Source organism: Pedobacter sp. GQ55 (genome assembly GCF_059758925.1).
Genome location: NZ_JCAXEI010000002.1, coordinates 863,003 through 978,345, shown reverse-complemented (window position 1 = coordinate 978,345; position 115,343 = coordinate 863,003). Strand labels below are relative to the sequence as shown.

At 38.3% G+C, this 115,343-nt stretch carries 95 protein-coding genes and 1 pseudogene (2 of these 96 running past the window's edge); 43 read left to right on the top strand and 53 right to left on the bottom strand.

Features of this window, described 5'->3' with window-relative positions; translation table 11 throughout:
* The 12 genes and pseudogenes from AC6CH7_RS08895 to rpsA all read right to left on the bottom strand — a co-directional run.
* Positions 1–922 carry the 5' portion of a bifunctional folylpolyglutamate synthase/dihydrofolate synthase gene (locus AC6CH7_RS08895; protein WP_498262339.1) on the bottom strand. It extends 365 nt beyond the left edge of the window, so 922 of the gene's 1,287 nt are visible here — the first part of the coding sequence; its start codon is at positions 920–922; its stop codon lies off the left edge, out of view.
* A 43-nt stretch (positions 923–965) separates the two neighbouring features.
* Positions 966–1,781 (bottom strand): energy transducer TonB, encoded by an 816-nt coding sequence (locus AC6CH7_RS08890; protein ID WP_498262338.1) that lies wholly within the window; start codon positions 1,779–1,781, stop codon positions 966–968.
* Positions 1,781–2,182 (bottom strand): ExbD/TolR family protein, encoded by a 402-nt coding sequence (locus tag AC6CH7_RS08885; RefSeq protein WP_498262337.1) that lies wholly within the window; start codon positions 2,180–2,182, stop codon positions 1,781–1,783. The genes AC6CH7_RS08890 and AC6CH7_RS08885 overlap by 1 nt, the downstream gene beginning before the upstream one ends.
* Complete coding sequence (locus AC6CH7_RS08880; RefSeq protein ID WP_152542437.1) at positions 2,182–2,892, bottom strand: MotA/TolQ/ExbB proton channel family protein; 711 nt, start codon at positions 2,890–2,892, stop codon at positions 2,182–2,184. The genes AC6CH7_RS08885 and AC6CH7_RS08880 overlap by 1 nt, the downstream gene beginning before the upstream one ends.
* Before the next feature lie 2 nt (positions 2,893–2,894).
* A complete protein-coding gene (locus AC6CH7_RS08875; protein WP_498262354.1) occupies positions 2,895–4,145 on the bottom strand; it encodes an SPOR domain-containing protein in 1,251 nt (416 codons plus the stop codon).
* 3 nt (positions 4,146–4,148) lie between these two features.
* Positions 4,149–4,286 (bottom strand): annotated as a pseudogene (locus AC6CH7_RS08870) (HU domain-containing protein); the annotation flags it as partial.
* A gap of 54 nt (positions 4,287–4,340) precedes the next feature.
* Positions 4,341–6,044 (bottom strand): hypothetical protein, encoded by a 1,704-nt coding sequence (locus tag AC6CH7_RS08865; protein ID WP_498262336.1) that lies wholly within the window; start codon positions 6,042–6,044, stop codon positions 4,341–4,343.
* 11 nt (positions 6,045–6,055) lie between these two features.
* Positions 6,056–9,073, bottom strand: coding sequence for a tetratricopeptide repeat protein (locus AC6CH7_RS08860; protein ID WP_498262335.1), 3,018 nt, complete (start codon positions 9,071–9,073; stop codon positions 6,056–6,058).
* A gap of 133 nt (positions 9,074–9,206) precedes the next feature.
* Positions 9,207–10,139 carry an aspartate carbamoyltransferase catalytic subunit gene (locus AC6CH7_RS08855; protein ID WP_068891581.1) on the bottom strand — a complete coding sequence of 311 codons (933 nt, stop codon included), beginning with the start codon at positions 10,137–10,139 and terminating at the stop codon, positions 9,207–9,209.
* Position 10,140: 1 nt separating this feature from the next.
* Positions 10,141–10,689 (bottom strand): bifunctional pyr operon transcriptional regulator/uracil phosphoribosyltransferase PyrR, encoded by a 549-nt coding sequence (gene pyrR, locus AC6CH7_RS08850; RefSeq protein ID WP_048907137.1) that lies wholly within the window; start codon positions 10,687–10,689, stop codon positions 10,141–10,143.
* An 85-nt stretch (positions 10,690–10,774) separates the two neighbouring features.
* Entirely contained in the window at positions 10,775–12,388 is a 1,614-nt protein-coding gene (locus tag AC6CH7_RS08845) for a beta-N-acetylhexosaminidase (protein ID WP_498262334.1), read from the bottom strand.
* 114 nt (positions 12,389–12,502) lie between these two features.
* Positions 12,503–14,437: a 30S ribosomal protein S1 gene (gene rpsA / locus AC6CH7_RS08840; RefSeq protein ID WP_048907135.1), complete on the bottom strand. Its 1,935-nt coding sequence runs from the start codon at positions 14,435–14,437 to the stop codon at positions 12,503–12,505.
* 254 nt (positions 14,438–14,691) lie between these two features.
* Between rpsA and AC6CH7_RS08835 the strand changes: the two genes are divergently transcribed.
* Positions 14,692–15,984: a PepSY-associated TM helix domain-containing protein gene (locus AC6CH7_RS08835; RefSeq protein WP_498262333.1), complete on the top strand. Its 1,293-nt coding sequence runs from the start codon at positions 14,692–14,694 to the stop codon at positions 15,982–15,984.
* 1 nt (position 15,985) lies between these two features.
* On the opposite strand, the gene AC6CH7_RS08830 is transcribed toward AC6CH7_RS08835, so the two are convergent.
* Positions 15,986–17,146, bottom strand: a complete 1,161-nt coding sequence (locus AC6CH7_RS08830; RefSeq protein ID WP_498262332.1) for a PepSY-associated TM helix domain-containing protein — start codon at positions 17,144–17,146, stop codon at positions 15,986–15,988.
* Positions 17,147–19,564 (bottom strand): TonB-dependent siderophore receptor, encoded by a 2,418-nt coding sequence (locus AC6CH7_RS08825; protein ID WP_498262331.1) that lies wholly within the window; start codon positions 19,562–19,564, stop codon positions 17,147–17,149.
* Between the two features lie 276 nt (positions 19,565–19,840).
* Here AC6CH7_RS08825 and AC6CH7_RS08820 point away from each other — a divergent pair, with 276 nt between their 5' ends.
* From AC6CH7_RS08820 to AC6CH7_RS08805, 4 genes are read left to right on the top strand one after another with little or no spacing between them, the layout of a single operon-like run.
* Positions 19,841–20,857, top strand: a complete 1,017-nt coding sequence (locus AC6CH7_RS08820) for a LacI family DNA-binding transcriptional regulator (RefSeq protein ID WP_498262330.1) — start codon at positions 19,841–19,843, stop codon at positions 20,855–20,857.
* Between the two features lie 36 nt (positions 20,858–20,893).
* A complete protein-coding gene (locus tag AC6CH7_RS08815; protein WP_498262329.1) occupies positions 20,894–21,139 on the top strand; it encodes a hypothetical protein in 246 nt (81 codons plus the stop codon).
* Complete coding sequence (locus AC6CH7_RS08810) at positions 21,136–21,666, top strand: zinc ribbon domain-containing protein (RefSeq protein ID WP_498262328.1); 531 nt, start codon at positions 21,136–21,138, stop codon at positions 21,664–21,666. Before AC6CH7_RS08815 ends, AC6CH7_RS08810 begins: the two co-directional genes overlap by 4 nt.
* On the top strand, positions 21,666–21,887 hold the full coding sequence (locus AC6CH7_RS08805) for a hypothetical protein (RefSeq protein ID WP_498262327.1): 222 nt from the start codon (positions 21,666–21,668) through the stop codon (positions 21,885–21,887). Before AC6CH7_RS08810 ends, AC6CH7_RS08805 begins: the two co-directional genes overlap by 1 nt.
* A 258-nt stretch (positions 21,888–22,145) precedes the next feature.
* On the opposite strand, the gene AC6CH7_RS08800 is transcribed toward AC6CH7_RS08805, so the two are convergent.
* From AC6CH7_RS08800 to cmk, 7 genes are all read right to left on the bottom strand, one after another.
* Positions 22,146–22,349 (bottom strand): hypothetical protein, encoded by a 204-nt coding sequence (locus tag AC6CH7_RS08800; RefSeq protein WP_498262326.1) that lies wholly within the window; start codon positions 22,347–22,349, stop codon positions 22,146–22,148.
* A gap of 77 nt (positions 22,350–22,426) precedes the next feature.
* Positions 22,427–23,740 (bottom strand): sensor histidine kinase, encoded by a 1,314-nt coding sequence (locus tag AC6CH7_RS08795; protein WP_498262325.1) that lies wholly within the window; start codon positions 23,738–23,740, stop codon positions 22,427–22,429.
* A gap of 28 nt (positions 23,741–23,768) precedes the next feature.
* Positions 23,769–24,446, bottom strand: coding sequence for a response regulator transcription factor (locus AC6CH7_RS08790; protein ID WP_498262324.1), 678 nt, complete (start codon positions 24,444–24,446; stop codon positions 23,769–23,771).
* A 108-nt stretch (positions 24,447–24,554) separates the two neighbouring features.
* Positions 24,555–25,955: an efflux transporter outer membrane subunit gene (locus tag AC6CH7_RS08785; protein ID WP_498262323.1), complete on the bottom strand. Its 1,401-nt coding sequence runs from the start codon at positions 25,953–25,955 to the stop codon at positions 24,555–24,557.
* Positions 25,956–25,965: 10 nt separating this feature from the next.
* Positions 25,966–29,142 (bottom strand): efflux RND transporter permease subunit, encoded by a 3,177-nt coding sequence (locus AC6CH7_RS08780; RefSeq protein ID WP_498262322.1) that lies wholly within the window; start codon positions 29,140–29,142, stop codon positions 25,966–25,968.
* Positions 29,143–29,187: 45 nt separating this feature from the next.
* Complete coding sequence (locus AC6CH7_RS08775; RefSeq protein WP_498262321.1) at positions 29,188–30,354, bottom strand: efflux RND transporter periplasmic adaptor subunit; 1,167 nt, start codon at positions 30,352–30,354, stop codon at positions 29,188–29,190.
* A 161-nt stretch (positions 30,355–30,515) separates the two neighbouring features.
* Complete coding sequence (gene cmk, locus AC6CH7_RS08770; RefSeq protein WP_498262320.1) at positions 30,516–31,196, bottom strand: (d)CMP kinase; 681 nt, start codon at positions 31,194–31,196, stop codon at positions 30,516–30,518.
* Between the two features lie 91 nt (positions 31,197–31,287).
* On the opposite strand from cmk, the gene arfB reads away from it, so the two are divergent.
* The gene (gene arfB / locus AC6CH7_RS08765; protein ID WP_498262319.1) at positions 31,288–31,698 is read left to right on the top strand and encodes an alternative ribosome rescue aminoacyl-tRNA hydrolase ArfB; all 411 of its coding nucleotides are present in this window, start codon (positions 31,288–31,290) and stop codon (positions 31,696–31,698) included.
* Here arfB and AC6CH7_RS08760 read toward each other — a convergent pair whose 3' ends face one another.
* On the bottom strand, positions 31,699–32,652 hold the full coding sequence (locus tag AC6CH7_RS08760) for a lipid A deacylase LpxR family protein (RefSeq protein ID WP_498262318.1): 954 nt from the start codon (positions 32,650–32,652) through the stop codon (positions 31,699–31,701). It abuts the gene before it with no gap.
* A 104-nt stretch (positions 32,653–32,756) separates the two neighbouring features.
* A complete protein-coding gene (gene lon, locus AC6CH7_RS08755; protein WP_498262317.1) occupies positions 32,757–35,228 on the bottom strand; it encodes an endopeptidase La in 2,472 nt (823 codons plus the stop codon).
* 318 nt (positions 35,229–35,546) lie between these two features.
* Between lon and AC6CH7_RS08750 the strand changes: the two genes are divergently transcribed.
* The gene (locus tag AC6CH7_RS08750) at positions 35,547–36,173 is read left to right on the top strand and encodes a tetratricopeptide repeat protein (protein WP_498262316.1); all 627 of its coding nucleotides are present in this window, start codon (positions 35,547–35,549) and stop codon (positions 36,171–36,173) included.
* Between the two features lie 51 nt (positions 36,174–36,224).
* On the opposite strand, the gene AC6CH7_RS08745 is transcribed toward AC6CH7_RS08750, so the two are convergent.
* Both AC6CH7_RS08745 and gpmI read right to left on the bottom strand, forming a co-directional pair.
* A complete protein-coding gene (locus AC6CH7_RS08745; protein ID WP_498262315.1) occupies positions 36,225–36,755 on the bottom strand; it encodes a hypothetical protein in 531 nt (176 codons plus the stop codon).
* On the bottom strand, positions 36,756–38,276 hold the full coding sequence (gene gpmI, locus AC6CH7_RS08740; protein ID WP_498262314.1) for a 2,3-bisphosphoglycerate-independent phosphoglycerate mutase: 1,521 nt from the start codon (positions 38,274–38,276) through the stop codon (positions 36,756–36,758).
* 213 nt (positions 38,277–38,489) lie between these two features.
* On the opposite strand from gpmI, the gene AC6CH7_RS08735 reads away from it, so the two are divergent.
* The 4 genes from AC6CH7_RS08735 to AC6CH7_RS08720 are packed head-to-tail and all read left to right on the top strand — an operon-like array spanning position 38,490 to position 41,252.
* Entirely contained in the window at positions 38,490–38,882 is a 393-nt protein-coding gene (locus AC6CH7_RS08735) for a DUF4783 domain-containing protein (protein ID WP_294871173.1), read from the top strand.
* Between the two features lie 35 nt (positions 38,883–38,917).
* On the top strand, positions 38,918–39,760 hold the full coding sequence (gene nadC, locus AC6CH7_RS08730; RefSeq protein ID WP_498262313.1) for a carboxylating nicotinate-nucleotide diphosphorylase: 843 nt from the start codon (positions 38,918–38,920) through the stop codon (positions 39,758–39,760).
* Positions 39,761–39,763: 3 nt separating this feature from the next.
* Entirely contained in the window at positions 39,764–40,414 is a 651-nt protein-coding gene (gene plsY, locus AC6CH7_RS08725) for a glycerol-3-phosphate 1-O-acyltransferase PlsY (protein ID WP_498262312.1), read from the top strand.
* A 10-nt stretch (positions 40,415–40,424) separates the two neighbouring features.
* Positions 40,425–41,252, top strand: a complete 828-nt coding sequence (locus AC6CH7_RS08720) for a M48 family metallopeptidase (RefSeq protein ID WP_048907116.1) — start codon at positions 40,425–40,427, stop codon at positions 41,250–41,252.
* Between the two features lie 154 nt (positions 41,253–41,406).
* On the opposite strand, the gene AC6CH7_RS08715 is transcribed toward AC6CH7_RS08720, so the two are convergent.
* The 4 genes from AC6CH7_RS08715 to AC6CH7_RS08700 all read right to left on the bottom strand — a co-directional run bounded on the left by AC6CH7_RS08715 (position 41,407) and on the right by AC6CH7_RS08700 (position 46,836).
* Positions 41,407–42,669, bottom strand: a complete 1,263-nt coding sequence (locus AC6CH7_RS08715; protein ID WP_498262311.1) for an anthranilate synthase component I family protein — start codon at positions 42,667–42,669, stop codon at positions 41,407–41,409.
* An 89-nt stretch (positions 42,670–42,758) separates the two neighbouring features.
* Positions 42,759–44,036: an adenylosuccinate synthase gene (locus tag AC6CH7_RS08710; protein WP_172659417.1), complete on the bottom strand. Its 1,278-nt coding sequence runs from the start codon at positions 44,034–44,036 to the stop codon at positions 42,759–42,761.
* 37 nt (positions 44,037–44,073) lie between these two features.
* The gene (locus AC6CH7_RS08705) at positions 44,074–44,565 is read right to left on the bottom strand and encodes a Fur family transcriptional regulator (RefSeq protein WP_048907113.1); all 492 of its coding nucleotides are present in this window, start codon (positions 44,563–44,565) and stop codon (positions 44,074–44,076) included.
* A gap of 63 nt (positions 44,566–44,628) precedes the next feature.
* Positions 44,629–46,836, bottom strand: coding sequence for a RelA/SpoT family protein (locus tag AC6CH7_RS08700; RefSeq protein WP_498262310.1), 2,208 nt, complete (start codon positions 46,834–46,836; stop codon positions 44,629–44,631).
* Between the two features lie 315 nt (positions 46,837–47,151).
* Between AC6CH7_RS08700 and AC6CH7_RS08695 the strand changes: the two genes are divergently transcribed.
* From AC6CH7_RS08695 to AC6CH7_RS08680, 4 genes are all read left to right on the top strand, one after another.
* A complete protein-coding gene (locus tag AC6CH7_RS08695; RefSeq protein WP_498262309.1) occupies positions 47,152–47,769 on the top strand; it encodes a DUF4294 domain-containing protein in 618 nt (205 codons plus the stop codon).
* A gap of 5 nt (positions 47,770–47,774) precedes the next feature.
* A complete protein-coding gene (locus tag AC6CH7_RS08690) occupies positions 47,775–48,251 on the top strand; it encodes a glutathione peroxidase (RefSeq protein WP_048907111.1) in 477 nt (158 codons plus the stop codon).
* A 27-nt stretch (positions 48,252–48,278) separates the two neighbouring features.
* A complete protein-coding gene (gene bshB1, locus AC6CH7_RS08685; protein WP_498262308.1) occupies positions 48,279–48,995 on the top strand; it encodes a bacillithiol biosynthesis deacetylase BshB1 in 717 nt (238 codons plus the stop codon).
* Between the two features lie 68 nt (positions 48,996–49,063).
* Positions 49,064–50,425: an acyl-CoA dehydrogenase family protein gene (locus AC6CH7_RS08680; RefSeq protein ID WP_498262307.1), complete on the top strand. Its 1,362-nt coding sequence runs from the start codon at positions 49,064–49,066 to the stop codon at positions 50,423–50,425.
* On the opposite strand, the gene AC6CH7_RS08675 is transcribed toward AC6CH7_RS08680, so the two are convergent.
* From AC6CH7_RS08675 to AC6CH7_RS08665, 3 genes are all read right to left on the bottom strand, one after another.
* Positions 50,426–50,830, bottom strand: a complete 405-nt coding sequence (locus AC6CH7_RS08675; protein ID WP_498262306.1) for a hypothetical protein — start codon at positions 50,828–50,830, stop codon at positions 50,426–50,428. It abuts the gene before it with no gap.
* Positions 50,830–52,161, bottom strand: a complete 1,332-nt coding sequence (gene lat, locus AC6CH7_RS08670; RefSeq protein ID WP_498262305.1) for an L-lysine 6-transaminase — start codon at positions 52,159–52,161, stop codon at positions 50,830–50,832. The genes AC6CH7_RS08675 and lat overlap by 1 nt, the downstream gene beginning before the upstream one ends.
* A 147-nt stretch (positions 52,162–52,308) precedes the next feature.
* Entirely contained in the window at positions 52,309–53,184 is an 876-nt protein-coding gene (locus AC6CH7_RS08665) for a 1-aminocyclopropane-1-carboxylate deaminase/D-cysteine desulfhydrase (protein WP_498262304.1), read from the bottom strand.
* Between the two features lie 299 nt (positions 53,185–53,483).
* On the opposite strand from AC6CH7_RS08665, the gene AC6CH7_RS08660 reads away from it, so the two are divergent.
* Together AC6CH7_RS08660 and AC6CH7_RS08655 are read left to right on the top strand one after the other, a co-directional pair.
* Positions 53,484–54,515, top strand: a complete 1,032-nt coding sequence (locus tag AC6CH7_RS08660) for an RluA family pseudouridine synthase (RefSeq protein WP_498262303.1) — start codon at positions 53,484–53,486, stop codon at positions 54,513–54,515.
* The gene (locus AC6CH7_RS08655) at positions 54,516–55,355 is read left to right on the top strand and encodes an aminotransferase class IV (RefSeq protein WP_294871140.1); all 840 of its coding nucleotides are present in this window, start codon (positions 54,516–54,518) and stop codon (positions 55,353–55,355) included.
* Positions 55,356–55,461: 106 nt separating this feature from the next.
* Here the strand turns inward: AC6CH7_RS08655 and AC6CH7_RS08650 are convergent, their stop codons facing one another.
* The 5 genes from AC6CH7_RS08650 to AC6CH7_RS08630 all read right to left on the bottom strand — a co-directional run bounded on the left by AC6CH7_RS08650 (position 55,462) and on the right by AC6CH7_RS08630 (position 63,277).
* Entirely contained in the window at positions 55,462–56,784 is a 1,323-nt protein-coding gene (locus tag AC6CH7_RS08650; RefSeq protein WP_498262302.1) for a sulfatase-like hydrolase/transferase, read from the bottom strand.
* A gap of 136 nt (positions 56,785–56,920) precedes the next feature.
* Positions 56,921–60,094 (bottom strand): efflux RND transporter permease subunit, encoded by a 3,174-nt coding sequence (locus AC6CH7_RS08645; protein ID WP_498262301.1) that lies wholly within the window; start codon positions 60,092–60,094, stop codon positions 56,921–56,923.
* A 19-nt stretch (positions 60,095–60,113) separates the two neighbouring features.
* Complete coding sequence (locus AC6CH7_RS08640) at positions 60,114–61,280, bottom strand: efflux RND transporter periplasmic adaptor subunit (RefSeq protein WP_498262300.1); 1,167 nt, start codon at positions 61,278–61,280, stop codon at positions 60,114–60,116.
* 23 nt (positions 61,281–61,303) lie between these two features.
* The gene (locus AC6CH7_RS08635; protein ID WP_498262299.1) at positions 61,304–62,650 is read right to left on the bottom strand and encodes a TolC family protein; all 1,347 of its coding nucleotides are present in this window, start codon (positions 62,648–62,650) and stop codon (positions 61,304–61,306) included.
* Between the two features lie 42 nt (positions 62,651–62,692).
* Positions 62,693–63,277, bottom strand: a complete 585-nt coding sequence (locus AC6CH7_RS08630; protein WP_498262298.1) for a TetR/AcrR family transcriptional regulator — start codon at positions 63,275–63,277, stop codon at positions 62,693–62,695.
* A 156-nt stretch (positions 63,278–63,433) separates the two neighbouring features.
* Here AC6CH7_RS08630 and AC6CH7_RS08625 point away from each other — a divergent pair, with 156 nt between their 5' ends.
* The 5 genes from AC6CH7_RS08625 to AC6CH7_RS08605 all read left to right on the top strand — a co-directional run bounded on the left by AC6CH7_RS08625 (position 63,434) and on the right by AC6CH7_RS08605 (position 70,287).
* The gene (locus tag AC6CH7_RS08625; RefSeq protein WP_498262297.1) at positions 63,434–64,354 is read left to right on the top strand and encodes a DUF6263 family protein; all 921 of its coding nucleotides are present in this window, start codon (positions 63,434–63,436) and stop codon (positions 64,352–64,354) included.
* Between the two features lie 73 nt (positions 64,355–64,427).
* Entirely contained in the window at positions 64,428–65,459 is a 1,032-nt protein-coding gene (locus AC6CH7_RS08620; protein ID WP_498262296.1) for a fasciclin domain-containing protein, read from the top strand.
* 59 nt (positions 65,460–65,518) lie between these two features.
* The gene (locus AC6CH7_RS08615) at positions 65,519–66,475 is read left to right on the top strand and encodes a sugar phosphate isomerase/epimerase family protein (RefSeq protein WP_498262295.1); all 957 of its coding nucleotides are present in this window, start codon (positions 65,519–65,521) and stop codon (positions 66,473–66,475) included.
* 32 nt (positions 66,476–66,507) lie between these two features.
* On the top strand, positions 66,508–69,960 hold the full coding sequence (locus AC6CH7_RS08610) for a T9SS type B sorting domain-containing protein (RefSeq protein ID WP_498262294.1): 3,453 nt from the start codon (positions 66,508–66,510) through the stop codon (positions 69,958–69,960).
* 63 nt (positions 69,961–70,023) lie between these two features.
* The gene (locus AC6CH7_RS08605; RefSeq protein WP_498262293.1) at positions 70,024–70,287 is read left to right on the top strand and encodes a CBU_0592 family membrane protein; all 264 of its coding nucleotides are present in this window, start codon (positions 70,024–70,026) and stop codon (positions 70,285–70,287) included.
* On the opposite strand, the gene AC6CH7_RS08600 is transcribed toward AC6CH7_RS08605, so the two are convergent.
* Positions 70,255–70,881: a TetR family transcriptional regulator gene (locus tag AC6CH7_RS08600; protein ID WP_498262292.1), complete on the bottom strand. Its 627-nt coding sequence runs from the start codon at positions 70,879–70,881 to the stop codon at positions 70,255–70,257. The two genes, AC6CH7_RS08605 and AC6CH7_RS08600, sit on opposite strands and share 33 nt — an antisense overlap.
* A gap of 190 nt (positions 70,882–71,071) precedes the next feature.
* Between AC6CH7_RS08600 and AC6CH7_RS08595 the strand changes: the two genes are divergently transcribed.
* The 6 genes from AC6CH7_RS08595 to AC6CH7_RS08570 are packed head-to-tail and all read left to right on the top strand — an operon-like array spanning position 71,072 to position 79,795.
* On the top strand, positions 71,072–74,299 hold the full coding sequence (locus AC6CH7_RS08595) for a SusC/RagA family TonB-linked outer membrane protein (protein ID WP_498262291.1): 3,228 nt from the start codon (positions 71,072–71,074) through the stop codon (positions 74,297–74,299).
* A 35-nt stretch (positions 74,300–74,334) separates the two neighbouring features.
* Positions 74,335–76,128, top strand: a complete 1,794-nt coding sequence (locus AC6CH7_RS08590) for a RagB/SusD family nutrient uptake outer membrane protein (protein ID WP_498262290.1) — start codon at positions 74,335–74,337, stop codon at positions 76,126–76,128.
* Positions 76,129–76,161: 33 nt separating this feature from the next.
* Positions 76,162–77,085: a metallophosphoesterase family protein gene (locus tag AC6CH7_RS08585; RefSeq protein WP_498262289.1), complete on the top strand. Its 924-nt coding sequence runs from the start codon at positions 76,162–76,164 to the stop codon at positions 77,083–77,085.
* A 6-nt stretch (positions 77,086–77,091) separates the two neighbouring features.
* Positions 77,092–78,333, top strand: coding sequence for an alkaline phosphatase family protein (locus AC6CH7_RS08580; RefSeq protein ID WP_498262288.1), 1,242 nt, complete (start codon positions 77,092–77,094; stop codon positions 78,331–78,333).
* A 50-nt stretch (positions 78,334–78,383) separates the two neighbouring features.
* A complete protein-coding gene (locus AC6CH7_RS08575; protein ID WP_498262287.1) occupies positions 78,384–78,752 on the top strand; it encodes a YybH family protein in 369 nt (122 codons plus the stop codon).
* A gap of 59 nt (positions 78,753–78,811) precedes the next feature.
* Complete coding sequence (locus tag AC6CH7_RS08570; RefSeq protein WP_498262286.1) at positions 78,812–79,795, top strand: 2-hydroxyacid dehydrogenase; 984 nt, start codon at positions 78,812–78,814, stop codon at positions 79,793–79,795.
* 5 nt (positions 79,796–79,800) lie between these two features.
* Here AC6CH7_RS08570 and fmt read toward each other — a convergent pair whose 3' ends face one another.
* Genes fmt through AC6CH7_RS08555 form a run of 3 tightly spaced genes read right to left on the bottom strand, consistent with a single transcriptional unit; the run spans position 79,801 to position 82,292 of the window.
* Positions 79,801–80,709 (bottom strand): methionyl-tRNA formyltransferase, encoded by a 909-nt coding sequence (gene fmt / locus AC6CH7_RS08565; protein ID WP_498262285.1) that lies wholly within the window; start codon positions 80,707–80,709, stop codon positions 79,801–79,803.
* A 60-nt stretch (positions 80,710–80,769) separates the two neighbouring features.
* Positions 80,770–80,982 carry a hypothetical protein gene (locus AC6CH7_RS08560; RefSeq protein WP_498262284.1) on the bottom strand — a complete coding sequence of 71 codons (213 nt, stop codon included), beginning with the start codon at positions 80,980–80,982 and terminating at the stop codon, positions 80,770–80,772.
* Positions 80,983–81,017: 35 nt separating this feature from the next.
* A complete protein-coding gene (locus tag AC6CH7_RS08555; protein WP_498262283.1) occupies positions 81,018–82,292 on the bottom strand; it encodes an exo-beta-N-acetylmuramidase NamZ family protein in 1,275 nt (424 codons plus the stop codon).
* A gap of 157 nt (positions 82,293–82,449) precedes the next feature.
* Between AC6CH7_RS08555 and AC6CH7_RS08550 the strand changes: the two genes are divergently transcribed.
* Positions 82,450–83,238 (top strand): hypothetical protein, encoded by a 789-nt coding sequence (locus tag AC6CH7_RS08550; protein ID WP_498262282.1) that lies wholly within the window; start codon positions 82,450–82,452, stop codon positions 83,236–83,238.
* A 123-nt stretch (positions 83,239–83,361) separates the two neighbouring features.
* Here the strand turns inward: AC6CH7_RS08550 and AC6CH7_RS08545 are convergent, their stop codons facing one another.
* The 4 genes from AC6CH7_RS08545 to AC6CH7_RS08530 form a co-directional block, all read right to left on the bottom strand.
* A complete protein-coding gene (locus AC6CH7_RS08545) occupies positions 83,362–84,702 on the bottom strand; it encodes a right-handed parallel beta-helix repeat-containing protein (RefSeq protein WP_498262281.1) in 1,341 nt (446 codons plus the stop codon).
* 48 nt (positions 84,703–84,750) lie between these two features.
* Entirely contained in the window at positions 84,751–85,149 is a 399-nt protein-coding gene (locus tag AC6CH7_RS08540) for a putative phage tail protein (RefSeq protein ID WP_498262280.1), read from the bottom strand.
* Between the two features lie 293 nt (positions 85,150–85,442).
* Positions 85,443–87,173 (bottom strand): putative phage tail protein, encoded by a 1,731-nt coding sequence (locus tag AC6CH7_RS08535; RefSeq protein WP_498262279.1) that lies wholly within the window; start codon positions 87,171–87,173, stop codon positions 85,443–85,445.
* A gap of 133 nt (positions 87,174–87,306) precedes the next feature.
* Positions 87,307–89,730 (bottom strand): putative phage tail protein, encoded by a 2,424-nt coding sequence (locus AC6CH7_RS08530; protein ID WP_498262278.1) that lies wholly within the window; start codon positions 89,728–89,730, stop codon positions 87,307–87,309.
* A gap of 633 nt (positions 89,731–90,363) precedes the next feature.
* Here AC6CH7_RS08530 and AC6CH7_RS08525 point away from each other — a divergent pair.
* The 3 genes from AC6CH7_RS08525 to AC6CH7_RS08515 all read left to right on the top strand — a co-directional run bounded on the left by AC6CH7_RS08525 (position 90,364) and on the right by AC6CH7_RS08515 (position 94,641).
* On the top strand, positions 90,364–91,131 hold the full coding sequence (locus AC6CH7_RS08525) for an SDR family NAD(P)-dependent oxidoreductase (protein WP_498262277.1): 768 nt from the start codon (positions 90,364–90,366) through the stop codon (positions 91,129–91,131).
* A 242-nt stretch (positions 91,132–91,373) separates the two neighbouring features.
* The gene (locus tag AC6CH7_RS08520) at positions 91,374–92,267 is read left to right on the top strand and encodes a helix-turn-helix domain-containing protein (protein ID WP_498262276.1); all 894 of its coding nucleotides are present in this window, start codon (positions 91,374–91,376) and stop codon (positions 92,265–92,267) included.
* A 994-nt stretch (positions 92,268–93,261) separates the two neighbouring features.
* Positions 93,262–94,641 carry a putative phage abortive infection protein gene (locus AC6CH7_RS08515; RefSeq protein ID WP_498262275.1) on the top strand — a complete coding sequence of 460 codons (1,380 nt, stop codon included), beginning with the start codon at positions 93,262–93,264 and terminating at the stop codon, positions 94,639–94,641.
* 199 nt (positions 94,642–94,840) lie between these two features.
* Here AC6CH7_RS08515 and AC6CH7_RS08510 read toward each other — a convergent pair whose 3' ends face one another.
* The 7 genes from AC6CH7_RS08510 to AC6CH7_RS08480 all read right to left on the bottom strand — a co-directional run bounded on the left by AC6CH7_RS08510 (position 94,841) and on the right by AC6CH7_RS08480 (position 105,789).
* Positions 94,841–97,603 carry a P-loop NTPase fold protein gene (locus tag AC6CH7_RS08510; protein ID WP_498262274.1) on the bottom strand — a complete coding sequence of 921 codons (2,763 nt, stop codon included), beginning with the start codon at positions 97,601–97,603 and terminating at the stop codon, positions 94,841–94,843.
* 154 nt (positions 97,604–97,757) lie between these two features.
* A complete protein-coding gene (locus AC6CH7_RS08505) occupies positions 97,758–98,216 on the bottom strand; it encodes a hypothetical protein (RefSeq protein WP_498262273.1) in 459 nt (152 codons plus the stop codon).
* A 140-nt stretch (positions 98,217–98,356) separates the two neighbouring features.
* The gene (locus AC6CH7_RS08500) at positions 98,357–99,787 is read right to left on the bottom strand and encodes a hypothetical protein (RefSeq protein ID WP_498262272.1); all 1,431 of its coding nucleotides are present in this window, start codon (positions 99,785–99,787) and stop codon (positions 98,357–98,359) included.
* An 11-nt stretch (positions 99,788–99,798) separates the two neighbouring features.
* Complete coding sequence (locus tag AC6CH7_RS08495; RefSeq protein ID WP_498262271.1) at positions 99,799–100,218, bottom strand: hypothetical protein; 420 nt, start codon at positions 100,216–100,218, stop codon at positions 99,799–99,801.
* A 17-nt stretch (positions 100,219–100,235) separates the two neighbouring features.
* Positions 100,236–102,734 carry a hypothetical protein gene (locus AC6CH7_RS08490; RefSeq protein ID WP_498262270.1) on the bottom strand — a complete coding sequence of 833 codons (2,499 nt, stop codon included), beginning with the start codon at positions 102,732–102,734 and terminating at the stop codon, positions 100,236–100,238.
* 25 nt (positions 102,735–102,759) lie between these two features.
* Entirely contained in the window at positions 102,760–104,784 is a 2,025-nt protein-coding gene (locus tag AC6CH7_RS08485; RefSeq protein ID WP_498262269.1) for a hypothetical protein, read from the bottom strand.
* Between the two features lie 612 nt (positions 104,785–105,396).
* Entirely contained in the window at positions 105,397–105,789 is a 393-nt protein-coding gene (locus tag AC6CH7_RS08480; RefSeq protein WP_498262268.1) for a hypothetical protein, read from the bottom strand.
* 176 nt (positions 105,790–105,965) lie between these two features.
* Between AC6CH7_RS08480 and AC6CH7_RS08475 the strand changes: the two genes are divergently transcribed.
* The 7 genes from AC6CH7_RS08475 to AC6CH7_RS08445 all read left to right on the top strand — a co-directional run bounded on the left by AC6CH7_RS08475 (position 105,966) and on the right by AC6CH7_RS08445 (position 109,686).
* Entirely contained in the window at positions 105,966–106,601 is a 636-nt protein-coding gene (locus tag AC6CH7_RS08475) for a UPF0758 domain-containing protein (RefSeq protein ID WP_498262267.1), read from the top strand.
* A gap of 399 nt (positions 106,602–107,000) precedes the next feature.
* Positions 107,001–107,789: a DUF3560 domain-containing protein gene (locus AC6CH7_RS08470; protein ID WP_498262266.1), complete on the top strand. Its 789-nt coding sequence runs from the start codon at positions 107,001–107,003 to the stop codon at positions 107,787–107,789.
* Positions 107,790–107,799: 10 nt separating this feature from the next.
* Positions 107,800–108,018, top strand: a complete 219-nt coding sequence (locus tag AC6CH7_RS08465) for a hypothetical protein (protein ID WP_498262265.1) — start codon at positions 107,800–107,802, stop codon at positions 108,016–108,018.
* A gap of 13 nt (positions 108,019–108,031) precedes the next feature.
* Positions 108,032–108,295: a hypothetical protein gene (locus AC6CH7_RS08460; RefSeq protein ID WP_498262264.1), complete on the top strand. Its 264-nt coding sequence runs from the start codon at positions 108,032–108,034 to the stop codon at positions 108,293–108,295.
* Positions 108,292–108,663: a hypothetical protein gene (locus AC6CH7_RS08455; protein WP_498262263.1), complete on the top strand. Its 372-nt coding sequence runs from the start codon at positions 108,292–108,294 to the stop codon at positions 108,661–108,663. Before AC6CH7_RS08460 ends, AC6CH7_RS08455 begins: the two co-directional genes overlap by 4 nt.
* Positions 108,664–108,929: 266 nt before the next feature.
* On the top strand, positions 108,930–109,397 hold the full coding sequence (locus AC6CH7_RS08450) for a JAB domain-containing protein (protein WP_498262262.1): 468 nt from the start codon (positions 108,930–108,932) through the stop codon (positions 109,395–109,397).
* Between the two features lie 70 nt (positions 109,398–109,467).
* Positions 109,468–109,686, top strand: a complete 219-nt coding sequence (locus AC6CH7_RS08445) for a hypothetical protein (RefSeq protein ID WP_498262261.1) — start codon at positions 109,468–109,470, stop codon at positions 109,684–109,686.
* Positions 109,687–109,858: 172 nt separating this feature from the next.
* On the opposite strand, the gene AC6CH7_RS08440 is transcribed toward AC6CH7_RS08445, so the two are convergent.
* Positions 109,859–110,293: a hypothetical protein gene (locus tag AC6CH7_RS08440; protein WP_498262260.1), complete on the bottom strand. Its 435-nt coding sequence runs from the start codon at positions 110,291–110,293 to the stop codon at positions 109,859–109,861.
* A gap of 1,570 nt (positions 110,294–111,863) precedes the next feature.
* On the opposite strand from AC6CH7_RS08440, the gene AC6CH7_RS08435 reads away from it, so the two are divergent.
* The 4 genes in view from AC6CH7_RS08435 to AC6CH7_RS08420 are tightly spaced (at most 4 nt apart) and all read left to right on the top strand, a layout consistent with a single transcriptional unit that may run on beyond the window.
* Positions 111,864–112,295: a type IV pilin protein gene (locus AC6CH7_RS08435; protein WP_498262259.1), complete on the top strand. Its 432-nt coding sequence runs from the start codon at positions 111,864–111,866 to the stop codon at positions 112,293–112,295.
* A gap of 4 nt (positions 112,296–112,299) precedes the next feature.
* Positions 112,300–112,809 (top strand): hypothetical protein, encoded by a 510-nt coding sequence (locus AC6CH7_RS08430; RefSeq protein ID WP_498262258.1) that lies wholly within the window; start codon positions 112,300–112,302, stop codon positions 112,807–112,809.
* Positions 112,806–114,227 carry a GspE/PulE family protein gene (locus tag AC6CH7_RS08425; RefSeq protein WP_498262257.1) on the top strand — a complete coding sequence of 474 codons (1,422 nt, stop codon included), beginning with the start codon at positions 112,806–112,808 and terminating at the stop codon, positions 114,225–114,227. The genes AC6CH7_RS08430 and AC6CH7_RS08425 overlap by 4 nt, the downstream gene beginning before the upstream one ends.
* Positions 114,227–115,343, top strand: the 5' portion of a protein-coding gene (locus AC6CH7_RS08420; protein ID WP_498262256.1) for a type II secretion system protein GspD. It continues 887 nt past the right edge of the window; the window shows 1,117 of its 2,004 coding nt (coding positions 1–1,117); its start codon is at positions 114,227–114,229; the stop codon falls past the right edge of the window. The genes AC6CH7_RS08425 and AC6CH7_RS08420 overlap by 1 nt, the downstream gene beginning before the upstream one ends.

The following is a 115,343-nucleotide window of genomic DNA, read 5'->3' as shown; positions in this document are numbered from 1 at the left end:
ATATTTGCCAACGCCCCATTAAACCGGTTAAGCCTTTTACATCTTTTAGTGCAGCATAAAGCGCATCATTATCAATCTTAAAATCTAATGTTCTTAAAGTTTCGACTGCCTGAATAACAGTTAAAATGTTCTTTAATTGGTACGTTCCAGTAAGATCAAGCAAGAGATTTTCAATCAATATATTTCCGTTCTGTGAGATGGAAACATTTAAATACTCATCTTCTTTAACTGACTTGCTAATCTGCATTTGCTGGTCGGCAAAAAGAATCGGGCTTTGTGTGTCCTTTGCTTTTTGAATAAAAATCTGATCGGTTTCTGGATGGCTTTCCCCAATTACGACAGAAATACCTGGTTTTATAATTCCAGCTTTTTCTCCGGCAATTTCCTTTAATGTATTACCGAGGATGTTGGTATGATCAAGACTAATATTGGTGATAACAGACAATTCTGGAGTTATAATGTTTGTTGAGTCTAGTCGGCCACCCAAACCCACTTCAATTATAGCAATATCCACATTCTGTTCGGAAAAATATGAAAATGCCATGGCTACGGTAACTTCAAAAAAAGAAGGACTAAGTTCTTCAATGATTTCTTGTTGTTGATCGACAAAATCTATTACGAAATCTTTAGAAACCATTTCGCCGTTAATTCTGATTCGTTCCCTGAAATCCTTTAAATGAGGGGAGGTGTACAATCCGGTTTTATAACCTGCTTGTTGAAAAATGGCGGCTAACATGTGGGAGGTTGAACCTTTCCCATTTGTGCCGCCAATATGTATCGTCTTAAAATTATTTTGCGGATTATCCAGCCTTTCGCACATTGCAATGGTATTGTGCAAATCCTTTTTAAAGGCAACAGCACCAACCCTGGTAAACATTGGTAGTTTGCGGTATAAATAATCTATGGTTTGTTCGTAATTCATTTCTGATGCTTAATAACATCACAAAAGTATCAAAGCTACCTGATTATTTAACTTTAAAGTTGAAAACAACTACACCAATTTGAATATCTGGGGCGGTTTCTGATGGCGCTAAACGAGCACCCATTAAAGCTTCCTTGCATTTTTGCCATAACTCCCTGTCATTTAGCGTAGTTCCTTTAACTCCAGGGGTAGCATCTATAACAAGACCGGCTTTGTTAATTTTTATACGTACAGCGATTTTACCGGTTTTCTGACCATCATCCTGTGGTGTAACGAGGTTTGTAAACTTTCTTAATGCAATAGGAGTTTCACCAAATCCAGAGCCACCTTCGCCATAATTATTGGCTAGCGGGTCCCCATTTTTGCTTCCCTGATTTCCTGGTGTATCACCTGTTCCATCACCTGCACCAGTTCCTTTACTGGATTTTCCTTTGTATAAGGCATTTTGATTAACAACTGGTTTTGAAGGTTTTGTCTCGGTATTAGTTGCAGTAGGAGTAGCTTCTTTTTTAGTTGCTTTACTTTTTACAACTACGGCCTCTTCAGAGTTTTGGGTAACGATCTCTTTTTCGCTTACTTGTGGAGTGGGAGTTTCTTTGGTTACTTCCGTTGGTGTTACTTTATCTGGTGGACGGTTATTCGCATTCGGATCTGCAGAAGGCTCCTCTATGCTGGTATAATCTGAACCCATACCTGTTACAGAAGTCCCGTAGTTAACAACCATACCCCCCATACCTGCATCTTCCGGCTCAAAGCTTCCAATAACAATAAAGAAGCTTAAAGCAAGCAATGCAGCCATGATACCGGTAGATATTGCCAGTGCCTTAGGATAATTGTTTTCTTCTTTAGGATAAGTCATTATTTCTTAGGTTCTACAGCGAGTACAACTTTTAGTTTTAATTTGTTAGCCACATCAAAAACAAGCATTGTATTTTCAATTGATACTCCTCTTGCAACGTAAAGAACAATAGTTAAGTCTGGGGATTGCTTTTGATAAGTTTCAATTGCAGCCTGAAGATTTTCAAGCGTACTAGGTTGCTTGTCTACAAAATAATTTAATTTCTCATCTATAGATACAGTAACGGTTTTTTGGGCATTAGATTGTTGCCCGGATTCTGAACGGGGCAATAATAACTTCACTACCTGTGGATTAACTACAGCTGATGCCAATAGAAAAAACAAAAGCAGGAAGAACATGATGTCGTTCAAAGCAGAGGTATGTACCTCTACAGTTCCTTTATTTCTTTTGCGTAAATTCATTATTTTCCTGGCTCCTCTAATAGATCAATAAATTCGATAGCATCAGTTTCCATTCTTAAAATTATGCGCTCAACCATCATATTTAAAATATGATATAGTACATAAGCAATAATACCTATAATCAGTCCGGTTGCTGAGGTAATCATTTTTGTATAAAGACCACCAGATATTGTGCCAATTTCGATGGCTCCCTTAATGGAAACATCATGAAAAATAGTAATTACCCCGATAATTGTTCCTACGAAACCAAGCATGGGAGCAATACCCGCAATAATTCCTAGTATGCCTATGTTTTTCTCTAATTTCGATACTTCTAACTTTCCATTGTTTTCAATGGCAGCTTCAATATCTTTAATAGGTCGACCAATACGTTTTAATCCTTTCTCAAGCATTCTTGCTAATGGAGAGTTATTGTTGCGACATAAAGTTATTGCATTTTCTAATCTTCCATCATGGATGTATTGCTTGATCTGAAGCATCAGATTGGATTCAGTTTTAGAAGCTTTTCTTATTGTCAGGTATCTTTCAACAAAGATCACTAATCCCAAAAATGCCAAAAAAGCTAAAGGGAGCATTACCCACCCACCTTTAAATAAAAGGTCTATGAAATGAAGCTCTGGTGGGGCAGTTGTAATTGCTTGGTTTAAGTTATTAGCGGTATCAATAAGCTTGTTAGCGGTATCAGTTGCACCTTGTAATAAAACGATCATATTTATTGTGGTTTGTGTGTGTGTTTATTTTGATGTATATAAATTCCTGGATCTTTTAATTTTGTGACTAGTAGTTTGCGTCCTTCTCTTGCACTTTCTTCATCTTTAAATGTTGCAATGCTAATTTTCAATCTCCTTTTACCAGGAAGGGTTGGGATAACTTTTGCAGTTATACCTATTGCTTTCATTTGGGCGATAAATTTATCTGCTTCCTTTTGATTAATTACTGAAGCACCAATAACCTCCCATGTAACCGGACCTTCAGGGCCACTGACAATAGCTCCGGAAACAGCGGAAGTTGGCGCTGGTTTAACGGGACTAACAGCCAAACTATCCTTTTTTATTGAATCTGCAGTTTGTATTGCTTTTTCATTGATTATTCTTATGCTATCTGTCTCGGCAATTGAATCAGCTCTGATTTTATCATTATTTTTAATCAGTTCAGAATTGTCATGAAGGTTATTATCAGATTTATTTAGAGCACCATTAAAAAGATCAGGCTTAATAAAATATGCTGCCAGTCCTATCGCTACTACTATTGCAAAGGCAATTATAATTTTTAGGTAGAACGGAAGCCCCTGGCTTTCTTCTTCGGTCTCTATTGGTTCCGCAATTTGCGGCTGTAGTGGACTTGGTGTATTAAAGAATGGAGCATTGACAACTTTTGGAGCAGTAGGCCCTTCAACAACATTTGAATCACCGTCTAACCCCTCCGGAGTTTCAATTGAAATTGAAGAGGTAGGTTTTTGAGCTATTTTAATTTCTGATATTTCGTCATAAACAGGTTGGTCATCACGTGCAGGTTTTTCTTCATGATGATGAACAATAACTTCTATCTCATCTGACCCATCACTCAAATCGGCATTATTATCTTCAAGATCCAATTGCTCTTCTGTAATTATAGGCTCTTGTTCAAAAGAAAGTGGTTGTTCAATAGCTGGTTCATTAACTATTTCAGCTTGCGAAATGTTTTTATTAATAATGGCAGCTGCTTCTTCTTTTAAAGGAGGTAAACCATAAAAGTCAAAGCCAAAGTTTAGTTGATCTTTGGGGTTAAAAATTAAGTTTCCAGGTGTGCCAGATAGTATACCTATTTCTCCAAAATTAGCATATTGCTTCTCAGAAAGTTGTTTTATAGTCTCATCAGCAAACTGGTCAATATAATAAGTAGCCGCTTCGGTTGATATGTTTCTTTTTTTACCTATATAGGTGATAAGGGATTGAGATTCTCTACTCTCTTCTACAAATGCCAAAGTATAACTTGGGGGCAGAAAAGAGTGCGTTTCAACATCGTACCTTCCTGGCGATTTCTTTTTATAAAAAGTACCCAGTCCAGAAATTCCAACTTCTTTACGAGTTTTTATAAGTTCAGTAAGGTATGATAAGATATCCATTCTGGTAAAAATAAATTTTAATTCCGTATCAACCAATTATTAATTAAAAACCTATTAGAATGAGTAGCTTATGCCTCCAAAAACATTAAGCCCAATTACCTCATAATGCAAGTATCTGCTGTACGATGAGTTTAATAAATTGTTGGCTCTTGCGAAGGCAGAAAACTTATTATTTATTTTATATGATACTCCGGCTCCTAAATCAACAAATCCTTTAACGGTAACTACAGTTTCGTTGGCAGGATCAGGTGTATAATAAGGATTAGCAGGAGCTGCAGTATAAATTTTTGCTTTGCTATCATCCTGAAGTGCTACAGAAGCATTAAGGGTTACTTTTTTGTTGATCACATAAGATAGATCAGAACTTAAACGCATTTGAGGCTTAAACCAACTTTGTGTTTCTGCCGCAGGTTTATAATCTTCAAAATTTAATTTACCGGTCCATTTTAACGCATCACTTACCTGTACAGAAAGTTCTCCTTCTATTCCGAGAAGTTTCATGGTTCCGAAATCATAGATCACATCAAATTTATTGAAACTTGAAAAGTTGTTTACGAACAAGGGCATATCTTCAATGCTCTTGTGGTATACTCTTGCTTTATATCCAAATCCAGGACCGCCTGTACCTTTGATACCACCACTGATACTTAGTTTTTCGATAGAATTTCTGATGGTAATATTGTTGTTCAGGAATGGGTTTTCATCACTAAACTGTTTTAAAGAATTACGGTTTACATCTCCTTTTACTTCTCCAAATATTTGCAGGTAATCAGGTATTAATGTAAAATCTGCTGTTACAGCTGGGAAAATTCTACTTGATGAGAATGCACCAAATTCCTGTACAAAATTAATTCCTGCAGTTATCTTTACACCACTAGCCTGTAATCTGATATAAGGATTTAACTTTAAAAGATTGTTGCCTACACTTACTAGCTCATCTTTAGTGCTTCCAAATTCAGTTGATGCAGCAAGACCTAAGTTAAACTTACTGATTCTCTTATTTACATATCCATTTAAAACAACTGAGTTTTCTTTGGCATTAAATTTATCACTCCAGATATATCCGTTAAGTTTCAATGCATAACTAAGGGCATCGGGATCTTCTGTGTATTTATTTACAAGTTCTCCTTCTGCTTCGAAGAAATTAAGAGTTTGTTTTTCGGGATCGGGATTTAATGTTGGATTGGCCTTATCAATTCCATAGAAATATAATCCGTTTCTTTGAAAATTAACGCGACCACTTAGGGTAACAACATCACCAATGCTACGGCCAAAAACGCTAAGTTTTTGCTGACTGGACTGTTGTTTATTTAGCTTGCCTGATTGACTAAAATGTTGAAAATACCCACCGGCTCGCATAGCCTCATCACGACCCAGGTTTATATAAGCTTCGCCAAAAATAGTCTTCGCAGATCCAAAACCACCTTTAATATAGTTGTTTATTAGCTCTTCTTGTTTTTCGGCAACTACTTCCTGGGCTTGTAATTTATTGATGTCGGAATTTAGTTCTAATTTTCTATCGGTAAGGCTATAGTTAAATTTAGCCTTATATGTTTTTATATCGTTCAGATCAGGGCTTCTTCTCAGTTTTACTGCTTCTGCCAAAATAGGTTTGTAAGGCCTTACAACTTCAATTTCTTCGGTAACAGCCTTATCATCCGTCTTCTTTTCTGTAGTCTTTGTATCTTGAGCTTTCAACCCCAGGGATGTAGCTGTGATAAAGAAAAGGGTACTATATATTAATTTAGTTAATCTCATGTCGCTTAATCTTATTTAATTTTTTCTAATTTCTCTTTAGCAGTTGGAACGATATCATCCTTGCCTTCATAATTGTCGATAATACTTAAGAGTGTACTTTTAGCTTGTAACTTGTCTTTTAGAGCTACATAATTATCTGCTAATAAAAGGAACGATTTGGCAACCCAATAGTCATAAGAGGCCATATTGTTAATCAGATCAAAACATGTTTTAGTTGAGGTTTTATAATCACCTTTGGCATATTGTACCGCGGCAATGTTGTATTTAGCTTCGGCAGCTGCCAGGGTTTTAGTTTTACTAACTACATTATTGAAAGCTTTTACTGCACTTGTTGTATCGGCCTTTAATAAATAAGCCTTACCTGCATATAGATCAGCACTGTTCTTTTCTTCCTCAGAGCCTTTTTCAGACTCTTTAATCAACTGAACATATTTGATCATATCATCAGGCATCTTTAATGCGTCGTAAGCTTTCAGGAGGTTATTTATAGCGTAACTATGGTGAACTTTGTAATCGGCCGTAGTTTCCAATCTTTTTAAGTAAACAATTGCTTCGTTATATTTCTTCTGATCTAAAAACAATTGAGAAATACTTACCAGTGAACGTTCAGTATAATCACTTGTCCAGTCATTAAGAATGTACTCATAATCTGCAACAGCTTCCAGAGGGCGACCAAGTTTAACCAATGACTCAGCTCTAACAAACTTAGCTTCTTTGTCATGTATTGCTTTTGGATATTTATCAAAATAAGCATTTATAGCTTCAAAAGCACCTTTAAAGTCGCCCTTTAAATAAAGATTATTTGCTCCCTGGAAAACTATATTATCTTGTTCTGCTTCAGAGAAATTACCTAGAGGAGTTGAATTAGCGTAGGTGATGAAACCTTGTGAATCACCACGGTCAACATAGATATTCTTGATAGATTCTAATGCCTGTTTTGCTTCTTCGCTACTGGCGTAGTCTCTGATTACTTTTTTGAATGACTCTAATGCCTGATCATCTTTATCCTGATTATATTGTACAAGACCAATGGTAACCAAGGCTCTTGGAACATAACTGCTATTAGGATACAAACTAACTAAACTAATAAGATCTGTACTGGATTTATCGAAATTTCCAATATTGAAATAAGTATAAGCAGTTTCGAAACCAGCATCATCAGCATAATTAGAATTAGGGAACTGTTTAAGAAGATCCTGCATGGTTCCAATTTTGGCCTCATTTTGATTTTCCAATCCCTGGATCATACCACGTTGAAAAAGTGCATAATCTTCTCCTGTAGCTCTGGCATTGATGATTTTGTTATAATTTACAAGCGCATTGCCATAGCTTCTATTTACAAAGTAAGAGTCGGCTAGCCTTATGATGGCATCGTTAACTGTTTTCTGATCCTTATCGTTACCCGCTAAGAAGCGTTCAAAGTATGTAGCTGCTTTTCCGTAGGTTTCGTTTTCAAATGCAGCGTAGGCAAGAGCATAATTTGCAAAATTATAAACCCCGGTTTTATCAGCATCAGGCATTCCAAGGAATGTTTCGAAATGTTTAACGGCTTCACCAAATTTTCTTAATTCGTAAGAAGCCTCAGCTTTCCAATAAGTACTTAATGCGTGAATTTCTTTGTCCTCTGGGAATTTCTCAGAACGTAAGAACATTGATAAAGCGTTAGGGAAAGCTCGTTCGTTATAAAACTCTAGTCCTCTAAAGTAAGTTACTTTTTGATAAGCTTCTCTGGCCTCTGGCGATTTATTTTGAATCGGTTCAAGGATATCTATAGCAGCCTGATAGTTTTTACTGGTCAGTAGAATTTCTCCAAGTAAAGTTTTTGCTTCGTTAATTTTGCGCGAAGTTGGAAACTGTTTTAAAAAGTTCTGAGTTGCTTCAAGAGCTTGCTGATTAAAGTCCAGTTCATAACTTAACCTTGCATAGTTGATCCATGATTCTTCTTGTATAACTTTATCAAAATCAAGCCTTGATGCTCTGAAGAAAGCACTCCTTGCTTTTTCTTTGTTTTTAAGAATGATGAAAGAGCGACCCAAAGTGTACATCCCGCTTTGAAGGTATACATCATCTGTATCAAGTTTTTCTAAAATTGAAACTGATTCAGGATATCTTTTCAATTGAAATAACGAGTATCCGTATTGATAAATGAAAAGGTTATTTTTAACATTTGATTTATCTTTAGCGTAGAACTCTTTGAAATACTTCTCTGCATTTACAAAATCAGATTTTGCAAAATATGAAGCAGCAATAAGACTTAACATCTCTGCCTCATATTGTTGTTTTGAAGATTTAAGAATGGGCAGGGCGTATTCTAATACATCATCATATCTTTCATCAAGATAATACATTGAAGTAATGTAATAAGGATAACTAGTCTCGTATGTTGGAGATCCTTTAAGTTTTTCAAAGTTGCTTAATGCAGTTTTGTACTCTTTATTCAGGTAATTGATGTACGCAAAATAATAAGTGGCACTTTCCTGGAAAGGAGATTTTTCTTTTTTAACAGTTTCAAATAAGGGCTCGGCCTTTTCAATGTCGTTCTGTAAAAAATAAGCATATCCTTGCTTAAACTGATACTCCAAACGTTGCTTAGCAGAAAGGGTAGAAGGATCTGTTTTTTCAAACCACTCTAATGCTTTCTTGTAGTTTTTCTGATCAAAGTATGATTTTCCTACATGAAAATAGGCAAGTTTTGTATTTGGATTAAGCGGATAATCTTTTATGAAGTTCTGAAACAAGCTCTCTGCATCATTATTGCCTAATTCTAATGCGCAAACAGCTGCATAGAATTTAGCATTCTCTTTTAGCAAAGAAAGTTCCGAGTTGCTTTCCTGTTGAGTTCCTGGTTTTTGTCTAAGCTGTTCAACCAGTTTAAATTGCTGGGCAGCAGCAACGTATTTTTCATTGTCAAGCAGTTCGAGACCTGTTTGATAATTTTTATTGAGGTTAACTAGTAGGCTCGACTGGGCATAACTTGCAGTATAGCCGCCTGCTAGTAACAGCGGAATAAAAAAGTATTTTTTTTGCATCTGATTTCAAATATGGTTGGTACTAATATAGATATAGTATTGTGTCTTGATAGCATAAGAAATTAACATGTGTTAATAACACAGGTTTAACGAATAGAAAAAGAAAATGGTATAAAAAAGCTGTTAAAGAAAGTTAATCTCTTTGCGAGGCGAGTAAATAAAGTACTGCCATCCTTACGGCAACCCCATTTTCTACCTGTTCTAAGATGATTGACTGTTTGCTGTCGGCAACATCACTGGTAATCTCCACGCCTCGGTTAATTGGGCCTGGATGCATTACAATGATTTCTTTATCAAGATTGTCCAAAATCTGTTTATTCAATCCATACATCATGGCATATTCCCTTAATGAAGGGAAATATTTAATGTCTTGCCTTTCTAGCTGGATACGGAGCATATTTGCCACATCGCACCAGTTGAGTGCTTTAATTAGATTATGTTCAACCTTTACACCAAGGCTTTGAATGTGTTTAGGGATTAAAGTAGTAGGGCCGCAAACCATCACCTCAGCACCAAGCTTTTGCAGGCAAAGAATATTTGATATGGCAACTCTGGAGTGCAGGATATCGCCAACGATTACTACTTTTTTCCCGGCTACATCGCCCAGTTTCTGGCGAATGGAAAAAGCATCAAGTAAAGCTTGAGTTGGATGCTCATGCGCACCATCTCCTGCGTTTACAATTTGAGCTTTGATATGTTTACTTAGAAATTGTCCGGCTCCAGCATATGGATGTCTCATCACTACCATATCCACTTTCATAGCCAGGATATTGTTTACAGTATCTATTAGCGTTTCTCCTTTACTTACAGAGGAAGAAGACGCTGCAAAATTAACCACATCAGCCGACAGCCTCTTTTCTGCCAGTTCAAAAGAAAGTTTGGTTCTGGTGGAGTTTTCGAAGAAGATATTTGCAATGGTGATATCCCTTAAAGATGGAACTCTTTTGATAGGTCTGTTAATTACATCCTTAAAGTTATCTGCAGTTTCAAAAATCAATTCAATATCATTCCGGTTAATATCTTTGATACCTAAAAGATGTCGGGTTGATAATTTCTCTACTGCCATACTATTTATTGCTTTCTGATAATAAGATAACTTTGTCTTCTCCTTCGGTTTCTTTCCAGCTTACCTTAACTTTTTGCGAGTTTAGGCTGTCTACTTTCTGACCGATATAATCTGGCTCAATAGGTAGTTGTCTGGAAAAACGCCTGTCAATTAACACCATTAGTTCAACCTTTTCAGGCCTTCCATATGCCAATAATGCGTCCATTGCAGCTCTAATTGTTCTGCCTGTCCACAATACGTCATCAATAAGGATAACATTTTGGCCTTCAATTATAAAATCTATGGTATTGCTGTTTGCAGAAACTATTCCGTCCTTTCTCCTAAAGTCATCTCTAAAAAAGGTAATGTCCAGATTGCCTTTTTTAATATTGGTTTTCTTAAGGATTTGCGAAAGCTCTTGTTGCACCCTGTTGGCAAAGTAACTGCCTCTTGGCTGTATACCTATTAAAACAGTATTAGAAAAATCGATGTGATTCTCAATTAATTGATGACAAAGTCGCTTAATTGTGATTTGGAATTTTTGTCCGTCTAGCAGGGTTCTCTTTTGCATTGACTAATGATTAGGCAAATATAAAAAAATCGAATTGAATTTAATGGTTGTTTTTGATAAAATTGAAGAAAGAAATATAAATCCCTTATTGATCAGTTAAGTATCTTTTACTATAATTTATTTTTAACAAGTCATATCGTTTAAATTGAATCTTTAGTCTTCTTCTGAAATCCACATAATTGCGTTTATTTTTTGGACTCCATAAAACTTCGCTAAGCGCATCTAATCTAGGGAAAAGCATGTATTCAGCTTTGGCTGGGTTTGCGATATATTCCGACCAAAGGTTTCCCTGTCCGCCCCAAATATATTCTGCTTCTTGGACAGTAAGTTCTGCCGGAATGAGCTCATAATCATAAACACTTTTCAGCGGCAAAAATCTAGCCGCCGTCAGCGAGTCATCTTTCATAAACTGACCGTGATTAAAGTACATAGAGTTTTCTGGAGTCATGATTACTTTATGGTGTTGTTTTGCCGCTGCAATACCACCCTTCTCTCCACGCCAGCTCATTACAATAGCGTTAGGCGCCAGGCCGCCATCCAGAATCTCATCCCATCCAATTATCGTTTTTCCTTTACTGGTTACAAATTTTTCCATTCTATGAATAAAATAGCTTTGTAAACCATTCTCATCTTTTAATCCTTTTTCTTTAATCAGTTTTTGGGCAAATGGAGATTGTTTCCACCAGATCTTTGAACACTCATCACCGCCAATATGAATGTATGGAGAAGGAAATAATTCCATTACTTCTGTCAGAACATCTTCCAGAAAGCTAAATGTTTTCTCGGTTGGTTGTAACACATTATTGAATTTATTGAAGATACCCCATGTTTGCGCCACCTGAGTTGGTATCGCAGGAGTAGTTCCCAGTTCCGGGTAAGCAGCTAATACTGCCATATTATGCCCGGGCATTTCAATTTCAGGAACAACAGTGATATATCTTTCTGCTGCATATTTTATTACCTCTTTAACCTCCTCCTGTGTATAGTATCCGCCATATCTAATGCCGTCGTTTCCTGTTCCGGGATATAGACCAATAATAGTCCCATTGCGCCAGGCACTAATTTGCGTAAGCCTGGGGTGCTTTTTAATTTCTATCCGCCAGCCATGATCATCCGTCAGGTGCCAATGGAAATAGTTTAGTTTGTGCAGCGCCAGATAATCGATGTATTTTTTAATAAAACTAACATCAAAAAAATGCCGACTAACATCAAGGTGCATTCCCCTGTAGGCAAAGCGAGGATAATCAATAATCTCTACAGTTGGAATAGCTAGTTTTTCCGTATTGTCTGGTTGCGCTGGTAAAAGCTGTATAATACTTTGTATCGCATAGAAAATGCCTTGAGGAGATGGCGACCCTACATTTATTGTGGTTGGAAGTACTGAGAGTGTGTACTTGTCAGGATTGGGATATAATGTACTGTCTACAATTAAATTTATAGATCGCCGAGGGCCAATTTTTGTAATCTCCGTAATTATTTCCAGTTGTAAGTTATAATGGTTAGAAATATAATCTGATAGGAATTGAGCGGAAGATTGCGCTTGTGAAGTGTTAATAAAGATCACAGTATTTTTATCGATACTAAATTTCTCGCTAGGTATGGATCCTGCTCTCATTTCAACGGGTGCAGGTATTATATCTTGCGCACTCAGTTTAAAGGAAAGAATGATAAGTAAAAATAAGCTAAGCGTTATTCTCATAGTAGGAGGTATAATGTGTGTTGCTCAAAAGTAATAAATATGCGTCCAAATTTTAGAGCAAAAAAAAGGCCCTCAATTTTTGAGGGCCTTTATATTATATAAAGTTAAATGGAACTAGCTTTTTTTAGCTTTGTTCTCTTCACCTTCCATTTGTTGTTTTAATTGTGCAAGCACGCCTAAATCACCTAATGTAGATTTTTCAACTGAATCTTTAACTTTTTTCACTGCATTGCTAGATGCTTTAGCTTCTTTTTTCTTAGTAGCCCTTTCTTCAGCAACAGCTTCAGCTTTAGCCTCTTCCCAGATACGGGCGTGAGAAACAACGATGCGTTTAGCATCTTTATTAAACTCAATGATTTTGAAATCATTAGTTTCTTCAGCTTTGATAGTAGTACCATCTTCTTTAGCCATATGCTTAGTAGGTACGAAACCTTCAACACCATAAGGTAAAGCAATAACAGCACCTTTATCAGTTACTTTAACAACAGTTCCCTGGTGGATTGAATCTACAGTAAAGATAGTTTCGAAAGTATCCCAAGGGTTTTCTTCAAGTTGTTTGTGACCTAAACTTAGTTTGCGGCTTTCAACGTCTAATTCAAGAACAACTACGTCTAATGTATCACCAACTTTAGTGAATTCGTTAGGGTGGTTAACTTTTTTAGACCAAGAAAGATCAGATATGTGGATTAAACCGTCAATACCTTCTTCGATTTCAACAAATACACCGAAGTTAGTCATGTTTTTAACTACAGCAGTATGTTTGCTTCCGATAGGATATCTTTCAGCAACATTTTGCCAAGGATCTTGAGTTAATTGTTTAATACCTAAGCTCATTTTACGCTCGTCTCTATCTAAAGTTAAAACTTCAGCTTCGATTTCGTCGCTAACTTTCAGGAATTCCTGAGGGCTGCGTAAGTTTTGAGACCAAGACATCTCTGATACGTGAATTAAACCTTCAACACCAGGAATGATTTCAAGGAAAGCACCGTAATCAGCAACAGTAACAATTTTACCTTTAACTTTAGAACCAACAGCTAAGTTAGCATCTAAAGATTCCCAAGGGTGAGGAGTTAATTGTTTTAATCCTAATGCGATACGTTTTTTCTCGTCATCAAAGTCAAGAACTACAACGTTGATTTTTTCATCTAAGCTCAATACTTCTTTTGGATGCTCTATGCGGCCCCAAGAAATATCAGTGATGTGAAGTAAACCATCAACGCCACCTAAATCGATGAATACACCGAAGTCAGTGATGTTTTTAACAGTTCCTTCAAGTACCTGACCTTTTTCAAGTTTAGATACGATCTCAACTTTTTGGCTTTCTAAGTCGTCTTCAATTAAGATTTTATGAGATACAACTACGTTTTTAAACTCGTGGTTGATCTTAACAACTTTGAATTCCATTGTTTTACCCACGTATACATCGTAATCGCGGATAGGTTTGATGTCAATTTGAGAACCTGGTAAGAAAGCCTCAACACCCATAATGTCAACGATAAGACCACCTTTAGTACGGCTTTTAACAAATCCGTTGATGATTCTGTCATTGTCAAGGGCTTCATTGATAGTTTCCCATGATCTCTGAGTTTTAGCCCTTTTACGAGATAAAATCAATTGGCCGTTAGCATCTTCTGGAGCTTCCACGAAAACGTCAACTTTATCGCCAACTTTCAAATCAGGTGTATCACGGAATTCAGAAGTAGATACTAAGCCGTCTGATTTAAATCCAACGTTCAATACCACGTCTTTGTTGTTTATAGAAACAACAGTACCGCTAATGATTTCACCTTGAGTGATTTGATTGAAAGTATCGGTATACATGTCTTCAAACTTTTTACGGTCTTCATCAGAGTATTTTCCGAAAACTTTATCATCAGCATCCCAGTCAAAATCTTGATCAGGTGTTGCTAACGATGATTTGATCTGTTCGATCGACACTGAATCAGCTTCTGATTCAATGGTTTCTTTTTCTGCAAGACGAGCATCTGCGCCTTGTAGTTCAGCTGTTTTAGCCTCTAGTTCTTTTTCTGCTACTTGTTTTTTAGCCATTAAAATTAAATCTCCTTTTCCCGTTAGGGACGGCAAAGATAATAATTAATATTTTTAAAGAAAAGACTTTTTTGATAAATGTTGTTGATTTAGAACTGATTGTGTAACAATTGCCACAACATTTAAAATAAACAATATATGTGTTATATTCTATATAGGTAATGCTTTATTTTACCTGTAAGTATTTAGACTACTTCTAAATACTCGTAGAATTATTTTACATTTGCGGCAGAGACCGACAATTTTTACAGTAAATGAAACAAGGAAAATCCAAAACAACCTGGCAAAAAACACGCAAATTCTTTAACGATATTCACCTTTGGCTAGGTTTAGCCAGTGGTATTATAGTAATCCTTATTTGTTTAAGTGGTACTATATATGTATTCAACAGCGAGCTTAGAGAAATGGCATCCCCTGAATTATATAAGGTTGATGGAAAAGGGGCTAAGCCTATGCAAATAGAAGCATTGATTGCGCAGGTTAAGGCAAGTACTGGTGGTAAAGTTTCTTCTGTTAAGATACCTGCTGATCCTAATAAAACTTATCAGTTTATGGTTAAACTAAAAGAAGCTGAAGGTAAAAAAGATGGAACTGAAAAGAAAAGAGGATCAAAGGGATCTTCTGGTGAAGGGAAACGCCCACCTGCATTTGCTGTAAATCAGTATACCGGCGAAGTGCTTGGTAATGTCTCTGAGGCGAAAACCGGCACGGGAGAATTTATGAAAACCATGTTTAGTTTACACAGATGGCTGTTGCTTGATAAAATAGAAAAACCATTATTTGGCGAATTAGAAAACCGTAAACTTGGTAGCTATATTTCAGGTACTGCTACTATTCTTTTTACATTAGGTGTGATAACCGGAATGGTGATCTGGTTTCCTCAGAAAATAAAAACCTGGAAACAAGGTTTAAGTGTAAAATGGAGTGGAAGCTGGAAAAGAACCAATCATGATCTTCACAACAGTTTTGGTTTTTACGCATGCATATTTTTGTTTTTGATGGGGATAACAGGCCCGCAATGGTCGTTTCCATGGTATAGGGAGGCATTAAGGAAAACATTAGGTACTTATCAGCCAGAAGGATTTGAGGCACCTGCAGATCCTGTTTCAAAAATCCATGTGAGTAATTCCAAACCATTAGCCATAACTGAATATATAAATAAGGCCCAGGAGGTACTCCCATACGCAGGGGATTATCTTATTTCGTTGCCAAAGGATTCACTTTCTGCAATTGCTATTACCAAGAATCGCGCAAGTTTTTTTGCCTCATCAGCAGGAGACAAATTGTTGCTTGATCAATATACCGCTGGTGTTCTTAAAGTAGATGTATTTAAAGATAAACCTTTTAATGAAAGGGTTTCTGGATCAATCAAGGCACTGCATGTTGGAGATGTTTATGGAATGTTTACCAAAATAATCTATTTTCTGGCTTGTTTGATAGCTACCACTTTACCCGTTACCGGAACCTTAATTTGGATTAATAAACTGAAAAAGAAGCGCAAGCCTAAGAAAACACAAACTGTTCAGGTTATGCAACCCGCACTTTAAATTAAGTGAGGGATCGCTTGCTTTTCTTTTTGCGTCCGCGCCAAATCAGGAAACCGGTGATGGGTAGGCTGGCAGCAATCAAACTGGCTGCAAAGGCCATTATTTTCCCCGGGAGCCCCAGTACTGCCCCCACATGAATGTCGTAGTTCATACGGGCAAGCTTATCTGCTGCAGTTGCATTTGCCAGTTTACCATACATATGGTTTACTTCTATTTCCTCGAGTGTGTAACGGTCGTAAAACAGGTAGTCCGCCTTCCAGTAGGTGCTTGGGTCAGGATTAACCGATATTTCTACCGCTGAGTTTTTAGCATGAGGTGGATGTACATCCATACTGCCTTCGAAACCAGGTCTTTCGGCTCTTGCCTTTGCCCAAAGAATATCCTCCGCAGGTGCTTTACCCACAGCTAATGCAACGAATTTCGCATCAAGAGCGCTTTTTGAGATACTTTCTTCAAAGGGAACCATCTGCTTACCAGCTGAAGATACCCAGTAGACGGATTTAGCAAACCATTGAAAACCCATTACCAGCCCTGAAAATGCCAGAAAAATCAGCACCCATGTCATGTAAAAACCAAATACATTGTGCAGGTCATAGTTTACCCTTCGCCATTTTGCATTCCATTTTATAGTGAAACGTTTTTTGCTCGCAGCTTTATTTTTAGGCCACCAAAGTGTCAGTCCTGAAAATAACAGGAAAGTAAACAACAGGGTAGCTGTAGCGAGTACAGGCTGACCAATATTTGGAGGCAGCCAGAGGTAATAGTGGCCCATGATCATGACCCTGAAAAAGTCCCACGCCATATCTTTCACTTTCAATACTTGCCCCGAATAGGGATTAACATATACAGTCCAATAATAGTCTTCACCCTCTTTAAAATAAGATACTATTGAGGCCCTTCCGTTTTGGTATCCTATACTATGGGCTTCTTTACCGGGCAGGGCACGGTCTGCAATTTTCTTTATTTCAGAAGGAGGTAATAGAGGTTCATTTCTGATCTCGACATATCTGTAAGATTGTACTGTATCCTCTATCTCCCGCTGAAATGCCAGTATACAGCCGGTGATACCTAAAAAACATACAAATAGCCCGGATGTTAATCCGAGCCATAGGTGTATTCGTCCAATCCAGTATTTAAACCGGTATTTCTTATTATTAATCATTTAAAATTTATAGGCTATACTTAATCTATAATTTCTTGGAGATTCTGCCTGCCATGAATAAACTGCCTGCTCATAAGTTGGTGCGTTCCAATAATTGGTGTAATATGCTCCTGAATATAAATATTTATCCAGAATGTTAAATACGTTTCCAGTGATTCTTAGACTTCTGTTTTCCCAGAAAAGTCCCGCGTCCAACTTAAAATAATCAGGTAGATTCTGTTCTGAATTGTCTCCGCTATATGTACCCATAGCTCTGCCTGCCAGATAAGTAAAGCCTGATGAAATACCTGTGCCTTTAAGAGCTCCTCTTTGTAAAGTATAACTTAACCAGGCATTAGAGGTATGTTTTGAAAAACCAGGAACTACATCGCCAACAGCCACATCAGTTACACCATCTGCTACTTTGGTTACCTTGCCATCTGTATATGCATAATTGGCTATCAATTTCAAGCCCGTAAAGATCTCGCCTTTCAAGTCGAATTCTATACCTCGTGCTCTTTTTTCACCAACTATGATGCTAAATTTTTCGTCAGCTCCATTGGAGGGGTCTGTAGTAAGTTCGTTTTGTTTAAGAATACGATATACAGATAAAGTAGTATTCCATTTTCCATCAAACCAATCTTTTTTAATACCAACTTCATAATTAGTCCCTGTAATTGGATCAATACTTCCCCCATTGCGCAAAAATCCAGTTTGTGGTATAAATGCTTCATCATATACTGCATATATAGAAGTATTTTTGTTTACGGAAACGCTCAATCCCACACGTGGTGTGAAATGTTTTGCTTTGTCGGGACTTCCTCCCCATGCCGACTGGCTTACATAGGTATACCTTCCTGCAAGTGTTAAACGAATTCTGTTATCCAGAAAACCAAGCTCGTCTTGTAGATAACCGCTTAAGTATTTTTGGTCCATTAACCCACCTGCGGCAATTGCTCGGTCTTTCAAACTAGTTACTCTGTCAAACTCAGGATAGCCATTAGATGGAAAACCATAGTTAGGATTTTTTAAATCAAAAGGTGAAGATGGGAGATCCATATCATGAGATTGACCCCAATCTGCCATATAGCTTTTTTTCCCTCCATCAAAGCCGGCCAAAATATTATGATTAATACCACCTGTTTTTACCTTCCCGTTGATAAAGAATTGGGCTAATTTCATGGTGCTTTCAGCATCCCAAATACTGACATTTCTAATTAGGGTGCTGTTTGCGTATACTGCAGATGGCCATGAACTATACCCATTTTGTAGGTATTTGGAATAGGCTACCTGTGCCGTTGCTTTCCAGTTGTTACTAAAGTTGTGTTGTAAATTAATAAAAGCACTATGATCGTTAATTCTGGTTGGCGGTATTCCAGGCTGCGTAAGCGTGAAATCACGCGGTAGGGTAGCGTAACCTTCCGGTGAGAAGATATAAAATGAACCTACTTCCGTCATTTTTGCATTTTGCCATGCATATTCTGCAGTTAGTTTAGTTTTATCGGAGAACTGGTAGCTTAATGAAGGGGCAAAGGTGTAGCGGTCATTGTTCTCAAACGGCCTGAATGAGCCCTTTGTTTGGGCCGCGGCGTTCAATCGGAACAACAACTTTCCATCATCGGTTAATTTCCTGTCAAAATCTATGCTGGTTCTATATAGGTCGAAGCTGCCCGCGGTAAAAGAAACTTCTCCACGGTTGTTGCCGGTTGGTTTTTTAGTAACAACGTTATACATCCCACTTGGATCGCCATTACCGATCATAAAACCTGCCGGTCCTTTCACAAATTCAATATGGTCTACCATACTTATATCCTCTGTAAGCGGTCCCCAGTATGATGCGACAAAGTTAAATCCATTTCGCATCGCTTGAATTTGTGAACCACGCATTGTGATATTGGTATACATGTCGCCCCAATGTTCAAGCCTTGCAGCTCCACTAACGTTCCTGAGCACTCCATCACTCATGCTAATTACTTGCTGATCAGCCAAGGCTAATGAGCTAACAATCTGAATATTTTGCGGTATTTCTAACAATGGTTGGTTTAATCTTAAAGATGATGAGGGTTGATCTACTTTGTATCTTTTGGCATTTGTAGATATGTTTACCTCTTCCAGTGTGCTAAGGTCCTCTCTCAATACAAAATCAACTTTGGTACTTGTTGACTCTGTAACTTCTGCAGTTTTTTCTTGAGGGCTTAAGCCAACCGCTGAAACTCTTATGGTATATTTTCCAGGATTTACTTTGTTGATTTCATAGTCACCCTTTTCATTCGTAGTTGCCCCAAACGGTGTCCCAATTAACTTAACTGATACAAATGCCGCATTATGCCCATCTGATGTAGTGATCTTTCCGGTAATGCTGCCAGCTTGTTGGGCCATAGCATTAACTGAGAGGAATAACAGCGTTATAAGTAAATTAACTACTCTAAAATTATTCATTTATTCTTTTGTTTGTTTATTTGGATTAATTCTAATTAACCGCAAAGTAAACGCCTAATATCCTATAATCAAAATTTATTTAGAATTAATCTAATCTTATTAGTTTAAAAACTGTCTTTAGAATATGGGATTAACAGAAAAACAGAATATTTTGGAAGGGGCTTTCCTTTGATAATCCCGAAGGGATAAAGGACCTTTACTGCAAGGTAGTTAGATGGAAGAATAGGAAATAATTCCTGATTTACTATATTGCATTCTCAATAGGGAATTAAATTAATGGAAAAAAAAGTTTCAATTAAGGATATCGCCAAATTATTGGGTATCTCAATCAGTACGGTGTCTTTTGTAGTAAATGGTAAAGCTAAGGAGAAAAGAATTAGTGAACCCTTGACTAAGAAGGTTTTAGAGCTTGTTGAAGAACTGGGTTATAAACCAGATGCTTTGGCAAAAAGTTTTCGTACTGGAAAAACCAATATTATCGGATTTTTGGTTGATGATATTTCAGAGCCTTTTTTTTCCAGTATTGCACGACTTATAGATGAAAAGGCCTCGCAAAAGGGGTATAAAATAATTTATAGCAGCACAAAAAATAATAAAACGAAAGCACAGGAATTATTGCAAATTTTCCAGGACCGGCATGTTGACGGCTATATTATAGCTCTTCCTCATGGTTTGGAAGATGAAGTTAAGTTGTTGACGAAGAGTAGGAAACCAGTTGTTTTGTTTGATAGGTATTTCCCTGATATAAAAACTGATTATGTAATTATTAATAATCATCAAGGTACATATAGTGCCGTTAAACATCTAAAAGATAGAGGATATAAGAACATTGGATTTATTACTATAGATACAATTGAACAGCAAATGCTTGATCGTTTGAGTGGCTATGAAGATGCGGTTAAGGCAGAAGGTGTAAACTCATATGTTAAAAAACTAACTTATGCTCCTTCGAGTGAATTAATTCAAGAGGTCGCTGATTATTTGAAAGAAGAAAAAAAGTTAGATGCAGTTATATGTGCTACCAACTACATCACTATGGCAAGCCTAAGAGCAATCCAGAAGCTGGGTCTAAAAATTCCTAAAGACATAGCTTTGCTTTCTTTTGACGATTTTGAGTTGCTTGAATTCTCTGCCCCTCCAATTACAGCAGTAGCCCAGCCACTTGAAAAAATCGCTGAAAATGTCATGAATATATTATTGAATCGATTGGATAATCAAAAAGGAGATCATGAACCTTACGAGGTAATATTACCCACAGTCTTAAACATCAGGGACTCAACTGTAGTGAAATAATATCTGGGTTTAGCCAAAAATTACAAGCAGGATCATATGGTCTTTTTGTGGTGCATAGGCAGTCGTCAAAACTTTCGCTTTATTTGTCACAACCCCGATTATATCCCTTACCTCAAAGGTGAAGCTGATTTGGTTTATAAAAAAGATAAATTCTTTCTTTATCAAACCCTGGATATTCCTGAACCAGCTGCACAGGATATATCGGGATTTATCGGTGTTGATTTTGGGCTGACCGATATAACGTTACTTCTGATGGCGGTAAACACTCTGCCGACTGGATGAATCAATACAGAGAAAAAAGACAAAAGGTTCGTAGTTCTATTCAACACAAAGGCACACTCAACGCTAAAAGGTTAAGCAAACGGCTTAGTGGCAAAGAACGAACTACATCTGCTATTGTCAATCACACCATTTCCAAATCGATTGTAAAATCCGCTAAGGATCAAAGAAAAGGAATTGCTATTGAAAACCCGACTGACATCCGTTTTAGTTCTAAACCGAGAAATAAAAAGTTTAGAACAAAACTTGGTCGTTGGTCTTTTGCACAGCTTCGTTCTTTTCTGGAATACAAATGTCTTTTGAATGGTGTTAAGCTGGTCGTTGTAGCACCTGGATACACTTCCCAAACCTGTAATTGCTGCAGATATATTGGTAAAAGAAGCAATAAGGTTTTTAAGTGTACAAATAAAAATTGCAAAGTTGATGTGATCGATGTGGACTTTAATGCCGCTCAAAACATTGCTTTGCTTGGAGTTGCTGTAAATCTGCCCGAAAGATGCAATAGGTATAGTTGTACTGTCCATTATTGATGTCTAAAGCCCAATCCATCATAACGTGTGGTTGGGTAGTTTACATAGCGGCAAGCTCAAGAGATAGCGACTACGATTATATACCTGATGATGACGATATTCCTGCTGGCTCTGCGTATTTCCATTGTACATCAAATAGTTCAATGGAGGGAACCGAGATTTTTGCTTTTCCTGAAACGGATGTACCAATGGTAAGTGATATGTCTGTCAATATAATATAGACAGATTACTTAAGATATTACCTTCCAGGCAACAAATGATACTAAAAATGTTTTTTGGAATAGGTTAAACTGCTCGTACTCTTGAAGACATATCAATTTTTTAAACCGTAGTAAAGAGCGGGTCCGACAACTAAAAGATGAAGCTTTAATGTTTATGCGTCTTTATCTAAGAAACAATCCTTCTTATGGCTTTTAAATAAAAAACCGCCTGTTAATAAACAGACGGCTAGACAAAACTATTGAACCTAATTAATTGCCTTATTTTTTATTTTCAGCTGCTTTTGGGGCAACAGCTGTAGAGGTTTTTTTAACAGCGGCTTTTTTATGTGATTTAGTTTTGTGGGCTACAGGTTTTTGAGCACCAGCAGTTGTTTGGGTAGCTGGTTTTTGAGTAGCAGGAGTTTGTGCAAATGCGCCAAAAGTTGTTGCAACTAATGCTAACGCTAAGATTGTTCTTTTCATATCTAAAATTATTTTGTGTTAATTGTTAGATCAAAGTTGCAAAGGAAACATGAAGATTTAATGAAGATAGATAAAGGCTAAAAATGGAAGATAAGTTCGACAGTAGTGCCTTTATCTTTTTCAGATTTGATATCAATTATAATCTGATGAAACGCCGCTATACTTTTTGCAATAGCCAAACCCAGACCATAACTGTCTTCCTTTTTTGATTCAAATTTTTCGAAACGAACAAAAGCATTTTTCACTTCGTCCAGGTTCATTCCCTGACCGGTGTCGGCAATGTAAAGATGGAAACCATCATTTTCTTTATTGCCGTATATGTTTATCATACCTGATGGAACATTGTATTTAATAGCATTGCTAACCAAATTACTTATTAAAGTGTGGAGCAGTGAACGATTGCCGGTAAAAGTATAATCTTGAGGAAGATTGATGTTTAGTGTTAATTTCATCATCAAAAGCCTATGTTCTAATTCCTCATATACTTCGATTACCGTGTCTTTTATAGAAATAAGATCCGGTTTGTTAAACTGATTGTTTTCGACTTTAGAGATCAATAACAAGCTATTTATAATTGATTTCAGGCGGCTTAGTGTTTTGAGGCAGGCAAATAATTTGTTTTCGCCCTCTGGAGTTAACTGTTCATCGTTCAGCAAATTTTCTAAGCGGGTATTTAAAACAGAGATAGGCGTAAGTAATTCATGAGACACATTAGCAATAAATTCCTTTTCTGTAAGAAATAAGGTTGCAATTTTATTCATTAATATGCTGATACTGTTATCCAGTATCTTGAAATCTTCTGTTGTGGTCTTTATTGGTTCGTAATTAAAGTTAATTGGGTCATTTACCCGGTTTAGCTTTTGATCTATAATCCGATAAAAAGGAGTTAATAAAAATTGGGTGAAAGCCAGATCAGTTATTAATGTTAAGATAACTGCAGCAAGAAGTATAAAAAATGTAAAAACCGAAATGGTATGTTCTAACTGATATACCGTTGCCATGGTTTCACCTAATTCGAGCTCATACCTTGTTCCTTCAAAAACCAGATCCGTAGTAAGTATCTGATACTCCTCTTCACTATCTTCTATGCTGCGTATCTCTTGACTAAAGTGATTTTTGAGGGGTTTGTTATCTTGTTTAACTTCTTTTAGAATGATGTATTCTTCCTTAAGTAAGTTGTAATCGGTAAAGGTTTTTTGTTGTGTGAGTAAGTCATTAATCTCTCCAGTTGAGAGGTTTGATACAAATTTAGTTTTCTTTTGAATCAAACGCTTCTGAAGGTGTTTTACCGAAATATGATTAATGGATACCAGTATTAATATACCAAGAAAGGTAATAATAGCGATTTTGGTTAGCGTGTTATATAAAGCAAGCTTAAATTGTAGTTTCATAATTGGATTGCCTATATGAAATTACACATTAGAAGTTGATTCTGTATCCAATACTTCTAACCGTTTCAAACCAGTTTATCGAAGCATGAGCTGATAGTTTTTTACGTAGATTTTTAACATGTACATCAACAAAGTTTGAATCTGAGTTAATTTCCAGAATATCTCCCCAAACATGTTCCGTAAGGTTTACTCTTGAAATTACCCTGTTTTTGTTTAGCACCAGGTAATTGAAAATTTCAAATTCCTTATTTGTCAAATTAACCTTTTCTCCATCAAAACAAACTTCATGATTTTTAATATCCAGGGTAAATTTGTGAACGTTTATCTCATTCATCTCGAGCTTATGCTTGCGCCTGATAATAGCATGCATTCTAGCCAAAAGTTCTGTTAAAGAGAAAGGTTTTGCCAGATAGTCGTCGGCCCCAGCCTCTAGGCCCTTAATCCGGTCATCAACATCGCCACGCGCAGTAAGTATAATCACCGCATCATCACGACCACCAACTTGTTTTAACTGATGTAGCAGCTCAAAACCATCGCCACCGGGCAATCCCAGATCAAGTAAAATGAAGTCATAAGAATTTACAAAGATCTTTTCTTCAGCGGATGACTTTTTCCAGGCATGTTCAATGGTGTATCCTTCTTTGCCAAGAAATTCGGCCATTTCGAGTGCTAATGTTTTTTCATCTTCAACAATAAGTATTTTCATTGGAATATAAATTCGCTTTTGATTCTAAAACGCTAAAAACCTGCATGAGTTTATTATTCTAAAATAATAAACTCATGCAGGTTTTTGTAATATTAATCAATTAGATTTTTATTTCCAACCGCCACCCAGGGCTCTGTATAAATTAACAATTGATTGAAGTTTCTGAAGACGATCATTTATGCCATTGAGCTGCGCAGCCAATAAGCTTTGCTCAGAGGTTAAAACATCTGTATAGTTAGTTGCAGAACTATAACGAAGCAACTCTTTTGTGTAATCTACTGCTTTGGTAAGAGATGCAATTTGTTTAGCCCTAGTTGTTTCTTTTTCAGATGCCGTTTGGTAAGCAAATAATGCATTTGAAACCTCCTGCCCGCTAGTTAAAAGCGTTTGTTGAAAGCCATAAAATGCTTGTTGCTGTTGTGCCTGAGCAGTTTTTAATCTCGCTTTATTTTGTCCTTTATTGAAGATAGGCTGTGTAATGCCTCCAATTAGGTTGTAAAATATAGACTGGTCAAAGAAATTTTTCAGATCAAGGCTTGATAATCCACCATTAGCAGTTAATGTTAAAGCAGGGTAGAAGTATGTTTTTGCTGTATTCGTATTTTCAAATGCCGCTCTAAAGGCAAATTCAGCCGCCTGCACATCTGGTCTATTTTGTAATAGCTGTGAAGATACACCCGTCTCCAAAGTATTATATGGCTGTTGCTCATCTAAAGTAGTACGGTCAATAGTTCCTGGTCCTTTTCCTAAAAGTATGCTAAGTGCATTTTCTGTCTCTTTGATACTCTTTTTAAGATCTGGAATGGTAACCTGGGCTGCATATAAATTTGCTTCACTTTGTACAACTGCTGCTCCATTAACAATTGCGCCTTCTTTTAAAGATTTCATAGTTTCAACATCAGTTTCTCTGATTTTTACAGTTTGCGCGGTAATAGCTAATTGTTTATCCAGAGCAAGTAAGTTGTAATAAGTGTTTGCAATATTAGCTATTAGCTGCGTTTGTACTGCCCTTTTTGCCGCGTCTGTTTGTAGTAATGAAGCATAGGCTGATCTTTTAGCACTACTAAGTTTACCCCATATGTCAGCTTCCCAGCTTGTGCTTAATTGTGCTTTATAGGTCTGCGTTTCTGTATTGATATTTATTCCTGGCGGGAAGTTTAATGCCGCTCTGGATTGTTTAGCATCAGTAACAGATAAATCGCCACTCAGACTTGGTAAAAAAGCAGCTTTACTTTGTCTTAATGTAGCCTCAGCAATTTTAATACGTTCAACAGCCTGCTTTAAATCAAGGTTTTCATTTAACCCTTGTTGAATTAAAGTTTGTAAAGTGCCATCAGCGAATAAAGTTTTCCAGGGCAAATTGGCAATAGTCGCAGTATCGGTTCCTGTATTGTCGCGGTATAGATCATTGCTGTTTAAAGCCGGACGTTCATATTTTTTAGTTACGCAGGCGGTTAAACAGAGTGTGGCAAAACCGATGATTATATAAGATTTATATCTAAAGTTCATGTGATTAAATTTAATGTTCACGGGTATCTACTTCCGGGAATTCAAGTTCTGCTTGTTCTTTAACAATACCTTCTTCAAAAGGAGATTTGTTACTTACTTTTTCTTGTAAGGTTTGAAAAATGATGAATAGTGCAGGGATAACAAATATTCCAAATATTGTTCCTATAAGCATTCCTCCAACGGCACCTGTACCAATCGATTTATTACCTGCAGCACCAACCCCTGTTGAAAGCATTAAAGGTAATAACCCAAGAATAAAGGCAAATGATGTCATTAAAATAGGACGTAAACGTGCAGTTGCTCCGTTAATAGCGGAATTTACTATGCTCATGCCTTTTCTTCTTCTATCTACGGCAAATTCAACAATCAAAATTGCATTTTTAGCCAGTAGACCTACAAGCATGATCAAGGTAATCTGAGTATAAATATTATTGTCGATTCCGAAAATCTTATCAAAAATAAATACACCAGCTAACCCTATAGGAAGTGAGATTAGAACTGCAAGAGGTAAAATATAACTCTCATATTGTGCACAAAGTAAGAAGTAAACGAACACAACGCAAAGAAGGAATATAAAAATGGTTTGACTACCACTTGACATCTCCTCACGAGATAATCCTGAGAATTCGTAACCATAACCAACCGGTAGGTGTATTGCCGCTTCTTCTTGTACAGCCTTTAGCGCATCACCAGAACTATATCCGTTGTTTGGGTTTCCGGTTACGGCAATGGAAGTAAATAAGTTAAAACGGGAAATTGCTTGTGGACCATAAACCTTAGTTAAGGTTATGAATTCACTAACCGGTGCCATTTTCCCGCTTGCATTTCTTACATATATGTTATTTAAGCTAGCCTGATTTGCCCTGTATTGCGCATCAGCCTGGAACATAACGCGGTATTGTTTTCCGTATTTGTTAAAGTTAGATGCATAAACACCACCATAGTATCCCTGTAGAACACTTAAAACATCAGTAACAGTTAGTCCGGCTTGTTTTACCGTAGCTACATTAACATCAATTTGATACTGAGGGAAATTAGGGTTAAAGGAAGTAGATGCATATTGTATCTCAGGTCGCTTGCTAAGTGCTGCAAGGAAATCATTCCCTATAGCATTAAACTTATTAATATCACCACCGGTTTTATCTTGTAACTGAAATTCAAAACCTCCACTGGTACCAAAACCTTGAATTGTTGGCGGTGCAAAGAAAATAATTTTTGCGCCTTTGATAGTTGCTGTTTTAGCAAATAATTCACCAATAATCTGCTTTACATCACGGGTTCTTTCATTCCAGGGTTTAAGTCTTGAAATTACCATACCATAAGAACTTCCAGATCCACTGATCATACTTCTACCAACTACTCTAATGGAGTTTTTAACTTCTGGAACAGCGTGAACAATGCTATCAATTTGTGCAATGACCTCATTTGTCCGTTCCTGTGAAGTAGAAGCTGGTAATGAAATATCAGACATAATAGTACCTAAATCCTCGTTCGGAACAAATCCTTTAGGTGTGGTATTCATTGTCCAAACTAAAACTACTGTGAAAATGGCGATGCCCAAACCAGCAATCCATTTCCTTCTGGCAAGAAATTTAACAGATCTTTTGTATCTGTTAGTCATCATATCAAATGAAGTATTAAAACCTACATAGAATTTTTGAAGGAAGCTTTTCTTTTTCTCATGATCCTCTTCATGCGGTTTTAAGAACAGTGCACACAGTGCAGGGCTCAATGTCAATGCATTAATTGCTGATAATATGATGGTAATAGCAAGAGTTAAACCAAATTGTTTGTAGAATACCCCTGAAGATCCCTGGATAAAACTCACCGGAATAAATACAGCAGCCATAACCAATGTGATGGATATAATTGCCCCTGTGATATCCTCCATGGCATCAATAGTAGCCTTTTTGGCCGATTTATAACCATGGTCGAGTTTAGCATGAACCGCTTCAACTACTACAATAGCATCATCTACAACAATACCAATGGCAAGAACCAGGGCAAAGAGTGTTAATAGATTTATGGTAAAGCCGAAAAGATTTAAGAAAAAGAATGTACCAATAATAGCCACAGGAACACTAATTGCAGGAATTAGGGTCGATCGGAAATCCTGAAGAAATATAAATACAACTAAAAACACAAGTATAAATGCTTCAACCAGTGTGTGTATTACTTTTTCAATTGATGCATCAAGGAAATCATTAACATTTACAAGTGGTGCATAATGAACACCTTTTGGAAAGTTGACTGATGCATCATCCAAAACCTTTATTGCGCCTTCGATAACATCTTTTGCATTCGATCCTGCGGTTTGGTTTATAGCAATACCAAGTGCAGGCTTTCCATCAAACCTTACTGAACTAGCATAACTTTGAGCTCCTAATTCAATTCTTGCAATATCCTTAAGACGTAATACTTGTCCATTTGCCGCAGTTCTGATAATGATATTACTAAACTCACTCTCATTTTTTAAGCGGCCTGAATATTTTAATGTGTATTGGAATGCCTGATTGCCTTGTTCTCCAAACTGGCCGGGTGCTGCTTCAACATTTTGTTCAGCAAGCACCACATTAATATCATTTGGCACTAAGCCGTAAGTTGCCATAACTTCTGGCTTAAGCCAGATACGCATGGTATAATCCATTAAACCAAAAGCATTCGCATCACCAACACCATTGATACGCTTAATTTCAGGTATTAAGTTAATGTTGGAGTAGTTTTGCAGAAATGTCTGGTCATATGATGGATTATCGCTATAAATACCGAAAATCAAAACATTACTTGCTTGCTTTTTTGCAGTTATTACTCCTGAACGTGTAACCTCAGCAGGTAATAAACTGGTTGCTCTTGATACACGGTTCTGAACATTTACAGCTGCCAGATCCGGATTTGTACCCAGTTTAAAGTTTACTGTAATTGTTGCTGTACCATCATTACTGGCTGTTGAGGTCATATAGGTCATATCCTCAACACCGTTAATCTGTTCTTCTAGCGGAACAACAACACTGTTCATCACAACATCAGCATTAGCACCCTGATAGGATGCAGATACCTGAACTGTTGGTGGGGCAATTTCTGGATATTGAGATACAGGTAAAGTAATTAAACCTAATATCCCCAATATTACAATTATAATGGATATAACTGTTGATAAAACAGGTCTCTCTATAAATTTCTTAAACATATATTCTATTTCAACCGGCTATTGCCGGATTGGATAAACTGTTATTTATTTTTTAAGATCAGCAAATACTGAATCTGTACTTTTCTCTTCCGCTTTAATCTCTGCACCATCTTTTAAAGATTGAAAGCCTTCAAGTACAATCTTATTTCCGGCCTTAAGGCCTTTGGTAACAACATAGAAATTGCCTTTTGCATTTTCCATAATTTCGATCTCCGTATTTTTAATGATCCCCTTGTCATCAACCACAAATACAAACTTTTTACCTTGTAAATCAGTAGTTGATTTTTGAGGAATAAGAATAGCATTTTCCAGGTGTTGAGGTATACGTACCGATGCGCTGGCACCACTTCTTAAAAGTTTAGCGGGGTTTGAAAAAGTAGCTCTTAAACTTGCAGAACCTGTGTTGGTATTTATTAAGCCATTTATAGACTCAATTTTTCCATTCTCGGCATATGCACTTCCATCAGCTAATACCAACGATACTGCAGGAATGTTTTTCATTTGTGCCTCAAGTGTTGCGCCTTTATAATTCCTTGAAAAATCAAGAAGTTGTTTCTCATTTAAAGAGAAATAAGCATAAACTTTTGAAATATTTGATACGGTGGTTAGCGGTTCAACGCTGCTGCCACTTACCAGGCTACCAGTTTTAAAAGGTATACTGCCAATTACACCATCAACAGGACTAGTAATTGTAGTGTAACCAAGGTTTACCTTTGCATTTACCAATTCAGCTCTTGTCTGAGCTAATGCAGCTTTTCTACTTTGAAGCGTAAGTTGAGCAGCATCTAAATCATATTTGCTAATGATATCTTTCTCAACTAGCGGTTTTGTTTTGTTAACTTGTAGCTGTGCAGCATTCACATCAGCTTCGGCGCTACTAATTGCTGCGGTTGCAGTTCTAACCAATTGTTCATATTGGGGGGCGTTGATGCTAAAAAGTCGCTGGCCTTTCTTTACCACTGCACCCTCATCAACGTAAATTTTCTCAATAAAGCCATCAACCTTTGGTCTGATGTCTACATTTTGAATACCTTCAATTGTTGCAGGGTAATCTGTTTCAAGTGAGGTAGATTGAGCCGTTAATGCAACAACAGGGTAGGCCTGCACCTGATTTGCCGCTCCGGCATCCTTTTTCTTATCATTACTTCCACAAGAACTAATGATTAATAAAACTGGTAATAAAAAATAAATAGGTTGGAACTTTGTTTTCATTCTTGTAGCAGGTTTTAAAGATATTTACTGTCGGGTTGCGAAATTATTCATACTTTAAAATAGATAAAACATCAAAATGTAATGTTTAAACTATTTCAGCTTTTGTAACTAAAGCTTTGCAGAAAAATAATGTAATGATAAAGGGGTTGGAGACCAGAAAATCAGACGGGCAAATGCTGATGAACTTGCTCTAAGGCAAAATCGAGCTGTTCTTTTTGTGTCAATTCTGTATTGTCAAGAATTATAGCATCTTCAGCCCGGGTTAGTGGGCTCTCTGCACGTGTTGTGTCTGCGTAATCTCTATGGGCAAGATTTTCAAAAACATCTTCCAGAGAAGTACTTGTATCTCCCTTACTTTGTAATTCTTTGAAACGACGTTCGGCCCTGATATTAGGATCAGCAGTCATAAAAAACTTTACCTGTGCATCTGCAAATACTGTTGTGCCTATATCACGGCCATCCATTACAATATTTTTAGACTTACCCATGCGTTGTTGCTGTTTTACCATTTCTTTACGCACAATTTTGTTTGCCGAGACTTCACTAACGTTTTCGGAAACAGGCATTTGTCTGATTTCTTCAGAAACCTCTTCGCCATTCAGCGTAATATGAGATTCGTAATCTCTTGAGTGGAAGTTCAATTCGATATGCTGAAGTGCATCTTTTACTGCCTCAGGATCGCTAATATCGACTTTATTGCGAATAAAGAATAGGGTAACGGCACGGTACATGGACCCGCTGTCTATATAGATAAAACCTAGTTTTTTGGCTAAAGCCTTTGCAAGAGTACTTTTTCCGCAAGAAGAATAGCCGTCAATAGCTATAACCAGGTTTTTTCTCATATAAAGCAAAGTTAATAATTTGAGGAATGATTTTCAATCAAAATTTCTAATAAAGTAAATTCGTGGTAATGGAAATAATTACTTTTGCGGTATGATACCCACTAAAGAAGATATTGTTAAAGTTGTGCTATTTAAAACTTCTCGTAGCGGAGGTAAGGGTGGGCAAAATGTAAATAAAGTTTCAAGTAAGGTTGAACTAATTTTAAATATACACTCAGCACCTTTTTTAAATGAAGATGAAAAGCAACTTTTAAATGAAAGATTAGCGCATAGGCTAGATCAGGAAGGCAATCTCCATATTATTTCACAAGAAGACCGCAGTCAACTTATGAACAAGGAAAGAACCATTATTAAATTAATTGCATTGTTGAAATCTGCTCTTCACATTCAAAAAAACAGAAAGCCAACAAAAATCCCTAAATCGGTTATCAGAAAAAGATTGGCAGATAAGCAAGTAACAGCAGCTAAAAAGGAAAATAGAAGGCGCCCTCAGTTTGACTAATTAATTGAATCTGTAAAACATGCTAATTGATCCATACTGGTGTGCTTTAGCTGTGCTTTTTATCTCTTTCGTTTTAAAAAGCATTCCAAAATCAAATGTGAAGCGTTGTGAGCTGTAATTAAATCCAATCTGTTGAGCAAAAACAATAGGTTTTACACCAAATGTAACCGGGCTATTGTTGTTAAACATACTTCCCTGTACTGTCGCGTCGTAAGCAACAAAATTCAATTGTGGTTTGGCATAAAAGAAAATCTCTCTTTTTACCAATGCTTTTGTTTTTGCATTATTTCCGATTACTGCATTTGTATAAGCGGAATTGAACAGTTGATTAATACCACCTGCTCTAAATAAAATTCCTGCCCCTGCTCCACTAAATATGGTACCTACATTTGCATAACCATCAAATGAAAAATCTATAGCATTGTTGGATGCACGGTGCAATAGCTTTGTGTATTGGGCTGAAAGATTTACTGCCATCTCGTCTCTGATTTGATATTGCCAGCCATCAAGCTCATAAAATCCCACAGTATTATGTAATAGCTCTTGTCCGTCTTCAGCTAATGAATTTGGCCCGGTTGTTCCTATTTCTATACTGGTTTTTAGTACACTTTCATTACTATGGAACCAGCTTAAGGCACCTCCAACATATAAATACCCTGCAAATGGCCTGTCTTGTTTTTCAGGATCCGGTGCATAGCCCGAAATAGGGTTATACATTCTTTGTCCGGCAGATATTTCATAGATTTTCTTTTCTAGTCCATTTTTTAGCTTGCTTTGATCCATCGCTCTGCGATAATCAATAAATAAACCATTGGTATAGTAACGGTCAGAACCTTGTGCAAGATAAGAGTCATTGTCGCTTTTAAAACCGAACTCATTCTTGAAAGTTTGAGCGAAAGCACCAAATGTTAATATAAATAGGATCGAAAATAAGAGAATAGATTTGCTGTTCATTTGTTGATTAAAAAAAAACTCCGGTATAAATTACCGGAGTCTAATATAGTACTTAATGACTAAAATGAAAGCGAATAGCCATTATTCGATATAAATATTATGCCTTAGTTAGCAATTGGATTTGGTTTAGCACTAAGATTCTGAGGATTTTTAACTTTTTCCTTAGTTAGCGCAATCTCAATTACCTCTTTCATTTCAGATACATAATGGAAGTTAAGATCCTTAATGTAACTTTCTTTAATCTCTAAAATGTCTTTTTTATTTGATTTACAAAGAATTACATCTTTAATATTTGCTCTTTTTGCCGCAAGTATCTTTTCTTTTATACCTCCTACCGGTAAAACTTTACCACGTAATGTAATCTCTCCGGTCATAGCCAGGTTAGGTTTTACTTTACGTTGAGTAAATGCAGAAGTTAGCGCTGTTAGCATTGTTATACCTGCTGATGGGCCATCCTTAGGAGTAGCTCCTGCCGGAACGTGAACATGAATATCCCATTGGTCAAACAGTAAATGATCAATATCAAACAACTCAGCATGAGCCCTTAAATAAGCCAATGCTATAATGGCAGATTCTTTCATTACCTCACCAAGGTTTCCGGTTAAGGTTAACTTTCCTTTTCCTGGACTTAAACTTGCTTCAATGAATAAGATATCGCCACCAACCTGGGTCCATGCTAATCCGGTTACAACACCGGCAACTTCATTACCTTCGTAAAGGTCCTTATCGTAAATTGGAGCTCCAAGTATGCGCTCAACATCCTCAGCACTTAAATTAGGCTCATAAGTTTCATCCATGGCAATTTTTGTAGCCACGCCACGTACAAGTGAACCAATTTTTTTCTCTAAACCACGAACTCCTGATTCACGAGTATAATCTTCAATCACTTTCTCAATCAAGGCCCCTTTTAAAGCAATGTCTTTAGATTTTATACCATGCTGTTCCTTTTGCTTTGGAAGTAAATACTTTTTAGCAATTTCTATCTTTTCTTCAATGGTGTAACCGTTAACCTCAATGATCTCCATGCGATCCAGCAAAGCTGGCTGAATAGAGCTTAAAGAGTTAGCGGTTGCAATGAAAAGAACATTGGATAGATCGTAATCCGCCTCAACATAATGATCGTTAAAAGCATTGTTTTGCTCCGGATCTAATACTTCTAAAAGAGCAGACGAAGGGTCTCCTCTAAAATCAGAGCCTACTTTATCAATCTCATCTAAAACAAATACCGGATTAGCAGCACCTGCTTTTTTTATAGACTGTATTATTCGGCCTGGCATTGCGCCAATATAGGTTTTTCTGTGACCGCGAATTTCTGCCTCGTCTCGTATTCCACCAAGAGCCATACGAACATATTTCCTATTTAAAGCTTTAGCAATTGACTTTCCTAGTGATGTTTTACCAACTCCCGGAGGGCCAACCAAACAAATGATAGGAGCTTTCATATCACGTTTAAGCTTTAGAACGGCCAAATACTCAATGATTCTTTGTTTTACCTTTTCAAGACCAAAATGATCCTTGTCCAAAATGCGCTGTGCACGTTTTAGGTCAAAATTATCCTTAGTGAAATCGTTCCAAGGCAAGTCTAACAGTAATTCAAGGTAGTTTATCTGAACAGAATAATCTGGAGCCGCAGGATTCATTCTGCCTAGCTTTTCCAGCTCTTTACTGAAATGACTTTCAATGTGTAATGCCCATTTTTTCTTCTTGGCACGGGCTTGTAAAGCTTCATATTCCAAATCTGATGAATTGCCTCCAAGTTCTTCCTGTATTGTTTTTAACTGCTGGTTCAGGAAGTAATCTCTTTGTTGCTTATCAAGATCGGTTCGTACTTTAGACTGTATCTGGTTTTTAAGCTCAAGCATTTGAAGCTCCAGTGTCAACAGTTCCATTACCATCATGGCACGTTCACGCAGATTAGTCATTTCAAGCATTTTTTGCTTGTCAGACACATCGGCATTCATGTTAGATGATATGAAGTTAATCAGGAAGGAAGTGCTTTCAATATTTTTTAACGCAATTCCGGCCTCGCTAGGGATGTTTGGAGACAGTTGAATAATCTGGCTCGACATTTCTTTAATAGAAGCAACCAAAGTTTTAAACTCTTTGTCGCTCTTATGTTTAGCTTCAGTAAACTTACTAATTGTTACTTTAATATAAGGTTCTGACTGAACCTCTTCTATTAATCTGAAACGCTGTTTTCCCTGAATAATTACCGTAGTATTTCCATCGGGCATTTGAAGCATTTTGATAATGTGGGCAACTGTACCTACACTATTTAATTGCTCAAAAGTTGGGTCTTCTATAGAAACATCACGCTGCGAAACAACCCCAATAATCCGATTTCCTTTATAAGCTTCTTTTATTAGTTTTATTGATTTATCTCTTCCTACAGTAATAGGGATAACCACACCTGGAAATAAGACGGTATTTCTAAGTGGGAGTATGGGCAGGACCTCTGGTGTTTCTTCATTGTTCATTTCATCTTCGTCTTGTTGAGACATCAATGGAAAAAACTCAGTATCTTCATTTATGATAGGTAGTGCATTGCTAAAATCAAATTGATCTTGTTTACTCATTAATATAGTCCTTCTTAAAATTAAAAAAACGACAATCTGACAGCATGTCGCTTGCGAAATTATTAATTATATTGAATACCTATAATTTCAACTCCTGTGCCAAAAGCGCTATAACTTGTTTTCTATGTTAAAAAGTCAGGTAAAAAATAATAATCTTGATACCCATCATATTTTTAATTATTTAACGTTTAGTATATCATATTTGTAAATGGTATGATAGTTGCCTAATGTAAATTCCAAGATACCTGAAAAAAAAAGTTTTAAAATTTGTGAGGGTATTGAATAAAACTAAATATATTTATTTTTTAATAAAAATTAATGAACTATTTCAAGCAAACAATTCTGGTATTACTTGTGATTTCGGCCAACAGTAGTATTGCTCAAAACAATAACTACGATAAGTTGGGAATGCAGGCCTGGTTAAAGGGCGATTATAAAGGTGCAGTGGCTCAATTAGAAAAAGCGGATACCAAAGACCCTAATAATTCTAACGTTCTAAAGATGTTAGGTTATTCTTATTACCAGTGTGGCGATTACGAAAACGCGATAAATACATATAGCCGTTTCCTGACTTTAAAACCATCAGATTACTCTGCATATTATTATAGGGGAAAAGCCAGATTAAATGTGGCTAATGATCCAAAAGAATCACTAAATCAGATGAGAGAAAACTTTTATCTTGCTGCCATTAAAGATTTTTCGAAAGCAATAGAGATAAATGGAGAAGAAGATCCTCAATTGTTACAAAACAGAGGATTGGCTTATAAGGACTATGGAATTTATAAATCCTATAAGATAAAAAAGGCTGTAGAGAAAAAAGCCTGCATTGCCTTATTCAATAATTCTGTTTCAGATTTTCAAAAGATATTACTTGTACAGCCACAACGGAAAGACATTATATCTTTAATAGATTATGTAAAAGCCCAGGTAACCAGCTTAAAATAATAGGATACTTAGCTTAAAAAAAGACCGATGCATAATTGCATTGGTCTTTTTTTATTGGAAAGAACCAGTAATTGTATATGTTTTTTTGGATAGTAATTTAATGTTTTGCATTTTCTTTACCTGGTATAGGCTGTCTGCATAGTAGGTCAAGGTATCAATAGACGTGTACAGTGAATTTGTATTCTTTATTAGTACTTTAAGACCAAACACCTCGTTATTTTTGTAAATTACTACAAGTTCTTTAACCGGAACCTTCTCGTTATTTGACGAGTAAAGCTCCTGATTCTTTGATTTTTTAAGCTCGAATAAACCTTTCCATGAAGCCCTATTCATGTCAGCATCTGAAAAAAGAGCTAGTTCTTTTTTCCAGTCAGGGATTTTAATGTGCTTACTTTCTATAGCCCCATTTATACTTACTGTTTTGCTTATTAAGGGATTGTTTTTGTTTAACCTTGCAGTTTCTTTTTCAAAATAGCCCTTTACATCAAAATAGGTTAAATCAGTTTTCTGTTTTTTATCAGCCGAATTATTACAGCTGATAAAAAACAAAAGAATGAAAAATAATAGAATTGTGTTCTTCATTTATACTAAACTGTTACCAGTCATAATTTCCGGCTTTTGAATACCCATTATTTGTAAAACAGTAGGGGCAATATCTCCTAGTTTGCCATCAGCAACAGTTTTGAAATCTTTATCGATTAAAATACAAGGAACAAGGTTAGTCGTATGGGCAGTGTTAACAGAACCATCGCCATTTATCATATACTCTGAATTGCCATGGTCTGCCAATATAATAAACGAATAACCATTTTCAATTCCTTTATTTACTACAATTTCAGCACAGCTATCAGCAGTTTCAACAGCTTTAACGACAGCATCAAATACTCCTGTATGGCCCACCATGTCAGGATTTGCAAAATTTAAACAAACAAAATCCGGCCAGCCAGTTTCTAATTCTTTACAAATAGCTTCGGTAATTCCCGCAGCACTCATTTCTGGCTGCAAATCATAGGTTGCTACTTTTGGTGAAGGAATAAGTATTCTTTTTTCATTTTCGAACTCTTGCTCTCTACCACCTGAAAAGAAGAAAGTTACGTGAGGATATTTTTCTGTTTCTGCAATTCGGATCTGGTTCTTATGATTTTTTTCAAGTACCTCTCCAAGGGTCTGAGAAAGATCGTCTTTAGTGAATACAACTTTCACGTTATTAAAGCTTTCATCATAAGTTGTCATTGTCACATAATACAATGGCAATTTATGCATTCCAAAATCCGGATAATCAGCCTGGCTTAATACAGAAGTTATCTCTCTTCCTCTATCTGTTCTGTAATTGAAACAGATAACAACATCATCAGGTTGTATAGTTGCAACAGGTGAACCATCTGTTTTTGTAATTACAACAGGCTTAATAAACTCGTCAGTAATACCGTCCTTGTAAGATTGCTCTATCGCGAAACTAGGGTTACTGGTAGCTTCGCCAACTCCTTTTATAAGCAGATCATAGGCTAATTTAACTCTTTCCCATCTTGAATCTCTATCCATAGCATAGTAGCGACCAATTAAGCTGGCTATTTTAGCTGAAGAAGTTTCTAAATGGTGATTAAGGTCCTTTATAAACTTAAGTCCTGAGTTTGGATCAGTATCTCTTCCATCTAAAAAAGCATGTACAAATACATCTTTAAGTCCTTGTTCGTCGGCTGCATCACATAATGCCTTTAGATGGTTGATATGAGCATGAACACCTCCATCCGAAACAAGGCCTATAAAGTGAACTTGTTTATTATTGTTTTTAGCATAATTAAAAGCATCTAGTAAAACCTCATTCTGATGCAAAGTTCTATCGCTTATTGCTTTATTGATTCGTCCGAGTTCCTGATATACTACTCGTCCGGCACCTAAGTTCATATGGCCAACTTCCGAGTTTCCCATTTGTCCTGTCGGTAAACCAACAGCTTCCCCGGAAGCCTCAAGCTTTGAGTTGGGGTATTTTTTTAATAAGGAATCAAAGAATGGAGTGTTAGCAGCATAAGCGGCATCAGATTTGTCTTTTTTTCCGTAACCCCAGCCATCAAGGATAAGTAATACTAGTTTTTTATTATTCATTATTGTCTACTTTTCGTTTATTAACAAAGATAAGTCTATTGTGTCTTTTTTTTGAACCTAATTAAAATTCATATTAACATTTGTGTGTTTTTACAAGAACATGTCAATATAATTATATAGTACCACATACTGAGTGGTTTGTGTTATAAGTCGTTTCTATGCTATTAATGGCATAGTTTATGTGCAAGAATGATCATTAGCTATTTAGAGATTATGAAGCCCTTACTTTCATTACTTGTTTTTTTTATTCACTTTTCCTCTTTTGGTGCTATTCAAAGCGATATTATTGATGGCTTATCAATAAATTTTAAAGCCGGAAATTCAAAAGAAATAGCCGCACATTTTTCTCCTTCTGTCGATTTAATTATAATAGATGAGGAAGATGTATATTCAAAAGCACAAGCTGAACAAATATTAAGAAGTTTTTTTACTAAATATATTCCTGTAAAATCATCCGTAATTCATCGATTAAATACCAATCCCAATTACAGATACGGAGCCCTTTCTCTTGTTACAAAGAATGGAACTTTTAGAGTTTCCATTACAATGAAAAAGGCCGGCAATGCTTTTTTTATTACTGAATTAAGAATTGAGACTGAGAAATAGTTGTAAAATGCTATTTTTGGGTTTAAATTTAAGTTTTGGATAAGCTAACTATAGATCAATTTATAAAAAATGCAGTTGCAGAAGATTTGGGCGATGGAGATCATACCTCCCTATCAACCATTCCGGCAAATGCTCAGGGGAAAGCGAAATTGCTAATTAAAGAAGATGGTATAGTTGCCGGAGTAGAATTGGCGTTGCAAATCTTCAATCATATTGACCCTAGATTAACCATAGAAGTATTTATTAACGATGGAACTGCCGTGAAATATGGAGATATTGTTTTAACGGTATCGGGCAGTACGCATTCAATTTTGTTGGCCGAGCGCCTGGTTTTAAACTGCATGCAGCGTATGAGCGGCATTGCTACAAAAACCAATCATGTGGTTACCCTTCTAAGTAATTATAAAACTAAACTTTTAGATACAAGAAAAACCACTCCCGGATTAAGGTACCTTGAGAAATGGGCTGTAAGGATTGGTGGAGGCGTAAATCATCGTATTGGATTATATGATATGATTTTAATTAAAGATAATCATGTTGATTATGCCGGTGGTATTGCAAATGCAATTAATTCAGCAAATCAGTATCTAAAAGATAAAAACAAAACCCTTGATATTGAGATCGAGGTTAGGAATTTGTCCGAACTACAGGAGGTCTTAAAGAATGGTAATGTAAATAGGATAATGTTAGATAATTTTACATTTGCCGATCTTAAAGAAGCCGTTAAAATAATTAATGGTAAATACATTACGGAAGCCTCAGGAGGTATTACTGAAGAAAATGTTGCAGAATACGCTGCTTGTGGAGTGGATTTTATTTCCATGGGCGCATTAACGCATTCTGTTAAGAGTTTAGACATGAGTTTAAAAGCCTTTTAGGTTATGATTTCCATCTATTCTATTTCAGCAGTTATTTTAGCATATCTGTTCGGTTCTATACCAACGGCGGTTTGGCTTGGCCAGGCGTTTTATGGCGTAGACGTTCGTGAATATGGGAGTGGTAATGCAGGTGCAACCAATACATTCAGAGTACTAGGTAAAAAAGCTGGTATTGCTGTAATGACCATAGATATTGCAAAAGGTTACACCGCAACAAAACTTGCATACTTTATAGGTCTCTCTGTTACCGGCCCCCAAAATTCTTCCCAATTTATAAATTATGAGCTTGCCCTTGGTGTGACTGCCGTTATGGGCCATTTGTTCCCCATATTTGCCGGATTTAGAGGAGGAAAGGGAGTAGCAACTCTTTTTGGAATGATTTTGGCAGTTAATTTCACGGCAGCAATGTTTTGTGTTCTGGTTTTTGTAGTAGTATTATTGGCGACTAAATATGTTTCACTAAGTTCTATTTGTGCAGGGTTTACCTTTCCCTTGAGCATAGTGTTCATAATCCATTCATCAGTAAAGTCCGAGGTCTTATATGGTATGTGTGTTTGCATACTTATTTTGGTAACACATCAAAAGAACTTGGAGCGGCTACTCAAAGGCAAAGAATCTAAAGTGTATCTGTTTAAAAAAAAACAAATTAACTAAACTTAACCTAATGAAAAAGATATTGATAATCGGGGTAACAGCAATTGGCCTGGCGTTTTCCTCGTGCTCCACCGTTCCCTTAACTGGTAGAAGCAGATTAAATTTGGTGAGTGATGATCAGGTATTGCCTATGGCTTTTCAGGCATATTCACAGTTTCTTACCGAAAACAAAACAGCAGTATTATCTTCAACAAATGCCCAGGCACAACGTGTTAAACGGGTAGGGAACAGCCTTATATTATCTGTAAAAAGTTATATGAATAATAATGGTTATGCGGATTTGATTAAGGACTATAAGTGGGAAGTAAATGTTGTAGAAAATAAGGAGATGAATGCTTGGTGTATGCCTGGTGGTAAAATTGTAGTCTATACAGGATTATTACCCGTTACTCAGGATGATGCCGGTTTAGCTACTGTAATGGGACACGAGATTGCTCATGCTATTGCAGGACACTCGGCTGAGCGTATGTCGCAGCAAATGGTTTCACAAGGTTTAGGTGTGGCCGGTAATGTAGCATTATCAAAAAATGCAAAATCTCAATCTGTATTTAATACTCTATATGGAGTAGGAACACCTTTAGTGATGCTTAATTATTCGCGTAATCAGGAGCTGGAAGCGGATAGGTTAGGGCTTATTTTTATGGCAATGGCAGGATATAATCCTCAAAGTGCCACTTCTTTCTGGCAAAGGATGGCTGCGGCCTCCCAGGGTAGTCAGAAACCACCTGAATTTTTAAGCACTCACCCTAGTGATGCTACAAGGATAGCACAGATACAAAGAAGTATACCCGAAGCACAGAAATACTATAAATCTACAACCGGGAAACCAATAAAATAAGGGGGCATAAAGCGGTTGTCATCCTGAAATAATTGCCAATGACAGATTGTTTAAGGCACTCGCCCTCTCGACGATAGGAGATCTCTTGCCTGTATTATTCAAGAGGTTTCCCCCCTCTTTCGAGACGAAATGGAGATTACATCATTTTAATTGATTATGATACACTCTGTTCAAGAGTTTGCATTATGGCAGATGCTTTAAGCATACACTCTTCATATTCTGCAATAGCATTAGATGCGTATGTAATTGCCCCTCCAACCTGAAAGGAAAGATATTTTGATGATGATTGATACAAGATGCTTCTGATGATCACATTAAAATCAAAGTCTCCCTCTGGTGTTATATATCCAAATGTACCAGAATAAGCACCACGGCGGCTAAATTCATACCCTTCTATCAGTTCCATGGCTTTTATTTTCGGCGCCCCCGTCATTGAACCCATAGGGAAGGCATTTTTTATGGCATCAATAAAATGTATCCCGGGATCTAACTGGCAGGTAACTGTTGATATCATTTGATAAACCTGAGTGAAGCCATAAATTCCAAAAAGCTCTTCAACTATTACGCTTCCCTTTACCGCACTTTTGGTCAGATCATTTCTAACCAGATCCACAATCATTACATTTTCCGCCTGTTCTTTAGCATCATTCTGCAGATTGAGCTTTATAAGTTCATCTTCCTTTATGTTGCTGCTTCGTTTGGCAGTTCCTTTAATCGGCTGTGAGATCAGTTTATCTCCTCTTTTACAGAGAAACCTTTCGGGACTGGCGGATAATATATACTGATCTTTTATTTTAAAGAAACCTGAAAATGGAGTAGGAGATACCTTTTTTAATTTTGTATAGATATTTAATGGATTTATATGGGCGTGTTCAGCAAAAAATTCCTGACAAAAATTAACCTCATATATGTCACCTCTTATAATATGTTCTTGTAGCTTCTCAACTGTTTTGATATAAAGCTCCTTTGATAACTTACTTTGAATTTCAATACCAGAGTGGGTTTCCAAATCATCACTGCTATATTCCTCAATTTGATTTAACAGGGTTTGATCTCCAAGGATAACCTTTGTTTCTCCTTTAACCACTGCAATGAGGTATTTGGGAACAAAGAAAAACAAATCGGGAAAATTAAGACGATCAGGATTCCCTGAACTTAATTGTTCAACCTCGTTTTTGAGGTCGTAACTAAGTAGTCCGAACATCCAGTTTTTCTGGACTTCATAAAATTCTTTCAAGGAATCAAAAGCAACGCCGTATTTAAGATTAATCGACTCTTTAATGCCAACGGCCAATAGGAAGTCAAATTCTCCATAAGAATCAGGATAGCTGTTCGAGTCATAGCAACAACAAACATCAAATGTGTTGGCCCATTGCAACGCTTTTTCTTTAAACGAATCTAAATCCTGTACTTTCATTTTGTTTGCGCAAATGTATAGAATATCAGAATAGCATAAACGAAAAAAGGCGACAAATAGCCGCCTTTTTCAATTTTATTTCAGAGAAATTAATTCAAAATAAGTGTTTGTACTCTATCGGGTCCGACAGAAAGATATTTAACAGGAACTTCAAGTTCTTTTTCTAAGAAAGCGATGTATTCGCTAAGTTTAGCCGGTATCTCTTCAATCTTACTTACTTTAGTAACATCAGTTTTCCAGCCATCAATAGCTTTTAAAACGGGTGTAGGTTTTACTGTGATAATGTCATATGGCATATAATCAATAGTTTCGCCATTGTGCTCATAATGTGTGCAGGCATAAATGGTATCAAAACCATCTAATACGTCAGCCTTCATCATAATTAATTCAGTAACACCATTAAGCATAATTGCATATTTAAGTGCTGGAAGATCTATCCATCCACAACGACGGGCACGACCAGTTGTTGCGCCAAATTCATGACCAACCTGACGTAAAGTCTCTCCAACCTCGTCATCAAGCTCAGTAGGGAAAGGACCACCACCAACTCTTGTGCAATAAGCTTTGAAAATACCATAAACACTTCCAACTTTATTAGGAGCAATGCCTAAGCCAGTACAAGCGCCTGCAGTAGTAGTGTTAGAAGAAGTTACAAAAGGATAGGATCCAAAGTCAACGTCTAATAAAGTTCCTTGTGCACCTTCAGCAAGAACAGTTTTTCCTTCTTTTAAATATCCGTTAACAAAGTGCTCACTGTCAACATGAGGGATGTTTTTAATGAAGTCAATTGCCTCGAAGAAAGCAGCCTCTTTTTCAGTAAGGTCATACTCGAAATCATAATGAGAAAGTATCTCTTTATGTTTTTCAACCAATTTGTTATAACGCTCTTTAAAGTCAGGAAGAGTAGTATCACCAACTCTCAGTCCATTACGGCCTGTTTTATCCATATAAGTTGGGCCAATTCCTTTTAAAGTAGAACCGATTTTATCTTTACCCATTTTTTGCTCATTTGCTGCATCCAGCAATTGGTGAGTAGGCAAAATTAAATGTGCCTTACGTGCAATAACAAGTTTACCTTTTGCTACCGGATCATGACCGGCTTTCTGTAGGTTATCTAATTCTCTTTTTAAAATGATGGGGTCTATTACCACACCATTTCCGATTAGATTCATTGTTTTTTCGTTAAAAATACCTGATGGTATGGTATTCAAAACGAATTTTTTACCATCAAACTCTAAAGTATGTCCGGCGTTCGGACCGCCTTGGAAACGAGCTATCAAATCATATTGTGGACTTAGTACGTCAACAATTTTACCCTTGCCTTCGTCGCCCCATTGCAGGCCAAGAAGCACGTCTACTTGCGTCATTATTTAAATTTAAAAATGGAAATATAATAATTGAATTTTAACTTGCATGTTTAATAGCAGCATTCTGATTTTCCATTGATGCCTTAGCAGAGCAATCAAAACAAACGCCGTAAAGATTTAAAGAGTGATGCTTGATCTCGAACTTTAACAGTTCGCCAACCATACTCTGGATCTGATGAATACGCGGGTCGCAGAATTCTACAACTTTACCGCAATCAATACAGATGATGTGATCATGCTGATGATAACCGTATGATTTTTCAAACTGAGCCATGTTTTTGCCAAACTGATGTTTGGTAACCAAATCACATGAAACCAATAACTCTAAAGTATTGTATACTGTAGCCCTGCTAACGCGGTATTTTTGGTTTTTCATATGGATATAGAGGGTCTCTACATCGAAATGATCATCTCTTGAATAGATTTCTTCTAAGATGGCAAAACGCTCCGGTGTTTTTCTCAGGCTTTTATTTTCGAGATAGGCTTCGAAAATCTTTCTTACCAACTCGCTGTTGTGGTTTGTAGACATAGTTTTTAAACTCCTTTCAAAGGTACCATTTTTTATATAAAACTCTATGATTTTTTAGCAATTTTAGGCATCAAAGCGAGTAACTCCCGTTACACCTTTCACCCGAAGCAGATTTTCGATCAGGTTGTCTAAGTGCTCCTTATCATTTACAAAGATCATTATTGAACCATCAAAAATACCATTATCGGTATCTACAGTGATAGAACGCATGTTTACCTTAAAATCATTAGAGATAACTTTTGTAATATTGTTAATTAATCCCACATCATCTATTCCAATAATGTGTAAGCCCGTTAAAAATGTAAGCTCTTGTTGTTTATTCCATTTTGCTTTAACAACCCTATACCCATAGTTAGCCATTAATTGCGCTGCATTAGGGCAATTTGTACGATGGATTTTAATTCCCTCATTTACAGTTACAAATCCAAAAACATCATCTCCGGGTATTGGATTGCAACATGCAGCCAAAGTATAATCTATTTTTTGCAGGTCTTCGCCAATCAATAAAGTGTCAGATTCTGGACCTTTTACCTTGTTGAGCAGCGTTTCAATCTTTTGGTGATCATTTCTGTCGGCACCTCTATTTTCAATCTCTTTCTCGCTTGCCAGGTAATCTTTCAGGTCTTTTACTTCAACTTTTCCATTTGCAACAGCTATAAAAAGTTCCTGGGTTGATGGTAGCTTAAAAAAATAAGTAAGCTTATTTAAATTATCTGTATTGTAAGTGATTTTTAAAGATTTAAGCTTGCGTTCCAACGTTTCTTTACCTAAATCAGCTACCTTTCTTTTTTCCTCTTTTAAAGACGATTTGATTTTAGATTTAGCTTTTGCCGTTACTACAATGTTTAGCCAGTCTTCTTTTGGTGTTTGCTTGCTCGAAGTGATAATTTCTACCTGATCGCCATTCTGAAGCTTATACGAAAGCGGTACAAGCTTATGATTTACCTTAGCTCCAATACATTTTGCGCCTACGTCAGTATGTATTTCAAATGCAAAATCAAGTGCTGTTGCACCTAGCGGTAATTGCAACAAGGCGCCTTTAGGAGTAAAAATGAAAATCTCATCAGAGAATAGATTCATCTTAAAATCGTCCAGAAAATCCAAAGCATTAGCTTCCGGATTATTCAGCATCTCTCTAACCTTCATAATCCATTGATCCAGACCATTGTCATTAGAAGATTCCTTGTATTTCCAGTGTGCTGCAAATCCTTTTTCGGCAATTTCGTTCATTCGCTGTGTACGAATCTGTACTTCTACCCATTGACCTTTAGGCCCCATAACAGTAGTGTGCAACGATTCGTAGCCATTTCCTTTTGGAGAAGAAACCCAGTCGCGCAACCTGTCCGGATTAGGGCGATAAAGATCCGTTACAATAGAATATGCCTTCCAGCAATCTGCTTTTTCATGTTCAGGAGCGCTGTCTAATATAATTCTGATGGCAAAAAGATCATACACCTCTTCGAAAGGAATGTTTTTACTTTTCATTTTATTCCATATCGAATGGATAGACTTCGGTCTGCCATAAATATCTGCCGTTAAACCTTGTTCTGCCAGTATTTCATTTATAGGCTCAACAAATCTTTTAATAAATAAGGTTCGTTCAGCTTTTTTCTCATTTAATTGAGTTGCAATGTATTTATAAGTATCTGGTTCAAGATATTTCATTGAAAGGTCTTCCAGCTCGGACTTAATTGCGTATAAGCCCAACCGGTGTGCAAGAGGAGCATAGAGGTAAATAGTTTCAGAAGCAATTTTCAATTGTTTTTGCCTTGGCATAAAATCCATAGTCCGCATGTTATGCAGTCTGTCGGCCAGCTTAATTAAAATTACCCTTACATCGTCAGCCAGAGTAAGCAACATTTTTCTGAAATTCTCTGCCTGTAAGGAACTATTGTAATCAAATACGCCCGAGATTTTAGTTAGCCCGTCAATAATTTTTGCTGTTTTCTTTCCAAACTCACGTTCTATATCCTCAAGAGTAATGTCTGTATCTTCTACCACATCATGAAGCAATGCACATACAATGGAGGTCGTTCCAAGTCCAATTTCTTCTGCTGCAATCTGAGCCACTGCAATAGGGTGGTAAATATATGGCTCTCCAGATTTCCTACGCATGTTTTTGTGGCTTTCCAGAGCCATGTCAAATGCTTTTCTGATTTCCTTTTTATCCCCCCTTTGAAGTGTCGGCTTACAGGCGCGTAAAAGTGCCCTGTATCTTTTTAGGATCTCTTGCTTCTCTGCTTCTAAATCAATCACTAAAGCGTTTTTCATTCGTGTTTCCTTTTTTGGTTGTTATGAATTCTGCCAGCTACAGCCTCCATGTTCATTGCTTTACTATTAGTTTTTTGTAATTAACGGTTGAGCTGGTTTGCCCGGTTGATTACGCTCCCTTTTATCAATATAAGTTTTTTATAAAGATGTAACTAATATGAGCAATAATTCTTCCAAATTTAAGTTTGTCATTATTTGACTTGTATTGTATTATTTACGTAAAAAATATGGCTCTTTATCGTTAAAAGATTATATTAGAGTTGAAAATGAAAACTAAAATATAAATTAGCTTTACCTTTATAGGGGTATAAATTTATGAAATTTTATAGGTTATTTATTCTGTTAATTGTCATTATTAGTTGTGCCCGTGTTAAGGCGCAGGTGAGTGGCGTTACTATAAAGATGCCTGTACTTGGAAAAAATGATACCATCCGTGTTGCCGGAACTAATGATAACGGCGAAATGATACCGTGGATACCTTTACAGGAGGTTGTTATATATGGTGTCAGAATATTCAGATCCCCGGCCGAACGGGCTGCCTATAGCAGATTGAGGTATAATGTGATGAAGGTTATGCCTTACGCTCTTTATGCAAAACAACGATATGAGCAACTGGAAAAGGATTTGGCCCTAACGCAAGAAAAAAGAGAACAGAAAAAACTTGTTAAACAATGTGATAAAGAAATTAAAGACATGTTTAACAGAGAAATAAAAGAACTTACCATAACCCAGGGTCAAATACTTACCAAACTGATCGATCGTGAACTGGGCAGAACAACCTACGATATTGTGAAAGAAACTAAGGGAGGTTTTACCGCGTTCCTTTACCAATCTGTTGCAAGGGTAGTAGGACACAATTTGAAAAGTACATATAACCCGCAAGAAGAGAGAGATATCGAATCCATCATTATTTCTTCAGGGTTTTATCAATAGAACCTATGGCTGATAAATCCAAAAGTATACATCAATTTAAAGCAAAACTGATTAATGGCTCCGACAAAAATCTTTCTGATTATAAAGATAAAGTACTTCTGGTTGTAAATATTGCATCAGCATGCGGTTTTGCCCCTCAGCTAAAAGAATTACAAGACTTAAGAGATGAATATAATGCTCAGGGTTTCGAAGTACTGGGTTTTCCGTCGAACGATTTTGGCAGGCAGGAACCTCTGGATGGAAAAGAAATAGATACCTTTTGCGAAGTTAACTATGGCGTTAAGTTCCCTGTGTTCGATAAAATAATGGTTCGTGGAAGCCATGCGCATCCGCTTTTCAAATTCCTGACCCAAAAATCAACTCCGAGATGGAATTTTCACAAGTATTTAATCAATAGAGATGGTGAGGTAGTAGACTATTTTTTCCCATTTACCACACCACTGTCATCCAAAGTAAAAAAGAAAATACAGAAATTGCTTTAAAGCAATCTTTTATAAATTACACACATCATGAAGTTAGATATATTGGTGCTTGCCGTTCATCCAGACGATGCAGAATTGGGATGTTCAGGAACTATAGCCAAACACATTGCCCTGGGTAAAAAAGTAGGGATAGTCGATTTTACCAGAGGAGAACTCGGCACACGAGGTACAGCAGAAACACGTGATCAAGAAGCTGCTGATTCGGCCAAAATACTTGGTATCCAAGCACGTGAAAATCTAAGGTTTAAAGATGGTTTCTTTAAGAATGATGAAGAACATCAGCGTGAGGTTGTCAAAATGATCCGCAAGTATCAGCCAGAGATTATATTAACCAATGCATTGCACGATAGGCATCCTGATCATGGCAGGGCCGGAGATCTTGCTAATGATGCCTGTTTCCTGTCAGGACTACCAAAGATAACTACTGAGCTTAACGGAGTGCAGCAACAAGCATGGCGACCACGATTACAATTCCAATACATTCAGGATCGTTATATAAAACCAGATATCATTATAGATATTACTCCATATATTGAAACTAAGTTAGCTTCCATAAAAGCATTTAAAACTCAATTCTTCAACCCCGAATTGGATGGGCCAGATACCTATATTTCCTCTCCGGATTTTTTTGAAAGTGTAATTGGCCGGGCGCGTGAGTTTGGTAAATCAATTGGAACAACCTATGCCGAAGGCTTTACCTGTCGTAAACTTTTAGGGGTGAACAACCTTTTCGACCTTACCTAATCAGCATATTTTATTGCCATATTCCAACAAAAAGAGTTAATTTCTGTTTTATATGTAAACAGTTTAATATGGCCAATATATTTTCTTCTCTAAAGAACGCATACACCCTTTTTAAAAGTGTAGATTTTAAGAAACTTGATGAGCTTTCTAAAAAGGTAGACTTACCTAAAATTGTAGATTCGGTAGCTAATCTCGATGAAACCCAATTGCAGGGCCTCATGAAGATGATCGGAACACCTCATAAAAAAAGAGAGTTACCCCCAATTGAAGGCGATTTTTACCATCTGGGCGATGAAGCTTTAAAAGATGAAGATAGAACTCTTCAGTTAAAAGTAAGAGCATTTCTGGAAAAGGAAGTAAAGCCGATAGTTAATAAACACTGGCTTAAAGCCGAATTTCCTTTTGAGCTTATTCCTAAAATTGCAGAACTAAATATTTGTGGTTTGACCTATCAAGGTTACGGATGTCCCAACAAATCAAACCTTATGGAAGGTATGCTTGCAATGGAAATGGCCAGAGTAGATACTTCTATGTCTACCTTTTTTGGTGTACAGAGCGGTTTGGCCATGGGATCGATATATCTTTTAGGATCCGATGCGCAAAAGGAGCAATGGTTACCAGATATGCAACAGATGAAAATAATTGGAGCATTTGGATTAACTGAGCCAGAAGTGGGTTCTGGTGTTGCGGGTGGGTTAACCACGACGGCTAAGCGACAAGGCAGTAAATGGATATTAAATGGCCAAAAAAAATGGATAGGAAATTCCACCTTTTCAGATGTTACTATAATATGGGCAAGAGATGTAGAAGATAACGAGGTAAAAGGTTTTCTGGTTAGAAAAGGAACAAAAGGATTTGCAGTTGAGAAGATGCAGGATAAGATGGCATTAAGAATTGTTCAAAACGGGCTTATAACGCTTACCAATTGCGAAGTTGACGAAGAAGACCGTTTACAAAATGCCAATTCATTTAAAGACACCGCAAAGGTGTTAAAGATGACCAGGGCGGGAGTGGCATGGCAAGCCGTGGGTTGTGCTAGGGGCGCTTATGAAAGTGCGCTTGCATACACCAGAACCAGAAAGCAATTTGGTAAGCCTATTGCATCTTACCAACTGATACAAAACCACCTTGTGGAAATGCTCTCTAATCTCACTGCCATGCAAACACTCTGTTTCCGGTTGTCGCAGTTACAGGATCAGAACCTCCTTACAGATGAACACGCATCATTAGCCAAAGTTTTCTGTTCAATGCGCACACGCGATGTGGTAAGCAGAGCACGTGAAGTTATGGGGGGTAACGGTATTTTACTGGAATACGATGTAGCCCGCTTCGTAGCCGATGCGGAAGCTATTTATTCTTACGAAGGAACCAAAGAGATCAATACCCTTATTGTGGGGCGCGCTATAACCGGTTTTTCAGCTTTTGTGTAATTACTTAAAAGGAGCCTTTTCGATACTTGTATTGCCCATTGCAGTTTTTTCATAAAGGGCAATACAATATTTATTAAAATTGGTGTCGAAATTTACTTTACCTGCATATAACTTGTCTGGCACCGGTGTGCCCTCCAAAAAGTAATAAACTTTAGTATTTCCTCCTTTATGATGAGGTTTAAAGTTTCCGTAGGTTATCATTTCATTCCAAACCGAGTCTTTTACGGTAACAGCAAATACATACTGTATAGGGCCTGTATTGTTGTCGTTCCTATAGTGTGCAATTTCCTTAAATTCCCCTTTTAGTCCATCTATTCCGGGTTGGGTAAACGTACCTTTTAACATCCACCCAACTAAAACCAAAACAATAACACCCAGCAGGATGTTGAAATATTTTCTCTGCATTATAAAGCTGGTAGAATGGTTTCCATGATAGCTAAACCTTCGTCAATATGTTTTCTCTCCATACATAACGCAGGTCTGAATCTGATGGTCTGATTTCCACAGCCTAAAAACATTACATTATGCTGCATTCCTTTTTTTATAAACTCATCGCGCATGCTTTTATTTGGAAAGTCGAACGCACAAAGTAAGCCCTTGCCTCGAACATTGGTTACTTTATCATGCCTTCCGGCAAGCGTTTGTAGTCCTTCTTTTAAATATTGGCCAACAACTGCAGCGTTATCACATAAGTTATCTTCATTAATAATTTGAAGGATCTGCGAGGAACGAACCATATCTACTAAATTGCCTCCCCAGGTAGAGTTAATTCTAGATGGTACTTTAAATACATTACCATCTATCTGATCAACTTTGTTACCTACCAAAATTCCACATACCTGCATCTTTTTGCCAAATGCAATAATATCCGGACGGGCTTTTTCGCTATAATGCTGATGGCACCAAAATTTACCTGTAAGGCCAACTCCAGTCTGCACCTCGTCGTAGATCAGAAATGCATCATTTTCATCTGCCAAAGCTTTTAACTGTATTAAAAATTCTTCGCGTAAATGATTATCTCCACCTTCAGATTGAATTGGCTCAACAATAATTGCACAGATATCGTCTTTATTATCGGCAAAGACTTGTTTTATCTGAGCAATGGATGTTTCTTCTGTTTCAACAGCCACCCTCAAATTTTCTCCATTCAATGGAAATTTTACTACCGGAACAGACACTCTTGGCCAATCGAATTTAGCAAACCATTTGGTTTTATCAGGAAGCGTATTGGTTAAACTTAAAGTATAACCAGTTCTGCCATGAAAAGCTTTTTCAAAATGAAGTACTTTAAAACCCCTTTCTTCTTTATATCCTTTGGCAAAATTCTTTTGAACCTTCCAATCCATAGCCACCTTAAGGGCATTTTCAACTGCGAGTCCACCTCCTGCAATAAAAAAAGCATGAGGTAAATATGAAGGGATACCAATTTTTGCAAAGGTGTCTACAAACTGAGCGTATTGTTGCGTGTATACATCTGAATTAGAAGGATTGGCTAGTGCCGCCTGCAGAAGGTTTTTCTTGAAAGCCTCATCGTTTATCATTTTAGGATGGTTGTAGCCCAAAGGAACAGACGCAAAACAAGTGAAAAAATCGAGCAGAGAACGCTTATATTTCGAATCATAAATATAAGCCCCCTGGCTTTTTTCCATATCGTATGTAAGGTCAAAACCATCTGCCAAAATGTGTTTGCTTAAAGTTTCATTTACCTGCTCTGGAGCTACAGTTAGTTGATACATAATTTCTATGTTTTGATATGTATCAAATGTAATAAAAACCCCAAAATTAACAAATGCGGGCACTATTTGAACCCTTAGAAGTAAAAACTAGGTTTAAACGATTTAAAGTATGTTTTTGAGATAGAATCTATTTCGGTCTAACAAGTGTTAATAAATAAACTTGTCTTTCATACCCCAGATTCCCAGTAAACCACCGGTATGGATGGCAATTATTTTGTCTTCTTTTTTAAAGTATTTATTGCTGATCAGATCATCAATAGCGAAGAACATTTTTGAGGTATATACTGGGTCAATAAGCATTCCCTCATCAGCAATAAAATTTTTAATATACTCAATCAAAGCAGGAGGGGTTTTGGCATATCCCCCAAAATGATAATCAGTATGCATAACCAGTTGCTCAATGTTTCCTGTATGCTTATAAATTTCATCCGCAATAAAATCACCGCCTTTTAAAACGGGGACTACATGAAGTTGCGTTTTTAACTTACGTTGATGAATGCCTTTTAACAGTCCTGCAGCAGTGGTTCCTGTTCCTGCGGCGCAAAACAGATGATCAATATCCTGAGGTAGTTCAGCAATAATCTCTGCGCAGCCTCTAACAGCTTCTGCACCGGCACCGCCCTCATCAACAAAATAAGCATCAGGATCCGTTCCAAAATGAGAATCAAATAATAAGGGTTTGTTTCTGTAACTGTCTCTGCCGGTAAAAATTAAATTCATACCAAACAGCTTGCAAAGCAATAGCATTTCATTGCTTACCACTTCGCCACGCACAAAAGCTGTACTTTTTAGACCAGCCCTGACACAAGCAGCTGCCGTTGCCACAAGGTGATTAGAAAAAGCTCCACCAAATGTAACTATGTGTGTTTTGTTGTTTTTCTGTACATCTTTTAAGATGTATTTTAGCTTACGCCATTTATTCCCAGAAATATAAGGATCAATTAAATCATCTCTTTTAACCAATACCTGGTTTCTTGTAGTGTGCTTTAATTGATGTATAGGGCTATAAATATCTGTAAACATTGTACAAATATAAATAGCCTTTTATTATGTAGTATTAATTAATGCTTGAAGTAGATTTTTTTAATCAAATAAGGAAAGAAGTTAAGAATTACTTTTATGTTCTCAGTAAAATTTTTCATAGTAAGATTATTTAGTCTGGATCATGCACTTCTCAAATAATAGGCCAATTTCTTTTCTAAATATGTTGTTGCTAAAGATTAGTTTTGCAAAACGAAATCGCTAAAACCCCGAAATATTAAAATTGAGGGATATTGCAGGAGCATTTAATGATTAATTAATAGAAATAAAACACAATTTTAATGGAAAACAACAATAGCGGGGTAGAATTAGAGGAGCAGGATCTGTATGAACATTTGAACATTGTTGTTGATAAAGGACAGTCTTTATTGCGCATTGATAAGTTTTTAATGTATAGGGTAGAAAATGCTTCCCGTAACCGCATTCAAAACGCAATAGACGCCGGAAACGTTCTGGTTAATCAAAAAACAGTAAAACCGAGCTATAAAGTAAAGCCGACAGATGAAATATCTGTTGTATTCCCACATCCTCCGAGAGACACAGAAGTTTACCCTGAAGATATTCCACTAGATATCGTTTATGAAGATGCTGATCTTTTGGTCGTAAATAAACCAGCAGGAATGGTAGTCCACCCTGGATATAATAACTATACAGGCACACTTGTAAATGCGCTTGCCTTTCATTTTGAGCAATTGCCACAATTACCGGGTAATGAAGGCCGGCCTGGTTTAGTGCACCGTATCGATAAAGATACCTCAGGCTTATTGCTGATTAGTAAGAACGAAATCACTATGACCAAACTTGCCAAGCAATTTTTTGATCATAGCATTACCCGTAAATATGTTGCCTTAGCCTGGGGCGATATAGAGCATGATGGTACTGTTACAGGTTATATCGGGCGTAGTGCTAAAAATAGAATAGTGATGGATGTTTACGATGATGAAGAAAAAGGTAAGTGGTCTGTAACACATTATACCGTTCTGGAACGTTTAGGATATGTAACACTAATTAGTTGTCAACTTGAAACGGGAAGAACACATCAAATCAGGGCACATATGCAGCATATAGGGCATCCATTATTTAATGATGCAAATTACGGAGGGGATAAAATATTGAAGGGAACTACCTTTAATAAATACAAACAGTTTGTACAAAACAGCTTTAATATTTTACCACGCCAGGCTTTACATGCACAAACTTTAGGTTTTATTCATCCAACTACTAAAAAGTATATGGAATTTGAAGCACCTTTGCCACCCGATTTCGATACAGCTTTAAATAAATGGAGAAACTATATCGTAGAGCCTCAATAAATGCAGCAAGAGTACATTTTACATAACGACGAATTTATATTAAAAAATCAACCTATTATAACTGCTGATAACCGCAGTTTCAGGTATGGTGATGGCCTTTTTGAATCTATGCGAATGTCTGGCGGAAAACTTAAGTTTGCCGAATTGCATGCCGATAGGTTAAGAGCTGGGATGAAGGCTCTTAAAATGGAAGGAGCAACCTTGTTCGATGAATATTTTCTGAAACAAAAAACCAATGAGCTTTGTAAAAAGAACAAACTTAAAGATAATGTAAGGTTCAGATTGTCTGTATACAGGGCAGGCGATGGGTTATATACGCCAAACAGTAACAAATCGGGATATGTATTGGAGGCATCTGCATTAACCGAAAGCACATACGAACTCAATAAAAAAGGATTAATTGTAGACGTATTTGATGAACTTACTAAGCCTGTTGATAAACTCTCTAATTATAAAACATGTAATTCTTTGGTTTATGTAATGGCTGGGTTGTATAAAAAGCAGTATAACCTGGACGAAGCTTTTATCTTGAATCAAAATGGATTTTTATGCGAAAGCATCAGTTCTAATATTTTTGTGGTTTACGATAAACAGATTTATACACCGGCTTTAACAGAAGGTTGTATTGCTGGGGTAATGAGAAATGTCGTAATGAATATTGCCAAAACCAACGAAATTCCCGTAATACAAGCACAAATAAACCCCGAAGTGTTAAAAGAAGCTGAAGAAGTGTTTATCACGAATGCTTTAGGTGGCATCCGCTGGGTAATGGGATATGGTCGTAAACGCTATTTTAACGAAGTAACTAAGTTGCTTAGCGACAAACTAAATGCACTTTAATTATATACTTAGTTGACAAGGCATTCCTAGGGCCTTGTTAGGGTGTCATTAGGCCCTTTAGCCCCGGAAAGGTCCTGTCAAGGCTTATTCAATCCACGCTGAACTCCTACTTGTCGGGATAATTGTCTAGTATTTTTAATAGTTTTTTGGATTCCTGCGGATAATCATTATTTAAATTTAGCCGCTCTGAAGGGTCTTCTGCCAGATTGAATAATTCTATTCCGCTTTCTTTGGTTCTTCTAAGCTTCCAATCCCCCACGCGCGCTACTTCGGGAACACCATAATGGACGTAGTATACTGGTTGATGCTGGAAGGGTGCGTCTTTTTTAGTAAATAATGGAGCTACTGATTGCCCATCAATTTTAAGATCATCAGGTAGTTTAGTACCACTCCATTCGGCCAGGGTAGGTAATAAATCGACACTGCTAAAAAGTTGTTTCTGAACCTGTACTTGCGTGTGTCCTTTCCAGTATAAAATGAATGGAACCCTTGTGCCACCTTCATATGTGGTAGCTTTACTGCCGCGAAATACTCCGGCAAATCCAGCATGATTCTGTCGGGTTTTACCATCTCCAGACATCCTTTCAGGATAATTAGTCCAGGGGCCATTATCGCTCGTAAAAATAAAAATGGTGTTGTCGGCTAAGCCTTGTTGTTCCAATGTTTTCCAGATTTGGTTTAAACCCCTATCCATTTCGTTTATAACATAACCAAGTTCCCCCCCATGTGTTAAGTCGCTGTTCTTCTTCTGGGCAGCAAAATATACGGGCAAATGAGGCATGTTGTAGGCAAGATATAAAAAGAAAGGTTCTCCCTTTTTTTGTTTTTTAATGTACTTTATAGCTTCATTGTTGTACAATGATGTCAACGAGCTATCGGCAGGCTGATAAACTTCGGGCTTATAGTTTCGATACAATTTAATAGTGGTGTCAGTTTGCACATAAGGGCTGCGGTAATCGTGGCTATATAGCAATCCGTAATAATTATCAAAACCTTGTTCCATCGGTAGATTCGCTTTTTTATCGCCCAAATGCCATTTGCCAATCATATTGGTTTTATACCCACCTGTTTTTAAAATTTCGGCCATTGTAAGTTCTGAGGCAGGTAAACCCTGATTGGAACCAGGTCCTAAAGGCGCAGGAATATCGTATCTGGTAGGGTACCGACCGGTAAGAAAGGCCGCACGTGATGGCGAACAGGTTGGCGAGGCCAGTGCAAAATTGGTTGCCTTAACTCCTTTGGCAGCCATCTGATCTAAAAAAGGAGTTTCAATAACCGGATTACCATAGCAGCTTAAATCAGCATAGCCCATATCATCTGTTAATACAAATACAATATTGGGTTTTTGCTGGGCAGATATATTTTGAAACGGTGCAAGGGTAAAACTTGCGATACTAAACAAGGTTTTTAATAGTGTTGATTTTCGCATAATAAAACTAACTATATTGATGCTGATTAAACAGTTAGGTAATGTAATAAAATACATCCATTATCAAATACTTGTATGCAGAAAAAGCCAACCATATGGTCAGCTTTTTCCGTGTTTAAACCTTGCTCTTTACAGCTTAATCGGCATGTAAAGTATCTTTATGCTCTTCTGGTTTATAGGTAGCCTGTAATTCTGCAAGTTTCTTTTTACCATAAGCAAGCTTAGTAATTAGCACAAATAATACAGGAACAATAAATATGGCAAGGATGGTTGCCGAAAGCATACCGGCAGCAACTGTCCAGCCGATGGTCATCCTTGAAACAGCACCTGCACCATGAGAAATAATCAATGGAATAACCCCTAATATAAAGGCCAGGGATGTCATGATAATTGGGCGTAAACGAAGCTTCACTGCTTCAATTGTAGCTGCAATTAATTCCATACCCCAATCCACACGTTCTTTCGCAAATTCGACAATCAGGATCGCATTTTTTGCAGAAAGACCAATCAACGTAATCAAACCAACCTGTGCGTATATGTTATTGTCGAGTTTTGGCAAAAATGTAAGTGCCAGAATGGCTCCAAACAAACCAAGTGGCACAGCCAAAAGGATAGAGAAGGGAACCGACCAGCTTTCATATAGAGAAGCGAGTAAAAGGAACACGAAAACAATAATCAGTGCAAAGATTAATGTGGTACTATTACCTGCTTCTTTTTCTTCTAAACTCAAACCAGAGAAATTATAGGAATAATTTGCCGGTAAGGTTTGTGCTGCCACTTCCTCCATTGCAGTAAGAGCGTCGCCAGAACTAAAGCCTGGTTTTGCAGCTCCGGTTACCTCAATAGATCTGAATAAGTTAAAGTGGTTAATAATGGAAGCTTTCTCTACTATGTTGTAGCTTACTATAGAGCTTAAGGGTACAGAGGCACCTGCTGAATTTTTGACATACAGCCCATTCAGGTTCTCAATACCTTTTCTAAAATTAGTGTCTGCTTGGGTAACAACTCGGAAATTTCGTCCGTACTTGGTAAAGTCGTTTACGTAGCTACTTCCAAGATATGCAGAAATAGTGCTATAGACGGTGCCTATTGAAACACCCATTTTCTTAGCCTGGTCACGATCAACGTGAACCTGATAATTAGGAGTTCTGGCGTTAAATAGGGTGTAAGCCATCGCAATTTCTGGTCTCTGATTGGCGGCAGCAAGGAATTTTCCTACGTTGGCTTCAAATTGCTTTATGTCGCCGGTTTGTTTTTCCTGGATCTGCAAAGAGAAACCACCGCTAATACCCAATCCCGGAATGGGAGGCGGAGCAACAACTATTACACTACCATCTTTATCGCCTTTAAATTCCTGAGAAATGTTGGCAATGGTGGTAGCCACATCACCTGGTCTGTCGTCCCAGTCTTTTAACTGCACAAAGAATGTAGCAGCATTAGATTTGAATGATCTGTTGAGGATGTTGATACCTCCAATTGAAGTAACATTTTTTACCTCGGAATATTTTTTCAGTATGGTTTCTGTCACTCTTTTGATCAATGCATCTGTGCGTGCTGCAGAGGCTCCCTCGGGCAAAGTAACACCCATCAAAAATACTCCTGCATCCTCATTAGGAATAAATCCAGATGGCTTCTTTGCAAATAGCCCAATGGTTCCAACATAAAGACAAATCAGAATAATCACCATTAAAGGAGCCTTTTTTAAAGACCATTTTACACCGTTAGAGTATTTGCTGGTTACATTGGCAAACCAAATATTAAATTTAAAGAAGAACTTGTTTAATCCCCTTGAGTCTTTGTTCAGGTTCATTGGTGTAAGCAGCAATGAACATAATGCCGGTGTTAGCGATAAAGCGATAAATGCCGAGATCAATACCGAAACTGCAATGGTGATGGCAAATTGCTGATACAACTGACCAACCATGCCGGGTATAAATCCTACAGGAATAAATACAGCTGCAAGTATTAATGCTATGGCAATTACGGGAGCGGTAATGTCTTTCATCGCCCTGCGTGTTGCATCGGGTGCCGAAAGCCCGTCATGATCCATGTAATGCTGCACCGCTTCCACCACCACAATGGCATCATCCACCACAATACCGATGGCCAGTACGAAACCAAACATGGTAAGTACATTAATAGAAAATCCGAAAAGGGTAAAGAAGATAAATGTACCTATTATGGAAACGGGAATCGCTAGAATTGGGATCAGCGTTGCCCTCCAACTTTGAAGGAAGAAAAACACAACCAACGTTACCAGTATTAGTGCTTCTACAAGGGTGTGAACAACCTCGTTGATGGAAACCTTTACGATAGATACTGTTTCATAAGCCACTACATAATCCAGATCCTTAGGAAAAGATTTTTTTAGCTCCAGCATGGCTTTATCTATTCCATCGGCTGTTTGCACAGCATTGCCTCCTGGAGTTTGGTTGATGGCCATCATAGAGGACACTTTACCGTTTATCTTTGAATTGGTTGAATAGGCAAACTCACCAAGCTCTACTCTGGCCACATCTCTTAGATAAACTGCAGAACCATCGGCGCCCGATTTCACCACAATGTCTCTAAACTGTTCTTCAGTACTCAGGTCACCATCCAGGATTACTGAGAATTCGAAAGTTTGGTTGCTGTTTTGAGGAGGCCCACCTACCGTACCACCTGGGATTCTTGAGTTTTGTTCTGCAATTGCAGCCGAAACATCTGCAGGAGTTAAGTTCAGTCTTGCAAGTTTGTTGGCGTCAAGCCAGATCCTCATACTAAAAGGCTGACCAAATGCCTGCACATCTCCAACACCTTTAATCCTTAATAAAGCGTCTTTTACGTATAAGTTTACATAGTTCGAAATGAATTTCTGATCGTAAGTGCCATTAGGGGAGTAAAGTCCAAGCACCATCAAAATATCGTTGTTTGCTTTTTTAGTGGTCACTCCTAAACGTCTTACCGCTTCGGGTAAAGCTGGTTCTGCAATGCCTACCCTGTTTTGAACATCGAGGGCGGCAATGTCTATGTTTGTACCCACATCAAAAGTAACGGTTATAGCCGAACGGCCATCTGATGTACTGTTCGATGACATGTATTTCATGCCCGGAGTACCATTGATCTGGCTTTCTATTGGTGTAGTTACAGTTTGCTCTACAGTTTGTGCATCTGCACCTGTATAGGTGCCACTTACAGTAACCGTTGGGGGTGCTATATTGGGGTATTGACTGATCGGTAATGTGGTAATCACAATGGTACCAACCAGAACAATCAAAAGGGAAATCACAATCGCTGTGATGGGTCGCTTTATAAATACTTCTGATATCATATCTCTGAATTCTTTAAATCTATTTTTTAACTGCGCCTGCTGCTGGTTGTGCTCCCGGGGCCGCATCGGCCGGAGCGGTTGTAACTACAGCACCTGGGCGTACATTTTGTACACCATCTACCACAACTACTTCCCCTTGTTTTAGTCCGTTTTTTACCACTACACTTTTGTCAAACTGTTTACCCAGTTGAACGATGCGGGCTTCGGCTTTGCTGCTATCACCTACGACAAAGACATTAAATTCGCCCAGTTGCTCTATAACAGATTTGTATGGAATTACCAGTTGATGTTCTGATGCTTTATTTAAAGCTTTTAGATTTACAGTCATACCAGCAAAAAGTTTCCCTTCAGCGTTTGGATAACTGATCCTTACTTTGATGGTTCCTGTTTGAGGGTCAACCGCACGATCGATAGCAGTTATGTGACCTTGACCGGTATAAATACTGCCATCCTGCAATTGAATGTTGAAAAGAGAATCTTTAACTGCTGCAGCGTTCTTTTGTAAACGTACAAAACGAGGAATTTCGGCCTGGTTAACTGCAATGTCTACTGCTATAGGATTGTTGCTCGAAACCGTGTTTAATAAAGTTGTACCAGGTGTTGCCAAAGCTCCCAATTTAACCTGAGAGATGCCTATTGTTCCATTTAACGGCGATACGATGATCGAGCGTTGCAAGTCATTGGTGGCAGACGATAACTGTGCCTGTGCTGCGGCAACCTGCGATTCTGCATTTGCCAGATCGGTTAGTGCATAATCAACACGTTGTTTTGCTACTGCATCTTGCTCTGCAAGTCTGGTATAGCGATCGGCATCTTTTTTTGCTTTATCACGATTAGCCTTCGCTACCGCAAGATTTGCTTTAGCCGTGTTGTTTGCAGCAATATATTTTGTGCGGTCAATTTCATATAGCTTCTGACCCTTTGATACTTTCTGACCATCCTTTACGTAGATAGCGGTGATGTAACCGCCAACCTGTGGGCGTAGTTCAACTTCGTTTAAAGCAACCACTACCCCAGGATAAGAATCTGTAGTGATTACTTCCTGATCTGATACAGTGTAAGTGGTTACGGGTGTAGCGGGAGGAGGACCTTGCTGTTGTCCGGCGTTTTTATCGCCACCGCAAGAGGCTAATGTAACTGTTCCTAGTATTACGATGCCTAGTTTTATGTAGTTAGTAGTATTCATTTGAGTTTTCTTATTAAATTACGTTAATTTACGATGATTGTTCCTAATGCTTGCTGTACATCTAGTTTCGAAGAAAGCAGGCTGTATAATGAGTTTAAATAATTAAGCTGTGCAGTGCGCAGATCTGTTTCTGAAGTCATCAGATCCAGATAAGTTTTAATCCCTTCATCGTATTGAAGTTTAATGGTATTGTACACCTGTCTGGAGATATCAACGTTTGACCTTGCTGTTTTCCAATCGTTCAGATTTGCTTTATAAGTAGCCATTGCTTGCTCATATTGCGTATTGATCCGGTTTTTAGTGTTCAATAAATCAAGGTCAATTCTTTTTTCCTGTAATTCCGATTTTCTGATTTCCTGAATTCTTTTGGTTCCCTGAAAAATTGGGACACTTAGTTTTAATCCAAATACAGAACTTGGGAAAGATTTATCGTACAGGTTGCTGAAGTCATTATTTAAATAATTATAACTATAGTTTATAAACCCCGAAATAGAGGGTAGGTAGCTCCATTTATTATAGCTCGTATTTAAATGCTGTAATTGCTTTTGGGTTTGCAATAAACGATATTCAACCCTATTCTCATAAGCCTGTTGCGCATTAGTGTCTATAAGAATGCCCTGTTCCATGCTGTCGGACTTTAAGTTAAGACTAAAGTCTTTATTAGTTCCATATCCAATGATCTCTTTAAGATAAGCATATTTATATTTAAGCAATTCCTCAGTTCTCTTTTTATCTGCTTTGGAGTTGCTTAAGCTAATTTGTGCACGTTGAAAATCTGTTTTGTCTACCAAGCCTTGCTCATACTGAGCAGATGCATCTTTCAGTTGTTTTTCTAAACGGGCTATGTTTTCATTGATAATGTTTAACTGTTCGCCGCTGGTAAGGATATCAAAATAAGCTTTACTTACATCTACAACAGTATTTATTTTAGTGTTTTCTGTACTTTGCTTGTACTGTTGTCTGTAATATTTAGATGCTTTTGAAGCCTGGATAAGACCTGCGTTTAGAAACTGCTGGTCGGCCTGTAAAGTAAGTGCCGAGGTATGCTTGGTACCAAAGGTAATGTAGTTGGTCTCACCATTCGTAGTAAGCGCATTTACCTGTTGCTTTAGGTTGTTGTTATAATTTGCATTACCATTAATTTGAGGGAACCATCCGGACAGTGCAGATTTGATATCGCGCTCGCCAATCTCTTCATCGATCTGAGATTGTTTCACTCCCGGTCTGTTATTTAGTGCATAATCTATCACTTCCTGAAGTGTAGCATTGCTGAGCTGTTTATCATTGTTTACCGTTTGTGCTGCTAATTTTTCGGGCAGCAAGGCAGGTAAACCTATAAGAAGCATTACGAGTAATTTATGAATTTTCATATTTAAAAGGGGAATTGTGTATAGTTAAAGCCATTATATATATTATTGTCTTTTAATTCCGTCCCAAACAATCTGCACCACCTCCGTAATGTCCTCTTCAGAGTATATCATATGCTCTGATAATCTGAAGTTTGCAGCCGCAACTAACGTGCCTCTTATTGTTGGTCCGAGCAATCTCGGATCTATTTTTTTAAAATATTCTCCATCTATTCCACTTTGAAAAAAACCGATTACTTTTTCTTTAAACAAAATGCTCTCTTTTTCGGGGAAATTCTTTGCAAAGGGGGAGTTTATATATTGCTCAAGAAAGACCATTGCAGATTCATTCTTTATATAAAAGTTGTATTGATTGATCATGAATTTAAAGAAACGGTCCTTATAGGATTTTGATTCATCATAGCCTTCAAGTATGGCTTCCGCTAGCTGATCTTTAGTTCTTATATAAAGCTCAACAATTAGTGTTTCTTTTGAATCAAAATAATGATATATGGTTCCTGCGGCTACCTTAGCATGTTTCGCAATCTGACTCATAGGGGCACCATGAAACCCGTACTCCTTAACGAGTACCAATGTGCTATTTAAAATAGCCTCGCGCTTGCTGTTGAAATTATTTAATTGAACGTTCATTCGGTTACAAAGGAAATAAATATTTAGTAGATTTATAACGATATAAGCAGAATGTTACACATAAATGATTTATTAGTGATGTTGGAGGAATATCACATTTTCCTGTAATTTTACATTAGTTATTGTAACTAATTCTTGAAACCAAACTAACGCCTTATGAAAATTATTTTCAGTTTCTTACTTTCTGTTTTTGTATGTTTTTCGTGTCTGTCGCAAACTCAAGAGATTGAGCTAAAGTTAACTAAAGGACAGACTTATACTCAGAAAACTGTTGCCAATACCATTGTAAAGCAAACAATGAATGGTCAGGCGATAAATATTAATATGACCATAACCGGTCAAATGAAGTATGTTGTTACAGATGATATTGCAGGGATATATAGCATGGACGTAAGTTATGTAAACTTGTCAATGAAAATAATTCACCCGGGTGGAGAGTCTATTTTTGATTCTGAAAAGAACGATGAAAAAGATGTTTTGTCTTCTGTGTTTGGTATGATGAAAAATAAATCTTTCCAAATTAAAATGACCAAGGCGGGTAAAATAACGGAAGTAAAGGATGTAGAGGCACTATATACGGGAGTATTTGAAAAGTTCCCTCAGCTCACTGCTGAACAGAAAGAGCAAATGCGAAGTAAGATTATGCAGTCGTATGGTGATAAAGCTTTTAAAGGTAATCTGGAAATGCTATCTGCAGTGTTCCCTGATCGTGCAGTAGCTAAAGGCGATACCTGGAATGTAAAAACAGAATTGGAAGCAGGCATGTCTGCAACTTTAGATGGTGTATATAAGCTTGATGAAATTACAGCAGAAGAATTTGTCGTTAGCGGAGCATCCATGTTTACCACGAAAAATAACGATGTTTATACGGAAATTAATGGAATGCCATTAAAGTATAATCTGGCTGGCACTATGAATTCAGTTATTAAGATTGATAAGAATACAGGTTGGATAATTGAAGGAAAAATTAATCAGAATATTAAAGGTAAAATGGAGATTAAAGCAAATGATAAGATGCCTGAAGGTGTGACGATTCCTATGGAAATGACCAGTGATATGGTGTTTACAAATAAATAGTTGTTTGATTTATTCTTGTAAGAACGTATCTTGATGCAAGTTATAGAATTAACGCTTTTTAATGCTCTCATTTATGCTTAATCATTTGTTTTCCTTGAACGGGACTCTTCGCTCAATCAAAAAAGGAATCTGCAAACTATTTGCTGCTCTGTTATTATTTATTTTTATTTTCTCTTGTAAAAAAGAAAAATCAGTATCTGCAGAATATAAGCCGCTTGAACCTCAACAGCTAATTAAAGATATTACCTCTGAACTCGCGGGTGCAGATAGCATCAGCAATTTTATTAATGCCCTTAAAAAACTTTCACTTACTAAAGAGGAAGTATCGGATGGAATTACTGTGTTCGCATTTTTAAATGATGATGTGCCGGTTACTCCAACAGTGGTTAAAGATCATATTGTAAGGGGGGCATTGAACCATTATGAATTGTACAATAAAAGAATCTTTAGTGCTTTGAGCGGGAAGGAGTTAAAAATTAGTCGTGTTGCAGATACCATATGGATAAATGGAGTGCAGGTGGGAGGTAAGCAAATCATATACAACGACAATGATGCGGTGCATGCAATAAAATCGTCACTGAGCCCTACAACTACTACTGATGAATTGCATACAACAACCATCGAGGTTACCGTATGGGATGGTTCTAAATGGAGTGTTGCCAAACCTAAAGGAGAGGTAATTTCCGGGGCAACAGTGAATCTTTATGCTTCGCAAATGAATTATGCCGATGGGAATATAGCTTATAGCGAAAAAACAAATGCTGCCGGCAAAGCAAGCTTAAAGAGACTAGCACCCGGAAGGTACTATATTGAAGCCTTTTATAGTAACAAAACGAATACATTTAGAAATGCAGCTGTGCCGAACAACGGCTTTTATATGGGGTATGCTATTTCGGGAATCTTTCAGTCTGATACTGAAGTAAATGCTGCAGCAAAACAGAATAATGCAGCTCCAGGGAATTTTAAATGGGTAGACCTTAACAATGATGCCGTAATTGATGGCAGGGATTATTATGGTTTACCATACGAAAGTACTTTAACTATTAGTGCCCTTACAAGAAAAACAGAGATTAGCATTGGACTTTTAAACAATAAGGAGCCTTAAAAAGATTGTAATATTTTTATATTCGTGAAAACCGAATTATAAAACCTTTAGCTAATTATATGAACCGCAGAAAATTTATCAATCTTAGCGCTATTGCAGGCGCAGTTTCTGTAGCACCAACTACATATGTGCTTGGAGAAACAGGATTATTAAAAGACCAAAAGGAAAAACGTTATCAAAAAGGTGCCAGTCCGTGGCCTGTTTGTCTTGATACTGCTACTATAAGGCCTGCATCGTTAAAAGATAAAGTAAAAATAGCTGCTAAAGCAGGCTACGATGCAATTGAGCCGTGGGATGGAGAATTGCAAGAATACGAAGCAAAGGGCGGTAATTTGAAGGACCTTGGAAAAGAAATAAAAGATCTTGGTCTGTTTGTGCCAAGTGTAATAGGTTTATGGAACTCATTGCCTCCTACACAGGAATTGTTCGACAAATCTTTGAAAGATACACGCAATCGAATGCGTATGGCTGCGGATATAGGCGCTCAGCATATTCAAACTATCCCAGATACAGCCGGAGATAACTTTAATCAGAAATGGATTGCAAATAGATATAAAGATATTATTGAAATTGGGTTAAAGGAATTTAACATTCATCCGGCTCTTGTATTTGTAAAATATCAACCCGTAAAAACACTGGGTCAAGCAATGGGAATTGCTTTAGATGCTAATCATCCAAAAGCAATGATCATTCCTGATACTTATCATATGTATATTTCTGAGGGTGGTTTTGAAGGATTGAAATTAATAAACGGAGATGCTATTGCTATTTTCCAATTTTCAGATGCACCCTCTTCTCCGGCAGCAATAGCTGATTTGCAGGATAAGGACCGAGTGTTTCCTGGCGATGGAATCCTGCCGCTGCCGAAGATTTTTAAAGATCTTAAAGCAACAGGTTTTAAAGGCTGCATTTCTCTTGAGCTTTATAATCCCGAATATTATAAACAGGATTTACAAAAAGTAGCAGAAACAGGATTAAGAAAAACTTTAGAGGTACTAAAAAAAGCAGGGGTGTAGAAATCTGATGTAAGTTAATACGCGCTCTTATTATGAGGTTTATATTGCTGTTGATGTTACTGTGTTTAAATTTTAGTGCTTTCTCTGCAACTTTCATAGTTACCAGCAATGCTGATAGTGGCCCTGGGTCGTTAAGGGAAGCCCTTCAGAAGGCTGCAGCAAACGGGGTGGGTGAGAAAGATTATATTTATTTTAATTTGCCCGGTACATCTCAGGATCAGAGAACGATCACTCTGATCACTAGTCTGGAAGATCTGACTTCAAATCTCGTCATAGATGGAACCACACAAGCTGGAAGTAGTTTTGGTATTAGTAATGCCAAAGTAATTATCCAGCCCCAAAGTCTAACTCTACCTTTTGGTGCTTTTGTTCTTGTTGATATAGATAGATTTGAACTTTATGGATGTTATATACGAGATTTTCAAGGGAGTATAATCTATGGACTAGATGGCGAATTAATAGCTCCAGCTCCAGCCATATATGCTGAAAATGCCAAAAATATTCAAATTGGTGCTCCAGGAAAAGGAAACGTAATAGTTAATAACGGTTATGCTATTTCTACTTCTCCAATTTCAATAAAAAATGGAATAGATCTATCGGAGTCAGGTGTTGAAAACCTTAAATTTTTCTCAAATATTCTTGGATTTGAGCCCGATGGCAAAACAAGCAGAGAGGTTCTTTTTGGTTATAATGGAGGAATTGATTTAAGTTACTGCAAAGGCAGAATTGAAATTGGTGGTGATGATGTAGCTAAAAGAAACATAATTGGAGGAACAAATTGTATAACCAGCCAGTTTGCCTCACCCAATAGGTTATTTGAATCCTCCTTTCTAATACAAAATAATTACTTTGGATATGACTTTAATGGAGGCGCTATTTCACTGCCCGAATTTTATGACGGAATGATTTTCGCAATTAATTTTAATAATTTCAGTTTTAACGGGGATGATTACTATCCTTATTCTTTTGATGTTTTGGATAATAAGATACAAGGGTCGTATTCGACTTTTATTCAAAAGGTTTCAGGGCGAATAAATTTTCAGGGAAATAGAATTGTAAAAGAGTCTTACCCCGGAGTTCCCTCATATCCAGCAGGAATTCACTTGACTTCAAATGATAACGTTAAGGTAGGAGGTGAGAATTTCGGAGAACCAAACGTCATAAGTGGACAACAGTTAGCCGTTGTGTCTCCAACGTCTATATTGGTACAACGTAACAGCATTTTTTGCGTGAATATCCGACGGGAAGAAGCAGTTTATGTAACGCCCAGCACACTGCTTCCTGAGATAGAAATTAAACAAATGACAGCTACCTTCGTGTCCGGTACAGCTACACCCCTTTCAAGAGTTGAGCTGTTTTGGGATGACGACTGTGTGAGGTGTCAGCCCGTATCTTATATTACAACAATAGATGTAGATGCTAGTGGTTTATGGAGATACGAAGGTGATATCCAGAAGGGGATTGTAGCAACAGCGACCCGTAATGGTTTTACTTCAATGTATACCATGCCAATTTTGTATGGATATACTGATATTTTAAATGCTACCTGTGGGAATAAGAATGGCTCAATTATCGGACAGCGTTTTAAAAATGCTGGGGGATATGAGTGGACTGATGAACAAAATAAGGTTGTAGGCAATGATCCGGACCTAAAAAATATGCCTGCGGGTAAATATCGGTTAACTTTATTGAATAGCAGTTGCGCAGAAATTTATGATTATGAAATTTTAGATGGGACGCCAAAATTTGATGATCGGGATATAAAAATCGAAAATCCATCATGTGGGATGAATAACGGTTCGGTCACTTATCTTTATTTGTCAAATGGAAGTATTCCTTATACAGTTAAGTGGACAGACCAGAACGGTAAGGAAAGAGGAAATTCTCTTGATTTAATTGATGCAGGAGCGGGGACTTACTTTGTTGAGGCCAGTTATAACGATTGTATGGTTAGGTATGGCCCAATTATTTTAACCAATCAAACTGGCCCTTCCATTGACCTATCCAGCGCCATTTTTAAAAATACAACCTGCGTTGGCTCTAATGGTTCTATAACCAACGTTAAAGTAACAGGAACTGGAAATATTACTTACATCTGGAAAAATGCTGCAGGAGTAACTGTAGGCAATACAAAAGACCTAATAAATGTTCAATCAGGCTGGTATGTTCTTGAAGTGAAAGACGGAACGGCATGCCCCGTTTTAGCATCTGCTCCCGTTCAGGTCAAAGAAACAAATGGAATTACTATTGATGAAGCCAATGCGAAACTCATTCCAGTAGCTTGTAGTTCAACAATTGGTGGGGTAACCGGTTTGGTAGTTACTGGAGCCACTACATATAAATGGCTGAATCAAGCTAATCAGGAGGTAGGACATTCCTTGGATCTTAGAGGAGTTGGTGCAGGGAGATACCATTTGCAAGCAAGCAATACCTCCGGGTGTACTAAGCAAAGCCAGGTTTATGAAGTTAAAGAATTACCGTCTACAAGGTTTGATGTCCAAGTTGTCGGTACAGTCGTTTCTTCCTGTGACCAACCAAATGGGGCTATCACAATTAACGTCACGGGCTTACAACCTTCGGGAGTTAGGTGGGTTAATGCCTCAGGCATGACAGTTGGTAATTCAATGACTTTAATCGGACCGGGTGGAAGCTATAAATTATATCTTACTGATAATAATAACTGCGAATCCTTCTACAGAGAATTACCAATATCAAACATTGCTGCAGCTGTCATAAATCGCAACGAAGAAAAAGTCACAAACGATCAATGCAATCTAGGCAAGGGAAGTATTAAAGCTCCTGGTATTTCCGGAATGGCTCCATATTATTATTATTGGTCGGACAGTAATGGTCAGCCTATCGGTTCTGGACCGGTGCTTGAAGATATTTCCGCAGGTAATTATTCGCTTGTGATTGGTGATGCGGTTACCTGTTCAAAACAAACTATTCTGTACACTGTTTTAAATGAAGATAAAATCTTATCCCCTCCAATATTAAATGATTTAAAGATTTGTGCTCCTGGTGATGCTTTTATTCGGGTAATGCAACCCGGACTCGGCGCCTATTTTTTATTCAATGAAAATGGAACCTATTTAGATCAAAGTACCTCTGGGACTTTTAAGATTAATATTCTAAATAGCCAAAACTATCTTGTTAAACAAGTTGTAGGATTATGTGAGAGTCCCGCTGCAAGAATAAGAGTTACTATAGAAAATGAAGGTTTGTCTAAATTAGCAAATGCTATTTCTCCTAATAACGATGGGCTTAATGACTTTTGGCAAATACCAGATATGATAAATTATCCTGATGGGACTGTGCTGATCTTTAATCGTTACGGACAGAGGGTATTTGCGTCCACAGGATATAAGCAGCCGTTTGATGGCCGACAAAATGGGAAAGATTTGCCAGTAGGTACTTACTATTACATAATTGATTTAAAACGAGCCTGCGGTTTATTAAAAGGCAGTATAACTATTATCCGGTAAAATATCCTCGGTATCATATTAAAATTGCAATTTTACTTTTAACTCTTTAAACAAGTTTTAAGTATGCTGCAAATTATATTAACAAGCATCGGCTGGCTCGGCGTAGTCTTATGCACTGTAGGCTATTTATTATTAAGCGTAAAAGTGATAACTGCTGAATCACTTTGCTTTCAATTGCTGAATATAATTGGCGGACTATGCTTAGTGGCAACAGCGGTGGACAGCAATGATATGCCAAACGCTGTTGCCAATATACTGTGGATGTTCATTGGAGTATATGCTTTAGGGCGCCAGTTAAGAACTCAGAGTACCGTCAGAAAGGATTAATGCGTCCATTCCCAAAATCTGATAGGCCTTACTTTTATAATAATCCAGCCTTTCTGCGTACGCCTTTTTATCATTTTCTAAAGAAAGATAAAAATATGCCCCATCAACCAGCACAAAAATTAAGTCGGCTGCCGCTTTAGAATCCTCTATTTTAATCAAGTTTTTTTCATTGCACCGTAATATCATTGAAGCAAGAGCAAAGCGAAGTGAGTCTAATATGGTTTTATACTTTGCTTTGATCTTTTTTTCTCTGAATGCCAGAGCATAAAAGGTATAGAACAACCCGTCATCAAAAAGCAGATTCCATTTTTTTGAGAAAAGCATTTCAATAGTTTTTCTTAAGTCCGCAAGTGTAACTCCATCCTTATTTTTAATTGTATAGATTAACAGATACCTTTCAAGTATATAATCAATAAGGGCATAAGTTAGGTCTTCTTTTGTTTCGAAGTAGTGAATAATAAGGCTTGGATTGATATCCATCACTTTCGCAATTTTAGCTATTGAGGTATTTTCGTAACCTTCCGTTTTAGCAACCTTATAAAATATCTTAACAATTTCTAATTGTCTTGCCTCTTTAAGGCTCTTTCTACCCATGATAAAATTTATTCATCCAAACTACTCAAAAGTAATCTTATTTCGCAAATTTATTTTTATAGATTGAATGTATGTTCAATTAATTTATTAATTTAGTTCTAACCTACTGTTAACATTATAACAGGATCTTAGCCGCGCTCCGAATAGTATTTAGAATACCAAACCAAACAAACTTAATCTTATTGCAATTATGAAAAAAAAGCTACTACTAATTTGCTTCATGTTTTTTGCAGCAAAGAGTTTTGCCCAAAATATCACCGTAAAGGGTGTGGTTTTGGACGCCGAAACTAAAGGGCCAATTCCATCAGTTAACGTCAGTGTAAAAGGCACGAACCTGGGTACGGCAACAAACTCAAATGGTATTTACACCTTAATAAATGTAGATCCTAAAGCGATTCTTGTCTTTTCCTACATTGGATATAAGCAACAAGAAATTAACCTGAACGGAAAAACACAATTAAATGTAACCCTAACTTCAGATTTTGGTAACCTTGAGGAGGTAGTGGTAGTCGGTTTCGGGACAAAAAAGAAAATTAACATTGCGGGCGCAATAGACCAAATTTCAGGTAAACAATTAGAATCACGACCAGTTTCCAATGTAATGCAAGGATTGCAAGGTATTAGTCCGGGCTTAAATATTACATATGGAGGCGGTGCTCCCGGTACAGTACCCATAATAAATATCAGGGGATATACTTCAATAAACGGCGGTTCACCTTTAATTGTAATTGATGGGATTCCGGCGGCAAGTAATGATGATATGCTAAGATTAACTCCTTCAGATATTTCTTCATTTACAGTATTGAGAGATGCAGCATCAGCAGCTATTTATGGTGCGAGAGCCGCTTTTGGAGTAATTCTTATCACTACTAAAAAGGGTAAAGAAGGGCGAACATTGATCAGTTATAACGCGTTAACAACGTGGGGCAAGCCAACAGTACTTCCAAAACCTGTAACAGATCCATATATCTATTCAAGGGTTTTGGAGACTTCCACTGACAATACTCCATGGGATTATGTAAATTATTCAGATGAGCACTATAAGTGGGCAAAAGAAAGATCAGATGACCCATCACTTCCTGATACACGCATCGATCCAACCGATCCAAATAAAAACAGATGGGCATACATGGGTGATAATAACTGGTATGATTACTTCTTTAACAAGGCCAGTTTATCTCAAAATCATACATTGACTTTTTCTGGAGGAGCTCAGGTAAATAATTCTCCGTTAACTTATTATTTGTCTGCGGATTATACCAAGGAAAATGGGTTGAATAAGCTTGCTGCTGATTTCTGGGATCGCTATGGTTTAAGATCAAGAGTAGGTTTTGCTCCTCTATCGTGGTTAAAAATAGATAACAATCTTAACATTTATCAAACCAAGCGGGCACGTCCAAATGCCAGTATTACCGATCTTTATTACCTGCAGCCAACAGACGTAGCAACGAATCCTGATGGAACATGGGCAAACACCGCAACAGGGAGACTAGCAGCGAGATTAGTTGATGGAGGAGAAAATCTTGAAACAATGTTTGGCTTTCAAAATATCACAGGTGCAACTGCTTCATTTTTAAACGGTGATCTTCAAGTAAATGGTGATGCTTCATTTAAAAGGGAGCTATGGAAATATCATTATGATTCGAAGAAATTTAAGATCGGTTTTGGGCCAAATGATATCAGGGAAGAAGGTGGTAATGGTTATGTTAGAGAGAATAATGGGTATTTATTTAACAACGCTTTTAACTTATATACTACTTATAAAAAGACCATCGGCGATCACTTTTTTAGTGCGATGGTTGGTTATAATTCTGAGGATTATAATTATTCGACTGTAGATGCGCAGAGAGATTTTCTTATGTCCTCCTCTGTACCTTATCTTAAATTAACTACAGGTGAAATAACACTTGGAACAGAATATAATGCATATGCTTCCACAAGTGCTTTCAGTAGGCTGAATTATACTTATAAAGATCGCTATATTTTAGAAGCTACAGGAAGATATGATGGATCTTCCAGATTTCCCGTAAGCCGCCGATGGGGATTTTTCCCTTCAGCTTCTTTGGCTTGGATTGCAAGTTCAGAAGAATTTTTTAAGCCTTTGGCTTCGGTTTTATCAACATTTAAGCTGCGTACATCCTACGGCGATTTGGGCAATCAGAATGCGGATTCTGATCCATATTTACGCGATTTTGGCTACATACAAACATTACCAACAGATCCTTCCCGTTATTTGATCGGAGGCACAAGACAGCAAGTTATTACTGGGGCACCAAGATTGTATGTCGATCCTAATACCTATACATGGGAGCGGGTTTCTACGCTTAATATGGGTACGGATTTAGGTTTTTTTAATGATAAGCTGTCATTCACTTTTGATTATTTCATACGCAATACAACTGGTATGCTTGTTCGTGGTCAGGAATTACCGGGAGTACTTGGTACAGATGTGCCAAAACAAAATGCTGCCGATCTTAGGACAAAGGGGTGGGAGCTGTCTGTTACCTATAGAGACAGATTTGATTTAGGTTCTAAACCGTTTAGTTTCGAAACTAAATTCTTTGTTTCCGATTCCCGTTCTGAGATTACTAAATTTGAGAACAAACAAAACTTATTATCTACTTACCGTGTAGGACAGACAATAGGTGAGATTTGGGGACTACAGAATGATGGGCTTTTCCAGAATAAGGCTGAAATAGATGCGCTCGATGAATCAAGTATAATTCCATGGGGGGCGCTTGAGATTATTCAGGGCTGGCCTAAATACAAGGATCTGGATGGCAACAAAAAAATAGAACAAGGATTAAGTGCAGATGATCCAAAAGATCTTAAAATTATTGGTAATAGCACGGATAGATATAGTGTTGGTGCTAATCTGAATATGGATTGGAATGGATTTGATCTTTCAGTATTCCTTCAGGGTGTATTGAAAAGAGATTTTTATCCTCATCATTACCTGTTCTGGGGTCCTTATCAACAACCTTATGCGAATGTATATCCCTGGAATCTTGATTTTTACAGGGCGGCGGGAGATTCTCCTGAACAAAGAGCAAAGCACTCGGCTTCTTATATAGCTGCAGGCTTAGCTGATGCGAATCCTAATTCTTATTACCCAGTTATGCAATCGTGGCTAGCGGATGCTAATTATGGTTCAGGTTTAGATATTCCGCAAACTAAATACTTGCTTAATGGGGCTTATCTAAGAATAAAAAATGTTTCATTGGGTTATACCTTACCTGCTAAGTTTACCAATCGCTTTAAGGTTAGTCGCCTTCGTGTATTTGTTACTGGCGAGAATCTTTATGAATTCTCTGCCATTAAAAAATATATAGATCCTGAAGCAGTAAACCAGGGATCGAGTGCGTGGGCATATCCATATCAAAGACGCTATGCCGTTGGTTTAAATCTAGACTTTTAATAATTAGCGAGTTAACAATCATTTAAAAATCAGTTATGAAAAAGAATATATACATCCTGCTAGCAACAATTGCAGTTTTGGCCACTGCTTGCAAAAAGGGTAACCTGGATCGTTTTCCACAAACCGAGATATCACCAAGTCTTTTCTTTAATACAGAGGAAGATCTTGCTCTATATGTAAATGGATTATTGTTAATGCCTAATAGGGATAGTTACCTGAATGATCAAAGTAGTGATAATGTAGCAACTACTGCCGCTGTAGAAGTAAAGAATATAATGGCAGGCAACGCCAATGCACAAAATATAACCGGTGGGTGGAATTGGAGCAGGCTAAGAGATATCAATTACTTTCTAGAAAACTACAATAAAGCAAAGGTTACCAGTGAAATAAAAAACCATTACGTTGGTTTGGCCAAGTATTATCGTGCACAGTTCTATCTAGATAAGATAAAGCGTTTTTCTAATGTCCCTTGGTATTCTGGCACATTGAATCCGGATGATAAAGAATTATTATTTAAACCGAGTGATACTCGGGCATTAGTTATGGACAGCGTAATGGCTGACCTTGATTTTGCCTATAAGAATGTTAGAGAAGGCGTGCCTACCGGAACTCCCGGAAAGTGGGCAGTAGCTGTATTTTATTCACGAGCAGCTCTTTACGAAGGGACATACCGCAAGTATCATCCAGAGCTTAATTTAAAAGCAACTGCAAATACCTTTCTTGAAACTACTGTTAAGATAGCAGGGGATATAATTGCGTCTAAAAAATTCTCGGTTTTTAGTAGTGAATTACCAAATCAGGACTACGCAACTTTGTTTTCAAGTCAGGACTTGACTACTAACCCCGAGGTGATTTTAGCTAATGTTTTTGATATGGATAAAAAAATAAGCCAAAATGTAAATTCGGTAGTATTTGGTGATTATGAACAGGCACCTGCAAGGGACCTTATCCAAACCTATTTAATGAGGGATGGAAGTCGTTTTACTGCCATTGCTAATTATGATAAGTCCAGTTTTGTTAAGGAGTTCGAAAACCGCGATCCTCGTCTGGCTCAAACAATGGCTTATCCGGGTTGGGTTAGAGTTCCAGACGTGCAGCCTTATGTTCAAAAACTAAATAAGAACTTTACCGGTTATCACCAACTAAAAGGATATGTAAACAGTACTGATCAGACAATTTTAAATGGTGTTGATTTTCCTGTCTATCGCTATGCAGAAGTACTATTAAACTATGCAGAAGCGCTGGCTGAATTAGGTGCCCTTAACCAAACACAGTTAGATGAATCTGTTAACCTGATTAGAAAAAGAGTAGATATGCCGAATCTAAATTTAGCACAGGCAAACGCATCTCCCGATCCATTATTGCAACAACAGTTTGATAATATTGAATCGAACCAGGGAGTAATTCTGGAAATCAGAAGAGAGCGCAGGGTTGAGTTTGCTTTTGAAAACAGCAGGTACGACGATCTGATGAGGTGGAAAGCAGGAAAACTATTGACCAAAAGCCCGGAAGGAATGTATTTTCCGGGTTTGGGTAAGTATGATTTAACTGGAGATGGAGTAGAAGATATTATTTTGATAGATAAGTCTGTTACCATTCCGGCAGAAGATAAGAAGGAAAAGAATTCATTAGGAGTAGTGCTTACCTATTACCGTACTGGTGAGATAGGAGCCGATGCTACCGTATACCTGAAAAATGGTGCTAGTGGAGGTGCTATTGTTACGGAAAATGTTACCCGTAAGTTTGAGGATCCGAAATATTATTATCGCCCTATTCCTCAGCAACAAATTGTATTAAATTCGAACCTAAAACAAGTCTTTGGGTGGTAATGACCAATAAGCCCATTTAGAAATAAAAACAAGATGACGACACTGAAAAGAAGGTCTTTACTAAAGGCAGCAGGACTAGCTGTTGGCGCCGTAGCAACCAGCGGCCTGTCTGCCTTTGCTCCTAATCCGGAAAACCAGGATAAGAAAACCAAAAAGCTGGCTCTTTCTGTAGCACATATAACCGACGTGCATATTGGAGAAGGTGAAAATGCCCCTGAACGTTTTAAAAAATGCTTAAAACATATCATTACTAAGCACAAACCAGATTTCTTTTTGAATGGTGGTGATTCTATTGGTGATGCATCGTACGACAATGTAGTATATGATCAGGTAATTAAGCAGTGGGGTATTTGGGATGATTGCATAAAAACACTGGACAAATATGAAGTCCACAGTTGCATTGGTAACCACGATTCATGGTGGAGGGCTCCATCTAAAGAGCATGAAATGTATGGGAAAAACTATGTGGTTAAACGCTTGAAAATTCCTGACAGATATTACAGCTTTTCAAAAAAGAACTGGTATTTTATTGTACTTGATGGGAACAATGGCAATATCTCATTAGATCAGGAACAATACGAATGGTTGGAGAAAGAATTGGATAAATTACCGGTATCTACACCAACATTGCTAATGTCACACTATCCAATTTTGGGTACTACTCAGGTTCTTGTAGGTGGGGGTCACTCCGATTGTAAGAAGCTAAAGGACCTATTTCAGAAGCATCGCGATAAAGTAAGAGTTTGCTTAAGCGGACATAATCACTTATCGGACAATACGCATTATAATGATGTTTTGTATTGCTGTAATGGTGCAATGAGTGGTTTCTGGTGGGGCAAAGGTGATGCTGAATCTGCCGGCCCAGGTTATTATCTGGAAACCCCACCTGGCTATGCAATGCTGAATCTATATGAAGACGGAACAGTTGAAAATGAATATTTTCCACACACTTATTAACAAACCATGAGAATCCCATTTATTTTAACAATTTGCTTTTTCTTATCGGCAGCAACTAATGCACAGCAGAGAGAACAAAAAGTAGTTTACATTATTGCTGATGGCATTCCTGCCGATGTAATTGAAACCCAAAACCTTCCTAATTTTAAGAAGATCGTACAAACAGGATCTTATTCCCGAATGTATGTAGGAGGTGGCAAAGGTACTTACAGTGAAACTCCTACCATATCTGCCGTTGGTTATAATAGCTTGCTAACCGGCACCTGGGTGAATAAGCACAATGTACCCGACAATGACATTAAGGAGCCTAACTATAACTATCAGAACATATTCAGGTTGTTTAAAGCCCAATATCCCAATAAGAAAACTGCTATTTTCTCTAGCTGGACGGATAATCGCACCAAACTACTCGGCCATAATTTACCGGAAGCCGGAAACCTAAAGGTTGATTACTTTTTTGACGGTTATGAACTGGATACTGTTCGCTTTAAGCACGATAAAAATGCAAATTATATGCACCGTATTGATGAACAGGTAATAGCTGATGCTGCTATCACGATTCATAATAAGGCGCCTGATCTTTCCTGGATTTATCTGGAATATACAGATGATATGGGCCATGCGCACGGCGATAGTCCTGAGTTCTATAATGCTGTAACGATGTTGGATAAACAGGTAGGCAAGGTTTGGGAGGCAATAAGTTACCGTCAGAAGAACTTTAAGGAAGACTGGCTAATTGTTATCACAACAGATCATGGTCGTGATGAAAAAAGCGGAAAAGGACACGGTGGACAGTCCGACAGGCAAAGGTCAACCTGGATGGTAAGCAATTATAAAAACCTAAACACCTATGGCCAATATTTTGATCTTGGTGTGGTTGATATAATGCCTTCAATAGCCAACTATTTAAACGTCAAACTACCTGATAGTGTAGCACAAGAAGTAGATGGTACTTCTTTCATTGGTCCGGTATCAATCGCAGCGCTTAAAACAATCTATACTCAAAATCATATAGATATCAGCTGGAAAGCATTACAGAAAACCGGAAAGGTTAAAATCTGGCTGGCAACAACAAATAATTTTAAAACAGGAGGAAAAGATACTTATCATCTTTTAGGTGAAACAGATCTTAGTCAGCAGCACTTTTTTGCCGATGTTAAAGCTTATCCTTCAGGATTTTATAAGCTCGTTGTTCAGGCTAAGGATAATACCCTAAACAAATGGCTAGTCCTTTCTCCGGCAAAATAGATGTGATAAGCAATGGTAAAATTACAAGTTAGACTTGTAATTTTACCATTATGAATTCATCAGAGGCATTATTAATAAAGCAAGCGAGATTAGATTCAAATAGCTGCATCGCAAAAAAGGATGTAGAAGGGGTATCTAAATATTGGCTTGACGATTTTGTACAGATCGCTGGCGATGGTAGCCATACCACTGGCAAAGCCGAAATTACCGCCGACTGGAAATATATGTTCTCTAAAAGCAGTCCGCTTTTTGAACGCATCCCCGAAACAATTGTGATCAGTAAAAGTGGCGATCTGGCATGGGAAAACGGGAAATGGGATTATAAAAATGCCAAGCATCATGGTAAGTACGCCGCAATGTGGCGTAAGGTAAAAGGAAAATGGCTTACGCAAAGCGAGCTTTATGTTTCACTAAACTAATCTGGTTATAGCAGAAATTAATATCGAGTCATTAACTTAGAGGACATAATCCAATAGACATGAAGATAGCTGTATTTAGCACTTACCGATATGATGAAGAATTTCTAAGTCGATTTAATACTGGTCATGGGTTATCTTTTTTTACCGCTGCCTTAACAGAAGAAACCGTTAAATTGGCAGAAGGTTTCGACGCAATATGCATTTTTGTAAATGATCGTGTTGATTCTGATATCATAAAGGCCCTGCATAAAGGCGGAATAAAACTAATTGTTTTGCGCTGTGCGGGCTTCAATAATGTGGCAATTGAAACAGCAAATGAATTGGGTATTCCTGTGTTAAGAGTGCCTGCCTATTCGCCTGAGGCTGTAGCAGAGCATGCGATAGCCCTAATTCTTACCCTGAACCGTAAAACACATAAAGCTTATAACCGCATTCGTGAAGGTAATTTCTCCCTTGAGAAACTAATGGGTTTTAATCTATATGGACACAAAGTAGCTGTAATAGGTACTGGAAACATAGGTAAGGCTTTTTGTAGAATCTTAAAAGGTTTTGGTTGTTTAATAAGCGCTTATGATCCTTATCCATCTACAGAACTTCAGGAGCTTGGCGTTAAATATGGCACTTTACGGGAAACGTTAGATAATGCGGATATTGTAGCGCTTCATTGCCCGCTTACAGAAACAACCAAACATTTGATCAATAAAGAAACCCTTAAACTTTTTAAAGAGGGTGCAATGCTGATCAATACAAGCAGGGGAGGTTTGGTTGATACAAAAGCAGTTATTAAAGCTTTAAAGACCGGACAGCTTGGGTATTTGGGCCTCGATGTTTATGAGCAGGAAAGCACCCTGTTTTTTCATGACCATTCAGAAAACGTTATTCAGGATGACCTGATTACCCGCCTCATCTCTTTCCCCAATGTACTAATCACCTCTCATCAAGGCTTTTTTACTAAAGAAGCAGTGGAAGAAATTGCCCAAATCACATTTAAGAATGTAGATGCATTTTCGAATGGAGAAGAATTGGTAAACCGTGTAAAATAACGATTTTACAAACGCATGCCTCTTAAAAATTCATCAACCTGCATACGTTTTTTGCCTTCATACTGTAGATCAGTTAATTTGATAAAACCATCTCTGGCGGCAAACTTTAAATAAGTTTTACCATCAGATAAAAAGCTTCCTGGCGAGATACCTGGTTCTTTTTCTTCAAACTCGGCCTTAAACACCTTAAGGGTTTTATCATTTAACTTAGTAAAAGCAGTAGGGTAAGGGCTTAGTCCACGAATCAGGTTGTATATTTTATCGCCAGACTGGTTCCAATCTATTAAACAATGCTCTTTAAATATCTTTGGCGCATGTTTCAGCTCATCACTTTGTGGTTGAGGTTGCTCTGTATAGTTGCCGGCTTCTATTGCCTTTACGGTCTTAACCAGCAACCCGGCACCTACATTCATTAACTTGTCGTGTAAATCTCCAGCAGTATCATCATTACTGATCGCTACACTTTCCGAAAATATTACATCCCCTGTATCAATTTCATGTTTCAAAAAGAATGTAGTAACCCCACTTTCTTTTTCTCCATTAATGATCGCATGATTTATCGGGGCTGCCCCGCGATATTGCGGCAGTAAAGATGCGTGTAGGTTAATCGTTCCCTTTGCCGGCATATCCCACACCATTTCAGGCAACATTCTAAAAGCGACCACTATCTGTAAATCGGCATTTAGGCTTTTTAATTCGTCAATAAACAAAGGGTCTTTCAGTTTTAAGGGCTGCAATACTTTTATACCTTTTGATACTGCATACTGTTTAACAGCACTTTCATGAAGTTTTTGTCCACGACCAGCGGGTTTGTCTGCTGCGGTAACCACACCAACAACATCAAATCCGGCTTCAACCAAAGCATTTAAAGAAGCGACTGCAAAATCGGGCGTACCCATAAAAACTATTTTCATCAACCAGTGTTTTAGGTAGCAAAATAACTAAAAAATTAGCGCATATACAGCTAATGCCTGCTATTCTTTAGGGGCTTTTTTTATTGAATGAACGGGTTGTTCGCTTTCTTCCCTTTTCTTGGCAGGGTTTTTAAAGTTTGCCTCTTCTTTGTTATAATCCTTATCCTCAGGTTTTTTTACAGCCTTATTCCCCGCAGGTACTTTTTCCTTCGAAACTTCTTCTCTGAAGTTACTGCTTGGCTTTTCATTTTTCTTTTTAGGCTCGCTATTCATATCCAAAGTCTTTAATAATAGCCATTAGTGGCTACTTATGGATATAACAAGTATTTTTTGCGCATTGTTTTGTAATTACTTAATCCCGGTTCCCAGCTTGCCCTTATTTCTTCTTCAGATTTACCGGCAATAATCTGTGCCCTAAAGCTCGAAACGCCAATAAGCTTTTCAATAGTGCCCATTTGTTTGCTCAATTTAGAGTTAAAGAAATCTGCTTTGTTTGGAGATGCCTTGTACAGCTCAATTAACCAGCTCAATTTTATCTTCCTCTCCTTTCTAAATTCATTTACATCGTATTTCCTAAGATCCAACCCATAACAAAGCTGGTTCATAAATAACGGAGATTCAGACATACCTTTAATGCTTTTTGGAGTAAACGAAAAGGTATACTTGTCCTTTAAAAAAGGAGAACCCACTATAGTAAATGGAAACATAGTACCGCGCCCATGGTTCAAATAAGTGCCTTCAAACAAGCAGGTAGTAGGGTAGAGTAAAATCGACTGCGCAGTATTTAAGTTTGGCGATGGTTTTACCGGGAGTTCATAAGGAGTATCATGCGTATAGTTGGCGACCTTAATTACTTTGATTTTGCATTTCAATTTATTATCAAGCCAGCCTTCGCCATTTAGCATTTGAGCATATTCGCCTACAGTTAATCCATGTACAACTGGAATAGGTTTTAAACCAATGCCCGATTTGTGCTGCGGCTCCAATATAGGCCCATCAATGTAAAAACCATTAGGGTTTGGTCTGTCCAGAATCAATACCTCTTTTTTATTAGCGGCACAGGCTTCCATTACATGCTGTAAAGTATTTATGTAAGTATAAAAACGAACACCAACATCCTGAATGTCGAATATCATCACATCAATATCAGCTAAATCTGTAGCTGTAGGGGCAGAATGTTTTCCATATAATGAAACCACTTTAATGCCTGTTTTTGCATCAATTTCATCATCCACGCTAGTGCCATTGCTGGCATCGCCTCTAAAACCATGCTCGGGCCCAAATATCTTTACCACCTTTACTCCAAGCGTAAGCAGGCTGTCTACCGTTGTTTCTTTTCCAATAATAGAGGTTGGGTTTACCACCATACCTACGCGCTTTCCTTTTAAATAAGGTACGTACAATTCCGTTTGTTCGGCACCGGTACGTAGCTCCTCTGCTTTAGGCCTGTCAAAGTTTTTAGCTTTTACCTTGTATGGGTTTGGCACAGCAGGGTTAAAGGCTATTTTGGTTGATGAACCACAGGCCTGAAGAGAAAGTGTAAGCAGTGCGGCACTTAAAATATGTATAATAGATGATGTCATTTGGTAACCTTTTTTAATTATATACTTTAAATCAAAATCAAATAAGCATTTATACTCTGCTTTTCATTTTCATTGTTTTTCGTATCTTAGAGTGTCTTTTTTGAAAAAAAACGAGACAAAAAAATAAAAAACGAGACAAAAACTAAATGAATTGTTTATGGTAAAGTTTACTTTTGAAGGACCCTACCTCTACAAAGATAAAGGTAATAAAAAATGGCTGATTAGATATCTCATTAAAGGTGGTGGTATAAAAACGCAGTATCGTAAAGAAACAGGTACAAATTACGACAGTAGATTCAACTACATAAAGAACCTCAGAGTTAGAGATATTGAAGCGAATATTATCCTGGGACTTGTATTAAAGGATTTGCAAGATGGTGTTGATCCTGAAAATAGGCTTGCAGAGAGAAAATTGTTAATGCAGCAGCAAATAAAAGAAGCTGAAAAATATTCCTTTGATAGTTGTCTAAGGCTTTTTATGAAAGAAAAGGGCTATGTCGATCCGATTCCGAAAAAAGTAGATTCAGCTAGAACGTATAAGCTGTTTCTCAATAACTACCTTAAGCCGATTCTCATTGAGAGTGGTATTGAGAATGATATACGTCAGCTAACTAAAGATCATATCCAGGGCTTAATTGATTCCCATTTTTATGCGGAAGAAGGTAGTGGGCTTAAAAAATGGGTTGGTAATACATGTAATATCAATGTTTCTATGATCAGGAGCTTACTGGATGTGTTGGTGGAAAGGAAAATTCTTTCTACCAACGTAGCCCTGGACATAAGACCCAAACGCATCGGTGGTAAAATTGAAGCACGTTCTACGGTTTTTAAACGAAAAGAGATAGAAATTCTATTTAAATACGCGCAAGAAAATGATCCAACGCTTGAATGTATCTATAAATTTATTTATTACAGTTACATACAAGTCGATGGGAGGGCACTCTGAAACATCTGTAGAAATATCGCTCTCAAAGGTTCGCTAATTAATCAACCGATCTTAAGTCTTTTGCTTTTACCGAAAGCGAGCTTTATTGTGGGTTAACAAAAATACCCGCAATTAAATGTTCGGTCAGCCGTTTCCGATATTTATAACGTTTGGGCCAGGTACTCTAACAATGACATTTTGAGCGGTGTTAATACATTGATTGTTTATAACTTTACCTGAAACTGCGCCATAATCTACTCCGATCGAGTCGGCAATAGACTGACAGTCCAGTATGTTCTCAGATACAAGGATATTTGTATTCAAGGATGCCTGGGTAATCTGTATTTGTGCGAGATTAAATCCCTTGATGATGTTTTCGGAGATGATCACACCAAAGCTTTCTGAAAGGAGTCTTATTCCATAGCTTACGGCGGACTCAGTAGGATTTGAGTTTTGACAATAGTTTCCCTGGACTCTTGAATTTCTTAGTCGTAAGGAAATAGCACCAGAAGGAGCATCAATAATTTTATTGAATGAAATGTTATTCCATTTGTTCGTTGTATACACGAGATCCCAGGCTCGAATGCCGTGTGTCAGCACGTTTTCGATTTGATTACCTGTAATGGTTAAATCTCGGGGATCTGTGACATACACTCCTGAATTGCCTCCGATTATATAGTTGTCTCTGATTTTATTGCCGAAATTGAAATACACGCCACTTTCTCCAGTGTTTTGTATAAGTACGTTTTCATGGTTTGCTGCTTCTTTTATAAACCTGTTGCCGTAAACGTCATTATCTTTGCAGTCACCGCCGTTTGGATCGGGATGAGCTGCTAGTTGTAAAACCGGAGCAAGCGCATTTCCATATGAAGTAACTGTATTGTTGTAAAAACGAGTATTAATGGCTCCCTGGAAGAACACGGCGGAGACCTGACATCTTTCCGGCACACTGATGTCACAATTCCGTACGGTTACGTTTTTGCAGGCCCTGGATAGTTTCATGCCATGGCCCAAACTGTCGGAGGTGAAGCAGTTGTCCCAAATAATGTTTTCTGATCCTGAACCGACGTAAAGCGCATCACCAGCATCAGTTGTGGTTCTTAATACCCGGCATTTATTTATTGTGACGGATTTTGCGCCGTTCATCGCTATTCCCTTTCCATATGAATTACTAACCTCGCATAGTTCAATCAGTCCATTTGTGCCACTCTGGACGCGAATACTTCCTAACTCACCTTCACCGGAAACAGTTTCAACAGAGGAGTACATGTTTTTATTACATTTTAGTCCCCTAATCTCAAAATTAAAACAGCGTTCCAAATAAATTCCGACCCCTCCTAAATTCTCCAATGTCCCACCATTTATTTTTAGATTATAAATATCGGTATCTATTGGAGGTATGATTTGGATGCCTTTGTTTTTATAGAGGTTTCCGTCAACATGGATGTTATTAAGTGTAACATTACTTGATTTGATTTGTATCAACGCAGGTGGACTGGCGAAATCGGGATTATAATTGGATAGTATTTTTGATTATAACCCCATAGTGAGGTTGATTTCATTTGTGATTTGTAAGGGTGTGCCAACACTATAAGCTCTTTTTTCACTAAAATGTAAATCGACTTTTAGTGCTTGAGCTACGTTTATGGCACGTTGTATTGTAGGGGCATCATTGGTTATACCATCGCCCTTTGCGCCAAACCAGGTTACATTTATGTAATTGTCAATAACTCTTATCCATCTCCCTGTTGTTACTGCCGGAACGGGACTTATCACTGTGCCGCCATTATCTGTTAACACTGAGGTGTTATCCCAATAAAAAATTCCACCACCACCATCACCTTTAGTGTAATAGCCAAGGACATGGATTTCTTCCTCCGGTGCCGGGGGGATGAGTACTGCTTTCAGATCTGCAATGATGTCAACGGTCATATGTCGTTCTTTTGGTCTGAAAACTAAGCTACAAAGAAATAATTGTTGTGCATAGTGATTCGGGTAAGTTGGATGTTACGTTAATTGTCAGCTACTATTGTGTTGTAAATCGGTTTTCCCGAGGCAAGAACTCCTTTCAAGGAATTTAAACAGTTGTTCCATTTGCATTTTTCCACGCAGAACCGCTCCAACAGATGGACTTGCCTAAGTCGTATCGAAATAAGTTAATCCAATATGCTGGACCTGTGCAAATTGTATTGGCATTTATACCAGACCTGACGGTGTTTTAATAATTAAACTATTGTTCCTGTGGCGTCCACCCAACCTGAGCCCTTCCACCAAATGGGCCTGCCAAGTGTAATGTCGAAATACTGGGTGCCCAATAGTCTAAATAAAGTAGGCCGCTGAGCGGTTGTTCCTGTTCTTATTATTTGTGTAGGATGCCATGTACTTCCAATATTAGTTTCTAATCCTCCCGCATCTGTAGCTCTAACTATGTATGCGGTGCCTGCATTATTAGAAATATAAACTCCATCCTCTCCACTTGATGCAACTGTACCTATGAATCTAGTTTTACCTTTAAACGTAAATCTGTCAGATTTCACATTAGCAGTTTCTAAACTGCTAATATTAGTTACATTTCCAGAGTTATCTATTCTGAATATTACAGTAGTCCTGTCAGAAGCCAATAAGTCCAATTGGTCTACCTGGTTTAATCTAAATCCCTTATATTGACCAGCATTTTCATTTTCTAATACAAATACGGCTGTAGTTCCGGTTACACTGTTCTCGTCTGAATTCGATAAAATTCTAAGTGAATTTGCTATCTCTACCTGATATTGCCTGGCATTCCACATTCCAAAACCGGTATTCCCATTAGGCGACATAACCTGTCTGTTGTAGTTATTAGAATAACCAGTAACAGTCCCGGTGATGGTTACGCCTGTTACATTTGTTGATACTTGAAGACTTGTTGTTCGATTAATGCCGCCATCAACATGATATACCGCAACTACAGAACCCTCATTATACATTACATATTTACTTGAAGGTATTAACGGAGACTCCGTTATCTTCACCGCTATAGCTTTTGTTGAATCAATAGCCAATACAGGTATATTATAAACGACACCATCTATTGTTACAGGATAACTCCCATCTACAGCTACTTTACTTGCGACTGTAATTACAGTTTCTTTTCTAGGGAATATTCTTGCTGTTACTCCACTTATAGTTTTATTTACCCAATAGTTCCCGTAATTAAAACCAATTATCTTATTTAGAATGATTGCTGTGCTGTCTCCAGACATAATACTTATTTGATGTTCAGCACCATTTAATATTATAGTTAAAATTCCAGAAGACGTTGCAGTCCCTGATACGGCAATATTTGCTATCCCTAAGTAGTTAATTAAGTGATATTTCATGCCTAATGCTGACACAATATTTTGTAGGGCGGAAAAACCATTTCTTCTAAACGCTATTGTTGAGGCTCTCTTGGTAGGTGTCTCTAAAGTGTCGGCATTTAAGTTTTCATCTACATCTAAAACAATTGCCGAATGATATGGCGCTTTTATGCCCCATTCGTTGACGGGTATGCCTGTAGTATGCTTATTGTTTATAAATAGAACTTGTTCGTTTGTATTTCCATAATATTCAAAATTTATGTTTTCACCTAAGATTAGATCTTGAATATTGAATTTGGTCTTAAATGGCATTTTAATAATAAAAATACCCGCTGATTGACAAGTATATATAGCTAGTTGAAGAAAGGTAGTGTCATCAGCAATCCCGTCTCCGACAGCTCCAAACCATTTAAGGTTTATCGCACTCGTATAGATTCTCTTGAATCTTGCACCACCAGGTGTTGTTACAATTGTTGCTGTGTTGTCAATTGAAGAGGTATCTGAAGGGTCGTAATACCAATGTCCGCCACCATAGTCGATTGTCTGGTATACTGTAGTGGTCGATGGGGTTATTGTGGCTCTAAGGCCGGATAGGTTGGTACTGATTGCGTCTGCCATTTTTATTTAATTTTGATTGGAATGATATGATTAAAGGCGTGGTGTAAGCTTGCTTGGTGTACGCTTTTGTAAAACAAAAGAAAGAACAGGTATTTGTGTGTGTCAAAGAGAAATTACATTTTTGGCAATTCGTTTAAACTGTGTTTCCTGCGGCATCTTTCCAAACCGTTCCGTTCCACCAGATCGGCTTTAGCAATGTGGTATCATAGTATTGAAAACCAATCGGTCTCGATGTGGGCCTTAAGCCAGTTGCCCCTGTTTTAATAACATCCAGTTGTATCCATCCTGTTTTACCATTTGCGGATTGTTTAATATAGCTGTAGCCATTTATAGCATTTGATTGAAAAGTAGAACCCAGTCCTCCATCATAAAGTGTTTCTGGGCTTGGATCAGAACTTCTTAGGTTGATCTTAATGCTCTGGCTGGCATAGTTAGCTACTGAGCCTAAATTCAGACCTGAGGAGTACGTTTCATCCATTAAGTTTATTGCAATGCGACTAGCATCGGTTGCTGTTGAGAGAATTGGCGTGTTGCCTTCTGATAAGAATTTGTTTCCGGTTAAATTAAGATTGACCAGCCCGGCCGGCAACGGAGTAGGGGCGCCGTTTATCGCTGCCAAATACAACATATTCTCTGAAAAAATGCAATTTGATACTTTGTTTACTCTTGCAGGATGATTGTTGTTTGCCCTGAGGATGCCCGGATATTTAGGGTTTGCTGCGCCGGTTCTGATTAAATCAAATGTACAGTTGTCAATCGTGATGTCGCCTGTGGCTGCAGATGTTACAGAAATCATCGCTGCTCCTCCTGTATTATAAGTTTTTCCTCTAAAGCCGCAATTGAGGATACTTAATTTGGAAAGGGTTCTTATAAAGAACAGTAATCCATCTGCTGTGTTTGATACTTCAGGATCATCGGTATACCTAAATTTACAGCTGTCAAATAATATGGTCGCATCCCATCTATAGGTCGATGTGTCGACATCATTTGTATCAAATTTGCAGTTATTGAAGATACAATCGATGAACGCTACATTGCATCCGATGTTTATTACTGCATCATTAAAAATACAATTTATGTAACGGAATAGTGATCTGGATGAAGTTAATGGTACATGTGCATAAACTGAATATCTGTCTCTGATCTCTAATTTTGTTTCGGTGGTGAATGTATTTATGTTAAAAATGGAATTTCTGAATTCGGTTAAACCATTAGCTTCATGCAAAATCACATTTGCAGCTAATTTTATGGTGCAGTTATAGATAAGATTATTGAACCTATAGGTATTAGCCTTATCCCTAATTGCGTCAGGTATTTCTGCTGTAAACAAACTTCTTATGTTGTTTATTGTAATATTATTTAAGGATATGTCATCAATATTTTCAAAACCCATTAGGTTCGTGTCATCGTTAAGTATCCCGTCTTTGCAATGAATGTTATCGACAAATATGTTTTTAAATAGGGGCACACTAACACTTCCACCGGCACTAGTTATACCTCTTCCAGAAGTAAAGCAGTTGACTATCCTCACATTCTCTATGGTTCTGCCTGACAGGTTCCATTCTGCCGTTAAGTCTATTAATTTGCTATCTATGTGTGCATTAAGCACAATGTCAGAAAACACGAGGTTGGTTCCAAGAAAATCTACAAAACTGCCCGGAGATGCGGTTTGAACTTTATGGCCTCTTATCGTCACCCAATTACAATCAATAACTTTACCCCATGAATAGATCGTTACGGGAGAATCAGCCTGGTTGTGATAACAATTTTCCCATGTAATGTAATTGGTAGAAGCAAAGGAGAAAATTTCTCCGTTACCGCAGCCCTTTGCTACCGTGTTTTCGATGACGACAACAGCACTACAGTTGTTAAATCTTAGATAGGATGCGCGCATGAAATGCGCGGGTCCTAGCGTTAGATTTTTTATATAAGGACCTACAGAACCTCTGAATTCACATCCTGAGATGGTTAAGTTTTTACAATTATCAAAATCCAGGGCAGGTAGTCTTTGATTTTCGGATTCTGGTAATATGGGACCGCCGGCTCCAGCATTTCCATCTCTTTTAAGGTTTAAAAACTTAATACTGGTGCAGTTTCTAATCGTGATACCTACTGGTGTTTTTACAATTTTGGTGGTTAAAGCAATGTCTTTTCCAAGATCAAATAGTACTGCATTATTAAAGTTGATCTCAATATTCTGTTTGCTCTCTATGATCAGATTCTCGTCGAAATTGTAGATGCCATAATCAAACGTTAGGTTATTGTCAAGGATGTTCAATGCATTAAATGCCATTTGCAAGGTTGCCGTGTCGTCAGATATTCCATCACCCTTAGCACCGAACCAAGAGGCATTTAACGCACCATCATAAATTCTTTTAAATGCCGCACCAGTAGAAGTGCACTTTACAATTGTTGCTGTATTATCCACTGATGTTGTATCTAAAGGATCATAATACCATTGTCCTCCACCATAATCTGTAGTTTGATAGACAGTAGTGGCTACTGGAGTTGTTGTTGCTCTAAGGCCGGATAGGGTAGTGCTGATTGCGTCTGCCATGTTCTAAACAATTTGGTTGTTACAATATAACTAAAATCGAAAATAAAACTACGACTAAGACAAGCATTTAACATAAGCTTAATCGTTTCCCTAAGCTCCCTGGTCCTTTTTTTCCAGGCAGGGGCTAACCCGTCTGAAAATCGCTATTTACAATATAATGCATTTAGTTTTGTCCGGATCTTGATGTATGCTTTAAAGCAGTCTATAAGTTTTAGTTATTTTGATTATTCAATTTGAATAGGAGTGGCTGGGTCAAAAATGACATGCATGAAATACAATAGCCAGGGAAGCCATTGGTCTTAATTTGAAGTAAGGTCAAACTTTCAATGCTTATCCAGAATTTTTTTGATCATGTTCTTTCCATTTTCATGGTATGTGTATTTCAAGTAAATCTAAGAAAGGTACGTTAAGATTTAATGAAAAATAGTCCATATGGTCTATTTAGCCCGTGTCAGTGGTCCGGGCTGTCCTTGCAGCAGCAGATCGCATCAGAAAAATCGACTTAACCACCGAAAGTGGAAGCATCCTGACTCGGAAATATCGATTATCAGAGAAATGTATAATTCTTACCCTTAAATGTATAAGCGGGCGGCGATCTGAAGACAGAACTTTGTGTTATCAACATATATAACGATGAATACAACAGATCAACAATCGAAAATCGTCCTGGTAACCGGTGGTAGCCGGGGAATAGGAAAAAGCATTGCCTTGAATGCAGCAAAACGCGGCCTTGGCGTAATCCTTACTTATTACAGTCAGCCAGAGCAAGGACAAGCGGTGGCTGAACAGATCAACAACAATGGCGGCAAGGCGGTTGCTATGCAGCTCGACTCAGCGGAAACGCAGTCGTTTAGCAATTTCAGTACCCAGGTCTTGCAAGTGCTCAGGTCAGAATGGGCCCGGGAAAGCTTCGACTATCTGGTTAATAATGCGGGAATAGCTCAGCGAACACTTATTAAAGATACAACTGAAGAACTTTTCGACCAATTGGTAAATGTCAACTTCAAAGGCGTATTCTTCCTTACACAAAAGCTATTACCGCTCATGGTCGATGGTGGCCAGATCATCAATATCTCATCCGGCCTGGCACGTTTTGCATTTCCTGGCGTTGCAGTTTATGGCGCGTTGAAAGCTGCAACCGAGGGTTTAACAAGATACTTCGCCAAGGAATATGCTGACCGGAAGATACGGGTTAACAGTGTTGCGCCGGGTGCTATTGATACCGAGTTTGGTGGCGGAAAGGGTGATGAGGACCACAAGCAGCAGCTTGCATCAGGAATAGCCCTGGGTCGTCTTGGCGTAGCTGATGATGTAGGGCTTTTTGTTGCATCACTTTTATCTGATGACAACAGGTACGTAAATGCCCAGCGTATTGAAGTAAGCGGTGGTATCATGATATAATCAATTGCTAAGGACGGGTTTAAGGGTTGTCCTTATTAAAACAGAAAATGAGGTATGAAACAGTTGAATAACAAAGCGGCATTGATTGCCGGCGCTTTCTTTATAGGAGGAACAGCCGCCTTCGTCAGTGGACAGCAATTGATGATAAGTGGCGAATCATTGGCATAATTTTAATTTAACATTTAACAGAATAAGTGCCAGCTATGTTTACTAAATTTATATCAGGGATAAACATGGGTCACATGGAGTACATAGATATCAAATCAATTGCTGAACTGCATGGGTTTTTTCATTATGATAAGCCGTTGCATCCGCTTATCTCCATAATAGACCTGGCAAGGGTCGACCGCTCGCAGAGGATACCTGGAGCATCCTACCGGCTTAATCTGTATTCCATAGCCTGTAAAAAGATCGAAGGTGTTTTTAAATATGGCCGGACCAGCTACGATTTTGGGGAGGGTTCATTAATGTTTACCGCTCCCAACCAGGTGCTAACTCCGGGAGTCGAAAATAAGGTAGAGGGCTGGGCTATTTACGTGCACCCTGATTTTCTGAATGCCACAAGCAGGGGTCGTAAGCTAACCGAATATTCTTTCTTCGGGTACGACGCTCATGAGTGCCTTCACATTTCAGACGCTGAAAAGAACATTTTGGAAGATTGTTTACGCAACGTCGGTAAGGAGATCGGAAATAATCTCGATAAACATTCACATAATTTAATCCTGACCAATCTTGATTTGCTATTGTCTTATTGTTCACGGTTTTACGACCGGCAGTTTTTGACAAGGGGAAATGCGGGAAATGATATTGTGGAAAAATTTGAAAGACTTTTAAATGATCATTTCGCTCAGGATTCCCTGATTGATACGGGCGTTCCGGATGTGAAGTATTGCGCTTCGCAATTAAATTTGTCAGCCAATTATCTATCCGACCTGTTAAGTAAATATACTGGTAAGTCTACTCAGGAACATATCCATTTAAAACTGATTGACAAAGCAAAGCACTTATTATGGAGTACAGAAAGGTCGATAAGCGAGATCGCTTATGAACTCGGCTTTGAGCACCCCTCTCATTTCACCAAAATTTTTAAAACAAAGGTCGGTTGCACTCCCAAAGAATTCAGGAACCTGAATTGAGGAACACCATCAGTTTAAATTAATCCTTGAAGGTATGGAGTTGATTTAATTCGGGAGGGACATCCCAGTGGCAGTAAAATCAATAACTTACTATTTTAAAAATCACTCACCTGGAATATTGTATGCGCCAGCTTTTCTAAAAGCCTTTAATGCATTGTTTTGGTATAGACTATTTTGGATTTTACTAATCAGTTTAATAGTTGTCCGGTCTCGATGATCTGTTTGGCGTCGTTGATCTCGAACTTGGTGCCTGTCCATAACGGGTTTTTTGCAAAAAAAATGCTACTAATTAGCTCCGCTATTCTCCACTAAAATATCCATTAAATTTAATTAAGCATTTGAGACATTGTTCCATGCGTTGTGGGCTGTGTTCTTATTGAAATAATAGGTGAGAGATTGATTAAAGGGTGTTTTTGACTAGTTTAAGATAGCTGTCGGGCCTTCTCATTATGCTTGTTTAAGTTAGTGCTACTTACCTGTGCTCCTCGTTGAGGCCAGTATCTTCGGTTCAGTTTTTTGATTTTGAAAACTCCAAATTCTATTAGGTTATTTATCGGTGTTTTAATTTTAATTTTCGGTATTATTTTATCTAATTTTGGTAAATAGTATTTGCAGAATACAAATCAGGAAATTGTGGTGAGCAGGTGGTGAGTAATCCGAAGTTAATATCGTAAAGTTCTGTTTAATAGTGTTTTATGAGTGGGGTTCGAATCGCTATTCAACTGAACTGGATGATAATTTGCAACTTAGGGATGCCTACAAGTTATTATAACAACGCAAGAGGTCCTATAAAGTAAAAATTAGTTTTAATCATGTTGGTTTTCAATCAACACCATTGATGCCTTGTGTTTTTCCTGTCTCATTTGTGGTCCAGGTTATCTTGGAAAATAATTTAATGATCCCTATTCCTGATCAAATTAATATGACTTGAGAATTAATGTTTGGAATAGCTTTTAAAATTGTAATATTAGTCATCTAAAATTAACCTCTTATTATGTCTACTACAATCAAACGTCGTATTAAAAAGAAAATAGAATGGTATGATGTTTTTAGGAACTTCCTATGGTTTCTAAAAAAGAATAGAAACAACAGAATTAAAATTATCCAAGTTTCTTCTTTATGGTTGCTTGGAACAATGAGTATAATCGGTTCAATCGTTTTTTTGATCTGGATAATAGGTAATTTAGATTTAACAGCTGGATTGCCAATAGCCTGGGATGTTACAGGTCAGGTCGGTGATTTTTTTGGAGGTGTAATTGGAACTTTGGTAGCTGGCCTGGCAGCAATATTAATATACATGAGCTTCCATTCTCAAACAATTGCTCAACAAGAACAACAACGACAATTCCAAATTACGCAGGAACAGCAGGTGAAAATAGACGAAGTACAAAGAAAGGAATTCTTGAAATCACAAATCGAAAGCCGTTTCATAGAATTGGTTAGACTTCACCAGCAAAACTTAAATTCCATTTCCTTTCAAAGTGAAATAGCTGTTTATATAGGGAGGGAGGCAATTTCGGGCATCACAAAACAATTTGAGGAGTGTTTTAACGAAATTGAGCCTTTTTTTAAAAGTAAGGCTCCTTCAGACATTTTTGATAAGGACTATTTGGTCAAATGCAATCGATTAACCCAGACGAGGATAAAAATAGATCTGGTGAAAATGGCGCATCTAGAAATTGCTTATTGTTTTGTTTTTTTTGGCACTTACAATGGTTTAGAGCCTATTATTTACCAACTTCTAAAATATTATGAGACATCATTTTTAAAGCTCATTCTCTTTTATCTCTTTCTGAAGCCTTCGACGGAGAAAGATTCAAAAGTTTGGAAAAATCTCTCTAAACATGTTGATGTGGTAACAATTGCTCAAATTGCCGAAGATCGTGTACTCAAAACTAAAGCTCGGCATAACATAACGGGTAAGACTTATGAAAAAGACTTTCAAAGTTTGTTCGGAAAGCTTAGTGCAGAAGAGCGCTATTATAGGGGACATCAAAATAAACTAGGGCATTATTTTAGGCATATATTTCAGACGGTAAAATATATTAATAAGCAGAAAATTTTAAACTATGAAGAAAAATACGATTATATAAAAATGTTTAGGGCTCAGCTGTCCGTTGTTGAACAATATTTGTTATTCTACAATTCTATAACATTTATGGGTAAGGAATGGGAATTGAAACACATGCTATATGACACAGATGAGCCGGATTGGGATTCGCTTTTGTTTACCAAATACAATTTTATCAAAAATCTACCGCATGTTGAGCAAATTTCTGGAAAAGTTGATATTAGTACTTTTTACCCTGAAATTCATTTTGAGTTTGAAAATGAGCCAGTTAATAGACCGCAAATACTTGAGAAATTTAGTTGATTCTTTTAAATGCAAGTGGTCATGGCAAAAAATACCCTCTATAGGAAACTGAGAACCCGGTAATAATCCTTGCATATGGCAAATATAGAATTGACGTGATCTTTAAATCCAAAGGATTTCTTCTTTTACAATGGAATGAAAAAAAATGTTTAAAATCGCCTTTATTTTTCTTGTGTTTTGGCTTAATAGTAAAACAGCCTTAGTCATTCTCCTTTTTGGCCCGTAAGTCACGTAAGATTTCTTGAAGGGCCTTAGGTTTAGTTTCAATTTCCTCCTCGGGCATACTGTCAACTTTCTTTTTTATTAATTTCCTTGCACGCAATTGTTTCATGTGTGTTGTTAGGTAATCTGCATACTCATCATAATTACTTAAATTATCAGTTAGCTCATTCAGTACCCCTGTCACTTCTTCGTCGCTAAACAGCGACTCGTCGCCAACTTTGTGGTATAGCATAGCCATATGCAAATGATGGATTCCTTCATCAATAAAAGGTACAGAGATGACCAGGTCTTTAAGCGCTCTGAAATCCAGCGATGTCTTATGGGTATCCATAAAAGAAGCCAGAGATGTTGCGAAAGGAGGCAGCAGAACAAGCCTGAAAAATTCCCTGATCCAGCCGGCAGTTGAAGCACTTCCTTTAGTAATTCTGAAACTTTCCAGTAAATAGCTAAACACTTCTGGTTGCTGTTCAGAGGCCATATCTTCCATGTAGCTGTTCTTTCTCGCTTTCTTAATAAAGATATGGTCGTTAATCTTATGCAGCTGTTCAATGCCTGCAGTGTTATCATAGGAGTCAGGCACCTTTTTTAATATCTGCCTGAACTTGGAGATGTAAGCGTAAGTCTCTTCTGGAAAATTTTCAAGATTTCTTCCGGCATTTCCCAGCAACCAGCCGATGAATGTCTTGGGATCCTGTAACTTTTCGATCAGCGACAGCCAGTCATCGAAGTTGGGATCCGACCAAGCCATCACTCTTTCATCCGAAAATGCTTCGGTAATCACGCGTTCGTTATAAAGCAAATCAAACTGGCCTGGCGGCAGATCATTTAAAATCCGTTGCCCTTTTTGTCTGGATTCCAGAAATCTAAGAAAAAATCCTGCTGCTTTAGTGATCTGTTCATCATCTGCTACTAAAAGATACTGCTGATAAAGTTCATGATCAGAATCCGTAAATTCATCGTCGTGTTTCGGATCATATGATTTGAAATACTTAGATAGTCCACTTTCTACGAACGACATCTGCTTTGCTAGTGCCAGCTGATTGAATTTCACCAGGCGCTCAAAATTCTTTGTCAATGGAATGACCTTATCTAAATGTTGCTCAATGTGGGTCTCGAAATTTCGGAAATGGCTTTTATCCGGTTCAGGTATTACCAAAAGTATTCCCATCAGCTGGTTCATGGTTTCAGAAACGTCTGTTCCATATAACTCATTCTCTACAGCAGCCTGCAAATTGAACAGCAAATGGGTTAGCGCTTTGTCTATGTCATAGTCGCTGTCAGCAAGTACTTTTTGGATGGCATCCAGATCAGCATCAGCCGCCGCTTTAGCAAGGCCTTCCGGAAACTCTGCGTAATTATCCGCATTCAACAATATTTTTCGCAGATCTTCCAGTTTAAGGTTTCGTGTGCTGACATTGGTTAATCTGATGAAAGCCTCGTAACTATCAGCCGCAGTGGCTGCATTGTTCTCCGCATCTTCTTTGGGAACAAGCGGGACTTGGGTATCCAGAAAACGTTTTGGGTGGCTACAGATCGTTTTAAATTCTGAATCCCATTGTTCACGTATGATTAGCAGTTTACAAATTGCTGCTTCATTCGTTTCGCAAAATTCCTTTCCGTGCTTTAGGGTCATCATTTTAAGCTCGGCAGTTAGGTTGTTGTAAAACTGAATAATCCTGCGAGGATTTTTAGCGTATTCCCTGGCGATAATGTTCACCGTATCTTTCGCAAGTCCCAGTTTGTATTTGACGTTAATTTTGTTTGCGAAATCAAAAATCTCAGTATTCCTGAAATTCTTCATGCGCACTACTACATTGAAATACTTTCTCAGAAACTCTTCAGCCTGATCCCCTGCAACAGCGTCTAACTTAAAAAGATGCTTTTTTAGGGCATCGTCATCCATTGGCAGCAGGAACACAACCTGGTGATTGGAATTGATAAAATTCTTGGTATTTGTTAAAAGATCATAGGCGGATTCTTTCGAGCAGCGATCAATGTTGTCAATAACGATAACTATTTTATTAAAGCGCGGCGGTATAGTTTTATCTTCTCTACACCATCCCTTTTTAACTTTCACCGGATTTAAGGCTGATTCGATCAGTTCATTGAAACAGCTTTCAAAAAGTTCGGGCGCTGACATTACCGGGATTTGAACAGCGCGTTTCAGTTCCATAAATGTTTTGGAGAATACGACAGTCGTATAGCTCATAAATGCCACCACAATGGCCAGGGTAAGTTCACTTCTCCAATCCCCATCGATAAAGAGCCGAATAGCGGCCATCACCATCGCAAAAAAGATCAGTACTAAAAAAGGGGTATTGGGTTTAAAGTTAATGTCTGTTTCTTCACTGCTGCTTTGATAAAAATTTTTCATGCCCGGTGTTTCCTCAAGTCCGAGAGATTTTTGCAGCGTCAGAATAAAAGTTCTTCTGAAAGAATCATTGGCATATTTCCATGCGTCATAAATGACAAACGCGATCTCGGAGGGATCTTTTTCTCGCGTGATTTTGCCTGGACTTGCCACATCGCTATTTTTTGTAGGGACGACCATGCCAATTTCATTTTGCAGTGTTGTAATGATGGATGACTTACCAGAGCCCCACGGACCGAACAAGCCGATTGTCAAGGGTACTTTCTCCGGCGAATTTAATATGAGGTCCCTCAGGGTATCTGCATATACTTTAGTATCTAGTAGATCTTCTTTGCTCAGGTCAGTTTCCTTATCAATAATCAGGCTCATAATGATCGTCGTTAAATAGAGGGGCTAATATAATTAATCTAAACGCAACAAACCGCTTTGAATAACATGCATTTCTTTTTGGGTAGTACCCATTGACGAATTCTGACTATTAAGTCAGATTGTACAGCAAATGAATGCTAAAGCGTCAGATCAATTATTCACTGGTAGAAGGTAACTCAGTCTTTTGACGCTTTAATTTTTTGTGTAACGGTGACATTATTATTCCTGAAATTCCTGCATAGAAAAGTATGGTATAGAATTGAATGTCAATTATTTCTGAAATAAAGATATAGTGTATAACCAGTATAACATCAGTCATACAATAGGCTAGCAGGAGATTAATTAATACTACTTCATAAAGCTTTATATTATTTTCTTCATACTTTTTAATGAAAATTTCATTAGCTGCTAAGACAAAAGTAGCACTACCGCTGAAAATAGCACCAAAACTTGTAGTTGTAATAATGAGTTTTAATAATTCTGTGTTCTTAAAAAAATCAGGATAAAAAGCTAAACAGAATATTAAAGGTATTCCAATACAATGTAATGCTAGCAAAGTAAGACTAAATGTTCTTAAAACGGGTACTTCAAGAATCCAATGTTTTTCTGTCATGTGAAAGTTATTTTAGATAAATAACAAAATTACTAATAGCAATCCTTTCCCAAACAGCAAATTCCAGAAGAATGATAGGGACTTCCTATTGGGGTAAATAGATCAGAACTCAGTCAATAAATAAAGTGATCAATACATGTTTATTCAGTTTTTACTTTTAGCTCAACCTTTTCTGTGACTTTAGTGCCGTCGTCTTTTTGGGCGGTGATTTCGATGATGATAGGTTTGTTTGCTACAAGTGGACCTTCATCCAGGAAAAACTCCATGGAGACTTTTCCGTCTGCATCGCTGACATTATTCTTACCGGTGAATCTTCCGGTGGTGATTTCTGTTGCGTCTTGGACTTGGTATGACCTCACGGAGACACCTGTTCCGATACTTACTTTGCCGGTTTCCCTTTTCAGGAACATATCCAGTTTCACCGCTGCACCCGCTTGTTCGATATACAGGGTGGAGGGCTCGATGAGTAAATTGCTGGGGTTGGCGCGTAGTGGCTGCAAGGTTTTTGTTACTGCTATGGCAGATCCAGTCAGTTTTGCCGTGAGCAGATAGTCATTGACTTCAGATCCGATGCGGAGATTTGCCTCTGCTTTTCCTTCGGAATTTACTTCAAGTTCTGTGCTTTTGGGTTCGGAACTGTTCAGGAAGCTGCCGTCGTTAGTGGTGAGGGTCACTTTTCTTGCTGTGGTATTGGAAAGGCTGAGCTGGATACGGACCAGGCTTGAGCCGTCTGCACGGATCCCGCTTGCTGGTTCAAAAGCCAGCTGAATTACGTCCGCATTGGCAACTGGCAAGACCCGGATTGTCTTTTCTGCACTAAAGGTTGTTACATTCGCTAATGCTGCCGAAAGGGTATAATCTCCAGCTTCAGTTCCCAGAGTGAGGTAAGTGATTGCACGCAGTTTGGTGTCACTGCTGCTCTGGAGTGTGGCAGTAACTTGTTTGCTGTTTTTTTCTTCTCCGGCAACTTCAAATGTGCCCGCCGAACTTTTAAATTCGATCAGCCGTTGGGACTCAGAGGCCCCTAAAGGGACAGATGCAATTAATTTGATCCTGGTCAGCCCGTTTGCTTTCAATTTGCCTTCCGTTACCAGTTTATCATAATCTTCAATTTCAAACGTGATCATATCAGCAACTCCCATGGGCAAAGTTTGGAAAGTTTGCTCTGCTTTATAATCGGGTTTGGCTACGATTTGGGCGGTAATGGTGTAAGCTCCTGATGAAGTGCCCAGGGTTAAATCAGCGGTGGCCTCCAGTTTGTCTCCGGAGGCTGTTGAAACTGCGTATACGGTTTTTTCAGTTTTGTCGGTTTCTGATACATTAAAACTCCCTGCAGAGGTTTTAAACTTTATTGTTTTGAACGACTCGTTTGCGCCCTTAGGCAGGTAGACCACTACTTTAACCTGCGTTTTTCCGTCCGCAATAAGTGAATTGTCAGCCGCGGGCTTGTCTGCACTAAGTACTTCGAGTTTAATGATATCGTCCAGGGGCACAATTGGTGGTTTCTCACAGGAGTAAACGAAAATCAGGGATATCAGCGTTAAGGGTGTTAAAAGTTTAGGGTATTTCATAATTTTGGGTATTATCTTAGGAATGCAGCTTTTACGCGTTTGGCCGTGGTCATTACTTTCTCAACAGTGTATTGAACCGAGGTGAACCGTTCCTGCTCATCAGGCTCTGCTTCATCACGGGTGTAAACACGTAGCCGTAGGATATTACCTGGATCGGTATCTGTGCAGATGAGCGTAAATGTATATCTTATTTCATCTCCATCTTCCAGTTTTCCGCAATCTTTAGTCGCCATTAAGGTTTGGTTATCAAACAGAAATTTACCTGGTTCGAGTTGGAGCCGTAAAATTACGTAAGGAATGATATTATTAGGGTTGATTGAGATGGTCACCACTATTGGGGTGTTACTGCAAACACCTTTTGGATCTCCATCTGTATACAGAAATCTAAGTGTGCCGCCATTTGCAGGTGTTGTTGGGGTTATTGTTGACATATCTTTATGATTTTTAATTAAAACAGTTCGCCAATTGATTTAAAAAGTTTTGCAACTGTAAGGTCGATCGCAAATGAGACCGTTGGGCTTACATTTACTTTTGTCTTGGTAATCAGAGGATTCGGGTCGCCTTTCCTATAGATCAGTCCTCCTACATTTATTCTCATCAAACTGTTGATGCGGAGGCCTGCCCCAAAAAGGAGGTTGCTTTTGAAGTCTCCATTGAACAGAGACTGGTAACCATTATCGCTGGCATTATCTGACAGTGTTTGTGAAATCCCCAGAAAGATGCTGAAAGTTTTTAGGAAACGATCCCAGCCGTAAAAGGTTGAGATTGGGACATCCCGGTTGATCGGCCTAAAATAGATATTGATCCCTTCGTTGATAAACACCGCTTTAGGCCCGAAAGCATAACCCATACCAAAATCCACCCCCACATATGGATTTTTTTCTGCTTCCACGTCCATACTGATAATGGAAGATCCAGAAATAAAATAGCTCTGTTTAACAAATGCGGCAGCAATTTGATTGCTGATTGCGGTTTGAAAACTTTCCATGTCAGTTTCTACGGCCTGTACCGAAGATACCTCTGCCGCGAAAGTTTCCAATTTAAAAATCAGGTAATTCAGTTCATCCTCTCTTGCTGCAAAAAGTAGTTTTCCTGAAGGATCGGTAAATGCCGGACTATTGATCAGACGGAAAAAGGAGATCAGCACTTTTATCGAGGGTACACTGATTTGGGCTTTCTCACTGGATTCCACAAATTTCCCGGTGGTGTCAATTTCGCCGGTTCCATTAAAGAGGCTTTTGAAATAATTGGGATTACTGAAGCAAGTATAAACCAGCAATGCTGCATCTGAAACCTTTATGGATTTATACGCTGAAATTCCGGGGTTTAAAGGCATATCCAACAAAGCTGTTGTTGAAGCAGACATCTTTTTAGGAACATTCCTCACGATTTGATCCAAGTCCTTTTTTATGTCAGACTGCGTATCGTTTAACAGGCCGGTTGTTGCGCTTAAATTCGCTACTTTTTCGATGAGTTTTTTATTTTTTGTGTTGATGGCGGCCAAAGTCTGTTTAAAAAAGGTATAAAACTTTCCGAAGCCTGTCGTCCTAAATAATTGTATCGTTTTTAGGTTATTTGCGTTTATCACGTTGAAATCAATACCATTGAGCAGTTCGAAAAATTTGTACAGGTAAACGATCGATTGACGGTCGGGCACACCAGTTGCATTTGATGATGTGGTACCATCGGGATCAATTTTTAAGGTTCCCAATATAATTTTTTCAAGTTTGTCCTTATCTATGAGGATTGCACCAATAACCTTAAGCGGTATTTTTGTCCCAGCAATTGTTGCGTCCCATATGGTCTTGGTTGCAGGAGGGAGGATAAAGATGGAGGCGTCAGCGATGTTGTTTATTTCTTTCTGAATATCCACAGTGTAAAACCCTGTCGTTAATAATGGTTTTTGATCATCAATAAGATCTGTCTCTATTGATTTCACGTAGCCTTTTATTTGATCCACCCTTACTCCGGCGTTCAGCATTTCTGTAGTAAGTAATTTTACGGCCGGTGTCTGGTGGTTCAAGGTAAAGTGGTTCTTGTTTGCATCCACAAGTTCTCCGCCTTTGTTGAATGATCTAGCTACGGTAGCTGCAAGCAGGGTATCAAATCGAAGGTTACGCGCTCCGCTCTGGTTGTTGATGGTCGAAAGCTGATATTCTTTTTTGACCATCGATGCGATTTCAGCAATAAGCTTGTCTTTATCAGTGTCGTTTAAGTCTGGTCGCGTGTAGATCGTAAATCTAAAATCATACTTCACGTTTGCGTGTAGCGGGCCGACATTTAGCAAAAAGGTTTCTCCGTTTTTTTCCCAGGCAATAGGGGCTTTGAGGTATCCATCCGGACCAATATCCCGCAAGGCAGGAAAATAAAACTGAGGGCTGATGATTGCCGCCTCCATTTGAGCAACATTTTTATCGTCGACCAGTTGATAGCCATCAAAATACAAAATCTGGTCTTTGTCGGCAGGTTCACACAAATTAGTTATTGGGTTTTTTGAACCCGCCTTAATGTGTAAAGTTAGTCCTGCACGCGACTGTGTTTTTTCCGTGGGATTTAGACCTTTACTGGTGATTTTAATGTAATAAAATTTATCTTTTTCACCTTTATGAACTAACTTTTCTGAACCAACCAGGGGAGGGAAGCTATAATTATCCTTCTCTGAGATTGGACAGACCTTGAACCAAAAATTACGTCTTCCCTGAAAGGGACTGACGCGATAAACCAGTTCCAGCCGTTCAATTCCTGCGGCACTTCCGCTTAGGTTAAAACTTTCGTCAAAGGGCATGCTGTTGCCCGTGGCGCCGGTAAATCCCCCGGGCAGCGTTACGGTGACCGTCTTGATGTTCCGTGTTTTTTCCTTGGATGCATCACCATCCCCTCCCTGTGCGAATGCATGGGATGTGGTGATTGAAACGAGTAGTAAAAGAAAAATGGACTTGAGATGCATATTAGATATATTTGGTTTGTTGGATTTATGTTATTGGACGCTGCTCTCTCAGTTTGGTGATTCCTTCAACACTGATGTCGATCGAGAAAGAAAGAAGGAACAGACCTATAATTTCTCTTCGTGTTCCGATGAAGGTTTCACTATAAGCGTAATAAGCTGCAAGGCTCATTAATACTGCCATGATCAGCGTTTGAACGGTGGCATATAGCCACCAGTTGAGCCTGGATCTGTCAATCGTCTCGTTAACGGCCGATTTCGGTAGTTTTAGCAGACCTTTTAGTACTGAACTAAATGAGTTCTTGCTTAGTCCTTGCGCAGACTCGTCCCGGTTCAGTTGACCCGCGGCCGCCTTCATGAAGTTTGAGTTGGCAGCAAGTGCCTTGCTTTGCAGTTGGGTCCAAACTTCATTTAGTTCCGTCAATACTTTAGGTTCCCAATAGATTTTAGGGTCTTCCGATTGTTTCGTGTTTTCTCCCATGTCGATCAGCAACTTGAACCAATCGGTGTAGGCTGTGGTGAATTTCTGCTGGTTGGCCTTGGCGGAATCAGCTTGCTCGAAGATGGAGGAAATTATGCTGTTCATTTCATTGAGCAAACGGGTGACGTGGATCTGAATCCTGTTGAGTGCCATTAGGGTCTCGTCAAGCATATCTATTGCTGTAGTGGGGAAGGTAATTGCATCGAACTCTGCCTTGATCGGTACTGTTTTTGAAGCAATTTCCTGCAGATCCGTAGGGGTCATTACTGCAGGATAAGTTTCGGGATCTGCAAAAAGGTTCAGTAGCAGCAGGATGTATGACTTGAATTGGTCATGAAAATCGTTGCCGGCATTTACCAATGCGCGCAGGTGTTTTGCGGAGCTGACTGCATCTAAAGCTTTAAATGAAGTGATGGCCAATTCCAGAAAGGGCTTTAGTTTTTTGGTTTGATGTTTAAAAGCAGGCAGGAGTGTTCCAGAATTAAATGCCTCTTCGAGCGGGGTGATCAAATCCTGCTGGATTTTAAGACGTTCGGTTAAGTCATCCCTGAGGGTTGTATAACTAGACCTAATCGTCACCACCATTGTTTCCAGGGTCGCTGTAGCTTCCTTGGAAGTCAGTGTCGACTTGCCTTCAATGGCAGTATTTAACATTACGGTTAGACTTAATATCCCTTTGTTATATTCGAAGTCCTGAATTTGGGTAGTGCTTGAAGAAAGTTCCTGCATCAGCTGCTGGGCTTTAAATTTTGCAGCTTCCCATTCTTTTTTATAGGTAAGCGCGTGCTTGATAATTAATCCGAAGAGCAGGCCGGCGATTACCGTTAGGATGATCAAGCCATTGTTGTTTTTACGAATGATTTTAAAAGGGACTTCTATACCAGCTGACATTTGTTCGTTATACACACGGAGTTTGCCTTTGTGTATGCCAAGTGGGAGCTGCTTACGCAGTTCGGCTCTGTCAATAGTGTAACTAATATAGACGTCTTGACCGGACTTAATTTCAATAGGGTTCTTTGCGATTTTAATATAGGATATACTGGTCTTGTTTTCGACAAAAGCTGAGCATAGTCGAAGTGTACTAGTCCCCCCTTTATTTGCCGTTTCACGTAAGCCGATATCATTTTGAACAAGGGAAGAGCCGCGCTCATCAATGATGGAGACCGTATTTAAGGATACAAGTGTAACAGGCGGACGACTGATCAGGAAAGAAAAGTATAGTGGCTCTCCCAAACCTTTTGAATATTGCATGCTGACCTCGTAACTTCCTGTATAGGGTAATAGGGCATTCGTTACCGTTACAAGCAGTAAGGGTAGATTTTTGATTTTTTCAACCTGGATAGCTTGAATAAAAGCTGCATCTGTTCGTTGTCCTACTTTCACCATTGTTGGTCGTTCACTCAATAACTTAATTTCCCCATTTGCAATGTTGGTTAGTGTAAGTGGAATATAGAATTTCGAAGTCTTTGCCGAGGTGTTCAACTCAAAACCGCTGGCACTCGTAGCGATCGTCTGAGCGTGTAGGGCTTGGCCCAGTAAACACAAAAGGAGGAGGAGCGTTAAATTTTTCATCTTAACCTATTAATTTTTGACAACTCTTCCGAGTGAAAATATTAGGAATGAAGGTTGGTGATAAAGGGATTTATTCAATAAGAATACACTTGCCGCAAACCCGCTGGCGGCTTGTGCTGATGAATGATTGAAGTCGTTCATAACTAAGAGCTTGAGTATAGCTAATATACTAAATTTTAAATTTAAAGAGATTTTAATTTTATATTTTAATTTTTAATGGTGTTTTTTTTATTGCATGATCATTTTACGCCCTTGAATTGTTGTTTTGGCTTGTTGAATGGTTTAACTAATGGTTTAATCAATGTTAATTTCTTCTGTAAAGTGGGGATTATTCCAGTTTATATAAATGTCTTTGAATTTACATCTGGAATTCTTTTAAAGCGACAGACAGCTGTACGTTAGTCAGCCAAAGCTATATTCGGGTTATCCAACTTTTAATTATACACCAAAAATAACGCTCCCATTGAATTACGATTTTTACAGCTTTAACAACGATTGAAGAAGCTTTGAAAGTAAAACCAGTAACTATGAAGAGCTCACTTGAGCAATATCTGATAAGGTTGCTGACTTGCCAATGTTGATCCTTATTTATTCAAATTAAAGCCGATTCTACTACCAAGCTTTTTCAGGAAAGTCTTTCAGATGATACCGGTCTCCTACGATCATCCATCCTCTGTCGAAACAGACAAACCATTCCCCTGCTGAAGTATGATGGGTTCCTGTAAAAAAGTGACGATTGAAATGATGTGGCATATTTTGTCTTTGGACATATTCATAGCGTCCCGGACTAATCGGGTAGGGATAAAGGCGCTGTAAAATATCATAATTCCGTCTGATGATGGCAAAGATCTGTTTCTCATTTGGGTGGGGAGGGGGTTTTGCTTCTTTTTCTTTATGCTTGTTGAAAGTGTTCCGGCAGGTGTCATTGCAGTAGATCTGGTCCGCTCTGCCGTGTAGTTGTTTTTCGCATTGTCTGCAGTACCGGATTTGTGGTGACTGGGTCATTTTGGTTGATTTAGGTGGTTCTGATGATTAACAAATTATCCCGGTTAAAGTTTTTGGGATCGGGTAAATGGAATTTTGGATCGGATAGGCTTAAATCAGGATCAGGTAAGTGAAAATAAAACCGGATATCAGGATGGTCGGGCCGGAACTTTGGTTTGTACTAAATTTTTAGCCTTATGGAAAACAAGATTCTAGCTTCGGAAAGCTTCTGCAGTGCGGGAAAACATTACTTTCTGGATTTCAAGCTTGCCAGGAACAACAGCAATTATATCTGTATCACCAGGAGTGATTCCCAGGGGGATGGGAGTTATCTGCGTCAAAACGTCCGGATTTTTGAGGAAGATTTTCATATGCTGATTGGGTGCTTGTCTTCTTTGTTCAGGACTGCGGCGTATCAGGATGAGCAGGAGGTTACCGTTCAGGATTTATATGGCAGAGCGGTTGAAAAGGGTGCGAATGGGATCAAGAGCTGGGAGCCGGGCCTTCGTCCGCGTGAGAAGATGCTGGCGCATGGCCGGGGTTCGATGAGCGATGCGGAGTTGCTGGCGATGCTGATTGGCTCTGGCAGGCCGCATGAAACGGCTGTGGATTTGGCAGGGCGGATTTTGGATAGTGTTGGTGGTGATTTGCTGAAGCTCTCGGAGATGAAATTAGCCGATTTTTGCCGCTTTGCGGGTATGGGAATGGCTAAGAGTTGTTCGGTTCTGGCTGCGATGGAGCTGGGTATGCGGATGTTTCCGATGTTGAATGTGGTGTCGGTTAAGCAAGTCCGGGTTTCAGGTGATGCCGGGATTCGTCCGTCGGTGGGATAGGGTTGTCTTTCTTTTGTGAGATGTGCTGTAGCGCTGCTTTGTATGGTTTGCAGCTTTTCGATTGAAGTTTTTTGAGTTCATCTGTTTTTATCGGTTGTTTTTTGGGGCTTGTCTGGAGGAGGAGGTGAGTGCCTGGTGAGCAGGATGCGCTTTTTAAGAAAAAAGGGGACAAAAAAGGGAAAGCGAAACTAATGGCCGCCTGCACCTGCGCGGGCATAATGGCTGCGCCACCCTTTGGGACTTATACCGCTCCGGTATGGTCTGCCATGTTTCTGTTGCTTTCTTTTTTGTCCTTTTTTCTTTTGGAAAAAAGCTTTGTGAAGCAGGGACGAGGAGGATTTTAACAGATTTTCTAACCTTAAAACCGGTTTGGTGCAGCCGTTAATTGCATTATTTATTATGAAACATGACTTTCATCAGCGTAAGGGAAACCGTATTACCCATGCGGAGCATCAGGCGTTAAAAAGTGAGGCTGAATCTGATCAGCTGTATTCAAGGAGTAAGGAGATGGCCGGTGTGATTCCGATGGGTCAGCCGATTTTGGTTGGGCATCATTCGGAGAAGCGGGATCGCCGTTACCGGGCGAAGATTGATGGCACGATGCGCAGGTCTGTAGTGGCGGGTAAGAAGGCAGCGTATTATGCGGATAAGGCGCAATGCATTAAGGATAACGATGCGATTTTTTCGGATGATCCTGAGGCGCTTTTGAAGCTGGAGCAGAAGCTGGCGGCGTTAAAGGAAAGGCAGGGGTTTATGGTGGCGACTAATAAATGTCTGCGGAAGCAGGACCGGGAGGGCTTTTTGAAGTTGGACTTTGCTAGCCCTGAGTTATGGGCGAAGTTGATGAACCCGGAATGGGGTGGTGTGGGTTTTGCCCCTTATTCGCTGAACAATAACAATGCGAATATCAGACGCATTGAAAAGCGGATTGCAGCGCTGAAAGCGCAGTCGGAGAGGGTTGCCCTGCATGTGGAAATTAATGGGCTGCGTATTTTTGAGAACCGGGAGGCGAACCGTTTGCAGTTGTTTTTTGAGGACAAACCTGAGGCGGAAGTGCGCACTCAGTTAAAACGACATGGTTTTCGCTGGTGCCGGTCGGAGCTGGCGTGGCAAAGGCACATTTCCAATAATGCATTCTATTGGGCAAGGCAGATTGCGCAAAGTGTTGTTTTTCCGGATTCCGTTTAAGTTTCTGATCATGTGTAATTACAGCGAGAAAACAGAGAAGAAGGCGCTTTTTGAACTGGCTAAAGTGCTGAAGCATTTTATCAGTCTGGATGATTCGAAAATGCACCCCGGTGACCGGCATACCGCTCAGGTTGCGGAAAAGCTGGTGCAGGGAATCATTGAGGATAATGGTTATACCGCCAGTTATTTAAAGCGTCGTGGAACCCGTTTATTCAGGTTCCGCAGTTAATCAAACATTTACTATGGCGAGCAATCCTTACATCCGTGATCTGGAAGGCCACCTGATAGAGGTGACTGACCTGAATGAGGCCATCAGGCAAACGGCAGGCTATATCGGCATTTTGTATCAGCAGCAGGAGCCGGCCTTACAGGCCTTTGCTAGAAAGCGGCAGCGGTACTGGAAGGATATCTTTCAGAAGCTGGGCAGGCTGAAAGCGAAATTGGAGGCTGGCGAATTAAACCAATTATCAACCGGCGGATTTCCGCCCATCAAAGAACAATCATGAAATCATTAGCACAATTAGACAATACGGCGAAGGCTAAGCTTTTGCATGAATTATTTCCTGAAGAGGTAAAACCATTAATTGAAAATTTAAAACAGGTCTGCGCTGACTTCGAAGAACGACAACAGGAGTATAGGGCGAGCTGGAACTTTGGCTTTTTTAGTTTTGATCAGTGGCTGAGTTTGTCCCGACAGAGCATGCAGCGAATTGAGCGGTTTGAAGTTAACATGATCGAGAGCAGCAGGGTGTTTTCCCAGCAGCTCTGTTTTAACCTGCAGGTGCTGTTTGTCAATGACCAGATCATTAAGTATGCCGATCAGGTCAGTAGCAATGAAAAATTCAAATTAATGGTTCAGGTACTTTATCATTAGGGGAGAGACCGGATCGCCGCCCGCTGTAGCGGGCGGCGTTTTGACACATCGATTACCGGGGATTTGAAGACCGGTAATTGGAGGAGTCATTCTATTCATCCTGCACTAAGTTCGGACGGGACTTTCGGGGCGTAAAAATTGTTCGGCATAAACGCTCAGGTGGCCTTTTTCCGCTTTTCCATTTATTCCGCTGCATTTTTTGCTTGCTCAGTTCCCTCCGAGAGGCGCGCATAATTAATCAAATTTTCAATTTAAAATTTAAGACGATGAAAGCGCAAATCCAAAATTCCCTGTTTATGGTATCGGAAATCAAAGTAACTTATCAGCCAAAATTCAAAGCCTGCGAAAGGCCTAAGATCACCCAGTCAAAAGATGCGTACAACATATTGTTCAACAACTGGGATCATGGGAGGATAGAAATGAGTGAACAGTTTTCCATCCTGCTGCTGAACCGTGCGAATCATGTAATTGGCATGACTGAGATTTCCAGTGGCGGATTTTCAGGAACATTGGTGGATCCGAAGCTGGTATTCGGGATTGCTTTGAAAGCCTGCGCCAGCGGAATCATACTTTGCCACAATCACCCCAGTAGTAATTTACTACCCAGCCAGGCAGATCTTACCCTGACCAGAAGATTGGAAGAGGCTGGAAAACTACTTGATTTGCTGATCCTGGATCACATCATTCTAACTAAATACGGTTATTTCTCTTTTAAAGATGAGGGGCTGATATAGCCTCTTCTTACAGGAATCGAATAAAAAGATACAGGTGATACTTTCAAGGATACATTTGTGTATACATCTAATGGATTACGAAACAGTGGATTATATAATGACTTACTTCTCCAGCCTGCAAAATGGCAAAGAGAGGCTAGCAAACAGACATATATCTTCGATAATTAAGTTAGGGTATCCAAATACCAACCTCGATGCAACAGCTAAGATTTATAAAAGGATGGGTTGGTTGGCAGATGATGAGGATGCATTAACGACCAGAAAAAACCGTATCCTACTTCAGTTTTAATTGCGATTTTTTCAAGATCATTTATGCTAACCTGCATATTTTCAATAACAGTCTTTAACGAATCTGACGGAGAAATATGTTTAATAGGGGCTATGAAAGGGCTGGATTGTAATAGCATGAGCGTTTAGTTTTAAATGCAATGTAGTGGATTGATTTATCGTAAGACCTTGTTTTAGCGGATCATTTCAATTATTCTCCAGATTATAAATGAGATAGTTCCTAAGTATAACATCCATTCTTGGATAGATCTACAAACATTTGTGCGTTTATTTTCTTGAAGTAATTGTTTTGATACAACCTCAATACCAATACTTATCTTCTGAGCATGTGTCCCAGTAATATGGTAGTTTCCAGATTCAATGTCAAGTAATCGAACGTTTGCTATGTCGCCATAGAAATCTGTTCGTAATGCTCTTAGCCCAAAGAATATGGAAATTAGCCAACTAAGTATTGCAATGCCTAATGGCAGCATTTGAATTGTAATTTTTAGATTTAATGAAATATTAACGGAAAAAGCAATTCCTGCTGCGCTTAATGCTAAGACGTAATATACATATTTTTGCTGTTTTTCTTTTACACCAGCTATGAGAGCATTTCTATCGATCATAAGAGCTAATTAATCGCTCACCAATATACAACCAAAAAATAAATAAAAAAAAGATACAAAATGTTAAAGCGAATTTCCTGGCGGTGAGATAATTTATACTCCCCAAAGAGGTGCTGGTGTTCTTGAGAAATTGATGGAAAATCTATCATAGCTGTGATATACTGAGGTTGGACGGAAAAGTCTTTATGAGTTGAACCTTTTAACGAACGAAGCTTATCCTGCATTCGCGGTGTGTGCTGTAAAATCAGCTGATATAGAGTGATTTGTAAATATGTTGGACTATTTGCTCAGTCAAAAGTCAGCCATTCAATTTATGGAAAAAAGTGAAAGAACCCTTGCAGCGTTAATTTTAAAAAAATTCTATAAATCCTTTATCCTTTGCAACTGGACCAATCCGTCCTGAAACTAAAGGCTGAAGTTCGGGTGAACAGTTTGGCTCAAAATGAAGTGACTATTTTGGTTATCCCACATTTTTTCCGAAAGGTACGCGGTATTACTATATTCAGATTACGTATTTTATATCAAATGTCTTTTTTAGTATGGCAGAAAAATATCATGGAAGTGGCTCTCCATTTAGTGTGGAAACTCAAATTTATTTCGAAAGGAAGCCCAGAATCAGCTTACCCTTTCTTCGATAATGATATGATTCATCCAATTCGCAATATTCGATTGGACAATTTAGTTCATTGATCATATGGAATATAATATCGTGAGCAAGCGCAGGAGTAATTGAAAATTTTTGAGCTAGTTCTTCCATTGTTCCGGTCTTCTTTGCCCTAATCAGCAGATCGAATTTTTCATAGTAAAACAATTTTTTGGATAGACTAATTTGATATATCTTATTTATCGTTCTCTTTTTCAATTTTTTTGTTCGTTTGTTTTGTATGTCGAGGTTTTCAGGAAGGTATTGTACAAATATATTGCCTAACTTTTTTGTTTTTCCTATGCATTTAAATAGTCACTCAACTGCAAGCTGAATTTTTATAAGAAAAATTAGCTTTTTTATTGACAATAAAATATTTTGCATTTACAAGAAATTACTGTAAATATGCTATAATCTCTATCGAAGCGCTCTTCTGCCTTGCTAGAATTTTAACTGATCTAATTTTGGATGATTGAAATGTACAGAAAAATGATGTTAAGTTTTTTAGTGGTTATATATGTCAACGGTAAAAAATTGTCAGAGAATTGATCAATTAATTCGAAAGAAGGCAACCGGAACGCCCACTCAACTGGCTAAAAGACTCTCATTGTCGCCTACTTATGTAAAAAGACTAATTGGGCATATGCGCCATGAGTATAAAATGCCCATTATTTATACAATTAGTAGTGGATACATATATACTCGAAAGGGGCACTTTTTTGTAGGATTTGTTGATGAGGAATAGTTGACAGATTTGTTGTTTATCCAATCCAAATTGATATTCATAGTCATTTCTTTTTAAGTACTCCTTAATTTTCGGCGGCTTTTCCACGTTTTAATCGATGTCTAGAAGGTGAAGTTTTCCACATTTTTCCTAGTACACTTATAGTGTACTGGGATTTAATAACATTGTGAAAACTCGCTAGTATGAAAAGTAATCAACTGACAAATTTATTTGGCAGGAAAGTCCCTGCCTACACACTTACAGAAATCCTTGTTGTCTTGGTTATCATAGGTATATTGGTGCTGCTGGCATTGCCCAACCTGATGCCGCTGATCACTAAGGCAAAATCAACCGAAGCCAAGATGCAGCTGGAACATGCACATCAATTAGAAAAGGCTTATTTCTATGAACATTCCAAATATAGCAATAACTTGTCGGAGATCGGCTTCTCCCAAGAGAAGCTTACAACTGATGGTGCTGATGGGAAGGCCAACTATAGGCTAGAGGTGACTTCTGGCACACAGACTGGATTTGTAATAAGGGCGACTGCGGTGGTAGACTTTAACGGGGACGGTACCTTCAATGTTTGGGAAATAGACCAGGAGAAGAATCTGAAGGAAGTGATCCAAGATTAACACCATGCTCTCCATATCGATTAACGGCTCCATCTTATTTACCCTTCTGATGATGGGTATTCAAGATTTTAAGTACAGGGCAATTTCCTGGTACGCATTCCCTGTGTTGGGTTTTTTACTACTCATAAGCAACAAAGATTTCACAGTTGTCGAAGCAACTGTGAACGTTGGTCTTATTGTGCTCAATTTTTTTCTGGTCACCCTGTTCTTCAGTCTTAGAGACTGCAGATTAGTCAATGTAATGGAAAGCTACTTAGGCCTTGGGGATATTTTACTATTGTTTTGCGTCGCTGTTTATTTTCCAACTGTCATGTTCTTCCTTTTTTATCTAGTTAGCCTAGTATTGATCACCATTTGCTCTGGAATATATATAAAGTATAATCGGCCTGAAAACTTTACCGTACCGCTTGCAGGCTTGCAAAGTCTGATACTTATTCCTGTACTTGGAACAGTATGGCTAGGGAATATTCGGCTAAAAGATTTAAATGAACACCTCATCCTTTGTTTATTATGAAACCTGAAAATTCTGTAAAAGCAGAGCTCCTGCATGAGATTACAGGCGAGACAGCCTGGCATTACCGTATTTTTCCTTTTGATCTCAAAGAAGGTGTACTTTGTCTGTATGCTGAAAGCGCAGAACAGGCTGTTTTGCTTCAAGATGAACTGGAGATCGTCATGAACAGGAAGATCTCTCTGCATCCGGAAACCCCAGAAACATTATCAAGGCTGCTGAATCAGTATTATCTGCGGGAAGATCGCACTGAAATGGAGACTATGAACAATGAACTTGTTTCGGATGATTTTTTGCAGAAGCTTATCTCTGAGGCCAAAAAGCTAAAGAGCAGTGACATCCATATTGAGGCCTATGAAGAGAAATGCCGCGTCAGGATCAGGATAGATGGCATGCTCATAGAGCGGTACCGACTAAGTGTTTCAGAATATCCCGCAATAATCAATAGGATCAAAATCCTGGCAAACCTGGATATTGCGGAAAAGCGGCTGCCGCAGGATGGCCGGATCAGCTTTAAGACAGCTAGTCAGGCTTTTGATATACGGGTGTCTGTTCTGCCAACGCTGTATGGAGAAAAGATAGTACTGCGTCTGCTGAATAATGACACAGCTAATCTTGACCTGTTTAAAATGGGCTTGTCGGAGCAGGATCTAAGTGCTTATCTGGAAGGGGTACAACGACCAAACGGTATCGTTCTGATCAGTGGACCCACCGGATCAGGCAAGACCACCACACTGTATGCTACCTTGAAGCTGCTTAACAAGAGTACAAGAAATATCATTACGATAGAAGATCCAATAGAATATACCCTGGAAGGCGTCAACCAGGTACAACTGAAGGAGAATATAGGCCTTGGTTTTGCCTCTGCATTGAGGACTTTTTTGCGCCAGGACCCGGATGTGATCATGGTAGGTGAGATCCGCGATGCGGAAACAGCGAATATGGCGATAAGAGCTGCACTGACCGGGCACCTGGTATTGTCTACCATACATACAAACTCAGCATGGGGTACGATATCCAGATTGCTGGATATGGGTATCCCGGCGTTTTTGGCAGCAAGTACCTTAAATACTAGCGTGGCACAGCGGCTGGTAAGGCTACTATGTCCTGCATGCAAGAGCCCGATGGAGTTTGACGAAATGGGATATCCCAGGAGTTTTAAACCTTTTTATAGAGTGGATACCCATTATGTCCCAGTTGGATGCCCGAAATGCTATAATACTGGCTTTAGTGGCCGACGGGCGGTTTATGAGGTAATTGGGATGGACCGTGATCTGGCCGCACTGGTCAAGGCCTCGGAGATGAATGCCGAGGTTGTGTTAAAGGAAAAAGGGATTAGCTCACTGGCAGAAAATGTCTTCGCGCTGTTTGCTTCTGGTGAGACTTCACTGGAAGAGATTTATCCTTTACTGATGAACTAATGATATTATTTAATAAGATAGGTACACGCGCTAAGATGAGCAAACAAATGAAAAGAGTTATTTTATTTCTGGTAATGGGTTTGCTGAGCTGGCAGAACCCTGTAATGGCGCAGCAGACCAAAGAACAGCGAATGACGGAACTAGAGAAGAAACTAGTAGGGCTTTCAGCTTTTGTGCCGGGGCTGAAGCAAAAGGTGCAGGTGGGGCTGTCTGGTGTTTCTATACAGGAACTTCTGCGTGCAGTGGCACAGTCGAATCAGCTGAACATCAATGTTGATCCGATGTTGAATATCAAAGTGAGCAGTAATGTGACCAATGAAAATGCACTGAATATCCTGATTTTTCTAGCTAAGAACTATGATTTGGACATGAATGTGATCGGATCAATCATCACTGTAGCATCTTACAATCCACCCGTTGTAAAGCCGAAATATATACCAAAGGAGATTCCGGTAAACTATAATGCAGGCGCAAATACGTTGTCTATGGAACTGAATAACGATACCCTGGATTTGGTGGCCCGCAAAGTGAGCAGGCTTTCGGGGAAGAACATTGTGGTGCCTGCCAGTTTGAACGGTAAACTTGTGAGTGGCTTCTACAATGAGGCTTTGTTGGAAACCGCACTAGAGAAACTGGCTTTCGGAAATGGCATCAAGCTAGTAAAGACCAGCGACCAAGTTTTTGTGTTCCAGCCACTGGCAGAGGGGGAGGAATTGTACATCAATAGTGATGGGCAAACTGCGGTAAAGAAACCCTTCAGGTCAGCTGCTGGCAGTAATGCTATTATTGGGAACCAAAATGGCGGACAGCCTTCGGGACCTTTTAATATTGAAAAAAGGGGAAAAATGTTAAATATTGAAGCGGTCAATTCACCTATTGCTGACCTGGTAAAATCTGCAGCATTCGAAACTGGGGCCAATTATTTTTTGTATTCAGACCTGACAGGAAACATTAGTACAAAAGTAACAGATATGTACTTTGATAATTTTCTAACAGCGATGTTCAATGGAACAGACTATACTTATAAAATAGAGAATGGCATTTATTTGATCGGCGATAGGAAACTGGAAGGACTACGTAGGAACAAAGTATTACAGCTGCAATACCGCTCTGTGG

Coding starts and splice junctions, on each gene's coding strand:
- AC6CH7_RS08890 (WP_498262338.1), bottom strand. CDS start 1,781: ATGACTTATCCTAAAGAAGAAAACAATTATCCTAAGGCACTGGCAATA.
- AC6CH7_RS08885 (WP_498262337.1), bottom strand. CDS start 2,182: ATGAATTTACGCAAAAGAAATAAAGGAACTGTAGAGGTACATACCTCT.
- AC6CH7_RS08880 (WP_152542437.1), bottom strand. CDS start 2,892: ATGATCGTTTTATTACAAGGTGCAACTGATACCGCTAACAAGCTTATT.
- AC6CH7_RS08865 (WP_498262336.1), bottom strand. CDS start 6,044: ATGAGATTAACTAAATTAATATATAGTACCCTTTTCTTTATCACAGCT.
- AC6CH7_RS08860 (WP_498262335.1), bottom strand. CDS start 9,073: ATGCAAAAAAAATACTTTTTTATTCCGCTGTTACTAGCAGGCGGCTAT.
- AC6CH7_RS08855 (WP_068891581.1), bottom strand. CDS start 10,139: ATGGCAGTAGAGAAATTATCAACCCGACATCTTTTAGGTATCAAAGAT.
- pyrR (WP_048907137.1), bottom strand. CDS start 10,689: ATGCAAAAGAGAACCCTGCTAGACGGACAAAAATTCCAAATCACAATT.
- AC6CH7_RS08845 (WP_498262334.1), bottom strand. CDS start 12,388: ATGAGAATAACGCTTAGCTTATTTTTACTTATCATTCTTTCCTTTAAA.
- rpsA (WP_048907135.1), bottom strand. CDS start 14,437: ATGGCTAAAAAACAAGTAGCAGAAAAAGAACTAGAGGCTAAAACAGCT.
- AC6CH7_RS08835 (WP_498262333.1), top strand. CDS start 14,692: ATGAAACAAGGAAAATCCAAAACAACCTGGCAAAAAACACGCAAATTC.
- AC6CH7_RS08830 (WP_498262332.1), bottom strand. CDS start 17,146: ATGATTAATAATAAGAAATACCGGTTTAAATACTGGATTGGACGAATA.
- AC6CH7_RS08825 (WP_498262331.1), bottom strand. CDS start 19,564: ATGAATAATTTTAGAGTAGTTAATTTACTTATAACGCTGTTATTCCTC.
- AC6CH7_RS08820 (WP_498262330.1), top strand. CDS start 19,841: ATGGAAAAAAAAGTTTCAATTAAGGATATCGCCAAATTATTGGGTATC.
- AC6CH7_RS08815 (WP_498262329.1), top strand. CDS start 20,894: ATGGTCTTTTTGTGGTGCATAGGCAGTCGTCAAAACTTTCGCTTTATT.
- AC6CH7_RS08810 (WP_498262328.1), top strand. CDS start 21,136: ATGAATCAATACAGAGAAAAAAGACAAAAGGTTCGTAGTTCTATTCAA.
- AC6CH7_RS08805 (WP_498262327.1), top strand. CDS start 21,666: ATGTCTAAAGCCCAATCCATCATAACGTGTGGTTGGGTAGTTTACATA.
- AC6CH7_RS08800 (WP_498262326.1), bottom strand. CDS start 22,349: ATGAAAAGAACAATCTTAGCGTTAGCATTAGTTGCAACAACTTTTGGC.
- AC6CH7_RS08795 (WP_498262325.1), bottom strand. CDS start 23,740: ATGAAACTACAATTTAAGCTTGCTTTATATAACACGCTAACCAAAATC.
- AC6CH7_RS08790 (WP_498262324.1), bottom strand. CDS start 24,446: ATGAAAATACTTATTGTTGAAGATGAAAAAACATTAGCACTCGAAATG.
- AC6CH7_RS08785 (WP_498262323.1), bottom strand. CDS start 25,955: ATGAACTTTAGATATAAATCTTATATAATCATCGGTTTTGCCACACTC.
- AC6CH7_RS08780 (WP_498262322.1), bottom strand. CDS start 29,142: ATGTTTAAGAAATTTATAGAGAGACCTGTTTTATCAACAGTTATATCC.
- AC6CH7_RS08775 (WP_498262321.1), bottom strand. CDS start 30,354: ATGAAAACAAAGTTCCAACCTATTTATTTTTTATTACCAGTTTTATTA.
- cmk (WP_498262320.1), bottom strand. CDS start 31,196: ATGAGAAAAAACCTGGTTATAGCTATTGACGGCTATTCTTCTTGCGGA.
- arfB (WP_498262319.1), top strand. CDS start 31,288: ATGATACCCACTAAAGAAGATATTGTTAAAGTTGTGCTATTTAAAACT.
- AC6CH7_RS08760 (WP_498262318.1), bottom strand. CDS start 32,652: ATGAACAGCAAATCTATTCTCTTATTTTCGATCCTATTTATATTAACA.
- lon (WP_498262317.1), bottom strand. CDS start 35,228: ATGAGTAAACAAGATCAATTTGATTTTAGCAATGCACTACCTATCATA.
- AC6CH7_RS08750 (WP_498262316.1), top strand. CDS start 35,547: ATGAACTATTTCAAGCAAACAATTCTGGTATTACTTGTGATTTCGGCC.
- AC6CH7_RS08745 (WP_498262315.1), bottom strand. CDS start 36,755: ATGAAGAACACAATTCTATTATTTTTCATTCTTTTGTTTTTTATCAGC.
- gpmI (WP_498262314.1), bottom strand. CDS start 38,276: ATGAATAATAAAAAACTAGTATTACTTATCCTTGATGGCTGGGGTTAC.
- AC6CH7_RS08735 (WP_294871173.1), top strand. CDS start 38,490: ATGAAGCCCTTACTTTCATTACTTGTTTTTTTTATTCACTTTTCCTCT.
- plsY (WP_498262312.1), top strand. CDS start 39,764: ATGATTTCCATCTATTCTATTTCAGCAGTTATTTTAGCATATCTGTTC.
- AC6CH7_RS08720 (WP_048907116.1), top strand. CDS start 40,425: ATGAAAAAGATATTGATAATCGGGGTAACAGCAATTGGCCTGGCGTTT.
- AC6CH7_RS08715 (WP_498262311.1), bottom strand. CDS start 42,669: ATGAAAGTACAGGATTTAGATTCGTTTAAAGAAAAAGCGTTGCAATGG.
- AC6CH7_RS08710 (WP_172659417.1), bottom strand. CDS start 44,036: ATGACGCAAGTAGACGTGCTTCTTGGCCTGCAATGGGGCGACGAAGGC.
- AC6CH7_RS08705 (WP_048907113.1), bottom strand. CDS start 44,565: ATGTCTACAAACCACAACAGCGAGTTGGTAAGAAAGATTTTCGAAGCC.
- AC6CH7_RS08700 (WP_498262310.1), bottom strand. CDS start 46,836: ATGAAAAACGCTTTAGTGATTGATTTAGAAGCAGAGAAGCAAGAGATC.
- AC6CH7_RS08695 (WP_498262309.1), top strand. CDS start 47,152: ATGAAATTTTATAGGTTATTTATTCTGTTAATTGTCATTATTAGTTGT.
- AC6CH7_RS08690 (WP_048907111.1), top strand. CDS start 47,775: ATGGCTGATAAATCCAAAAGTATACATCAATTTAAAGCAAAACTGATT.
- bshB1 (WP_498262308.1), top strand. CDS start 48,279: ATGAAGTTAGATATATTGGTGCTTGCCGTTCATCCAGACGATGCAGAA.
- AC6CH7_RS08680 (WP_498262307.1), top strand. CDS start 49,064: ATGGCCAATATATTTTCTTCTCTAAAGAACGCATACACCCTTTTTAAA.
- AC6CH7_RS08675 (WP_498262306.1), bottom strand. CDS start 50,830: ATGCAGAGAAAATATTTCAACATCCTGCTGGGTGTTATTGTTTTGGTT.
- lat (WP_498262305.1), bottom strand. CDS start 52,161: ATGTATCAACTAACTGTAGCTCCAGAGCAGGTAAATGAAACTTTAAGC.
- AC6CH7_RS08665 (WP_498262304.1), bottom strand. CDS start 53,184: ATGTTTACAGATATTTATAGCCCTATACATCAATTAAAGCACACTACA.
- AC6CH7_RS08660 (WP_498262303.1), top strand. CDS start 53,484: ATGGAAAACAACAATAGCGGGGTAGAATTAGAGGAGCAGGATCTGTAT.
- AC6CH7_RS08655 (WP_294871140.1), top strand. CDS start 54,516: ATGCAGCAAGAGTACATTTTACATAACGACGAATTTATATTAAAAAAT.
- AC6CH7_RS08650 (WP_498262302.1), bottom strand. CDS start 56,784: ATGCGAAAATCAACACTATTAAAAACCTTGTTTAGTATCGCAAGTTTT.
- AC6CH7_RS08645 (WP_498262301.1), bottom strand. CDS start 60,094: ATGATATCAGAAGTATTTATAAAGCGACCCATCACAGCGATTGTGATT.
- AC6CH7_RS08640 (WP_498262300.1), bottom strand. CDS start 61,280: ATGAATACTACTAACTACATAAAACTAGGCATCGTAATACTAGGAACA.
- AC6CH7_RS08635 (WP_498262299.1), bottom strand. CDS start 62,650: ATGAAAATTCATAAATTACTCGTAATGCTTCTTATAGGTTTACCTGCC.
- AC6CH7_RS08630 (WP_498262298.1), bottom strand. CDS start 63,277: ATGAACGTTCAATTAAATAATTTCAACAGCAAGCGCGAGGCTATTTTA.
- AC6CH7_RS08625 (WP_498262297.1), top strand. CDS start 63,434: ATGAAAATTATTTTCAGTTTCTTACTTTCTGTTTTTGTATGTTTTTCG.
- AC6CH7_RS08620 (WP_498262296.1), top strand. CDS start 64,428: ATGCTTAATCATTTGTTTTCCTTGAACGGGACTCTTCGCTCAATCAAA.
- AC6CH7_RS08615 (WP_498262295.1), top strand. CDS start 65,519: ATGAACCGCAGAAAATTTATCAATCTTAGCGCTATTGCAGGCGCAGTT.
- AC6CH7_RS08610 (WP_498262294.1), top strand. CDS start 66,508: ATGAGGTTTATATTGCTGTTGATGTTACTGTGTTTAAATTTTAGTGCT.
- AC6CH7_RS08605 (WP_498262293.1), top strand. CDS start 70,024: ATGCTGCAAATTATATTAACAAGCATCGGCTGGCTCGGCGTAGTCTTA.
- AC6CH7_RS08600 (WP_498262292.1), bottom strand. CDS start 70,881: ATGGGTAGAAAGAGCCTTAAAGAGGCAAGACAATTAGAAATTGTTAAG.
- AC6CH7_RS08595 (WP_498262291.1), top strand. CDS start 71,072: ATGAAAAAAAAGCTACTACTAATTTGCTTCATGTTTTTTGCAGCAAAG.
- AC6CH7_RS08590 (WP_498262290.1), top strand. CDS start 74,335: ATGAAAAAGAATATATACATCCTGCTAGCAACAATTGCAGTTTTGGCC.
- AC6CH7_RS08585 (WP_498262289.1), top strand. CDS start 76,162: ATGACGACACTGAAAAGAAGGTCTTTACTAAAGGCAGCAGGACTAGCT.
- AC6CH7_RS08580 (WP_498262288.1), top strand. CDS start 77,092: ATGAGAATCCCATTTATTTTAACAATTTGCTTTTTCTTATCGGCAGCA.
- AC6CH7_RS08575 (WP_498262287.1), top strand. CDS start 78,384: ATGAATTCATCAGAGGCATTATTAATAAAGCAAGCGAGATTAGATTCA.
- AC6CH7_RS08570 (WP_498262286.1), top strand. CDS start 78,812: ATGAAGATAGCTGTATTTAGCACTTACCGATATGATGAAGAATTTCTA.
- fmt (WP_498262285.1), bottom strand. CDS start 80,709: ATGAAAATAGTTTTTATGGGTACGCCCGATTTTGCAGTCGCTTCTTTA.
- AC6CH7_RS08560 (WP_498262284.1), bottom strand. CDS start 80,982: ATGAATAGCGAGCCTAAAAAGAAAAATGAAAAGCCAAGCAGTAACTTC.
- AC6CH7_RS08555 (WP_498262283.1), bottom strand. CDS start 82,292: ATGACATCATCTATTATACATATTTTAAGTGCCGCACTGCTTACACTT.
- AC6CH7_RS08550 (WP_498262282.1), top strand. CDS start 82,450: ATGGTAAAGTTTACTTTTGAAGGACCCTACCTCTACAAAGATAAAGGT.
- AC6CH7_RS08540 (WP_498262280.1), bottom strand. CDS start 85,149: ATGACCGTTGACATCATTGCAGATCTGAAAGCAGTACTCATCCCCCCG.
- AC6CH7_RS08535 (WP_498262279.1), bottom strand. CDS start 87,173: ATGGCAGACGCAATCAGTACCAACCTATCCGGCCTTAGAGCCACAATA.
- AC6CH7_RS08530 (WP_498262278.1), bottom strand. CDS start 89,730: ATGGCAGACGCAATCAGCACTACCCTATCCGGCCTTAGAGCAACAACA.
- AC6CH7_RS08525 (WP_498262277.1), top strand. CDS start 90,364: ATGAATACAACAGATCAACAATCGAAAATCGTCCTGGTAACCGGTGGT.
- AC6CH7_RS08520 (WP_498262276.1), top strand. CDS start 91,374: ATGGAGTACATAGATATCAAATCAATTGCTGAACTGCATGGGTTTTTT.
- AC6CH7_RS08515 (WP_498262275.1), top strand. CDS start 93,262: ATGTCTACTACAATCAAACGTCGTATTAAAAAGAAAATAGAATGGTAT.
- AC6CH7_RS08510 (WP_498262274.1), bottom strand. CDS start 97,603: ATGAGCCTGATTATTGATAAGGAAACTGACCTGAGCAAAGAAGATCTA.
- AC6CH7_RS08505 (WP_498262273.1), bottom strand. CDS start 98,216: ATGACAGAAAAACATTGGATTCTTGAAGTACCCGTTTTAAGAACATTT.
- AC6CH7_RS08500 (WP_498262272.1), bottom strand. CDS start 99,787: ATGAAATACCCTAAACTTTTAACACCCTTAACGCTGATATCCCTGATT.
- AC6CH7_RS08495 (WP_498262271.1), bottom strand. CDS start 100,218: ATGTCAACAATAACCCCAACAACACCTGCAAATGGCGGCACACTTAGA.
- AC6CH7_RS08490 (WP_498262270.1), bottom strand. CDS start 102,734: ATGCATCTCAAGTCCATTTTTCTTTTACTACTCGTTTCAATCACCACA.
- AC6CH7_RS08485 (WP_498262269.1), bottom strand. CDS start 104,784: ATGAAAAATTTAACGCTCCTCCTCCTTTTGTGTTTACTGGGCCAAGCC.
- AC6CH7_RS08480 (WP_498262268.1), bottom strand. CDS start 105,789: ATGACCCAGTCACCACAAATCCGGTACTGCAGACAATGCGAAAAACAA.
- AC6CH7_RS08475 (WP_498262267.1), top strand. CDS start 105,966: ATGGAAAACAAGATTCTAGCTTCGGAAAGCTTCTGCAGTGCGGGAAAA.
- AC6CH7_RS08470 (WP_498262266.1), top strand. CDS start 107,001: ATGAAACATGACTTTCATCAGCGTAAGGGAAACCGTATTACCCATGCG.
- AC6CH7_RS08465 (WP_498262265.1), top strand. CDS start 107,800: ATGTGTAATTACAGCGAGAAAACAGAGAAGAAGGCGCTTTTTGAACTG.
- AC6CH7_RS08460 (WP_498262264.1), top strand. CDS start 108,032: ATGGCGAGCAATCCTTACATCCGTGATCTGGAAGGCCACCTGATAGAG.
- AC6CH7_RS08455 (WP_498262263.1), top strand. CDS start 108,292: ATGAAATCATTAGCACAATTAGACAATACGGCGAAGGCTAAGCTTTTG.
- AC6CH7_RS08450 (WP_498262262.1), top strand. CDS start 108,930: ATGAAAGCGCAAATCCAAAATTCCCTGTTTATGGTATCGGAAATCAAA.
- AC6CH7_RS08445 (WP_498262261.1), top strand. CDS start 109,468: ATGGATTACGAAACAGTGGATTATATAATGACTTACTTCTCCAGCCTG.
- AC6CH7_RS08440 (WP_498262260.1), bottom strand. CDS start 110,293: ATGATCGATAGAAATGCTCTCATAGCTGGTGTAAAAGAAAAACAGCAA.
- AC6CH7_RS08435 (WP_498262259.1), top strand. CDS start 111,864: ATGAAAAGTAATCAACTGACAAATTTATTTGGCAGGAAAGTCCCTGCC.
- AC6CH7_RS08430 (WP_498262258.1), top strand. CDS start 112,300: ATGCTCTCCATATCGATTAACGGCTCCATCTTATTTACCCTTCTGATG.
- AC6CH7_RS08425 (WP_498262257.1), top strand. CDS start 112,806: ATGAAACCTGAAAATTCTGTAAAAGCAGAGCTCCTGCATGAGATTACA.